The sequence below is a fragment of the Natronoflexus pectinivorans genome (genome assembly GCF_004345615.1).
In the GTDB taxonomy this organism is placed as follows: domain Bacteria; phylum Bacteroidota; class Bacteroidia; order Bacteroidales; family Marinilabiliaceae; genus Natronoflexus; species Natronoflexus pectinivorans.
The window spans coordinates 1-115,343 of record NZ_SLWK01000003.1; the positions used below are offsets into that span (position 1 = coordinate 1).

A 115,343-nucleotide genomic window follows, 5' to 3' on the forward strand; every position below is an offset into this window, starting at 1 on the left:
TACTGGGACACCCAAAATAGCAACTAAAAAACATCTATTATGTTGACTGCATGTGTTTTAGTGTTTTTGTTCGAAAAAAAGTGCGGAACTCAGGAGGAATAACTAATTGATATTTATATAAAACCATGCAACGTATGTTGCATGGTTTTCTTTTAACCCTTAAAGTCAGATTTTTTAGTAATCTTGTTTTTAAATGAGATACTCTTGTTCATTCCTTTTCTAAATAATCCTGCATATAAGAGAATAAACAAAGATATGTTGAAAATCCAGATCACAGCTAAATTAACCCAATAAGTATCAAAGTTTTTGTTACCAATATTTTTGGTTGGTGCTAAAAAGTGTGCCTTAACCAATTGAAATTGAGGATCCATGTAAATTGGATCGAATTTTTGGATCAGCTGATTATCGTATCGTATGACTCGATTTGCAAAAATATCGTTACTTCTACGCACAAATCTTTCAAGATTATCGTTGTGATGTTTGTTTCGCAGATAGGTCAGATATTCGTTACCCTGGTTTTCAATTAATTTGCGGCGACGATCTTCATGAGCTTCATCGGCACGATTATAAAGATTGATATAATAGGTTCTTACTCTGCTAAGAAATTCCTGAATTTCCATAATGAATTCATCATCCAGAGTGGCAGTAAATATTATTGAAGTGTCAAAATAGAGATCCTGGATTTCTCTCTTATTTAATTTGGTAAACTCATTATAGAACAATTTTAATATTTCCTGCTGTTCTTTCTCAGCCACTCTGGGTAGACGATTTGACAGGTTGTTCAATTCCGAGTACCAAAAATCCTTTTTATAGGTTGCCTGACTTTTTAATCTCTCATATACGTAAAACTGTTGCTGATATTCGTTGTTTTTGAATTGATGAACAGCAAGTCCTTCAAACGCCCACCGTGCTGTTATCAGCTCACCATACCATGGAATAGATCGGGTGGAGGATAGCTTTGGATTCAACTGGTCATAACTTACAAAAACGCCACTTAATATAAGTTGCGGAATAATTAAAAAGGGAATCAGAATATAAATGTTTACCGTTTTCTTAAAACTGTCGGAAATATTTAGACCTAGTAAATTAGCAAATACGGCAGATGAAAAAAGCGTCATCCAGTAAGCCATTCCCATATTTTCTATTTGCATAATTGAATTTCCAACCAGAACAAATAAGCCGGTTTGAATGGCTGATAATATGGCCAAAATAAAAACTTTTGAAAAGAGGTAGCTAAGTCGACTCAGATCAAGAAAAGCCTCTCTTTTCAGAATTTTCCTGTCATTAATAATTTCTTCAGCACTTACCGACAGGCCTATGAAAATGGCAATGATCACTGCGATAATTATATATACAGTAAGGTTTGGGTTGTGAAAGAATATATAACTACCCGCGCCATCTGCACCTACGTCAAAATATAGAATCATACTTGCAAGAATAATTGCAAGCATCGGCGATTCAAGCAGATTAATTACCAAATATTGTTTGTTGGCAAGTTTCGAGTATACATCTCTTTTTAAAAATATGAGGAACTGTTTTAGACGGTTTGGAATATGAAAACTTATGTCAGGTAATTCCTCAGGCTTATGCGGTTTCTGCTTTTTTGTTGTTGCCAGTGAATTATTGTATGTCCGGTACCACTCTTCTGCTGTTACTTTTCTTGTATCAGTAGGGTTTCCATATTCATCAAGAACATGGTTGTTGATGATTGTAAGAATTTGCTCAGGACTCACATTACCACATAACGGACATTCGCTCTCGTCCCGGTTGATGTGATTTATACATCCCTTGAAAAAATTAATGGCCTCTACTGCATCTCCGTTGTAAATCAGGTATCCACCTGAATCCAGAACGAGCAACTGGTCAAACATCTTGAAGATGTCTGAAGAGGGTTGGTGTATAACAACAAATATGAGTTTTCCCTTTAGAGCCAATTCCTTTAACAAGTCCATGATGTTTTCGGAGTCTCTTGAAGATAATCCGGAAGTTGGTTCATCCATAAACATCACAGCAGGCTCTCTGATGAGTTCAAGAGCAATATTCAGCCGCTTCCTCTGGCCTCCACTGATTTTTTTATCGAGTGGCGATCCAACTTTCATATCCCTGATTTCGTAAAGACCCAAAGTTTTCAGAAGCGAGAGAACTTTTCTTCTGATGTTTTGAGTTGTCAGATGATCAAAACAGAGCTGTGCATTAAAAAAAAGGTTTTGATATACGGTGAGATCCTCCATTAACAGGTCATCCTGAGAAACGTAGCCAATCAACCCTTTTGTCTTATCTTGATTTTCATGTATGTCCTGTCCATTAATGGTCACTGAACCACTTTGCGGTGTGAAAATCCCCGTTAGAAGATTAATGAGTGTAGTTTTTCCTGCTCCTGAGTCTCCCATTATTCCCACTAAACTACCAGATTCTGAGGTGAAGCTTAATGGATGAAGTCCTGTTTCGCTGCCGGCATATTTAAATAAAATATTGTCAACATCAAATTGCATTGGTTCTTTGTGTCCGGGTTTATAAAACCTGGAGGCAATATCCGTGTATGTTATAGGCGTAATCCGGATATGACGTAATGAACTCCCGGGACGCATAAAGTGGATCTTCTTTGGTTGAATCAGCTGACCGTTTATGGTGAGGTCGCTACCTTTCTGTGATTTGATAATCAGAAGATTTCCAGAGTGGATGTTCAGGATTCTAAGTTCGTTTCTCAGGTGTTCCCTGTAAAGATAGCCTTGCTTACCTTTGTGGCTCTCTTTTCCACTTACAATAAGAACATTGTTTCCCGGAGTTTGGCTTTTAAAATCATCTGTAATAAAAGCAAATATCTCAAGGTATTCATGGGAATTAATATTAAACGTATCGGCAATGGTATTTGCAAACTCAAGTTCGGTCTCTGCAATGCCTTTAATACCTGAATTTAAAAATTCAAGAAGTTGAATAATAACAATGAGTTTCTGATAGTGTGTGAGTTCCTCGTTAATACGAGTGGCTATTCGAAGCACTTTAACCGAACTAGCAGCAAACCTTTTCTTAATCCTGCTTTTTTCCTTTAAGCGTGTTTCCTGTTCAAGGAGAAAATTCTCATAAATGGTAAGATACTCTTCTACTCTTTGATTATTCAACTGTTGCGTGAGATAATCCCTTACTACATTATGACGGTTCTCTTCATTTTGGTTGGGTGAAGATACCAGTGCAAATAACTGCATGAGTGCTTTAAGAATACCTTCGCTCATTTTAAAAATGGTAGATTAGAACCGTGGGGTAAATCGAGGATTGTCGGTTATTCCCTGCTATGTTTAAAACCTATCAGAAGCATGGCCATACCCGATTGAGCAATTTCATTGTTCAACCGGGCTTCAATGATGCATTCCATAGAGCCTTCCATTTGAAAATCCCACATGCCTGTATGTCCAAATTCTGAACTGTTGAATAAAAGGTTTCTGTTTGTATCATAAATTGAAAACTCCATCAATTTCTCTTCAAACGTGCACAAAATAATACGGTATGTGTTCCCGTCAAAAAGTGTGGTTCTGAACTCTGCAACTTCATCGCCTGTTAAAAATGCCTTCATGGAGCGATCTCCTACAATGAAAGGCGGGCGGATATCGGTCATACATTCTTTTACCAGATCTTCCTTCTGTGAATTAATACCTGTTGGTATTAATAACATGGATAGTATAAAAACGAAAAATATAAGATGTTTTTTATTCATCGGTTATGGATTTTTTTCCTTATGTATCCCAAAGTTATTCAAATCATCTTACATTATAAATAGCAAAATCATCTTTTTTTATAAAAGAATCAAAAAGAAGGGTGATTTTATTCATTTGTTTGATGTGTGGTTAATTGTAAAACAATAGAAATAAAACTGGTAATAAAATTCCTGCTATGGTTAACCATGCACCCCGCCGGGTTATTCCATTTTTCCCTTTCAGGATAAAAAGTCCTGTTATGGCAATTAAAATCAATGAGATGGCAAAAATATCTGAAAACCATTTCCACCAGATTCCGGGGTTGTAGTGGAGCAGGTTAACCTGGTAAAACAACGGTCTTTTTCGAATGCTTTCGTAGATTTGAGTCTCTGTTTGAAAGTTTAATGTAAGAGTGCTTTCTCCTTCCAAAAATATTCTGATTTGATGTGGTGCCGGACTAAAATGACTTTTATACTGTTGTCGGATGTTTTGTTCTTTCAGGAAGTTGCGGAAATCCTCATCCGAACCCGTCAGTAAAGTCGAGTCCTCCATCAGCGGACTCTCTTCGTGTGTTATGATGTAATTTGGATTCCAGTCGTTGCGATGGTTCATAGCAATTCCAGATATTCCATAAATAATAACCATACCGAAAAAGAAATATCCAAGATCGCGGTGAATAACCCGATTAACTTTTCTCCAATTTAGCTGCATTATTTGTGAATTGCTTTTGCTCTTTTTGCAAAATCATTTGGTTTTTGCCTTCAGGAATGATCCATCTGTATATGGTTTGTTTTAGAACATTCCCGAAGCCTCGAAGCTCAATCGTTTCAAGAAACGCTTTTAAACTCCTGACACAACATTTCAAGTTGTTGAGCTGAAGCGGCAGCTGAACAGCTGTGACCATCTGCATGGTTGTGTCCACAACCACTTCTCATTACACTAATAACTCCGGTGGCAGATACTTGAGATCCTTCAAGAGATGCCTCAAAATTGGTGATGGATTCGCCAGCCGATATCAATAGAAGATAATCATCATGATCTCCCTTTATAAACATGCGCTTCCCGCTGTGACGACAGGTGTGAATGCAAAGTCCGTTAACTGTAACAAGTTTGCCATTGTATTTTTCTGAATTCTCAAAAAGTTCATCAACGGAGATTTCTGCAACCGGCTCAGCTGGTTTATGATGGTCGCAGCACTTTTGGGGCGTTTCTATGTTTGAAGTTACAGGGGCACTTCCGGGCGTGTTACACGAAACCAGAAATGAAATGAAAATTGTGACGATGAATAAACCGGACTTTTGCATAATGTATTTGTTTTGGTTGTATCTTATGAGTTATATGGTGCTAAATTAAATAATTGGGATGTTGTATCCAATATTAATCTGATATTTTAACGAATTAACCTGTCGGAATTCAATAAACGTTAAAGAAGCAAGAATTGTTACAAAATTAGATCAAGTGAAAATTTGGCATTTAAGAATAAGTATTTAATGCCATTTTGGCATTAAATGTTTAGTGGCAATGATTTTGATGCCATCAATTCAGAATATTATTTAAAAAGAACGATATGAATTTGAATCAATTTACCATAAAAGCACAGGAATCTGTTCAGCAAGCTGTTCAAATTGCTGCCGGCTTAAATCACCAGGCAGTGGAAAACGGTCATTTGTTGAAAGGTATTCTGCAAACGGAAGAACAACTTACAAAGTATCTGTTTGGAAAGTTAGGAATTTCAAATGTTTTCCAGATATTGGATAAGATTGTTGAATCTTATCCAAAAGTGAGCGGTGGTGAACCATATCTGGGAAGAGCTGCTTCGGAAGCATTGCAGAGAGCCATCAGTAAAGCAAAGCAAATGGGGGATAAGTTTGCATCCATCGAACACATTCTTATTGGAATTGTTGGAGGAGCCGACTCAGTTGCAAAGATGTTGAAAGATGCAGGTGCAACCGAAATTGGCCTTGAAATGGCTGTACAGGAGCTTAGAAAAGGCAGTAAAGTGGACAGTCAGACAGCAGAAGACACCTATGATGCACTGGGGCGATTTGCCATCAATCTTAACGACAAGGCTCGTTCCGGAAAGTTGGATCCTGTTATAGGCAGGGATGATGAAATTCGCAGGATTCTTCAAATTTTATCCCGAAGAACCAAAAATAATCCGGTTCTGATAGGAGAACCGGGTGTAGGAAAAACAGCCATTGCAGAGGGGTTGGCACATCGCATCATTAATGGCGATGTTCCTGAAAACCTAAAAAGCAAACAAATATTCTCCCTGGATATGGGAGCTTTGGTGGCCGGTGCAAAGTACAAGGGTGAGTTTGAAGAGCGTTTAAAGGCGGTGGTGAAGGAGGTCATTGCAAGTGATGGTGAAGTTGTCCTTTTTATTGATGAGATACACACCCTGGTAGGTGCGGGCAAGAGTGAGGGCGCCATGGATGCTGCAAACATTCTTAAACCTGCATTGGCAAGAGGTGAGTTACGAGCCATTGGGGCAACTACATTAAATGAATATCAGAAATATTTTGAAAAGGATAAGGCTCTGGAACGCAGATTTCAAATTGTGATGGTGGATGAACCGGATGTTTTATCGTCTATTTCCATTCTGAGAGGATTAAAGGAGCGTTATGAGTCTCATCATAAGGTGCGCATCAGGGATGAAGCCATTATTTCGGCTGTGGAATTGTCAAAACGATACATTTCAGACCGGTTTTTGCCAGATAAAGCCATCGATCTAATTGACGAAGCGGCCTCCAAATTGCGATTGGAAATGAATTCAGTTCCGGAAGAAATTGACGAAATTGAAAGGAAAATAAAGCAACTGGAGATTGAACGGGAAGCCATTAAGAGGGAAGGCGATAAGGCCAAATTGGAATCATTATCCTTTGAAATTTCTGAACTAAAGCAAAAGCATTCTTCCCTCATGGCCAGATGGCAGGAGGAGCGGTCGATAATTGAAAAGATTCAGAAATTCAAATCTGACATTGAGACTTATAAATTTGAAGCAGAGAAGGCCGAGAGAGAAGGCCTTTATGAAAAAGTTGCGGAATTAAGATATGGCAGAATTAAAGATGCTGAGCAGAGCATTGAAAAACTAAAGGCCACTCTTTCGGAGAAACAGATGGAGAGTGCCATGATTAAGGAGGAGGTTGACTCGGAAGATGTTGCGCAAGTGGTGAGTCGGTGGACGGGCATTCCTGTCAATAAAATGCTAAAAACCGAACGTCAGAAGTTGTTGGCCATTGAGGAGGAGTTACATAAACGAGTGGTTGGACAAGATGAAGCCATCTCAGCCGTGGCTAATGCCGTGAGGCGAAGCAGGGCAGGTTTACAGGATGCCTGGCGACCCATTGGTTCGTTTATTTTTATGGGTTCCACCGGAGTTGGTAAAACAGAATTGGCTAAAGCCTTGGCCGGATTCTTGTTTGATGATGAGAACCTTATGACTCGAATTGATATGTCTGAATACCAGGAGAGACACTCCGTTTCCCGCTTGGTTGGAGCACCTCCCGGATATGTTGGATATGACGAAGGCGGACAACTCACTGAAGCTGTCCGTAGAAAACCATATTCCGTGGTGTTGCTGGATGAAATTGAAAAGGCGCATCCCGATGTGTTTAATATTTTGCTTCAGGTTTTGGATGATGGCCGTCTGACTGATAACAAAGGGAGGGTTGTGGATTTTAAAAACTCCATTGTTATTATGACTTCCAATCTTGGATCTCATCTGTTGCAAGAGAGCATCGACAATGGACATAGTACCATTGATGATAACGTTCGTGCAAAAATGACCGAGTTGTTGAGACAAACCATTCGTCCGGAGTTCTTAAATCGAATCGACGAAATTATTTTCTTTACTCCTTTAGATAAGGAGCAGGTGAAAGAGATTGTTAAAATGCAGTTTGACGTTTTGGTTGGTATTTTGAAAAATCAGGGTATCAACATTGAAATTACGGAATCGGCCATTGATTGGCTTGTTAAGGCGGGATTTGATCCACACTATGGAGCTCGTCCTGTTCGCAGAGCCATTCAGCACCACGTGCTGAATCATTTATCAAAACTGATTCTTGCAGAATCCGTTCAATCCGATGCATCTATTCTTGTAGATGCCGATGAGAATGGATTGGTATTTAAAAATCAGTAGCACAAAAAAACGGGATGTTGCATTTTAATGCAACATCCCGTTTTAAAAAATATCTAAAATAAAGATTATTCGTTACTGAAGTCGAATACTTTATCGAGTTTCATCAAACTTAGTAAGCTCATTACATCTTTATTAACATTTTGAAGAATAAAAGAGCCATTGTTTTCGCGGGTTGACTTTAAAATGCTTATTAATACCCCAATACCAGTACTATCAATGAACCTGATGTTTTCAAGATCTAATACAATTTTATAATTGTTTTTTGAAAGATGCTCAATTAGTTCATCTTTTACTACTGGTGCTATGGGTGCATTGAGGCGATCTGTGCCTTCTAGCTTACCAACCTGAATATTGTTTTTTGTTTCTGTCTTTAACATGACTATTTCTTTACTAGTACATTTTTTAGCTCCGTGCTTGCAATGTCACACGATCTTCTAAAATTATCTATAATGCTTTTCATGGTTTCCTCAGTTCCATTGGATTTTATCCAATCTTGTTTCTTCTCTGGGTAACCTTTAATATTCAAATATAAATTTTTTATCTCATTTTCCTCTTTTTCTGATAAATCATTTTTCTCTTCAAGTTCTTTAATTCTAAATGATTTTGCTATCAATTCAAGGTTTTTGAGATCTTCGTTACCCAAATTTTCCATTCCCATCGACAGAACCGAAGACTTTGCCTTGTGCGCCAGTGCTGCTAAATCTTTCCAATTCTTCTCTTTAAAATAGGTATCAAAACCATCTTCATACTCCGGTACCTGATCTAGAAAAATATTAATTAATTCAGTTAATATTTCGTTATCCCCATCTGCTATGCTTTCAAGGTATGAAAGATCTATTAATTGGAATTTGGAGGACATAAATCAATAATTTTTGGTGTATCGGGTAATTTATTCTAATTATGCAAATCTAACATATTAGATCAATAATTGGAAATATATTTTTATTTAATGTATTTGATTTTATAATTTTAAGGTGTGAAACTGGTTGTTGTTAAAAGATTTAGTGAAGATTTTTATATAGTCTGATGCTGTAATTTGCTGAATAAAAGGATTTTATATTTAACGATTTAGAAAACTCCGTACAGAAATGCAAAAAACACCTTTATATCAAAAACATATTGATTCCGGGGCAAAAATTGTGCCTTTTGGTGGTTTCTTAATGCCTTTGGAATACACAGGAATTAGAAATGAGCATATGGCCGTTCGAAATACGGCCGGACTCTTCGATGTTTCTCATATGGGAGAAATCTGGGTAAAAGGAAAGGGAGCTAAAGACTTTTTGCAAAGAGTTACCTGTAATGACGTTGAGAAATTACATCCCGGCCAGGCGCAATATACATGCCTGTTGAATAGCGACGCAGGAATAATAGATGATCTGCTTATTTACTGTTATGATCCGGAAAAATATATGCTGGTTGTAAATGCATCCAACATAAATAAAGATTGGGATTGGTTGAAACAGCAGGAGAGGGAGAATTTAGTAATGGAAAATGCCAGTGATAAAATTTCACTGCTTGCTGTTCAGGGACCACAGGCCAAGAAAATTTTGCAAAGATTAACCGATGTTGATTTGTCATCAATTCCCTACTATTCATTTATAACACACTCTTTGGCAGGCGTTAAAGAGGTGATAATCTCCAATACCGGATATACCGGAGCAGGCGGTTTTGAAATATATGCCTATAATGAGAATGTGGTGCAAATATGGGATGCCATAATGGAGGCAGGTAAACCGGAGAATATTTTGCCGGCAGGACTTGGAGCACGAGATACATTGCGTTTGGAAATGGGGTTTTGTTTGCATGGCAATGATATTGATGAATCAACCACTCCTCTTGAAGCCGGATTAGGCTGGATTACAAAACTTGAAAAAATCAGTGATTTTATCGGTCGTGAGTCCTTAATTAAACAGAAAAATGAAGGAGTCTCCAGACACCTCAGAGCATTCTTAATGGAGGAGAAGGGTATTCCACGCAAAGGCTACCAGATTACCGATTTGCATGACAATGTTATTGGGGAAGTCACTTCAGGAAGCATTTCACCTGTTCTTGATAACGGTATTGGTCTGGGGTACATCCAATCCGGAACCGTTAAAATTGGCGATGAAATCAGAATTTTGATACGGAACAGAACGATCAAGGCAAGAATTGTTAAACCGCCTTTTATTTAAATTGTATTTCTTTTGATATTTTATAAGTAATATATCTGTTTTTCTTTTAATTTTGCATTCGGAAAAGTAATTCTGTTGCAATTTTTACCTGTTGAAAAATAGTGGAAAAAAGATTTTAACTATAATTGATTCAACAGTATGAATAGTTGTAACTTTGTTGATAATATTTTTTCTTTCAATGGTTAATGAACTATTTGAATTACTTCTCAATTGATTGATATTTAGAATATAATAACCGATTCTATACTTAAACAATTTAAATACTCATGAAGAAGCATAATTTTTCAGCCGGACCGTCTATCCTTCCGGAATATACCATTAAAAACACAGCAGAAGCAATTCTAAATTTTGCTGGTACCGGTTTGTCTGTCATGGAGGTTTCTCACCGCGATAAAGAGTTCATGGCTGTTATGGAACAGGCAAATAAATTGTTCAAAGAACTGTTGGATATTCCTTCGGGGTATGAGGTTTTGTTTTTGGGAGGAGGTGCCAGTATGCAGTTTTGCATGGTTCCTTATAACCTGATGAACAAAAAAGCGGCTTACCTGAACACTGGTACCTGGGCTTCAAAAGCCATTAAAGAGGCTCACTTTTTTGGTGAGGTTGTTGAAGTTGCTTCTTCCAAGGATGAGAATTTTAGTTATATCCCAAAGGGTTACGAAATTCCTTCTGATGCCGATTACTTTCACATCACTACCAATAACACCATCTTTGGGACTGAAATTAAAACGGATTTAGATGTGAATGTTCCTTTGGTTGCCGATATGTCTTCGGATATTTTTTCACGACCAATTGATGTTTCTAAATATTCATTGATTTATGGTGGAGCTCAAAAGAATTTGGCACCATCCGGAGTTGCTTTTGTCATTGTGAAGGAGGATGCGTTGGGTAAAGTCGATAGAAAAATTCCTACCATGCTGAATTACAAGACCCACATCGATAACGAATCCATGTTTAATACACCTCCAGTGGTTCCAATATTTTCAGCTTTACAAACCCTTGTTTGGCTTAAAGAGCAAGGTGGAGTTAAAGAGATGGAAAAAAGGAATAACTTGAAAGCAGATATGTTGTATTCAGAAATTGAACGCAACAAGATGTTTAAATCTACGGTAAAAAACATCGAAGATCGATCTGTTATGAATATCTGCTTTGTTATGAATGATGAGTATAAGGATTTGGAGCTTGAATTCCGGGAATTCGCCATTTCCAAAGGAATGGTTGGAATAAAAGGCCATCGTTCTGTTGGAGGATTCAGAGCTTCTTGCTATAATGCTTTACCGGTTGAGAGTGTTAAAGCACTTATTGACGTTATGAAGGAGTTTGAGAAAAAGCATTAATACACGCAAAGGAATAATTCTTTTAGAATTATTCCAGTAAGAGATAAAAGGGGAGCTGGTGGGGATCATTCATTGCTCTCCTTTTAATATTTTAAAATATTTGAGACATAATAAAAACTTAAGATATGAAGAAAGTATTGGTTGCAACAGAGAAACCCTTCTCTCAGATTGCCATAGACGAGATAAAAATTGTATTGGACAGTGCAGGGTTTCAACTCGAATTACTTGAAAAGTATACAGACAAATCACAACTGCTTTCAGCAGTTGCAGATGTGGATGCAATGATTGTTCGCTCAGATAAAGTAACTTCTGAAGTTTTGGATGCTGCGAAGAATTTAAAAATTGTTGTTCGTGCCGGTGCTGGATATGACAACCTGGATTTGGACGCATGCACACAACGTGAGGTGGTTGCCATGAATACCCCGGGTCAGAATTCAAACGCTGTGGCCGAGTTGGTATTTGGAATGATGATTTACGGAATGCGTAAGCAGTTTAGCGGTGGAGTAGGTTCAGAACTGAGAGGGAAATCCATCGGGATTCATGCTTATGGTAATGTTGGATACTATGTAGGGAAGATTGCTCACGGGTTTGATATGAAAGTTTATGGATACGATCCATATGTGAGTGCAGATCGCATGCAGGCTCATGGAGTTGAACCTTTGGCTTCTGTTGAGGAGTTATACAGAACCTGTGAATTTATTTCACTTCACATTCCGGCCAATGATTTTACTAAAAACTCCATTAATAAAGCATTGCTTTCTATGATGCCTCAAGGAGCTGTATTGGTAAATACAGCGCGTAAAGAGGTAATTGACGAGGATGGAATGATTGAATTGATGGATGAGAGACCTGATTTTATGTATTTATCAGACATCTCTCCCGATAAGGCTGAAGAATTCAAAAAGCGATTTCCCGGAAGATATTTTTTCACACCCAAAAAAATGGGAGCACAAACTGAGGAAGCCAATGTGAATGCCGGAGTGGCTGCTGCACGGCAAATTGTGAGTTACCTGACTTCAGGTGACGAAACTTTCAGGGTAAACCGTTAAAAAGCCTTATTCATTTGACTATAAATCTAAATCTATGTCTGTTTTAAAACCATTTAAAGGAATTCGTCCCCCAAAAGAAATTGCCGCAGAACTTTCTTGTCTGCCTTATGATGTTATGAACTCGGAGGAAGCAGCAAAAATGGCTGAAGGGAAAGATCACTCACTTTTACATATCACAAGGTCTGAAATTGATTGCAATCCTGATGCTGATGTTCATTCAGAAGAGGTATATGCCAAATCTGTAGAGAACTTTCGTAATTTTAAATCCAAGGGATGGTTGGTGCAGGATCCGGAAGCATATTTCTACATTTATGCACAAACCATGGACGGACGCACTCAATACGGGATGGTTGGATGTGCAGCTTGCGAGGACTATTTTAATGATGTCATCAAAAAGCATGAATTAACCCGTACTGATAAAGAAGAAGACCGGATGCAGCACATCCGTATTAACAATGCCAATATGGAGCCGGTGTTTTTCAGCTATAAAGCGGTTCCAGAAATAGATGCAATTGTAGAAACTATAGTTTCTTCAAATAAAGCCGATTATGATTTTACCAGTGAAGATGATTTTCGCCATCAATTTTGGGTTATAAGAGATAGAGGTACGAATGAGAAAATTGAGAAGCTTTTTGCTGAAAAAGTTCCGGTAACCTATGTTGCCGACGGACATCACCGCACCGCTGCTGCTGCACGGGTTGGTCAGGAAAGGAAAAGTAATAATCCAAACCATACCGGAAAAGAGGAATATAACTATTTTATGACGGTGTGTTTTCCTGATGACCAATTGGCTATAATCGATTATAATCGTGTTGTGAAAGATCTGAATGGACTCTCTGAAACTGATTTTTTGATTGCTTTGGGTCGTACTTTTGAAGTGACAGAAATAGGAGAGGAGATATATAAACCCACTTGCTTGCATGAGTTCAGCATGTATTTAAGCGGAAAATGGTATAAACTTGTTGCCCGAAAAGGAACTTACAATGATCAGGATCCGATTGAGGTATTGGATGTTACCGTTTTATCGCGCCATGTACTAGACAGAATTTTGGGTATTGAAGATTTGAGAACTTCAAAAAGAATTGATTTTGTTGGAGGGATCAGAGGTTTGGGAGAATTAAAAAAACGAGTAGATTCAGGTGAGATGCAAGTTGCATTTGCTCTGTATCCTGTTTCTATGAAGCAATTGATAGATATTGCCGACACCGGCAATATCATGCCTCCAAAAACAACTTGGTTCGAACCTAAACTAAGATCAGGCCTCGTTATTCATGAACTTGAATAGAGTTCTTTGAATATCAGATATAATTACATAGTGCACATGGTGTTATTCTAAACTTTTAACCCATTGTGCTCTTTGTTTTTTTATCAAAAATGAAATCTGTGATTCTTTAACAAGAACCATGAATTGAGCATAATTTAACTATGAATATTAAAACCAACTTACAGCAGATAGAAGAATCAATTCCCGGGGGTGTTAGTCTGATTGCAGTATCCAAAACACATCCTCCTGAATTAATTCTTGAGGCTTATCAGCACGGCCAACGTCAATTTGGAGAGAATAAAGTTCAGGAGCTTACAGCTAAAGTTGATGTTTTGCCTGGTGATATTGAATGGCATATGATTGGACATCTGCAATCCAATAAAGTAAAATACATAGCACCATTTGTATCTTTAATTCATGGGGTTGATTCCTATAAGCTTTTAAAAGTAATCGACAAAGAGGCAAAAAAAAACCATCGCATCATAAAGTGTCTGTTGCAAATTCATATTGCTAAAGAGTCAACAAAATTTGGTCTTAGCGATGATGAGCTGCATGAACTGCTAAAAAGTAATGAATGGAAAAAACTGTCCAATGTTCAAATTATTGGATTAATGGGGATGGCAACCTTTACTGACAATCAATGTGTTATACGTACTGAATTTAAGTCACTTAAGCAACTTTTTGAAGAAGTAAAGGATCTCTATTTTCAAAACGATTCCGGATTCCGGGAGATAAGTATGGGGATGTCTGATGATTACCAGATCGCCATTGAGGAAGGAAGCACCATGGTAAGAGTAGGAAGCGCAATTTTTGGGGAAAGGTGATCAAAATTGGAAACTATTTTTATATTTGTAGAATCAATAAAGGTTTCCGGGTCTTGTAAAACCTTAAACATTATCAGGCTGATGTAATATCAGGACGATGATTCGTCCTGAAAACAGAAGACCATATTTCTTATGTTGCAAATACTAAATAGCAAATTAGATGGCAAAACTTGAAACGACTTATTTGGGACTAAAATTGAAAAATCCCATCGTGGTAGGAAGTTCCGGACTAACCAACAGCGTTGAAAAAATAAAAAAACTCAGAGATGCCGGCGCTGGTGCTGTGGTGTTGAAATCTCTGTTCGAGGAGCAGATAAATCATGATGTAAACAGAGCAATTCATTCAGGACAAGGTTTGGATTATCCTGAAGCACTGGATTACATGAAAAATTACTCCAGAGATAATTCTGTTGCTGAGTATTTAAAACTGATAAAAGAGGCTAAAGCTGCTGTGGATATTCCGGTGATTGCCAGCATCAACTGTTATTCCGATACAGAATGGATCGATTTTGCAGTACAGATTGAAAATGCGGGTGCCGATGCCATTGAATTGAATCTGTTTGTGCTAAATACAGACAAAAATTCCACAGCCGACTCGTACGAAGAGCTATATTACAACATTGCCAAAGCTGTTAGTGAAGAATTAAAGATTCCTGTGGTAATGAAATTGGGACTTTACTTTTCCAATCTGGTTTCTGTGGTTAATAAGCTATCTGTTTCGGGAGCAAAAGGTGTGGTTCTTTTCAATAGGTTTTACGAGCCGGATATCGATATAAATACGCTCTCAATAACAGCAGCAGAAGTTTTCAGTTCGCCGGCTGATATTCGTCGGTCTTTACGTTGGGTTGCCATTGTAAGTGATAAGGTTAAGAATATTGAAGTGGCAGCATCAACCGGAATTCATGATGGCGATGCAGTTATAAAACAATTATTGGCTGGTGCCAGGGTCACCCAGGTTTGTTCCTCGGTATATAAAAATGGCCCGGAAGTTATTACCAGGATGGTTAAGAAACTTGAGGAATGGATGGATGAGAAGAAATTCAAAACCATTGATGAGTTGAGAGGATTAATGAGTTATAAGAAGATACAGAATCCTGTTTTGTATGAAAGAGCTCAATTTATGAGATACTTCTCGAAGTTTGAGTAACAGTATGTAAGAATTACAAAAAAAGTGTCGTCCATGACGACACTTTTTTTGTAAATATCTATCTGTTTCATCTTAATTTACTTTAACAGATTGTGGTATTTTACATACCGGAAAAATCCTCACGATTGGCATGAGCAATCATTTTAAATGACCCCAAAATCATTGTTTTCTGCCTTTGGTTCAATATTTTTTTGATTTATATCAGATAACTCTTTGACCGTATTAATTTTTTTGAGAATTTTGTGTAACTTGTGTCACTGTTATTATAAATCAAGAATTCAAATAACCCAATATTTATTGAATATTAAGATGTTTAGAATTTTATTCTCATTTGTAGTTTTCGTTTTGCTGTTAAGTAGCTTTTTTTCATGCACTTGCCAGCAACAACGTGACAGGTCTGCTGAGGAAGAGGAGATCATCCGCTCAGTTATTGTTGATGAACAATTATTGGAAGATTTTGCCAAATCTAAGATGATTTTTTATTCTCTCCCGTCTCCTTTAGAAACAGCCATGTTAATAAAACGTGCCGGGGCTGGGTTCGATGTAGACTTATTAAATCCTCTTTCAAATATTAACAGGTACAATACCAACCTGAAAATGGCGCTTAATCTGGGTATATACAGTGCAAATATGAGTTACTCAAGCCTTTTTGACCAGACTCAGAGTACCTTGAATTATATGAACAACTCCAGAAAACTTGCTGATAATCTTGGAATTCTGGAAGCCATCGATGAGGAGACCATTCGCCGTTTAGAGGAAAACATGAATAATCGCGAAGTGGTCATGGACATCATTTCTGAGACTTTTATGAACTCAAATGCATATCTCACCGAACAAGACCGTCCTGCTATTGCTGCCATGGTTTTAGTGGGGGGATGGATTGAGGGTTTATATATTGCAACACAGCTTACTAACGGGTCGCTGGATACAAATCCGGAACTAATCGACAGAATTGTTTATCAGAAACTTTCCTTAAATACAGTTCTCAACCTGCTGGATTCCTATAAAGAAAATCCAGATATCAGCTACCTGATTGACCGAATGAATGAACTCAGAGTAATTTATGATGATGTAAAAATCATAACCACTTCCAACGTAGAAGCCGAAACTCATCCTGATAAACGTATGACCATTTTACGCAGCGAAGCCGAAACTTTTATTTCTAAAGAAACTTTCAGGAAGCTGTTTGAAAAAGTGGCGGAAATACGTAATGAGTTTATTTCGTAGTCGGAAAGTGAAATTCTTGTTATAGTTATTTCTATTTATATTCATTTCCTAAAGAATGGTGATTTCGAGATTGATTAGATGTTTGGTTTTGATTGTGGCCTTTTGGTCTGGGGTAGAAGTTACTGCTCAATGTATAAGTTTTGCTCGTAATATTGCACGTCCTCAATTAGAGCCTTTTACGCATGATGGTAATTTCAACGCCACATATATGGAAGAAGGCGAAAGTGCAGAATTATATAAAACTTTTTTTGAAGGAGAAGAATACCGCTTAGTCGTTGCTGCTGTGGAAAGCTTGCCTGAACTGCATATTCAAGTACTGGATGAACATCGGCATGTGGTTTTTGATAACAAAAACTATGAAAATGCGCAAGTTTGGGATTTTACTGCTGAAACCACCGGAACAATGATTGTTTTTGTCAGAGTTCCAGACAGGGGAGAGGAAACCATTACAGGAGGGTGTGTAGCTTTACTGTTTGGCGTAAAAAGCAGCGGTGGTTCGCGCCGAAGATAAAACATTAAGTATTTCTAACGAATTCTATCGATGAAACGAGCCATGAGAAAACCTTCTCACACAGGAGAATCGAAGATCGGCGTAGCCAATGACTATGATGGCGAGTTCCATCCCGAGTACTCGGGATGGAAATACAAATTTAGACACATGAATAGACACAACTGGTTTTCTATTATATCTTGTCTTTCGGTCTAACAATCTCATCCCGCAATACGGGACTTTGCATTGCTCAGCATCCAATACCCTAAAAATCTATTTAATTCGATTTAAAATTTAAATAGTCTCTAAGCCTTGCCAATTTTGATATAAGGTGCAAGATATTGTCCAGTATAAGAGTTTTTCATTTCTGCAATCTTTTCAGGATTACCTTCATAAACCAGATTTCCTCCATTTTTTCCACCTTCAGGTCCCAAGTCAATAATGTGATCGGCTGATTTTATTACTTCCATATTATGTTCAACTACAACAATGGAATGCTCCTTTTCTATTAAGGCATTAAATGCCTTAATAAGTTTGTTGATGTCGTGAAAATGGAGTCCGGTTGTAGGTTCGTCAAAAATAAAGAGAGTGGGTTCTGTCTTTTCCATCCCAAGAAATGAAGCCAGCTTAATCCTCTGACTTTCTCCTCCGCTCAGAGTACTGGACGATTGCCCCAGTTTTACATAATTAAGTCCTACGTCTGCCAATGATTGCAGCTTGTTTACTATTCGTCGGTCGGTAGCGCTGTGTTGTTTTGAGAAGAATTCGATGGCCTCTTCAATGGTCATCTCCAAAATGTCGTGAACATTCTTTCCGTGATAGTGAATATCTAATACTTCTTGTCTGAATCTTTTCCCATTACAACTTTCGCATTTAAGAACCAGGTCGGCCATAAATTGCATCTCGACTTTTATGGAACCTTCTCCCTGACACTCTTCGCAACGGCCGCCATCCACATTAAATGAGAAATGAGATGGTTTCATATTTTCTAGTTTGGCCTGTTTTTGATCGGCCATTATTTTCCTGATGTCATCCCATGCTTTCAGATATGTCGCCGGGTTCGATCTGGATGATTTTCCGATGGGGTTTTGATCAATGAACTCAACGTCATGAATAGATTGCAAATCACCTCTTAACAAGTCAAATGAACCTGTTTTGTCTGCCGTTCCCCCTTTTATCTTTTTTAATGAAGGGTAGAGTATTTTCTTTACGAGAGTTGATTTGCCGGAACCACTAACTCCGGTAACCACGGTAAAGATATTCAGAGGAAACTTAACCGTGATATTATTTAAATTATTTTCCCTTGCTCCAACAACTTCAATAAATTTGCTCCACTGCCGACGTACTGTAGGTATCTCAATTTTTCTTGTGCCGGTAAGATATTGAGTGGTCAAACTCTCTTTGGTGGACTCAAGTTGTTCGAAAGGCCCCTGAAAAACCACTTCTCCGCCATGCTGTCCAGCTCCCGGTCCAATGTCTATGATTTCGTCACACGCTCTGATGATGTCCTCATCGTGTTCAACAACAATAACAGTATTTCCAAGCTTCTGGAGATTCTTCAGAACATTAATCAACAGATGGGTATCTCTTGAATGCAGGCCAATGCTTGGTTCATCAAGTATGTACAGTGAGCCCACAAGACTGCTTCCAAGAGATGTGGCTAGATTAATTCGTTGGCTTTCTCCACCACTTAAAGTGGAGGAGAGTCGATTCAATGTCAGGTATCCAAGACCCACCTGGTTTAAAAACTGAAGTCTTGAGGTTATCTCCAGCAGTATTCGTCGAGACACTGCCCGGTCGTGATCATTAAGTTTTATCTGGTTGAAGAAATCAGACAGCTCAGACACCGGCATCATGACCAGGTCGGAAATGCTACGATCATCAACTTTAACCCAGCTTGCTTCCTTTCTCAGACGAGTTCCTCTACATTCCGGACAAACTGTTTTGCCCCGGTATCTGGCCAGCATAACCCGGTTCTGGATTTTGTATAGTTTTTCTTCCAGGTGATGGAAGAATTCATCCAACCCGTTGAAGAACCTGTTGCCAGTCCAAAGCAGACGCCTTTCTTCCTGTGAAAGTTCAAAATATGGTTTATGAACAGGAAAATCAAACTTATGCGCGTTTCGTAACAAAAGTTGCTTCCATTCTCCCATTTTTTCTCCTCTCCAACAGGCTATTGCGTCCTCATAAATGGAAAGATTCTTATTTGGAATTACCAGATCTTCATCTATCCCAATGATGCTTCCAAAACCTTCACACTTTTTACATGCGCCCAACGGATTGTTGAATGCAAACATGTGTTCAGATGGCTCTTCAAAGGTAATTCCATCTGCCTCAAACTTATTGGAGAAGACAGAGGTTTCCTGAGAGTTTTCTGCATAAATGCGAATGATGCACTCACCATTTCCTTCATAGAATGCAGTTTGAACAGAATCTGCAATTCTTGATGTATTGTCTTCATTGGAACTGTCAGCCATTACCCTGTCAACCAGTAGATTTATGGCATTGCAATCAGGTATTATTTCAGTTTGACTGTTCAGCATTTCCTGAATGGAAACAAAGTTTCCATTGTATTCTATCCGGCTGAAGCCTTGTTTTAATAATAGATCTAATTGGGTTTCACAGGAACGATCTCCGTTTAGGAATACAGGAGCTAAAATGGCAACTTTTGTTCCGGCAGCATGATTATTGATGTAATTAACCACATCAGATACATGATGGCGTTTTACCTCTATCCCGCTTACAGGAGAGAATGTACGCCCCACTCGGGCGTATAAAAGTTTTAGATAGTCATATATTTCAGTGGAAGTACCTACCGTGGATCGTGGATTTCTGGTATTTACTTTTTGCTCAATGGCTATGGCAGGTGGAATGCCTTTTATGATATCAGCTTCAGGCTTATCTATTCTCCCAAGAAACTGTCGGGCATAAGCACTTAAACTCTCAACATAACGACGCTGTCCTTCGGCATATAAAGTATCAAAAGCTAAAGAACTTTTTCCTGAACCGCTCACCCCGGTAATTACAATGAATCTATTACGAGGAATATCCAGTGAAATGTTCTTTAGGTTGTGAACTCTGGCTCCTTTAATTATTATATGGTTCTGTGCTTTTACTTTTGTAATATCCATTTCAAATATGTGAGAATGCAAATTTACCAAAAATGTGTACGATAATTCATATAAACTACTTGATTTATTTTCTACCATCAATTTGTATATACTATATAGCTTATAATAGGTTTTTACCGTACACTAATCGGCATATTGAGCAATAAAACCTTTCAAAATGGGAGAATGTTGCTACAAATTTATACTGAAATAAATCATTTGTTAGGGTTTATTTTTTCTCTTACTCAAAATTATTTACTATAGAAACATCAATATCGCCCTAATAGTTGAAACCATTAAGGGGATTATCAGGTATAAAAAGTAGCTGTGTACGTTTGTTAGAAACATTTTTATAAAACCTTTGTTTACTGATGTATAGTTTGTAAAACTGGATTAAATAGAATTCAAATATTAAAAAATGTAAATATTGTTTGGATTTGTTGACATTTTTTTATTTATTCGTATTCTCAAATTCTTTAAAACCGTTTGCCTATAGAGGAACCTTTACAAGTTAAGTTAAATATTTGGTTATGACAGATTTACTAAAACTGTCGGACGAAGAGCTTGTAGAAGGATTCGTTTCCGGTAAACAGAAATGTTTTGATACTCTCATTGAGCGTCACAAACAAAAGGTATTTTCCTATATATTCTTAATGGTTCGCAATCAGGAATTGGCGGAGGACATTTTTCAGGATGCCTTTCTCAAAGTACATCGTACATTGATGAAAGGAAAATATTCTGAATCAGGACGTTTTGCCTCTTGGGTTATGCGTATTTCGCACAATCTGATTATCGATCATTTTCGTAGGCAAAAGCACTTTCCTATGGTCTATAACGAAGATCACTCAAGAGATATTTTTAATCATACGAAGTTCTCCGAAAGTACAATCGAAGACCGCTTGGTGCAGGAAGAGGTGTTGAAAGATGTGGCTGAACTGGTGGAGTTATTGCCAGATAATCAAAAAGAGGTTGTGAAAATGCGTCACTACATGGGGCTGAGCTTCAAAGAGATATCAGAGGAAACCAATGTAAGCATTAATACTGCATTGGGACGCATGAGATATGCACTGATCAACCTCAGAAAAATGATGGAAGAGAGAAAAATCTCTCTCTCTTATACTTAAGGAGGTACACGGATTATATTTTCGACAGATTCGGCGCTTTGGGAATAGTCAGCTTCTTATTTTTTGCTGATTTACACAAACCTCGATGTAATTTTAATGTAATTGATTATAAATGATTTGTGAAATATAATATAGCCTACAGGTATATTATGTATTATGAATAATTGGTAATAATTTGATGATTTTGCGTATATAATGCATCGCAACAAGGAAATTATTCGTCAATGAGATTGATTTGTCGACTCAAAGCATATTTTTCTTGTTTATAAAATACTATAATTCATGCAATGTCGTTTTAGTTAATATGACACTCGTAGATTCACATTGCATGAAAAAGTCCACTGAAATTAACCACCTTGAGTATCTGAATAAAAAAGGACAGATATTACGTAAACTAATTATGCAGATTTCTGATGAAGATTTGTTAAGAAAACTGCCTGCTCCCGGGAAGCATATTATTAAACAACTAAAGATTAAAACTTCTACAATATCAGCATTACTTTCATCTCGGAATTAAATCAAATCTACTTGTAAAAGTTAGACCTGAATGCGTGAAACTCTTTTTTCCCAAGAATTTTTCTAACAATTAAGCCCTCGATAAAACCAAGTCCATATCCAAATGTTTGCGTGTAAGCTGCAGCAATAGCCCAAACGGATGTTCTAATTTCTCCCGTTTCTTTCATGGCATGTGACATTACAGTAATTGGAACCACCAGGAATAATAGAAGATACCAGGGAGAACCAAATATGGCCAATAGAATGATGAACAGATGCCCTCCAACAAATAAGGAAGGGATGGTATGTACCGGTTTAAGTGTTCCTTTATGTCTGATTTCAAGATTGATTCTGGCAATTCCTGAATTATAAACTTGCTTGAAGAAAGATCTGAAATTGTTTCTTCTTTTGTGGAATACAAAAGCTTCCTTAATTAAACGTGTGGAATATCCTTTCTTTAATAAGCGCATACTAAAATCAAGATCTTCACCAAAACGCATATCCGAAAACCCACCCATTGCTTTAAAAACGGATTGTCTTACTCCCAGATTATAGCTTCGCGGATAGAATATGTCAAGTTTTTCCTTCGCACCTCTGATACCTCCTGTCGTTAAAACACTGCTCATAGCGTAACCAATGGCTTTTTGAATGGTGTTGAAATTGGGGTGGGGTTTGTCAGGCCCCCCAAAACAGTCAAAATCCTCGCTGTCTACAGATTCGTTCACAATTTCAAGATAATTTTCAGGCAATAGACAATCTGAATCCACAAAAATCAACCATCTTCCTTTTGCTGCTGTAGCACCGGTATTTCGGGCTGGTCCGGGGCCTTGATTCTCCTGTTGAAGGTAAGTTATTTGAAGTTCATTTGTATATTTATCAATAACCAGGTTACAAGGCTGTTGAGATCCGTCTTCAACAATAACCACTTCGAATTCCCGAAATGTTTGTTTTGAAAGGGTAAACAAAAGCTCTTCAAGCTCTTCTGATCGATTGTAAACCGGAATGATAAATGAAAATGATGGCATATACCGTATTATAATTTATGACAGACAAATATACAAATTATTAAGGTTTTTCTATTTTGCATGTGTCATATCATACGCTATATAGTAAATATGGTTGTGCAAATCATTGAAATATATGTAAATATAATTTTGTGATGTGTTGAATTAAGTCAATTATTCCGATCTTTTATATTCTTGGATTGCTATAAGAAACCTAATAACTCGTAAATTGACTAAAAATTAAATGGTCATTTTTTCAAGTTTGGAAAAATATTCTCAAATTTGCGTTGATATTCATATGCGACTTACCTGCGTTGATAATTAATAAGCATCAAATAATTTAAAACACCTAACATGGTAAAAAGTCCACTACAGATTGCCAGGGAGAGCTATTTTCCCAAATTACCTGCCTCATTAAAGGGTGCAGTAAAAATAGTTGAAGGAAATAAAACTGAATCGGTTGCTGATCAGGCCGATATCAAAAAGATGTTTCCCAATACGTATGGAATGCCTGTCATTACATTTGAACCCGGAAGTGAGTCCAAGGAATATCCTGCCGTAAAGGTTGGAGTTATTCTATCTGGAGGCCAAGCTCCGGGAGGTCATAACGTAATCAGTGGTCTTTTTGATGGACTGCTTAACTGCAACAAAGAGAATAAACTATATGGATTTTTGGGAGGTCCAAGTGGGTTGACCGATAACCAGTTTATTGAATTAACAGCTGACGTTGTTGATCATTACAGAAATACCGGTGGTTTTGATATCATTGGATCCGGCCGTACAAAATTGGAAGAGGAAGCGCAGTTTGATAAAGTGATTGAAAACTGCAAGGCTCTTGGCATTAATGCTTTGGTTGTGATTGGAGGAGATGATTCCAATACCAATGCCTGTGTATTGGCTGAGTATTTTCTTCAAAAGAAGGCAGGTATTCAGGTGATTGGAGTACCTAAAACCATTGACGGAGATTTGAAAAATGAAGTTGTTGAAACTTCATTTGGATTTGACACCGCTTGTAAAACTTACAGCGAATTGATTGGTAACATACAGCGTGATGCCAATTCTGCAAAGAAGTATTATCATTTTATTCGCTTAATGGGACGTTCAGCTTCACACATTTGTCTTGAGTGTGCCCTTCAAACTCAACCTAATATTACCATTATTTCAGAGGAAGTTGAAGCAAAAGGAATGACCCTTGACGACATTGTTGACAATATTGCTGATATTGTTGTGAAGCGTGCAGAGAATGGTGACAATTTTGGAACCATCCTAATTCCTGAAGGAGTTGTGGAATTTGTGCCAGCCATGAAAAAATTAATTTCTGAGTTAAATGACATTCTTGCCAAACACGAAACAGAAGTTAATGTTCTTGATTCCAATAAAGATCGCAGAGATTTTGTGGCAACTAAATTAACTGAAGAGTCAGCAACTGTATTTACACATTTACCAAATAGCTTTGCCAATCAGTTGATGCTCGACAGAGATCCTCATGGAAATGTTCAGGTTTCGGCCATTGAAACCGAGAAATTATTGATTGACATGGTAAAAGCCAAACTGAAGAAATTGAAAAAGAGCGGAGATTTCTCCGGCAAGTTTGGTGGATTGGGACATTTCTTTGGTTATGAAGGTCGGTGCGCCACCCCGTCAAATTTTGATGCGGATTATTGCTACAGCCTTGGAATGACTGCTTCACTTCTTATTTCTGAAGGAAAAAGCGGTTATATGGCATCGGTTAAAAATCTTACCGCACCTGCTGATGAGTGGATTCCGGGTGGAGCTCCAATTACCATGATGATGAATATGGAAAAACGCCATGGAGCTATGAAACCTGTTATTCAGAAAGCATTGGTAGTTTTGGACGGTGCTCCCTTTAAGAAACTTGAAGAGAACCGTGAAGATTGGGCCATGGGAACAAAATACGTTTACCCCGGTCCAATTCAGTATTTTGGACCTAAAGAGGTTTGCGATACAACGACACATACGCTTCGTCTTGAGCAAGCTAGATAAGAAATTTTCTGTTGAGAATCTTACTTAAAAGAGAGCCGGGTTTATACCCGGCTCTCTTTTAACTTACTAAATAGAAATTCAATAATCTTATCTGAAACAATTTTATGGAATAATAATGGTATTTTGACCTCTTATACGATTCGTTCACAGGGTTTAATAACTTTTTTTATTTATATTTGTCTCTTTAAATATTAAAACCAACCGGTTATATATTATGGCAAACATTATTGCGTTAACGGAAGCGGCCTCAATTGGACTCCACAGCATGGTAATGATTGCCCGTTCGGATGAGATGATGAACGTGGGCAACATTGCAAAACAAATTGACAGTTCTCGACATCACGTTGCAAAGATTCTGCAACGTTTGGCTAAAGAGAACTTTATTTCGTCCAACCGAGGACCAACGGGAGGTTTTATTCTTAAGAAGAAACCGGAGGAGATTTCTTTGCTCAATATTTATGAAGCCATTGAAGGGCGTTTTGAAGTTCAGAGTTGTCCGGGCGATAAAGAGATTTGTCCTTTTGGCGAATGCCTCATGGGCGATCTTTCCCACAGGCTATCAACGGAAATTAAAGATTATCTTGCTTCAAAAACGTTGAAAGACTACCTATAGCGAATTTTTTAATGAGATGATATGAACAGCTGCCAGGGCAGCTGTTTCTGTTCTTAGCCGTTTTTCCCCCAACGAAGCCGGTGCAAATCCTTTTTTTTCTGCTTCAGCAATCTCTTCAACTGAAAAATCGCCTTCAGGGCCAATTAGAATGAGTGTCTGCCTCTTCTTTTGGGATATGTCAAAAAGATGAGACTCCCTTCCATCCCTGCAATGGGCAATAAATTTATCCCCATCCTGTTTTTGCCTTACGAAATCGGAAAATGGCACCAATGGTTCCAACACCGGCCGCCATGTGCTCAGCGACTGTTTCATGGCTGCTGTAATAACTTTTTCAAGACGTTCCGGTTTTACCACTTTACGCTCCGAATTTTGACACAATAAGGGTGTGATTTTTTGGATTCCTATTTCGGTCGCTTTTTCCAGAAACCATTCAAAACGGTCGTTGTTTTTGGTGGGAGCAATGGCGATGTGACATCCACCGGGTGGGAGAGGAGTCTGTTCTGTTTCAGAGATTTCAACCCTGCAAAGCTTTGATGCTTCAGCAATAACACCCGTTATCAGGTTGCCTTTGCCATCCATGATGCGGATGGCATCGCCTTCTGTATGGCGCAAAACTTTAATACAATGTTTGGATTCTTCAGGGTTTAAATAACCGCCATTGGTTAATATTTCCGGTTCGTAAAACAGATGCATTTTTTTCTTTCAAAAATAGCATAATTTTTTACGTATTTAATTTTTACCAATGCAGTTGTTTTATTAAAAAAATTACGTTCATTTGATGATTATTATATTTCTGGTTTTGGGAGTTGTATAGTATTGTAAATTAGAGCCATAAACCATATGGAAAGATTAAATTCCATAAAAATTCTACCCCAACCCGATGACACCACATGCGGACCTACCAGTTTGCATGCCGTTTATCGTTTTTTTGGGTTAAAGGTGGAGCTCAATGAGGTCATAGAGACCGTAACCTCTTTTGAGGAGGGTGGAACTTTGGCTGTCATGTTGGGAATTGATGCACTTAAACGTGGCTTTGATGCAACCATTTACACTTACAACCTGAAGGTATTTGATCCATCCTGGGCAGAAACTGATAGTGAGCAACTCTGTGAGTTGCTCGGTGAGCAACTTAAGTATAAAACCGGGAAAAAATTCTCGCAGGCCACTAAAGCGTATCAAAACTTTTTAAATCTTGGTGGTAAAATCAGTTTCGAAGATCTTAACAAAAAAATTCTAAAGCGATATTTTGAAAAAGATGTCCCCATTCTTACCGGATTGAGTGCCACATATCTATACAATACAAAAAGGGAATACACCAATCGCAAAAACAGGTCTGTTTTCGACGACCTGAAAGGTGAGCCAATGGGACATTTTGTTGTTTTATGCGGAATAAGCGGTAATACCGTATATGTGGCCGATCCGTATAAAGAAAATCCTATTTCGGGAAAAAACTATTACGAGGTGGATACCAACCGTTTGTTAAACTCAGTTTTGTTGGGCATTGTGACCTACGATGCCAATATGTTAGTGATTTTACCCAAAGATTAATTATTAATGAGAAAAATCATCGTAATCAACAACCCACAAAAGTGGGTTATTGATATCCCCGGGGTGGAAGTTATTGCGCCCCGCACCTACCTCGAAGATGAAAACTACGCGAAGCTAAAAGGCGCCAGAGTTTTCAATCTTTGTTACGATTATGCCTATCAAACCCGGGGTTATTATGTGAGTTTATTGGCCGAAGCACGAGGACAAAAGGTGATTCCATCGGTAAAAAAAATCCTCGACCTAAAATCTCAGGCCATTGTAAAACTATTATCTGATGTTCAGGATGCTCTGATTCAAAAAACACTTCGCCACATTCGCTCAAAGGAGTTTGTTCTGAGTGTTTATTTTGGACGAAACGTTTCCTCCCAATATGATAAGCTGGCCAAAGAGCTATACAAGCTGTTTCAGGTTCCTTTTTTGAGAGCCAGGTTTACGTTCGACGGTAAAAAATGGGAAATTCAATCGGTTAAAACCATTCCTTATAAGGAGATTCCTGAGCATCATCTGGAATATCTGGATAGGTTCGCGCGAGATTACTTTGGACAGAAAAGGTATGACCAGGCGCGGGTCGAAAAACATAAGTACGATTTGGCTATTTTGGTAAATCCCGATGAAAAATCGCCACCATCGAACAGAAAGGCCATTGGCCTTTTTGTGGAGGCTGCCGAAAAGGCGGGCTGTTATGTGGAATTGATAACGAAGGATGACTTTCACCGCATAGGAGAGTTTGATGCTCTGTTCATCAGAGAAACCACATCAGTAAACCATCATACCTATAAAATGGCTCGAAGGGCACAGAGCGAAGGATTGGCAGTGATTGATTCGCCCGAGTCAATTCTGAAATGTGCCAATAAGGTTTACCTTGCCGAAATTTTGCAATTGGCACGAATACCAACACCCAAAACCATCATCATTCATACCGAAAATGTGAAAGGAATTGAACATCAACTTGGCTTTCCCTGTGTTTTGAAGTTGCCGGATTCATCGTTTTCGCAGGGAGTGGTAAAGGTTGAAACACCTGAGCAGATGAGGGAAAAGGTGAAGGAGATGATGAAGGTTTCTGATTTGTTGATTGCACAGGAGTTTTTGCCAACGGACTACGATTGGCGGGTGGGTGTGCTGAATAACAAGGTGATTTTTGTTTGCCGCTATTATATGGCTCGCAATCATTGGCAGATTTACAACTGGCAATCGGACAAAAAACGTGAAGTCAGCGGTGGTTTTGATATTCTTGAGCCGGATGATGCACCTTCATCGGTTAAAGCGACAGCACTTAAAGCCACGCGGTTAATTGGAAACGGATTGTATGGAGTTGATATTAAGGAGGTGAAAGGAAAGGCCTTTGTGATTGAAATCAATGATAATCCAAACATCGATGCCGGAGTTGAAGACTTATTGCTTAAGGAGAAACTGTACCAGATGGTGATGGAGCACCTGATAAATTCCATTGAAGAATAATTTTACCCCTCTCAATTTATGGCTGATACAAATAAATACTATCTTTTTGATGCTTTTGGCGTGGAGCTGGAGTATATGATTGTTGATAAATCTACTCTGAATGTAAAACCTCTGTGCGATGTGTTAATGAAGGAGGTGACCGGTGCTTTTTTGTCTGATTTTGAGAACGGGGCAATTGCATGGTCAAACGAATTGGTGAATCACGTGGTGGAGCTAAAAACCAACGGGCCTGCATCAGAATTGCTCGGGTTGTCCGACCTGTTTCATCAAAACATAAAAAAAATAAATTCCATACTTGAAAAGCACGATGCCATTTTAATGCCCGGGGGCTCACATCCGTGGATGAATCCCTTTGAGGAGACCATGTTGTGGAAGCACGATTATAACGCGATTTACGCGTTATATAATCGCATTTTCAATTGCCGGGGGCATGGATGGAGCAATCTTCAAAGTACTCACATCAATTTACCATTTAACGGCGATGACGAATTCGCGAGGCTTCATGCGGCAATTCGGATTGTATTACCACTAATCCCTGCTCTGTGTGCAAGTTCTCCGATAATGGACGCTAAATTCACCGGTTTTTCTGATGGCCGTCTGGAAGCTTATCGCCATAACCAGGTCAAAATTCCAGTTATTGCAGGAAAGGTGATTCCCGAACAGGCTTTTTCTGAGGCAGACTATTACAACATGATTTTCGAACCCATTAAAACCGCCATCAAACCCTTTGATAAAGAAGGCATTTTGGAACATCATTTTCTAAATTCAAGGGGAGCTATTGCCCGTTTCGACCGAGGTGCCATCGAAATCAGGTTGATTGATATCCAGGAGTCTCCGAAAGCTGACCTGGCCATTGTGGAGTTGATTGTGGCTGTGTTAAGGCTTTTGGTAAATGAAGTTTTTGAACCTTTAGAGGTTCAAAAATCGTGGAAAGAAGATGTGCTGGCTGAAATGCTTATCTCTGCCATAAAAAGGGGAGAAAACTCGCTTATTGATAACCAGGAATTCTTACAGCAATTTGGCATCAACGAAAAAAACAGCGTGCCGGCAGGCGAAGTATGGAAGCATCTGTTCAACATCTCCAAAAGTTGTTTATCAACCGAAGCCATTGACATTTTAACGGATATTTTACGCCATGGAACACTAAGCAGTCGCATATTACGAGCTGTAAATGAAGATTACTCTCCCGATAATCTGCAAAGAGTTTATGCCAAACTGACTGATTGTTTAATTAAGAATCAATTATTTGCTTGATTATGAAAGTGTTTCTTTCCTGCGAACATGGAGGTAATGTGGTTCCGCCATCCTACCAATCCTTATTTTCTGATGCAGAGGAGGTTCTCAATAGTCATCGGGGGTGGGATATTGGTGCTTTAGAATTGTTTAATGTGCTTCGCCAATGCGAATCACATTTTAGCGATTATTCGGTGGTGACAAGATTGCTGGTAGACTTAAATCGCTCATTGCATCGAAAAACTCTTTTTTCAGAATTTACCCGGAATCTCGACAACGCAGAGAAGGGACAAATTTTGACCGAGTTATATCATCCGTTCAGGAACAGGTTTTTTAAATCAGTAAGTGAGGTGACAGCAAAAGGTGCAGATGTTTTTCATGTTTCTGTTCATTCATTCACTCCAGTTCTGAACGGAGATGTGCGGAATGCTGATATCGGGTTACTTTACAACCCCTCACATGCAAAGGAAAAAGAGATAGCCGGGCAATGGAAATTGATGTTGAAGAGGTACCTGCCTCATTTCAATATTCGTTTTAACTATCCGTACCTGGGAAAGACCGATGGTCATGTGGCGCCATTAAGAATTGCCTTTGGCGAACATTATAACGGTATTGAGTTTGAATTGAACAACAAACATGCCGGGCATCCTGATGTGATGAACGGAATACGTGATTCACTAATGGAGTTGATGAAGGTGATTTAAAGGATATTATTATTCGAATAAGCATATCAAATACATCTAACCCAAAACACCTTTGGTGTTTTGGGTATCAAAGTGGGAACTTTAACAAACATCCATATTCAAAATCTCTGCTATCTTTGCAAGAAAAATCGAGAAAATGAGTTACGACTGGGGACATACCAGAAGATACAATGATTTTGGTACTTACATCAGAGATAAATTCGAAGGAAGGGTTCAGAAAATATCCATACACGCCGGATTTACATGTCCCAATAGAGATGGCAGCAAAGGAATAGGGGGTTGTACCTTTTGTAACAATGAAACCTTTAAACCATCTTATTGTCAGTCGTCTGTGGCGGTTGTTGAGCAGATTGAGAAAGGAATCGGTTTTTTTTCACAGCGCTATCCCGCCACCAGGTTTCTTGCTTATTTTCAGGCTTATACCAACACATATGGAGAGCTAAATGATTTAATCAACACCTACGAACAAGCGTTAAGTCATCCAAAAGTTACCGGGCTCATCATTGGAACCCGTCCGGATTGTCTGCCTGATGAACTGATTGAATATTTTTCAGGTATAAGTAAAAGAACTTATGTGGTTGTAGAATTGGGAGTTGAATCAACCAGCGATTCAACATTGGAAGCCATTAACAGGGGACACGATTACCAATCTACCATTGATGCCACGCACAAATTGGTTAAAGCAGGAATCCCGGTTGGCGCGCATCTGATTTTAGGATTACCCGGTGAATCAAGGGAGATGATGCTTAAGCATGCTGAATTGGTTTCAAAACTTCCGGTTACTTACTTAAAATTGCATCAATTGCAATACGTTAAGGGTTCGCACCTTGGACTATCATACTTGTCAAATCCAAAGGATTTTAAGGTGTTTGACCTGAACGAATACATTGAGTTGGTGGTGGATTTTTTGGAGTTGGTTCGTCCGGATATTGTCGTAGAAAGATTTGCCAGCCAGGCCCCCCATGACCTGCTTTTGGCTCCGCGCTGGGGACTCAAAAACTTTGAAATAGTCCACAAAGTTGAGCAGCTTATGGAGCAGCGGGATACATGGCAGGGGCGTCTTTACCGTTGAGCTTCACTGGAACCAAATACCCTTTCAAGCAGAGCAGTTACCCTCGCTGCGGGGTTGGTTCGTATTTTGGCCTCCTCCTCAGCCAGTTTTAGAAACAACCCGTCCAATGCCTGATGTGTCAGGTATTCATCCAAATTGATTTCAACAGTATTAAAACCGGCAATTTGGCCTGCCAACGAACCTGCCAGTCTGTTCCATTGGCCGGTAAGGCTTTCCCACGATTCATTGGTTGACACGCCGGCCACAATGCTTTGATTCAGCGAACTCTCTATTTTTGGTTGGTATAAATTAAAAAGCTCGTTGTAAGTGTGATTTCTCAGATATTGGGTGGCTGCATTATCTCCGTCTCTTAAAATGGTAAATGCATCCTGGATGGTCATGCGAGTAATGGCGTTCACAAAAATGGGTGTGGCCTCTTTGGCTGCATGCTCGGCAGAACGATTTATTCTGATGATGACGTCCTCTAAAAGTTTATCACCACCGGGAATTCGATTCAGGTTGTCAGTTATCACCGAGGCTTCGGGCGGAAGGAGTATCCTAACCAATTCGTCGCCATAGTATCCATTGACTTGAGAAAGGCGGCCGGCAGCAGAGTCCGTTCCTATTTTTAGGGCTTCTCTGAGTCCGTTGGCCACTTCGGTTTGTGTAAGCGGGCGGTCTCCTTCAATGGTCTGTACAATTTGAGTAAGCTCTGCACAACTTGTTGTTATAGTGAATATTGCGATAAGGTATTTGAAGTGGTTTTTCATCTGTTTATAATTAAGTAAAGCACAAATTATCATTTTTATTATATATCTGAGAATTTCACTAATCGAGGGGCATAGTCATTGATTATCAGCGGACCCAGAACCCTGAAAGGGCTCAACTTGTTTAATTATAATAAATTATCTGTAATGCGAAATTTTAATAAATGATATTAGCGGCTGGCGATTATTGATTTTATATATGATTCTGGGGTCAAAACACCAATCTTACTTTTACTAAAATCCTTTAAATTTCGAGTCAGTATTACATCAATATCTCCATTTTTCATTGCTGCAAAATTCTGTAAACCATCCTCAAAATCTTTAAAGCCTGAATTTAGTGCGTTAACGACAACCTCTTTATCCATTAACAAGACATCAGTAATCACGAGTAATTGTTTTAGATTTTCTATTACTTTATCATGTTTAGCCGTTTGTCTCAGAAGATAATAGACGTTGCTATATATTACCGGCGTCACATATCCTTTTATTTGATTGCTCTCACATAAACCCAGCACTTGTGAAGCATATTCGGCAAACGGCTGTCTGTCAAAGAAGAAATCTAAGATTACGTCGGTATCAATTAATACCTTATCCATCTATAAATATTTTTCAGATAATTTTTGAGATAACTGCTTTTTGTAATCCATATCTTTAGGCGCTTTAAAAGCCCCTCTTAAGGAAGATACAATAGGGGTAGAATCAATCACTTTAGTGTTATTTTCTTTAACAATCACTTTTAGATAATTTTCGATTAAATCAGAAAGACTTCTCCCTTTACCTTTTGCATATCTTTTTGCTTCATCAATCAATGATTGTTCAATTGTCAATGTTAATTTAGTATTCATGACACGATGTTTTTAATTATCGATCTACAATTGTAAATTTAGAACAAATAATCAGTACGTGCAAATAATTTATTAATTACACGTGTTGTTTTTACTTGCGATAAAAATTATGCACATGTGTTGCGATACGATACACATTGCTTGTTACATCATAAATAGATTAAACCAAATGCAATTTCGCAATATTTCCTTAATGTATACCTATTTCCTTCAATAATAGTTCGTTAATCTTTTTTATTTCCTTGAGTTTTAAGCCTGTGTTAGTTCTTGATCATGTCAGTCAATCAATTGAAAATATGAAGCTTGCTTGCATCTAATATCTAACAATCTAATCCCGATTTTCGGGACTTCGTTTCACTTTGAGTCTTACGATCTATTCCTTCTACTCTTTTGCTTTTTCGAACTTGATTTTACGCCTTCATTTGAGTGAAACGGCTTTGATTTGTCCTTACCTTCCTTATAAAACAATAACTTCTCAATTTTCGTCAGGTTATTTTTTCTCAGCAGTGCAGTGATTTTTTTTCGAAATTCGGGTTTATACCAGAAGAAGAACATCCGCTGCGTCTCTTTCTCATCCCGGGTTTTTGCAGTGAACACGGGTTTCATGGTATAGGGATTGATGCCGGAATAGTAGATGACAGTTGCCAATGTCATGGGGGTTGGGGTAAAGTCTTGTACCTGTTCCAGGTTAAAATTTAAAGCTTTGGTTTCAGATGCCAATTCTGCCATGGAGCTTTCCGTTGAGCCTGGATGACTTGATATGAAATATGGAATCAACTGTTGATTTAAGCCTTTGGACTTGTTGATGGCATTAAACTGCCTGTTAAACTCCTTAAACAGGGTGAACGAAGGCTTTCTCATTAACTTCAATACATGGTCGGAGGTGTGTTCCGGGGCAACTTTTAAACGACCTGATACATGGTTTGTAATCAGCTCCTGCATGTAATTCTGATGCGATTTTTTCTCATTTTCATCCGCCTTGGGATTCAGAAACATATCATATCGGACACCGCTGCCAATAAAAGTTTTTTTAATTCCCTCTATTTTATCAGCTTTTTGGTAAATGGAGACGAGTGGATTATGATTGGTGTTTAGATTGGTACAAATATTTGGAAATATGCAAGATGGACGTATGCATTTACTGCAAATATTTATATCCTTTCCCGCCATTTTATACATATTGGCACTTGGGCCTCCCAAATCAGAAATATAGCCTTTGAAATCTTCCATTTCAGAAACTTGTTTTACCTCTTTGAGAATGGAATTCTCTGAGCGGGAAGAGATGAATTTTCCCTGGTGCGCTGAAATGGTACAAAAACTACATCCGCCAAAGCATCCTCGGTGCATGGTAATGGAGTGCTTAATCATTTCATAGGCCGGAATGGTGCCTTTACCATTGTATTTGGGATGTGGAATTCGTGTAAATGGAAGGTTGAAAACACCATCCATTAACGCTTCATCCATAGGAGGATATGGAGGATTTACAACAACTCTTTCATCTCCGCATTTTTGATGTAATCGAGCTGCATTAAATCTGTTGGATTCCTGCTCAATGTGTCTGAAATTCTCCGCATATTTTGATTTATTGGTCAGACACTCTTCATGCGAATGAAGCTCTGTGTTACTCCACTTTTTAACGGTTGGAAGATTTTCATCTACAGGTTGTAAAAACGCTGTTTGAGGAACAGTTTTTAAACTTGAAAACGGGACACCTTTGAGCAAAAGTCGTACGATTTCCTCCAGAGGCTGTTCACCCATGCCATAAATCAGCAAATCGGCTCCAGTCCAATTAAGAATTCCCGGACGAAGTTCATCCTGCCAGTAATCAAAGTGGGTAAGCCGACGAAGTGAGGCTTCAATACCACCAAGAATAACGGGCACATCCGGGTATAAATCTTTAAGTATGGATGTATATACCTGCGATGGATAGTCGGGTCTGAAACCGGCCTTGCCACCGGGTGTGTATGCATCGTCAGACCGTCTTCTTCTTCCCGCAGTGTAGTGATTGACCATGGAATCCATGTTCCCGGCTGATACTGCAAAAAAAAGTTTGGGGGTACCAAATTTCCTGAAATCGCGAAGATCGTCCTTCCAGTTAGGCTGGGGTACAATGACCACATTGAGTCCCAGTGATTGAAGAAATCGAGCAATAACAGCATTTGCAAAAGACGGGTGATCAACATAAGCATCTCCTGAAATCAAAATCACATCAGGTTGATCCCATCCCAACAACTTCATCTCTTTTACAGATACCGGTATAAATCCCTTAGTCAAAATAACGTTGTACTTTATTTTTGATGCAAAGATAATTTATTTGTACCAAAAGGGTCATCATATTTCATTAATTAAGTAGTGATTACCAGATAATTTTTTATATTTGACACAATAATTCCTAAAGTAAAAAAATAAAAGTTGTGAACTTTATTTTTTAATTTTAAAACCAATGTTAATTTTGTATGTGAATTTAATATAAATCATGGTTAATCCAAATATAGACTTAGTTGTTAAACTGGAAGAGAAGATTGATCAATTGGTTGATCGGTACAGGGCTCAAAAAGAGGAGAATAGGCTCCTTAGAGACCGTATTTCGGAATTGACAAACCAATTGGATGAAGCTGGTTCTTCCTACACGGAACTTGAGAGTAGTTTTAATAAGTTGAAGATAGCTAAGACTTTAGAAGCTTCAAGTGAAGATGTGCGAGAAACTAAGGTGAAGATTAATCAAATAGTGCGGGAAATTGATAAGTGTATAGCTCTCTTAAATCGTTAATAGCTGAAGAATGGACGACAAACTTTCTATACGTGTGAATGTTGCCGACAGGTATTACCCTTTGCGAGTGGACAGGGAAGATGAGGAGCGGATAAGGATGGCTGCCAAGCTCATTAACGATAAGGTTTTACAGTATAAGCAGCGTTATAATGATAAAGATGTTCAGGATTTTTTAGCCATGGCTGCATTGCAATATGTCATAAAGGTTCTTGAGCTTGAAAACAATCATGATGTAACACCTGTTATGGAGGCTGTTTCTTTGTTGGATAAAAAAATTGATCAACTTCTAACAGAGGAATAATACTTATTATCAATATTGAGATTACCCGCATTTTTTCCTTAAATAACAATCTGTAAGAGGTTGTTGTTGTGTTGTTTAAGACAAGGGAGAGGATGCGTTTTTTATTTATATATATATCATCAATTTTAAACAGGTAAAACAATGGATATACTAATAGGAGTGGTGGCCTTTTTTGCTGGGGGATTAATCACCTGGTTCATCATAGTAAAGGCTCTAAATAGCCGGGCACGCAAGATTGTTCGTGATGCCGAAGCCGAAGCGGAGATTATCAAAAAGGATAAAATTCTTCAAGCTAAGGATAAGTTTCTGGAACTTAAAGCTGAGCATGAAAAGGAGATCAACAATCGCAATGCAAAAATGCTGAACCTTGAAAACAAATTAAAGCAAAAGGAGACTGCATTTTCACAGAGAATGGAGGAGTATCAGCGGAAGAATAAAGAAGTGGAAACCATTCGTGAAAACCTTTCCACACAATTGGAACTGGTTGAGAAGAAGAGTGAAGATTTGGATAAGATGTTGAAACAACAAATCAGTCAGTTGGAATCGGTTTCAGGTATTTCTGCGGATGAAGCAAAGGATATGCTGATGGAGTCGCTTAAAGCTGAGGCTAAAACGGAGGCGATGTCGTACATCAATGACATCATGGATGAGGCTAAGATTAATGCCAATAAAGAGGCCAAGCGAATCGTTCTTAACACCGTTCAACGCGTAGCGACTGAAACTGCCGTAGAAAACGCTGTTACCATATTCCATATCGATTCTGATGAAATAAAAGGACGCATCATTGGACGTGAAGGAAGAAACATAAGAGCCTTGGAGGCAGCAACCGGGGTTGAAATCATCGTGGACGACACGCCAGAAGCGATTGTATTATCAGCATTTGACCCCATGCGCCGGGAAATTGCCCGACTTGCCTTGCATCAGCTGGTAACCGATGGTCGTATTCACCCGGCCCGAATTGAGGAGGTGGTGAATAAGGTTAAAAAGCAAGTTGAGGAAGAAGTTATTGAAACCGGAAAAAGAACGGCCATCGATTTAGGAGTGCATGGATTGCATCCTGAACTGATTAAACTGGTTGGAAAAATGAGGTATCGTTCCTCGTATGGTCAAAATCTGTTGCAACACAGCCGCGAAACGGCTAATTTGTGTGCCATCATGGCTTCTGAACTTGGACTTAACACCAAGCGTGCAAAAAGAGCCGGCTTGTTGCATGATATTGGAAAAGTGTCCGATGAGGATCCGGAATTACCACACGCCATTTTAGGGATGAAACTGGCTGAAAAATATAAAGAAAAGCCGGATATTTGCAATGCCATTGGTGCTCACCACGACGAAGTGGAAATGACCACCATGATTGCTCCGATTATCCAGGTTTGTGATGCCATTTCAGGTGCACGTCCTGGTGCTCGTCGCGAAATTGTAGAGGCTTACATCAAGCGATTGAAGGATCTTGAAAACCTAGCTTTAAATTACCCGGGTGTACTTAAAACTTATGCCATTCAGGCAGGTAGGGAGTTGCGGGTAATTGTTGGAAGTGAAAAGGTTTCTGATAAAGAAGCCGAGGAACTTTCATTTGATATCGCTAAAAAGATACAAACTGAAATGACTTACCCAGGACAGGTTAAAATTACCGTTATCAGGGAAACCAGAGCCATCAACTACGCGAAGTAAGACTAAAGCTATATCTTGAAATATTATCCCTTGCCAACCGTTCAGGTTGCAAGGGATATTTTATTCCATCAGGAATAAATATGGTAAAACATTAAGAAAAGAAGTAAATTTGCGTGATCGTCTAAATCCTCAAAGAAATTTGACATCTACTAATATTTCTAAAACAACGAAATGAGGATTGGCAAGTTCTCCCTAACATCGGGATTCATTAAAATGCAAACATCATACCCATGAGAATCATAGAAAATAGCAGAGTGCTGGTTACCGGAGGTGCAGGATTTATTGGTTCAAACATCATAGATGCATTATTACAGCAGAACAATGAGGTGGTTTGTCTCGATAACTTTTCTACAGGTAAAAGAGAGAACATTTCCCATCATTTATCAAATCCAAAATTTACCCTGATTGAAGGAGATATTAGGGATTTTGATCAATGTAGAAAAGCGGCAGAAGCAGTTGAAATCATACTCCATCAGGCAGCTCTGGGCTCGGTTCCCCGATCTATTAATGATCCATTAACTTCAAACGAAGTAAATGTTTCGGGATTCTTAAATATTCTTATGGCTGCCAAAGAAGCCGGCGTAAGACGCGTTGTTTATGCGGCAAGCAGCTCAACTTATGGTGACAGCGAGGAGTTACCCAAAGTGGAGGAGAGAATAGGAAAACCCTTGTCTCCTTACGCGGTTACCAAATACGTTAATGAATTGTACGCTGATGTATTTTCCAAAGTTTACGGAATGGAGCTTGTTGGCCTCAGATATTTCAATGTTTTTGGTCCCCGTCAGGATCCAAATGGTGCTTATGCTGCTGTGATACCATTGTTTGTAAAAGCATTGATGAATAAACAGTCGCCTAAAATAAACGGAGATGGGAGTTATTCACGCGATTTCACTTATGTGGCAAATGTGGTACAGGCCAATCAACTGGCTGCATTAACCAATGTACCAGAGGCAATTAATACTGTTTACAATGTGGCTTGCGGAAGCCGTATATCTTTAAATGAATTGGTTATTATAACCCGCGATCTGCTAAGTAATTATGATATAGAAATTAATGAAGTTGTGCCGGAATATGGTTCTGTCAGAGCAGGAGATGTACCTCATTCACTGGCATCCATTGAGAAGGCAGAAAAACTGTTAGGATACAAACCAACCCATCAGTTTGCTGATGGGTTGAAAGAGGCCATCAGTTGGTATTGGAATAATTTAAAGTAAAATATAAACCCACTTTTTATAGATTAAATGGCAAAAACAGCTTTGATTACCGGAGTTACCGGACAGGACGGAGCTTATTTATCCGAGTATCTTTTGAAAAAGGGATACAATGTGCATGGTATTAAAAGACGTTCATCGTTATTCAATACCGAAAGAATAGATCACATCTACCAGGATCCTCACACTGAAAACAGAAACTTCACTTTGCACTACGGGGATTTGACCGATTCTACCAATTTGATTCGGATAATTCAGGAAACGCAACCCGATGAAATTTACAATCTGGCAGCTATGTCGCATGTGGGCGTCAGTTTTGATACCCCGGAGTATACCGCCAATGCCGATGGCATTGGTACATTAAGATTTTTGGAGGCCATTCGTTTGTTGGGAATGACCGAAAAAACAAGATTTTATCAGGCTTCAACAAGTGAACTCTATGGATTGGTGCAGGAGGTTCCTCAGTCTGAAACCACACCTTTTTATCCCCGATCTCCTTATGCTGTGGCTAAACTTTATGGTTACTGGATTACAGTTAACTATCGCGAGGCTTATAACATGTATGCCTGCAACGGAATTTTGTTCAATCACGAATCACCCATCAGGGGGGAGACTTTTGTAACCCGAAAAATTACCAGGGCAGTTGCTCGAATAGTGCTTGGTTTGCAGGATAAGATTTTTCTTGGCAACCTATCGGCACAAAGGGACTGGGGGCATGCAAAGGACTATGTTAAGGCTATGTACCTGGTTTTACAGCAAGACGAGCCTGACGATTATGTGGTTGCAACCGGTGTTACTACAGAGGTGCGCGAGTTTGTGAGAATGGCTTTTGCTCACCTGGGATGTGAAATAGAATTCAGGGGCGAAGGAGTGGATGAAAAGGGGTATATCGTTGCATCTGAAAGTGATGAATTCAGCCATTTGTTAAACAAGTGTGTGCTGGAAGTTGACCCAAGGTATTTCAGGCCAACAGAGGTTGATCTGTTGATTGGTGACCCTGCCAAAGCAAAGAAAAAATTGGGCTGGGAGCCCAAATATGATCTGAAAGCGCTTGTGGAGGACATGGTGTCTTCCGATCTGAAATTAATGCGTAAGGATAGATACCTGCGTGAAGGAGGTTACGAAACGCTAAACTATTTTGAATAATGCTGAAATCGGATAAGATATACATAGCAGGACACAGAGGATTGGTAGGTTCAGCCATCACCCGGCATTTACAAAATGCCGGGTATCATAACCTCATTCTTCCGGAACGTGAGGATTTGGATTTGATTAACCAACGCGAGGTTGATGACTTTTTCGCAAAAGAAAAACCGGATTACGTTTTTCTTGCTGCTGCAAAGGTTGGCGGAATCATGGCCAATAACACTTACAGGGCCGATTTTATATATGAGAATCTGCAAATTCAAAATAACATCATCCATGCTGCATGGAAAAGCGAGGTGAAGAAGCTTCTTTTTCTAGGTAGTTCCTGCATTTATCCCCGGGATTGTCCGCAACCAATGAAAGAGGAGTATCTGTTAACGGCACCACTTGAATATACCAACGAGCCGTATGCCATTGCAAAAATTGCCGGAATGAAGATGTGCGAATCGTATAATCTGCAGTATGGTACAGATTTTATCTCGGTTATGCCTACCAATCTCTATGGACCCAATGATAATTATAACCTGCATGGGTCGCATGTTTTGCCTGCTCTGATTAGGAAAATGCACTTGGCTCAATGTCTGGTTGAAAACAATTTTGATGGCATCAGGGAAGATTTAAAAACCAGACCAATGAATGGAATTAATCCGGATTTTAGCAATGAAATGTTGCTGAAAAGCCTTGAGGAGTTCGGGATATTCTTGGAAAGCAACAAAGTTGAAGTCAAGTTATGGGGCTCCGGAAAGCCAAGACGGGAGTTTCTCCATTCAGATGATTTGGCCGAAGCTGTCATTTTCGTTATGAATAACATCAGTTTTACTGATGTAGTGAAGGAACGAGGCGAGAAAGAGGTTCGCAATACTCATCTTAACATTGGATTTGGTGAAGATCTTTCAATTTCTGAATTGGCTGATATCGTAAAGGAAGTTACAGGTTTTTCTGGTGCAATCAGTTGGGATGCAACAAAGCCGGATGGGACTTTTCGTAAACTGATGGATGTTTCGAGACTGAATCAGCTGGGGTGGAAAGCAAGAATTAATTTAACTGATGGCATCAGAGAGGTTTATAAAGCTTATTGCAATCCTTCATAATCATTTTATGAAGGATTTATCATCATCAACGAGCATTAAGTAATATATCTCGATGTAAGGTTACATGCGTCTTGATGGGTTTCGTTTATTTCGTTTGTTTCGTTTAAATTTGAAGATGAATAAAAAGATAAAATGAGATGAACACATTTGAAGATATTATAAAACCATCAAAAGAAGAGCAAAAAGCTGCGTTGCTTTCATATGATGCTCTTGTCGCCACTCTTAATGAGATTAAAGACAAAAATCCTGAAATCGAGATTGAAGAAACGCAAGAAAGAATTAGAATTCCATTAAGTGCTCTTAAACTTTTGGCAAAAATACTTAAAGAAACCAGCCAAGGAAAACCCGTTTCTATTGTTCCCATTGCAAAAGAAGTGACAACACAAGCAGCAGCGGAAATAATTGGCTGTTCAAGACCACATGTAATCAAGCTTTTAGAAACCGGAAGAATTAAATTTACCAAAGTTGGAAAACACCGAAGAATAAAATATGAAGATGTTATTGCTTACAAGAAAAATATGAAGCAAGAGCAGGAACGTTTGATTAATGAAATTATGGACGCTGACGAAAAATCAGGTTTATATGATTCATAGCGTTCGATTTAAATGTGTTTTAGACACAAATGTGATATATCCGCTTTGGACGAGAGACCTTCTCCTTTGGTTCGCATATTATGAGTTATCTTTGTGGTTGAATTCATTCTCATAACAATATAAAAATAAATCATTAATTCATCACCATGTCTCAATTCGATACCATCATTAACCGAGAGGAAACAAGATCAATTAAACTGGAATACCGTGAACGTCTGTTTGGAAACAGCGAAGTGATACCACTATGGGTAGCTGATATGGACTTTGCCGCTCCACCAGCCGTTCAGGAGGCCATTGTAAATCGCACCAAACACCCGATTTATGGCTATACCAATCGACCAAAACCTTTTTTTGAAGCCATTCAAAACTGGCTATCCCGAAGATTTAATTGGGAGGTTGACCAGTCGTGGATTGAGTTTTCGCCGGGAGTTGTTCCAAACCTAGGTCTTGCCGTTCAGGCATTTACCAATCCCGGAGATGGTGTTATCATTCAACCGCCTGTTTATCCGCCATTTTTTGGCGTTGTTAAGGACTTCAACAGAGAAGTTGTGGAAAATCCTTTAATTGAGCAACAAGAGGGATACTATGTGATGGATTTCGATCATTTGGAGGAGGTTGCTTCAAAACCGGAAAACAAATTGCTTCTGCTGTGTCACCCACATAACCCTGTCGGACGGGTTTGGACGATTGAGGAGCTTACTCGCATGGGGGAGATTTGTAAAGAGCATAACGTCATCATCATTTCTGATGAAATCCATTGCGACCTGGTACTTTATGGAAACACGCATGTTCCGCTGGCAACCATTTCGTCGGAATTAGCCGAAATCACCCTGACTTGTATGGCTCCCAGCAAAACTTTTAATTTGGCTGGGTATAGCACTTCATACATGATTGCATCCAACCCGGAATTGCTAAAAGCTGCACGCGCACAGGTTATGGGATACCATCTGCACATGGGAAATACCTTTGGAGCTTTGGCTCTGGAGGCGGCATATAATCACTCCGAACCGTGGCTGGAAGAGCTAATCAGTTACATTGAAGGAAATGTGGATTTTGTTACAGATTTTCTTAAATCGGAAATGCCGGAAGTAAAGGCACGAAAACCTGAGGCTACCTATCTTTTATGGATGGATTTTCGTAGTTGGAAATTGAAATCCACCGAGCTGAAAAATTTCATGGTGAACGAAGTCGGTTTGGGATTAAATGATGGTGTTACTTTTGGCAAAGAGGGCAGAGGTTTCATGCGTATGAATTTAGCCAGTCCCCGTTCTGTTATTGAAAAGGCCATGAAACAGATGAAATCTGCAAGGGACCGGATGCAAAAGGTTTAGTCTGCGACTAAACCTTTTGAGCCTGAATTGCAGGATATTTTTTTCGAATAACAGGAAACAGAAAAACGGCAGTCAATATGATGGCTGTTCCAACGTAGAACCCTGTTGACATACGCTCCGATTCGCCAAAGATTACAAATGCCATTAAAATACCATAAACCGGTTCCAGGTTTATGGTTAACACTACCGTATAGGCCGATAATGACTTCATGACATAAACACTTGCCAAGTAAGCGTATGCTGTGCATACGCCACCCAGAACTAGCAGGTAAATCCAATCTTCATTAGTAGGAATGGGGAAATTTCCTGTCAGCGTTCCTGAGAGCCATAGTATCAATGTAATAACAATCAATCCGCCAGCCATTTCATAGAAACTGATGGTTAGAGGTGTGTGTTTTGCTATAAGTTTCTTGTTTATAACAGTGAATAAGGCTGCCAGGAAAGCGGATGTTAGTGCCACAATAATTCCATTCAGATAACGGGTTTCGAAACGAAAAATGGCATACAGGCCAATGATTATGATAATTCCTGTAAACACCTCTAGTTTTGATACTTTGCGTTTAAAAAATGCTGGTTCCAGAAAGCTGGTAAACAAAGTAGTGGAAGCCAGGCATCCCAATGCCACCGAAACGGTTGAGATTTTAATGGCATGGAAAAATGTGATCCAATGAAGTGCTACGATGCCACCAACTCCTAAAAGCATCAGAATTGATTTAAAAGTAATATATGCGACTTTTCGTTGCCAGTATAGTACAGTTCCCAACACTAGAAATGCTATGAGCATTCTGTACCAAACCAACTCTGTGGCCGGTAAAGAAATCAATCTGCCTAATATGGCAGTAAAGCCATATATCAGAACAATCAGATGCAAATGAAGAAGATTTTTGTTCTCTGGTTTCATTGTTGATATTTGAATACAAAGAAAATTAAATTGTTGTATATTTCAGGATTCCATTGAACCAGATTATCGGCATAGTGATAAAAATCATATATGTGATTCAGGTTTATTGACATCTATAAATGTTTGAAATAGTTTTCTTAATTATTAGATTAATCACTAAATTTATGATATAATTCATTATATCAAATACCTGTCATGATGGAAACGAATAATAGATATATCTTATTTGTAATGGCAATGATGATTGCCATTAGCGGAATTTACTGGTCTTGTGCAACAGTTCCTATCACCGGAAGGCGACAATTAAGTCTGGTACCCGAATCGGAACTAATGGCCATGAGTTACACTCAATACAATCAGTTTCTTGAGGAACACAAGCTATCAGAGAATCAGGAACAGGTTGAAATGGTGAAAAGAGTAGGAGGACGAATAGCCGCTGCTGTTGAGCAATATTTTGCCCAACGGGGATGGTCTGATCAGTTGACCAATTTTCAGTGGGAATTCAATTTGGTAGAAGACGATACACCAAATGCCTGGTGTATGCCAGGTGGTAAAGTGGTGTTTTACACGGGAATTTTACCCATTACCCGCGATGAAGAAGGTTTGGCTGTTGTGATGGGGCATGAGATTGCCCATGCAGTCGCAAAACATGGAAGCGAGAGAATGAGTCAACAAATTGGTATTCAATTTGGAGCAGTTGCTTTAAGTGCGCTGTTATCCGAAAAGCCGGAAGAAACTCAAAATCTTTATATGGCAGCCTATGGTGTCACCTCTCAAGTAGGTTTAATGCTGCCTTACTCCAGAAAACATGAACATGAAGCAGACCGTCTTGGGCTGATATTTATGGCTATGGCCGGTTATGATCCTTCGGTGGCGGTTGATTTTTGGCAACGCATGGCTCAGTTGAGTCAAGGAGGAAGTCCGCCGGCATTTTTAAGTACCCATCCTTCAGATCAGGCAAGGGTGAATTATATCCGGGAAGTATTGCCGGAAGCTTTAGAATATTATAATCCCTGATATTGAAGAGGTAACCTAACAGTAAAGCCACTGCCTATTCCCGGCACAGATGATGCAGATATGCTCCCCCCGAGTAATTCTGCATAAGCTTTGGCTATGGGCAATCCAAGACCGGTACCGTTATTGCTGACACCGGGAATCGTCTGTACCTGAATAAATCTTTCAAATACATCATCCAACCTCTCTTCAGGGAAGCCGCAACCGGTATCTTCTACTTTAAACTCTATGTAGTTTTGATTTACATAGTATCCAAAACTCACTTTCCCACTAGTGGTAAATTTGATGGCATTACTCAAAATATTGGAGAGTATTTGGTGGACTTTTACATCATCGGAATAGAGAATTACGGATTTCTCCGGCTTTTTAAATTCAAATTCCAAATTTTTCTGACGAGCTTGAAAATGGAAGTTTGAGCACAATTTCTCTGCTAATTTTTTTGTGTCAATTTCTTTACGGGTGACTGATACTGTTCCTGATTCTATCTTCGAAATGTTAATGATGTCATTAATTACATCAAGCAAATAGTAACTGTTGCTTTTTACATGATCAACATATTCATTTCTCTCTGCATCAGACAAATCCTGATCGGTTAAAAGCTCAGCAAATCCCACAATTACATTCATGGGCGTTCTGATTTCGTGTGACATATTGGCCAGAAACGCAGATTTTAGTTTGTCACTTTTAATTGCCTGCTCTTTGGCCATTAAAAGTTCAGTTTCAAGTTTCTTGCGATTGGAGATATCTGTGATGACTAAAATCGCTGCCGGAATGCTTTTATACATTATTCTTGTTGCAGAAACCAGCCCTGTTCGTATTTCTCCTTTTTTGTCCAAAAAATGGTACTCTTGATCTGAAATTTTACCATCTTTTGCTAAAAGATTCTTCATAGTATCCCTGTCGTCCATGGATGTCAGCATTCCTGTTTTCTCCAATGGAATACCGAGAACTTCTTCAGCACCATAGCCTGATGCAATCTCAAAGGCTCTGTTAACTTTAAGCAATTTACCTGTTTCAAATTCGGCAATAAGAACGATTGAAGGTGTTTCCCTAAAAATGATGTGAAATAGGTCTTCAGACTCTTTTTTTGTGTTGATTTGCAATCGAAGTTGACGATATAATGTCCAAGCCCATGCTATACTCGCTAAAAAGAGCAAAACAAAAACTGTAATAATCCAGAAATATGGAGGAAAATCAGATGAAACAGTTTCTGGTAGTTCGGTTATTGTATCATGTACAGATAAATTACCAAACGAAAACTGATAATCAGTCAATTTTAATATGAAGGGAATGGCACTCAATCAGGAATTTATTATATATATTAAATATTTATTGTTAATTCACTTGAGATCTCCGACTTTGTAAAGATAATACCTGTATCTAATAATGAAATAATTATGAGTTGATTTTTGATGATGATAGATAAAAATATGATGAATCATATTTTATCTATCATTAATTACCTGTTTTAGAAGATAGGAATTTTGGATCTGTCTGATTGGTAATTAATTCAACTTAATCCTCAGTGTAATATGTTTTACATAAAAAACCACCCTGCATAAAATGCAGGGTGGTTTTTTAATTCTGCGATGATGTTGATCAATTCAAAGCCAATAAACTATTGATTTATTAAGTTGACCGTTTCCCTTAAGGTTGAAAGTCGTGTTAATAATCCTTCAAGTAAATCAAGTTTCAGCATATTGGCCCCGTCGGATTTAGCATTTGCCGGGTCGTGATGGGTTTCAAGAAAAAAGCCGTCAACACCAACGGCCACTCCGGCACGTGCTATGGTTTCAATGAGTTGTGGTTTGCCTCCTGTAACTCCCGATGATTGATTTGGTTGCTGAAGCGAATGGGTAATATCCAGCACAACGGGTACTCCAAATTGTTGCATGACAGGAATTCCCCGGTAGTCCACAATCATATCCTGATAACCAAACATGGTACCTCGGTCGGTAATCATTGCTTTTATGTTGCCTGCATCTTTAACTTTGTTAACAGCAAACTGCATGGCTTCGGGAGCCAAAAACTGTCCCTTTTTAATATTAACCACTTTACCGGTTTCTGCTGCGGCTACCAATAAATCGGTTTGGCGACATAAGAACGCCGGTATTTGAAGAATATCTACATATTCGGCTGCCATGGCGGCTTCGTTAGCTGCATGAATATCGGTTATAGTGGGGACTCCAAATGTTTGACTAACCTTTTGAAGGATTTTTAGCGCTTTTTCATCGCCAATACCGGAAAAGGAATCAATTCTTGAACGGTTGGCTTTGCGGTAAGAGCCTTTAAATACAAAAGGAATTTTCAGTTTATCTGTCACCTGCAAAATTTTCTCGGCAATACGTAGTGCCATCTCTTCACCTTCAATGGCACATGGTCCGGCCAATAGGAAGAATTGGCCACTGCTGGTGTGTCGGATTTGTGGTATTTGATTTATCATTTTATTTTTTTGTTAATATTTGCGTTTCCAAAGCTGTTCCATTCGTTCGCGGAGTTTTAACTCCTGGGGATTATTTTGTGGCAACCAAATTCTCTTTTCTTTGATTTGTTTTGGCATGAACTCCTGTTCCACAAAATTATTTTCATAATCATGGGCGTATTTATACTCTTTGCCGTAGTCCATTTTTTTCATGAGCTTGGTTGGGGCATTTCGCAAATGCAGCGGTACCGGAAGGTTTCCTGTGTTGCGGACAAGTTCCTGCGCCTGATTGATGGCCACGTATGCCGAATTGCTTTTGGGGCTCGTGGCCAGGTAAATGGTCACTTCACTCAGGATGATTCTTGACTCGGGCCAACCGACCATTTTAATGGCTTCAAAGCAGTTGGTGGCAAGCAGCAGTGCATTGGGATTGGCCAGACCAATATCTTCGGCGGCTGAAATAATCAACCGACGGGCAATGAATTTGGGGTCTTCGCCACCTTCCACCATGCGTGCCAGCCAATAAACAGCACCATCGGGGTCGCTGCCTCTGATGGATTTGATAAAAGCAGAGATGATGTCGTAGTGCATTTCCCCGTTTTTATCATACTGCGCAGGGTTTTGCTGTAATAATGAGGTTACATTTTGGTTGTTGATGATGATGGATTCATCATCTTTAAATGAGTTGCAAACCAGTTCTATGATGTTGAGGAATTTGCGGGCGTCACCGCCTGCAAATCTAAAAAGGGCTTCATCTTCCTGAAGTAGAAGTTCCCGTTTTTTCAGTACCACATCATTCTTAATGATGTGGTTAAATAAATCCATCAAATCCTTATTCTCCAAAGGTTCCAGAATATAAACCTGACAACGCGACAAAAGTGGCGATATCACTTCAAAAGAAGGGTTTTCGGTGGTTGCGCCAATCAGTGTAACCGTTCCATCTTCAACAGCTCCCAAAAGGCTGTCCTGTTGGGATTTACTGAATCGATGTATTTCATCAATGAATAAAATGGGCGATGCACTGTTGAAAAATCTCGAATTTTTGGCCTTTTCAATGGCTTCCCGAACATCTTTTACTCCCGACGAAACAGCAGAAAGCACATAAAAAGGTCGCTCCAGTTGATTGGCAATGATTCGAGCCAAAGTGGTTTTTCCAACTCCGGGAGGTCCCCACAATATGATGGAGCTGATGCGGCCTGTTTCAAACATTTTGCGCAACACGGCACCTTCACCCACCAAATGCTGCTGACCAATATAGTCGTCCAGCGATTTTGGTCTCATACGTTCTGCCAGAGGGGGATATTCATTCATGTTTGCTCTTTTGTGATACAAATATAGTTAAAGTTACAGTGCTTTTGAAGGTGTTTGGATGCTTTGATGATTTTTTGGTATATTCGGTTTTTAATTTAAATATGACACAAATGAGTAATCCAATTATAACGGCAATTGCCTCCTATGGCATGTCGGGACAGGTATTTCACGGACCTTTGCTAAAAATCAACAGCGGATTCAGGGTTAAATCTATCATGCAAAGGAGTTCCAATTCTGCTTTGTCAGTTTTTCCAAATGCTAAAATTGTTCGCAGCTTTAATGATATCATCAACGATAAAGAGATTGAACTGGTCGTGGTTAACACGCCGGACCATCTTCATTTCGAACAGGCCAAAATGGCTCTTAATGCCGGCAAACATGTGGTAGTGGAAAAGCCATTTGTGCAGACGACCGAACAGGGAGAGGAGCTTATTGAATTGGCGCAGAAACAGGGAGTTTTGTTGTCGGTTTTTCAGAACCGACGGTGGGACAATAGTTTTCTGACTGTAAAAAGGGTGCTGGATGAGGGATTGATTGGCCGTTTGGTAGAATATGAGGCGCGATATAACCGTTATCGCACCTATATTCAGGATTCATGGAAAGAGGATGGGAATCTGGGGACGGGAATTTTGCAGAATCTTGGTTCACACCTGATTGACCAGGCTTTGGTCTTGTTTGGCAAACCGGAGTCCGTAAGTGGGAATTTACATGCCATGCGGGATGGTTCAAAGGTTCACGATTTCTTTGATTTGCGGCTAAATTATTCAGGGGTTTCTGTCACTCTTAAAGCCAGTTACCTGGTGCGTGAGGAGATGCCGGCTTATATGTTGCATGGAGTTAATGGTTCGTTTATTAAATATGGCCTCGACCCGCAGGAGGAGGCATTGAAGAACGGACACCTTCCCAATGAACCCGCTTGGGGAACCGACCCGCAAAACCTGTGGGGCTTACTTAACAGTGATGTCAGCGGGTTGCATTTTCGGGGGAACATTGAAACCGTTGCAGGCAATTATTCTGCTTATTATGACAATCTTCACCAAAGTATCAGGTTTGGAAGTGAATCGGCAGTAAAGCCACAGGAATCATTGGAGGGAATCAGAATTATAGAGGAGGTGTTGAGGATGAATATTTAACCACGTTGTGGTTGGTGTATATATTTATTTATTGTGAAACACCGCACCTCATTACATGTGGTGCTAATCATGTTTTGGTATTATGATTCACCGCATGAAATGCGGTGCTAATCGTTTTTAATCCCTTCGGGATTGATATTGCCGGATTATTATTTTCGATAGGATTAAGTCCGAAGGATTTAAAAATGAATAGTATCGGTGAAACCGATGGTTACAACATACGAAATGTTTCCCACAACCCTAAAAGGGTTGAATTCTCAAAACCCTCACCGACTTTATTTGTTATACCATAAAAGAGCATATGAAGAGCAAAGCAATAATAATCGTTTTTGCCTTAATCATAAATATTAATCTTATGGCAGAGCAAAATAGGGAAACCGCCATTTTAGGCGGGGGATGTTTTTGGTGTCTCGAAGCAGTTTTTCAGAAGGTAAAAGGGGTGGAAGAGGTAGTCTCCGGCTACAGTGGCGGATATATTAAAAACCCTGCGTATCGTGAGGTGACTTCAGGGAGGACAGGTCATGCTGAAGTGGTTCAGATTCACTTTAACCCGGATGCAATTTCCTATGAGGTTTTATTGTCCATTTTTTTTACCATTCACGACCCTACCACACTTAACCGGCAGGGAGCTGACGTTGGGACACAATATCGCTCAGTCATCTTTTATTTATCGGACGAGCAAAAACGAACCGCTGAAAAAGTGATGGCTCACCTGGAAGAGCAAAAGGTTTATGAAAACCCCATTGTTACGCAACTCGTGGAAGAAGCCCAGTTTTACAAGGCGGAGGAGTATCATCAGAACTATTTCCGAAGCAATCCAGACCAGCCATATTGCAGAGTAGTTATTGAACCTAAGGTGATAAAATTCAGAAATAACTTTGCCGAATGGATGAAATGACCAAAGGTTCAAGTGTTGAGATGATTTTTTTACCCCTGTTTTTAATACCGGTACTGCCATTTTCCATGCCTTGCTCAATCACATGGATGATTTCTGATGCAAGTTCGGGGTAAACCCTGCAAATATTCGCCACCAACTGCATGGAATTGGCTTTTACAGCAATGTCTGATTTTTCTTCTGTAATCCATTGCAGACAGGCATCAACAACACGTCCGTCTTCAATGGTTTCGGCAGGGATGGTACACAGAATATTGGTCAAATGTCGCCTTACTCCCTGATTTGGCGTTGAAATCAGAATTTCGCAAAACTGGTCTGTGTAAGGAATCAGCATTGGGGAGTATTGTCTCGAAAAGTTATCCAGAATCCACGCAGCTCGCCACGCAACTTTTTTCTCTTTGTTTTTAATTAATTCAATAATAGTTGGAATGACTTCCGGTTGTTCTGACAACTCTTTTGCAATGCGTTTGCTTTCTTCTCCAGACTTCAACTCCTTAATTCTTTTGTTCCAGTTCATGTTAATCTCTATCAATCATAGGCACAAACCTAACCGGCATTAAACGGCGGGTAGAAATTTCTTCTCCTTTTTTTGTGACAATTTTAAGGTGTTGGAGACTGTGAACCGGCCCAACGGGTAAAATCATCACTCCGCCATCTTTAAGCTGCTCCACCAGTCGAGGGGGAATCTGTTCCGGAGCAGCTGTCACCACTATGGCATCAAAAGGAGCATGTTCCGGCCATCCCAGGAATCCGTTACCTGTTTTAACATTTACATTGGTGTAGTTGGCGTTGTTTAAGTCTCTTTTAGCTCTCTCAGCCAGTTCCGGAAGAAGTTCAATGGTATAAACCTCACAATCCAGTTCGGCCAGAACCGCAGCCTGGTAACCGCTTCCTGTTCCTATTTCGAGTACTCTCATACCCGGTTTGGGATTGATTTGTTCTGTCATAAATGCAACAATGTAAGGTTGCGAAATGGTCTGTTCCAATCCTATTGGCAGCGGTCTGTCCTCGTAAGCAAATCTTTGCAGGTGTTCGGGTACGAAAAGATGCCGCGGTACTTGTCGCATGGCTTCCAGTACTGATTTGGAACGGATGTCTCTTGATTTTAACTGTTCATTGACCATGCGTTCGCGTAATGCTTCCCAGTCCTGAGCCATAGTATTATTATTGTTTATAAAAAGTAATGCAATGATAACGATAAAAACCAAGGGAACTGTTACGGCCAGTGGCCGTAACAGCGGATGCTTCATTGTATTTGATTGAAAATTAATGAACCACTTTGTCATGTTTCCCGTTTTTTTGTGTTTCAAAATAGTTTCTCACTCTGGCTATCATTTGTTTTTCAGTCATTTTATCTGCCGACTCCACGTTGATATCTGTGTGCGAGAAATGAGCATTCTCTTTTAGCTCTTTTTCCAACTCAATTTTTGCCTTCGAAGGTCCGAAAAGATAGAGCGCATTCACCTCTGACCCAACATGCTTCATTATCTCCTGATAATAATGGTGTTTCTGCTGTTTTTTTCGGTTGGTTACCTTGTTGTCATCTGCATTGGTGAGTAGACTTCCCATTCTGGAATTTTTCTTCTCACCCGGAAACCTAGTTCTGGATTCCACTTCTGATTCAAGAACTTGAACGGATTCATTGTTTCCGTCCATTAAACTTACCAACACGGCTTTGTTGGTATCTAACCAGATTCCTACTTCTTTTCTCATAGTGAATCACAAATTTAAATGAATAAAATTAAGAACTTATGACATATTAAATTACAAAAGTGCCTTCACACTGTCAAGTTTCAAATGGGTTTTAACAACTTGTTTTAGATTGATATGATAAAGATATTCAGATTTATACAATGATTTTAGTACAAATTGCGTTGGCTTTATTTTATAGAAATTAACAATTAAGTTCATTTGGTACTTATCGTACCAAATGGTCGTAAATTCGCTTCATTCTTTCATAGTCGGTTTCATTCCTTTGATTTTTCGTTTGGAGAATTTTAATTCACTATCAAACCACTACAGTAATAGTTTTGTGGCTTAAACAAAAGAGTGAACAGATGAAGATAAATGTGATTGTTTTATTCTTATTGATGCCGTTTTATGCCTTTTCAGGCGAAATGTTATCGCTATATGAAGCGCGACAACTGGCGGTTTCCCATAACCGGAAAATCAAACAGGCTGAATTAGAGCGCCAGGCATCCGGATTGCAAACCCGTTCGGCATTCAATAACTTTTTGCCCAGTTTCGATTTTGAAGGCGGTTATCAATTGCGAGGTAAAAAATACTCATTGCTGGAAAATGATATGTTTTTACCGGTCGTACCCTATGAAGGCATTGATGCTTCAACGGGTACTTTTAATTCCGCTTTGGCTCCGGGAGCATTTGCAACACATCCCGAAACCGGACAAACTTTAGTCAATGCTGATGGAACGCCTGTCTTCCAAAACTACGCGTGGCTTCCGCAAAGCGAATCGGAGGTTGGTTCTAAACACAACTGGCAGTTTGGTGCGACCATGCGCCAGCCTCTTTACATGGGTGGAAAAATAAGAAGAGGACATGAAATTGCTCAACGTGCAGAAAACATTTCAAAAGCCCGAGAAGAGCTCACCATTATGGAAGTCATTGCCCGTACCGACGAACTTTATTGGCAAGTGGTTCGGTTGCGTGAAATGCTTTCACTCACCAATTCATACATAGAATTGCTCGAGAACCTTGAGCAGGATATGGAAAATCTTTTCCGTGAAGGAATTGTCACCCGAAATCAGCTGTTGCAGGTACAGGTTAGAAAAAACGAAGTGAAACTGAGTGCCATTCAAGTGGAAAATGGACTTGAAATGAGTAGATTGGCGTTGAATCAGTTCATAGGACTCCCATTTTATGACAGGACGGAATTAAGCGAAACATTTTCGTCGGAGATGCTGAAAATGGAGGAGGGATATTATACCGATTTAGCGCTGGAGCAACGGCAGGAACTCCGCATGATGAACGAAGCTGTTACCATTGCTGAAAAGCTGGTGCAGGTTGAGCGCGCTGAAATGATGCCGGCCATCGGCATCATGGCGGGTTATCATGTGAGCAATCCCAATCCTTACAACGGTTTTGCACGCGAATTTGGCGGCGACTATTCCGTTGGCGTGGGTATTTCCATTCCCATTTTCCATTTTGGCGAAAGACGCAACCAGGTTGCACAGGCCAAAATTGCCCGTCAACAACAACAACTGGAACTGGAAGAGACCAAAGAGATGGTTCAGTTACAGGTAAGCCGTGAACTGCTCTCGTTTCATGAATCCAAAAGCCGTCTTGATTTGGCAAACCTCTCGCTTGAGCAGGCAGAAGAGAATTTGCGGGTAACCAACAATCTTTTTAATGAGGGACGTGCTACAACACGTGACGTGTTGGAAGCACAGGCACACTGGCAGGATGCGCATTCCGCATCCATTTCAGCCAAAGCAGCACACAGGTTGGCATATACCCATCTTCAAAAAGCCATAGGTGATTTAAAAATAAGTGATAACCAATAGAATCTTGATAAAATGAGCAATTTGAAACATAAAATTCCATCGGTAGCATTTTGGATAATGCCACTGGCAATATCCATGTTTTTTGCAGCCTGTACAGGTGTTGAAGAAGAGTCAAAACAGGATAAAAGTCTGCTAACAGTGAGTACGGTTGTGGCAAAAGGGGAAGATTACTCTCACACGCTAAATCTCACAGGAACCGTTTTTGCCAACAGGGAAGCCAATTTGGGAGCAGGATTTCCCGGAAAGGTTGAGAAGATTATCTATCCTGAAGGAACCCATGTACGCGAAGGACAGGTTCTGGTAGAGATGGCGGGTGAAATGCTTGCCCAGTCAGAAGCTGAATTCGTAACACTCAAAAGAGATTATGAGAGGGTTTCCCGACTGGTTAAAGATGGTTCGGTAAGCAGGCAGGAGTATGACCATGTAAAAGCCCGGTTTGATGCCTCAAAGGCAAAACATGAATTGGCTCAGAAGAATACGCACATAACGGCACCATTTAGCGGGGTGATTGTTGATTACATGGTAAACGAAGGCGAAAACTATTTTCTCAATTTCAACTTTGAGCCCGGGTATTCCAATACCAGTGGAATTTTAAGACTGATGCAACTAAACCCCGTAAAGGTAGCCGTTGAGGTGAATGAGCGAGACCTGGCAAGGGTTGAGCGTGGACTTGAAGCAAATATCACTCTGGACGCGTGGCCGGGAGAAACTTTCCAGGGAAAAGTATCGCTTATTAAGCCTTATTTATCAACCACTTCACGCACGTCCACGGTAGAGATAACCATCCCCAACGATGATGTGCGCATCAAACCCGGCATGTTTGCACGTGTGGGAATTCAATTTCCTGAAGAGTATTTAGTTTTTATTCCCATCGAAGCCATTTTTCGCAACCCTGAAACCACAATGGAGCAAGTGGCAGTTGTTAAAGATGGAGTTGTGGAAATTCGCGAAATAGAACGGCTTCGTTCAATCAACGACCGTGCGGCTGTTACCGGTCTGAATGATGGCGATGTGGTTATTACCGGGGGTAAAAGCCGCGTGACAAATGGAGAGCAGGTTCGAATTGTAAATAATGGAGGAGGAGAGCAACGATGAAATTACCACATGTAAGTGTAAAGCGCCCCATCACTACCATGATGGTTTTTATCGCCATTTTTCTGTTTGGTGCGGTGGCGTTGAAAATATTACCCCGCGATGTGTTGCCCGATATCGAATTCCCAACACTCACGGTGATAACGGTATATCCCGGTGCTTCGGCAGAGGTGGTTGAAGAACAGGTTACCAGGCGAATGGAAACAGTTCTGGCAGCTACCGAAAATCTCAGAACCATCCAATCCTCGTCAAAAGAGAATGTCTCTTTTATTACCATGCGTTTTAATTGGAATGTGGACATCAACGAAGCATCCAACAGTGCCCGGGACATGATAGAGCTGGTTAAAAGACGCTTACCGCGTGATGTTTACCAACCGGTTATTTTAAAAGTTAACAGTGCCATGATTCCGGTGTTGTCATACGCCATTCAGGCATCCGACAACTACTACGAGTTGTCGGATATCATTGAGGAAGAGATAGCAGCACCTCTGCGAAAAGTAGAGGGTGTTGGTACCGTGGTGGCCATTGGAGCTCCTCGTCGCGAAATCCGCGTGGAGGTTGACCCACTAAAGATGCAGGCATACGGATTGAGCGTTAATCAGATTGCTACCGTTCTAAAATCCGAAAATATCACCATTCCCGGTGGAAATATCAACGTGGGAACACGTGATTTTTCGGTGAGTGTTTTTGGAGAGATAGAAGATGTGTCTGAAATTGAGGATGTGGTTCTGAAATCATTCAACCAAAAACCTGTTCGCGTGCGGGATGTGGCTGTTGTAAATGATGATTTTGAAGAACGAAACTCCTACGCACGAAGCCAAAGTCAACGTTCGGTCATGTTTTTTGTACAAAAACAGACCGGAACCAACACTTTACAAGTAGCTGATGCTGTAAAAGCGGAAATGGACCATATCCGCACTCTGTTACCCGATGATGTGGAGATTATTGAATTGATTGACAGTTCAGATATTGTGACCCGCTCCATTCGTAACCTATTTAGTACCCTCTGGTGGGCCGGTTTGTTTGTAATGATTGTGGTGTTTATTTTCCTGCGTGAATGGAAATCTTCACTTATCATCATGTTGACCATGCCCATTTCGCTTATTGTAGCGTTTATATTTATGTTCATGGCCGATTACAGCATCAATATTTTCTCGTTGATGTCGGTGGTCATTGCCATTGGTATGGTGGTAGATAATGCCATTGTGGTGTTGGAAAATGTAACACGTCATGTGGAGGAGGGAAGCAAACCACGCCAGGCTTCAGTATTTGGAGCCTCTGAAATTGGGATGGCCATATCAGCTTCAACATTAACCACCATCAGTGTATTTGTTCCCATGTTGTTTATGGGGGGGATTGTTGGTGTTTTGTTTAAGCAGCTGGCCGTATTGACCACAGTAACACTTCTGGCTTCATTGATTACTGCATTGTCGTTGACTCCAATGCTCTCTTCAAGACTTCTTAAGCCTGTTAAAAAGGGGGAGGAGAAGCATGGACGACTATATCAACTAAGCGAGCAGGTTTTTGTATCCATCGAAAATTTCTATAAATCCACGCTCAATTGGGCCGTTCATCATAAAAAAGTGGTTGTAGCCGTAGCCGTTCTGTTTTTTGGCTTAACCATTTATATGGGAACCCGTGTAGGAACCGACTATATTCCGCAATTTGATTCTGGTGATGTCATCATTGAGTTTGAGATGGAAATAGGAACAAGTCCGTTGGAAACCGAGCGGGTTGCCCGACGAATTGAGAGCATAGTAAGGGAAGAAATTCCTGAACTACAGGCTGAGTTTTCCATTGTTGGTCAAACAGAAGATGGAGCTCTTACCACCGTTGGCTTTCAGGAGGGACGGAACATTGGAACCATGTTGGTCAGAATGGGACGCCCCGAAGAGCGGGACCGTTCTGCTCAGGAAGCCGCAGATGTTGTGCGTCGGCGAATTGAAGCCGAAATTCCGGAAATTGAGCAGTTTACAGTAACCGGTGGAAGTTTGCTATCAAATGCGCTGTTCGGAAATGTGAGCCCAATTGAAGTAAATATTACAGGACATGATTTTGACAGGCTCAACAACATGGCCTTACGTATCCAGCGTGAATTAAGGCAAATGAGCGGGTTTATCAATATTGAGAACACCATCGACCCGGGTAAAGCTGAATATCAGATACGTGTGGATAAACAACGTGCATCACAGCTGGGACTTAATTCAGCCATGATTGCATTGCAGGTTCGTCAAAACATATATGGTGCCGATGCTGGCGAATTTGATGATGGTGGTGACGAGTACGACATCGTTGTGCGCTATTCTCCGCAACACCGCAATTCTCCGGATGACTTGAACAACATCATGATTTCTACGCTCACTGGAAAACAGGTGCCGGTTCGAGAGGTTGCAGCCATTGTGGAGTCCCGCGGACCACTTGAGATTAACCGTGAAGAACAGCAACGAATTGTCAAAGTAATGGCCGATTTAAATGGCATATCTCTTGGTGAGGGAGCAGCCAGGGTGCAGGCTATGCTTGATGAGATTCCTCACGAATCCGGCGTTAGTGTTGAACTTGGCGGACAAATTACTGACCAGGGGGAGTCTTTTGATAGCCTGATGTTGATGTTTATTGCAGGTATTTTACTGGTTTATATGGTGATGGCATCTCAGTTTGAGTCGTTAAAAGACCCATTCATCATCATATTTGCCATTCCTTTTTCCATCATTGGGGTTATCTGGGCCTTTGTCATCACAGGACTTACCTTAAGCGTGGTGACCTTTATCGGTGTAATTATGCTTTTAGGAGTGGTGGTAAACAACGGAATTGTTCTGGTAGATTACACCAATTTATTGAGAAAGCGAGGTTATTCTTTAGTAGAGGCGGTTCTGGAAGGTGGCCGTTCAAGGTTGCGTCCTGTGTTGATGACCAGTTTTACAACCATCCTTGGAATGACGCCAATGGCGTTGTCAACAGGAATGGGTTCTGAAATGTGGAGTCCGCTAGGGATTACCATCATTGGAGGGATGTTGTTTTCAACTGTCATTACCCTTGTTCTGGTTCCGGTGATATACACGCTGTTTAATCGAAAAAGTCAATAATTAAACTTTGTGCTCTTTGTGTCTTTGTGGGATTTTATACTCCCACAAAGGCACAGCGTTCACAAAGAAAGAAAAACAAATTAATCGTCATAATTATGCAAATGATATATTGTACATGCAACGTAAGCGTGCTGGAGTCGTTGCTTAAAATCATTGAAGAGAATAAAATCAGAGCCTACCAGGTCATCGACCAGGTTACAGCAAAGAACAAGCTGGGTGCACCACGATTTAACGACCCGGTGTGGCCGGGGTATAATTCCGCTGTACTTCTTCAGGTAAAAGATGCTGAAAAAGTGGATCGTCTGGCCAAAGAGATAAAAGCATTCAACCAAAATGCCTTTAATGAGAGTGAGCTTGTGACTTTTTGCTCCTGGAATCTGAATCATTACTTTTTCGATTGATTGTTAATAAATCGAAGATGTTATCTTTGCCATCATAACTTTATAGCGTATGGCAAGATATTTTATGGAATTGGCCTATAATGGTACAAAATACCATGGCTGGCAACGTCAGCCTAATGGTATTTCTGTGCAAGAACAACTTGAAAAGGCAATTTCCGTCATTTTGCGTGAACCGGTATCAATTACCGGAGCAGGCAGAACCGATACTGGTGTACATGCCCGCTATATGGTTGCGCACTTCGATTTGCAACAAAAACTTGAAGAGCCACAAAAACTAGCCATTCATCTGTCACGTTACTTACCCAATGATATTGCGATATATTCTGTTGTAAAGGTAAATGACGATGCTCACAGTCGTTTTAGCGCCATTGCCCGCCGATACGAGTATCATATCACAACGCAAAAGAATCCGTTTTTAAACGGCCTGGCAACAAGAATTAAATTTAAACCAGATGTTGATTTGATGAATGAGGCAGCCATGAGTTTGTTGGCGTATGATGACTTTACCAGCTTCTCCAAGTTGCATGGCAATACCAAAACAAATTTGTGTCGGATAGATTTTGCCAGATGGGAAACACATAGCGACCGCTATGTATTTAATATTCAAGCCGACCGATTTTTAAGAAACATGGTTCGAGCCATTGTTGGCACATTATTGGATGTGGGACGAGGTAAAATCACACCAGATGATTTTAGAAAAATCATCGAACTAAAAGACCGAGGAAAGGCTGGCACTTCCGCACCAGCCGAAGGACTTTATTTGGTGGATGTGATTTATCCTGAGGAGGTGTTTGTAAAAGACAATTTCAAATAATAGTAAGGCATATAGGTGATTGTCGCAAATGAATAATAATAGAAATCTCGTTTAGCAAAAAAATGGAGTTTTATTCTGATCTTGTGTAAGTTAAGAATTCAGAATAGCTAATATAGATTGAATGTATTGAAATAATAGATAAGTTGTCATCTTTAAAATCATAAACCCACTTTTCTAATTTCTTATTACGAAAAATGAAAAGAGTATCAAAATCCGTATAATACAGAAATGGAACTTCACGTTCCAGCTCAGAAAACTGATATATTTTTTGATTTCCAATATTGTTCTCTGCGAAATGTAATGAATCAAGCCAACTTCCAATCCCATTGAAGTCATCTCTTGTAGAAAAATTCATCGTCCATGTCCCGAGTAATTGCGGGTCAAACTCTCTACCGATAATTATATCTTCTAAGTCAGAATCATCCTGTTTATCACATGAAGATAGTAGTATGATTCCAATTCCTATCAATAGCATCAACCTAAACAACATAAACATAGTTTTTAATTGTTAAATTATTTATTAGATTATTCAATAATTATTAGATGGATAGAAATTTATATGGTTGCTTATAATATAGATTAAATTTTTAAATATTTACAATATCAATAGAACAAATGATGTGTTATATGCATCTATATATCAATCCATATTCCAAAGCCTCCAGGCCTCTTCGGCCTGCAGATGCAGCATTTCGAGCCCGTTTTTTACAACAGCACCTTTTTCAGCGGCTTTTTTCATAAACAGGGTGGTCTCCGGATTATATATCAAATCATAAACCAGGTGGTTTTTGGTAATGCTATCATAAGGGATGTCCGGTGCATCCTCTGTATTGGGGTGCATTCCGATGGGAGAGGAGTTGATGATGATTTTATACTCAGAGATTATTTCCGGGGTTAAAGAGTCGTAACTGACATGAGCAGGAGCTTTTGGGGTTCTGCTAACGAACCGGTATAGTATGCCTGCCTTTAATAAAGCGTGCGAAACCGCCTTTGAAGCACCGCCCGTTCCCAGAATCAGAGCTTTGGTGTGTTCAGGTTTAATTAATGGATTCAGGGAATCCAGAAAGCCGGTTACATCACTGTTAAAGCCTTTCAGAAATGGTTTGTTGGTATTCCAGGATATTTTAATCACATTTACAGCACCAATACGGCCTGCTTCATCATCCAGTTCATCGAGGTATGGAATGACCTGTTCTTTATATGGAATGGTGACATTTAACCCGGCCAGATAAGGGTGTTGTTCCAATAATCCTTTAAACTCAGAGATAGAGGCTATGGGAAAATTCAGATACCTGGCACCTATCTTTTCCTTTTTAAATTTCTCGGTAAAATATCCCTGCGAAAATGAGTGGGAGAGAGGATAGCCTATTAAACCAAATGTGCGCATAGTCGTTAATTATTCTGTTTTTTTTCGGGCGATTAATTCAGTGGCATAAATAGTTGCAATTCCTCCCAGAAAGAGAAGCACGGCAAACCAAAATGTTGCATCTGTCTGAGGCCATAACCAATCATAACCAATCACTTTTGTTTTGTCTCCGAATGTTTCAGTCAGTTCGTGTTTCCATGGCCATAAAATTCCCAATGAACCGGCTATAAAGCCGGTTAACAGAGCTATGGTTGAATGCGGAAACCGCTTCATCAGCCACGATAACAGCCGGGAAAACGCCATCAGTCCAAACGCACCTCCTGCAATAACAGGAATCAGGATGTCCAGTCGAAACTGGTTAACAGCCTGAATCATCACCAATTGATAGTTCCCCATCAGAATTAAAACAAAAGAGCCACTCAGGCCGGGAAGTATCATGCTACACACGGCAACAATGCCACATATAAAAAGATACCACAACGCACCGTTTTCGGACGCGGGAGTCATTACTGTGATTGAAACTGCAATTGCTGCACCGACAATTAAGGAGATGATGGAACCGTAGTGCCACTTTCCAACGCTTTTTCCAACAAACCAAACAGATGCCAGTACAAGTCCGAAGAAATAGGCCCAGACATAAGTGGGGTGTTGAGCAAAGAGGAATTCAAGTATTCTGGCAAGTGAGAGAATGGCAACACCAATTCCTGCGAAAAGAGTCACCAGAAAACTTAAATCGGTATGCTTTGAGAAATCTTTAAAATTGCCCTTCAAAATCAACTGAAAGGCTGTTACATCGAATGATTTTATGGCATTTATGAGTCGTTCAAAAATTCCGGTTATCAGAGCAATGGTGCCTCCTGATACGCCTGGTATCACATTCGCAGCACCCATGGCCATGCCTTTCAGGCCATGGCCAATGAATTCTTTTATCATTACAATTTAAATTTTAATCTTCCTCACCGGTAACAGGCGGAATCAGTTTTAACAAAGTAGAGCTGTGAAGCCCCAGTCGTTTGGTTTCTAATGAAATTATATCCTCAGGCGGAATGTTGCACAGGTTAACATTATTCCCGAAAAGATTGATGAGTTCTATCTGATGCTTTTTATCAGAGCTGTCCCATAGCAACTGTTGTGGACTTATATTTTTACCTTCATTTTCATGAATGTATCGGGCCAATCCGTCTTTGCCGTAAACCGGCATTTGTTCACTCTCTTTTATTATCACCATTGAAGCCCCGGCAGCTAACTCCTCGGACGCAAGTTCTGTCCATTTATCAAAGCTGAAATGCTCATCGTGAAGTGTGCCTGTGGTTTGGCTGATGACTTTATAGTTTTTTGAAAATTCCCTGATGGCCGAGAGTTTTTCTTCACGGGTGATGCTAATGGTGCCTTCAGAAATTTCCACATACTCCATTCCATATCTGTCAAGATATTTGCGGTACTCATCCACTAATTTTCTGTGGAAAAAGAGCTCAAAAAGCGTTCCTCCGAAAACCGGTGTAACCTCAGCACTTTTATATATATTAAGTTTTGATTCCAGCGATGGAATCAAAATACTGGTGCCAAAGGCCATTTTAACAAAATCGGTGTATGGAAATATTCCCTCACAAAAACTCTCCGTTTCACGAACGCTCAAACCTTTATCGGTCATCATGGAGACGCCGGTTACGCGAGGTTTATCAGTTCGTTCAGGTAAAAATGGAAGATTAAAGTTCATGACCCTGTGATTTTAGTTTGTATAAATATAACTATAATTTCGGGAGCACGTTCCGATGGTGGTGTTTTTAAAACGGACCGTCATCATGAATAAGGTACTTATAAAGAATGCTTCTGAGTGCCGGACTTCGGTCAATTGGTCCGTCCAGTTCAGGCATAAGATCAATTAATAAGTCATAGCTTCCGGGATCGTTTTGCATGGCCTTTTCAAAATGCATGGCAGCTTTTTTAACGTTTCTACTGTCTTTAATATAGTAAGTGGCCAATATAAAATGCACAGCCGGTGAATCGGGATACTTCTTTAACCAAGCCTGTAACTGACGAACACGTTGTTTTGCAGGTGTTTCTACCAAAATCAGTTGATAAATTTCATAGAAATTTCTCAAGCTTTCAGGATCATCTTCAACAGCCTCTTCAAAAGCTTTGTAAGCCTCGTCGTACATTTTGTTTAGTAAAAGTGCACGACCGTAGAGATACCAGAATTCCCCAAAGTCAGGATGATGTTTAATGGCAAGTTTTCCAGCTTTTACCGACTCCTTCTTAAATTGATGGTTAATCAAACAGGCCAGATAGTTAAGCCAAACCGGCATGTAGGCGGGATCAGTTTTGGTGGCGAGACGATAAAATCGCAAGGCCATTTCAATATCTCCAATCCTTTCATAACAATCGGCAATGTAGTGATAAGGCAGAATTTCTTCGTAACCATAAGAGATATAATCGATATAAATATCGATGGCTTCCTGACACCTATCTAAATTCACCATGTTGTTGGCTTTGTTAAACAAAGCCTCACCATGGCGAGGATTGAGCGCAAGAGTATAGTCATAGCAATTATTGGCTGCTTCATAATCACTGTTCTTAATATGAAGAATGCCAAGATTATACCAAGCGTTTTCCGAGAATGGATTGATGTCAATGACTTTCAGATAAGTCTCCAGACCTTTATCAAGATTATACTCCTTGTCATAGGCGTAAGCCAGCTCAAACAGCAGGCTTTCGCTGTCGGGATAATTATTTATTTCCTGTTCCAGAAAAGATATGGTATGAACAAAAGCCTCTTCCTGGTTGAGATTAATGGCAATATCAAGCAATATTTCATCCCGATCTTCAAAAGCTGACTCCAGTGCGTTATTGAAGCAAATAATCGCATCATTGATGCGGTTATTACGAAGGTAAACCAATCCCAGATTTAGATATACCTCAGGATTGGATTTCTCAAGATTTTGTAACTCCTCTAAAAGGTGAATTGCTTCCTGATCTTCACCTTTTTCTATTAAAACAATGGCTTGTTTAATTTTTAATGATGTGGCATAGGGGTGTTGATGTATGCCGATTTGTAAAACTCGCTCGGCTTTTTCAAACTGAAATTTGTCGGAAAAAAAATCGAAAATATTCTCTATGGTGTGAACGTCAAAAAAATGGTTTTTATGACCATTTTCCATCTGTTCAAATCTTTCAATTTCTTCTTTGATGTTATTATAGTTGGTATGCCAGGATTCATGCATAAATATCCGGTTTTAGATCACAAATTTACTCATAAACAATGATCTTTCAGCATTTATTGAAAAGAATCTTTCAGGGTGTTTTAAACAACCGGCTGATGTTGAGGTCGCAGCAGATCATTTACGGTTTTTACCGGGTTAAAAGTCTCAATTGGGACTTCCACAAAAAGCGTGATCCAATTTGCCATGGCACCATTCCATAAGCCCGGTAGCTCAAGCGCTTTCAGTGGTCGGCCACTGAGCGATTTCTCTGAGATAAAACCTGTTTGGGGATCGGTGTATTTGGTCAGGTCAAATTTCTTTCCTTTGTAATTCCTGACATAGCAGACCAGGTCAACAGGGTTAAAATGCGTGGCATTATTAAGCTGGGTAACCTGGTGCGCATCGTTCATATTTATTTGCGAAGTTTCAAGAATCTGCAGAGATTCCTGTCCGGCCTCATCTTTTACTATAAACGGTCCACCCCCGGGTTCACCTTCATTTTTAACCATTCCGCAGACTCTAATAGGCCGATTCAGAAAACTTTTCAGGTAACTCACTTTCTCATCATTGGAAAAAGCCGGGAAATTCTCCGGCAGTTTAACCGATAGCTGCTCATTTATAAATTTAACAATGCTTTCAATGGTAATTTGAGCCGGTGCTTTCTCAAGCTTTACGAGAAAAGAGAAAATGGTTTCTTTAACATCCAGAAGCATTCCACCCAGTGCTTTTTTGTATGTTATGGTCGTATCCATAAGGTGCTCGGGTACTACATTGTCAATATTTTTAACAAATATCAGATCAGCATTTTGTTCATTCAGGTTTTCGATGAGCGCTCCGTGTCCGCCCGGTCGAAAAACCAATTGGCCACTTTCATCCCTGAATGGCTCATTATCAGGCGTAACAGCCAATGTGTCGGTGTGTGGTTTCTGAAAACTAAATGATACATCCAGACCTATATCAAAACGGTTTTCGATTAAAGGCCCTTTATTATAAAGCATCTCCTTAAATAATTCATGGTGTTCGGGGCTAACAGTGAAATGAATATTGACCAATCCATTTTTATTTAAAGCGTACCTTGCACCTTCCGCCAGATGCTCTTCCATGGCGCTTCTGACGTCATTTTCATATTTATGAAAATGAATTAACCCTTTTGGCAACTGTCCGTATTTGAGTACTTCTTCACCTAAAACTGCTTTAATGATCTCTTCAGCTCTTGATTTTCTAACATGAACATTGTTCAGATTGTATGTTTTTAGTTTTTCCTGAATCAATGCGAAAAAAGCGAATCTTGGCAGCAACTCTATAAATTTTACTACAGGATGGTTAATCTCAAGGGTTTTAAGTGGAACAGGGTTTTCAAGATACTGATAAAGGTCTTTAAACATTCTGGTTGCTGCACCAGATGCAGGTACAAATTTCGAGACGCTGATGCTTGACTCTAATTGCTCTGTGAATCTTTTGGTGTATTCTTCAGTTTTTGAATCATTAAGAATCGTGATGCCGTTGTCCGGAATGGCCGGACGGATAATGTTCAAATCTGGAAAACCCACTTTAAATCTACTTATCTGTTCATTAAGTTGCTCTTCGCTGATCCCTTTCTCTATAAGTGTGTTTTTATCAGTCGATTGTATCATCTTTGTTAATTTTTTAGTATAATTTGAAAATAAATATACGCAAAAGTATGATACCGCTACGTTATTTTTTGTTAAGAGAGCTATGTTTCTGATAAAGGATAATAACTGAAGTAATTTTTTAGATTATAAACTTCAAAGCGATTCCTGAAATGATTTGTATTTATTAAAAAATGGGAGTAGCGAATTGTATTCGTTAAACAGAATAAAGATATTAATGAACTTTAAATTAGACATATACAAATGACGCGTTGATGGTTGTATGGATTTATGTCTATAACGTTCTAATAGTCTGTGGTATAAATTTCTGTGTGATTTAAAAAAATAATTACTTTAGCTATATAAAATTATTGTTACGAAAGTTATTAAACCCTAAAGTTGAAGTAAATTATTATGAGAAAACTATCGTTAATCACATTGTTGTTGGGAATATCAATAACAATAGGTGCCGAAGGTTACCAGGTAAACCTACAGAGTAATCGTCAAACAGGTATGGGACATACGGGAGCCGGCCAGTCATTGGGTGCAACCAGCATACACTTTAACCCGGGAGCTATGGGAATGATGAATTCCCAATTTGATTTTTCGGCGGGAGGTAGTGCTGTTCTTTCAAGCAATTCTTTTGAAGCTGGCGGTGTTAAGGAAGAGTCTGATAATCCAACAGGAACCCCATTTTACGTATATGCAGCCGGGAAAATTAACGACAACCTGGTGGCCGGAATTGGTGTTACATCACCTTTTGGGAATTCGTTAAAATGGGGTGATGACTGGAGCGGAAGATATTTGATCCAGGACATCTCGCTTCAGGCCATTTTTGTTCAGCCTACATTATCGTATAGAATTACGGATAAGCTCAGTGTTGGAGGTGGATTAGCTGTGGTTTTTGGAGGCGTGGAAATGAATAGAGCTTTTAACCTATCATCAATTAATGAAATGTTTCCGAGTGTTGATGGAAAGATAAATCTTCAAGGAAATACTACTGCTTTGGGTTATACAGCCGGATTATTTTATCAGATAAGTGAATGTCTAAGTTTAGGAATTAGTTATCGCTCAAAAGTAGAAGTTGAGCTAGAGAAAGGCGACGTTGAATATACCGTACCTGAGCCATTTGAATCCTTTTTTCCTTCAGACAATAAATTTTCATCAATGCTACCAATGCCGTCTAATCTTACTTTTGGATTAAGCTGGCGAGCTAATAGTAAATGGTTTTTTGCTGTCGATCTGCAACATGTTGGTTGGTCTGCTTATGAATCTCTCGATTTTGAGTTTGAACAAACGGACAACACCTCCATGCCAAAGAATTTTGAAAACACCATGATATACAGATTTGGTGCTGAGTACACATTAAACCCATCAGTATTATTAAGAGCCGGCGTATATTATGATGAAACACCCATCAAAGACCAATACCTTACGCCTGAAACTCCTGGAACAAATAAAACCGGCCTATCATTCGGGTTTTCATGGTTTATAAATGAAGGATTAAGTGTTGATGCATCGATACTCCATATTATGGGAGAGGAGCGAGACTCAACCATGCCTATGTTGCCCGGAACCTACAACACCAGTGCCTGGATTCCGGGAATTGGTTTGAGTTACAAGTTTTAGAAGGGTGGGAGTAAATCTCCAAGACCTTTTTTTATATATATTAAATGAGGGTTTGACTTAAAGTCAAACCCTCATTTATTTTTCTATATCATTGTGAGCAACTTCTTTCAGATTCCTATTTGTCAATCCCATACACCACCTCATAAATCTCATCTTTAAGCTTAATAAATTGCTCTTGGGTAAATTCCGGAGTATTTGTCATGACTTTAAGCGATAATGGCGAATGCTCTTTGTGATATGGCGGTTGAAAATATTTAAAAGGGTGAAGTTTAAATCCCATCCGCTCATAAAAACCAACCCTGCGAATGGCCATCTCATCCACAGGTGGTTCCACTTCGAGTACTACAGGAAGTGTACTTTCATTTAAAAACTCTTTGAAAATGATGTTTCCCAACCCCTGATTTCGGAATTTTGAAGAGACTGCAAAATGTTCAACAAATCGATGCTGTTTTAGCTTCCACCATGCCATAAAGCCCTTAACGTCATTATCTTCATTAAAGAACAAGTTAATTGCGAAGGAGGCGTTATATAATTGAGAGTAATAGTCTTCTCTCGATTTTCTTTCAGTTTCAGGAAAGCTCTCTACCATGATGTTCCAGAATTGCTCGAAAAGCTCCGGGGAGTTGTTTAAGATATTTGTGTAATTCATTATTATATTTTTTATTCAATATGGCCCCACAGTCCTTTGGGTTGCTAAAAATATTCAAATTCATCAAACATTGCTGCTTGGCCAACTCTATTATTTTCTGAATCATATACATTCCAAATAACAGCATTTTGGATTTTAAATCTTCGGCCGGTTTTAGATATTCTTATACCCGAATAGTTTTTTGAATACCCTTTCTCAGTTACATCAGCCAAAACCTTTTCTCTTTTAGCTCTCTCGTCACTTTCAGCAGAGTATTTAGAGGACATATTTGTTATTTCGTCCCATGACATTTCAAAAAGCCTAAGTGCCGTTTTATTTGCATAGTTAAATATGGGTTCCTGTGTCGCATTGTGAGCTAAAAGTACATAATCGGAATTGAATACTTGTTTTGCCTGTTCTTCCAAATTTAATGAAAAGTCCACTAACTCAATGTTCGTTAAGTTTTTTAAACTGCTAGTAATTAAGAAAATGTAATCTTTTAAGTAACCGTTTTCGTTACTTGGCAAATCGTTTTTTTGCATCACTTATTTTTTGTATTGGTTTAGTTTATAAGTATTTGGGACTTTAAATATTATCGAACATTTCCAAATATAGTATTGTTTTTAATTTCTTGACCGACTTGTTAATATAGATTTCTCATTACGCTCGAAATGACCGACTATTAAGTTTTGAGAGTTGACTTTGTTTGCCGAATATGTGGCTAAATCGCAGAATAGTCCATTATTGAAGAAAGATAAACGATATTGCGACGCCTGTTTACCAGATATATTAAAATGCAGTATGCTAAATATGCTTGAGGGCTTCTTTAACCGTCATATTTTTTTTGATGTTACGCTCTTTTGCCAATTGATTACAAACAGAGACAATGCCATTGTTAAGTACGTCCTGCCCGTTAAAAATCTCCGCACTCATGCAGCTTACCGTACAAGCAATTATTCCTGCATCACTTAAAGATTCAAGGCTTTTTGTACCTGCACTGTTTTTGCCGATACCTGCATCGTTAAAAAAAACAGCTTTCAGGCGATGTTTCTGTGCATATTCACCGGCACTCAAACCGCCATGAGATCCACATACAACAACATCACCTGCATTGCTTTCATTCAAAAAAGTTATGCTATCGGTGACAGTGATCAACACACCATTAATTTCTGTTTGAGTTTGTTGCTTTAAAGATTTGCTGTTGGTTTCATTATTGTTAGATGCGTGGATTTTACTTTCTCGAGTCGCTGGGGTGGGGTAACCCATATTGATTATTTTGGCAACGGCATCTTTTACAGCATCACCAATTTCTATTCCTGCTTCTTTGGCTTGGGCGTTGGTGTGACTTATTGTTCCGCTCTCCCAGGTGTCTTGGGCAATACCAATTTCAGCGCTGTTGTGATCAACAGCACAGGCTAGAATATCCTCAGTCTCGTAATGTAAAAGACCTCTGATTCCTGCCTGATTTTTACCAATACCTGCATTGTTTAAAAATACCGCCTTTACATTGCAGTTTCTTACGTGTTGAGCAAGCTCTCTGTTACCACCACAATGTGAACCGCACACCAGAATCGGACAAGTGTTGTTAGGTTTTAAATCACCTAAACTATCCAATAACACAACACCTTCAGGTATCTTCATGTGTTTGTAAATTTGTTATCCAATTACACCCGATATTTCGGGAGAACTCGTCACGAAACATCGTGACTAGTTTCATTTTGTACCCTTAAAGCTTAGCAATTACTTAATTCTGACTCTTTTTCAGCAACTTCTGTTTGAGCAATTGCCATTCCTTTTTCGTAGGCCTTTATGTTTCCCTCAACAAACTTTTTAGGAACATTTTCCTTTACAATTTGGATCATCTCATCGTGCGAATAACCTCTCAACTCAGCATAGAATCCAAGCATGACAATATTCATCATTTTACTGATGTCAAAATCGGGATTTTTATTTTCATCGGGATCAACAATAAATGTCTTCTTTCCCGATTTCCTGATCAGCTCTGTTTTAGATTCAGGCATGTCTTTTTCCAGTCGTGTGTTTACGCTGGAAGTAGATAACTCAAAAGTACTTGATAAAATGATGCCATCTTCCTTCAAGCAATGCAAATACCGCAGTGTTTCAGTTTGTTCAAAAGATATCACGTAATCAGCATCACCTGCTTTAATAAAGGGTGATAGCACAGGATTGTTAGAATACCGGAAATGGCTTTCTACACCTCCGCCTCGCTGTCCTAGCCCAATTACGTCAGATATTTTCAACTCATACCCAAGTTTCATATAAAACTTGCTTAAAAGGTTACTGAAAAGGAGAATACCTTGTCCTCCCACACCAGCTATTATAATGTTTTTACCTGTGTCCTGCATATTTATAATTTTATGGCGTCAAATTTACATGCCGTAGAGCATAACCCACAGCCCACACAAAGATCTTCGTTGATAACTATTTCAACTTTTCCGTCCTTGCCTTTTTTACTCTCAATGGCCAAACACCCAATATGGATACATTTCCGACATTGCGTACAAAGTTCCTGATCAATATGATAAGGATCGCTTTTTGGTAGCTTAAATTTGGTAATACATGGTTTTTTAACAATAACTACTGAATTAGTCTTTGCATTTACCGCGTTGAGGATGGCATTTTCAAGGGTTTCAATTTCGTAGGCATCTACGGTTACAATATCTTTTACACCAATGGCCTCGCATACTTTGGCAATTTCCAGTTTGTTCTCCGGCTTATAATTAAACCCAAACTCACTGGAAGCGATATGCTGACCGCCAGTCATTGCAAGACAGCTATTGTCAACAATAATCACCGTTGATTGACTGTCATTGAATATCAGATTCATCAACCCATTGATTCCTGTTGCCCAAAAACCACCATCACCAATCATGGCAACAAAATTTTCTTTGTGATCTGTTGCTACGTTGTAACCATGAGATAGTGCAATGCTTGATCCCATACACTTTTGTAGTGAATAGGCCTCCGTATGGGGAAAACAACCTATTAGTCCACAAGTTACATCAGCAGCAGCCTTGATTTTATGTTTTTTTAATATTTGTGTAATGAAGAGGTGAGAACATCCGGCACAACTAACAGGCAATCTAAAAGGAATGCCATCCATAATTGCTCTTTTGGGAGCATCGGGAACAAGTTTCTCCTCAATAACATCAGGAGTGAAACGCGTCATTTCGGGAAATTTAGGAAATAACTCTTTCCCAATGACCGATACGCCCAAATCCTTGATGTTCTTCTCCAAAATATCATGACCATCTTCTATTACATAGAGCTTGTCAACGTGTTTAGCCAATTTTCGGATTAACTTTTCCGGTAGCGGCATAACAAGACCCAGTTTTAAAATCGAAGCATCGGGTAAAACTTCTTTTGTGTAAAAATAAGGTGTACCCGCTGTAATTACGCCAATCTTTTTACCCCTCAACTCCAGATTGTTAATGTCGAAGTCATTGCAGTCATCAGCCAAACGTTTCATGTGAGCCGGAAAATCATTAAAACATTTGACCAATTTTGGATGCTCGGAGCCTTTTGCATTCATCATCATGGTGGTCATGATAACTTTACTGAAACTTACGGGATATTTAACCCGGCATTTTGCTTCGTAAGTATAATCTTCATCAATGATAACGCGACTGGTTGTTTTGCATATAACTGATGTAATTTTAAGTATGACAGGAGTTGTGTATTCTTCACTAATCGCGAATGCTTTAACCATAAGATCCTTAGCATCCTGACTGTCGCTTGGCTCCAATACAGGGATATTGAACATGTTCCCGTAATGACGAACATCGTTATAGTCGTCACCAGCGATACGACCAACATCATCGCCAACGACTATTACCAGGCCACCGTTGATCTGACTACCGGCAGCACCACCCAGCGCATCAGCTGCCACGTGTAGGCCAACAGTTTTCATTATTGCCAAGCTGCGATAACCCGCAAATGAAGCACCTATGGCTACTTCTAAACCCACTTTCTCATTGGTTGACCATTCGCAATATATATCGGGATATCTTTGATGTGTATAATCCATTACCTCGGTGGACGGTGTTCCGGGGAATCCGGCAGCAACTTTTACACCTGCTTCAAAGGCACCTCTGGCAACTGCTTCATTACCATTCATCATAACCATTGTGGTAGACTTACTTTCTGTTATCATACTGAAAAGAGCTTCCTATTATCGTTTAGTTTTTCTCTTGGTATTCTATGTAATAATTCTGAATCTATATTAGATATCTGATTCATGGGAATAGAAATCACATCTAATAAACATCCATTATTTTGATATTTAAGTGCTTGGCTTAATAAAAACCAGCCATGCAACAAGCTATGGTTTACAAAATTTTGCGGAAAATAGATAAATTATATTTAGCATCCAAATATGAACTACAGGATAATTACCTTTTACCAGGGCAAAATCATAAATTTAATTGTAGTTCAAAGATGATGTAAATCATGACATTTGTTATGATTTGCTGTTAATACATTTTTTTTTAGCAACGCTCTAAATTGTATCTTGTCTAAATAAATATAGCATAAGAAAATCCCACTTGCCAAGGCAAGTGGGATTTTCTTCGTCGCATGGAAAACCATTTATGATGGTTTTTTGAATTTACACCTATGATAATTTTATACATTACTTTCTATTTCCATCATGTGCCTTAATCATCAAAGAAACTCGTCTCATTGCGTCTGTTATCGTCTTATTAAATATCTGCTCTAATTCTTAACCGGCGGAGAAGGAATGGTTGGTAGTTCCTCGCGCTCTTTAAGTTTTTTAAGTATTACCTCGATGGCTTTATTCAGTTGCTCATCCTCTCCGGAAAATTCTTTGTAAGGATCATTTTCCAGAAAGATATCAGGTTCAACACCAACACCCTCTATCATCCAATTTCCTTCCATGGAGAGGGAAGTGAATTGAGGAATGCGCAAATCTGTCCCATCAATAAATGGCAAAGAGCCGGTGATTCCCACAATGCCTCCCCAGGTTGTGGTTCCAATAACCGTTCCCAGTCCAAGTGCCTTAAAGCCATGAGCAAACAGGTCACCATCCGATGCTGAATATTTATCAACCAGCGCCACCATGGGACCGGCAAGTGTTTGTGCAGGAATGGTAGAAACCACATTAGAGTTTCTTCTCATGTTTACACGATACGGAACGCGGCTCAGTCTTTCCAAAATCATGGGTGAAACATTGCCGCCACCATTTCCACGGTCGTCAATAATCAATGCCTTCTTGTGTAGTTGCGGGTAAAAATGTTTGACAAACTCATTTAATCCACCCGGTCCCATGTCCGGAATATGCAGATATCCCACCTGGCCATTGGTCGCCTCATGAACTTTTCTGATGTTGTTTTGTACCCATTCATAGTAATACAATCCGCTTTCGTCGGCAATTGGAGTAACAAGAACATGACGAACATTACTGGTTGAAGGCCTGTTGCTAATGGTTAACTCAACGGTTTTTCCCGCCGTGCCCTTCAATAGTTCATATATGTCGTTTACACTTTCGGTTGGAACACGGTTTACGGCTACGATGTATTCACCAACTGAGACATTCACACCGGGAGCATTCAGTGGTGATTGTAAATCACTGCTCCAGTTTGCACCTTCCAAAATGTGGTCAATTCTGAAATAGCCTGATTCATGTTGCGAAAACCTTGCGCCAAGAAGTCCCATCGGAATGCGATTAGCCTGTGGTTGGTCTCCGGGATTCACATAAGCATGTCCTGCGTTGAGTTCTCCAATCATTTCACCAATGACATAGTTGAGGTCGGTTCTATGATTAACATAACGAACATGCGGAGAATACTGTTTGTAAATGGCATCCCAATCTACGCCGTGCATATTGTCCACATAAAAGAAGTCGCGCATTTGTCGCCATGCTTCATCAAAAATCTGTTGCCACTCTTCACGGTAGTTTACCACCGCCACCATACCCGACAAGTCAATGGTGTTTTCCATCTGTACCGTGGATGTTGGCAAATCAATAACTCTCCAGGTTTTATTGCGGCCAACCAGCATTTTGTTGTTATTGGCAGAAATGGTATATCGATAATCTCCCAGAGATTGCTCTTTTTTCTCATTGAGGTCATACATCATCAAGCCATTTCCTTCACGTCCTCCCTGGAACATTCTGTTGTAATAAACCCGGTTGTTTACGCAACTGATGTTGAAATACCTGGCAGGCTCAATGGGAAGCTCAACAATTCGACTTCCAATTCCAGCAAAATCTATTCGTACATCTGTCTCTTTTTTCTCCTCATCATTTTTCTTCTTTTCTTCGGTCTTAACTACTGCATTTTGCGGAGCAAAAGGTGATGGGGTATCGCTGCTGAGTAAAACCATATAGATTTTCGCCATGTTGATGTATGCATGATTCCATTCGGTACTGCTGTATATGGGACTGAAACTTCGGTCGGATGCAAACAGCAGATATTTGCCATCGGCAGAGAAAACGGGACTATATGAGTGGTGCCATTTATCGGTAACCGGATCAATGTTGCCGGTTGACAGGTTAATGATTTTCACAATGCCCATTCTGTTGTCATTCCAATGCGTATAGGTAAGCCATTTACTGTCCGGACTCCAGGAAAAGTCATTGATTGGCCCCAGATTATTTTCAGCCAATTCTCTTGTTCTTCCGTTGGAAACATCCGTAACATAGAGCTTAAAACTTTGGTCATTCCAGGCAATCATGCGGCTGTCTGGACTCCAGGCGATGTTGAATTTGTAAACATCACCGCCGGTGGTAAGTTGTCGGGGAACATTTCCTCCGTAAACATCATTCACCCATATTTCGTATTCTCCACTTTTATCTGATAACCAGGCTATTTTACTACCATCGGGAGACCAAATGCCATTGCGTTCGTGAACACCTGAGGTACGGGTTAAATTATAAGTGATGCCTTTATCAGCTGGTACAGAAAAAATTTCTCCTCGTGCCGAAAATAAGACCCTTTCACCATTTGGTGAAAGGTCGGCTGAGAATATTCTCTCCGAAGCATCGACTCTTTCAACCCGCGAATGGTTTTTGTCGTTGTTTATCTTTACAGATACTTTTGCATAATTTCGTGTGGTGACATCCATTTTATAAATGTACCCGCCATTTTCAAAAACAATGTGGTTTTGAAAGTGGGAGGGGAATTTGATGTCAAACTCATCAAAATGAGTTACTTTTTCTGTCTCCTTTGTTCGTGTATTATACACGAACAGGTTCATGGTACGGTCTCTGTCCGATAGGAAAAATATCTCTTCTCCAATCCACATTGGAATGATATCCTGTGCCGGATTGTCGGTAATGGCGTGTGTTTCCCTGGTTTCAAAATCATGAATCCAAATTTCATCGGCCATACCTCCCTGGTAGTATTTCCAGGTTCTGAACTCCCTGAATACCCTGTTGTATGCCATTTTTTTTCCATCGGGAGAGAAAGACAGAAATCCACCTTCGGGGACTTCCACGCGCGTAGAAAGACCTCCTTCGGGACTTACTTTAAACAGTTGTCCCTTAAAAGCATTAAAAGAGTGCCTTCTGGAACGGTATACAATCTGCCCATCGGGTGTCCAATTTAGAACAATATTGTTTGGCCCCATGCGGTCGGCCAAATCATCACGCCCAAGCGTGGCCGTGTAGGTTAATCTTTGGGGAATGCCGCCTTCAGAGGGAATCAGGTAAACTTCGGTATTGCCATCATACTGTCCGGTGAAGGCAATTTGGTTTCCATCGGGTGAGAAACGCGGAAAAATCTCTAATCCTTCGTGTGAAGTGAGTTTTCGTGCTATTCCGCCTTCGTGCGGAACGGTGTATATGTCACCGGCATAGGTAAATACTATTTGATTTTGATTGATGGCCGGAAATCTCAGGAGCCTGGCCTCTTCTGCAAGAATAATTGCAGCAAGCATCAAAAAAGTTGGTAATAAAAGGAATCTCTTCATTGGTATATTATTGTTTTATGCGATTAATTTTTGGGTGATGATGTTTCTTAAGCCTTACCACTCTGTTATTACAACAAAATTAAACCCCACGGGTTTAATTTTATATGACAAATGACAGTGTTTTCGATGATTGTATCTTCCATGTGTTTTAAATCCATGGATATCTATCTTAATGTCTGATTAGTTACTATTTTAGGAATTTAATAGATGCGAAGACTATTAGATTATAGACAGATAGAATAGATGGATAAGATAATTAGAAACATTTGTTCCGATGGTTTGGGGCTATATTTTTCTTTATTAGACTATATATTTTATCCCGAAATGCGGGTTCAGAAGGAAATAAATTAAAGCATCGGAATTTTACTGCGTTCAAACTTTGCCGTGCTTAGCATCTAATATCTAATAATCTAAAGTCTAACAATCTATTATAAAACCTTATGAATATTAATTCAGAAAACAGTTACAGAAGTTTACTCTTCAGGAATATGCAACTCTTTGAGCACCGCATCAAACTCTTCAGGTTTTTGAGTTCCAAGCAACAGTTGCCTGCCTCCGCGAAATTCCAGTTGAACTCCCCAATATCCTTTAATATTATATGCTTTTGAGTGCTGCCCCAGTTTTAAACCCAATGCACTCATCTCTTTTATGGGGTGATACTCGCGAATAAAAGCACTGTGCACCTGTCCCAACGGGTATTTTTTCCGTTTCAAATGAAACGGAAAAAACTGGTATGAGATAAACCTTGAAGAGATTTCCACATCCAATTTAATAATGAGTAAAAAGATGGTAATGATGATGTGAAACGCAGAAAATATGATGCAAAGCGAGTCAGATACGGGAGCTTGTCCGATGGGAGTGTTCAGAATAACCTGGTAAACAAGCGCGAAGTGAGCAGGAATACCTGTTAATATTAAAACGACCCAAAGCCAAATCTGGTCAAATCTCTGAACTTCTTTAAATCTGATGGTTGACATAGAACAATTGTTTTACCTGGTAAACTTTTACGCGACAATTTTAATTCGCGTATTAAAACTATACGTTTTACAGTTTCTCTCAACTTATGCTATTTTATCTCTTTAGATTTGGCTGCATTCACAAATAAAATATCCCCAATATCGTGAAAACTATTGAAAAAATGAACGCCTTCGTGCTTAATTTTTTCATCTCTGAATCCCATGATGGTTAACGCAGCATTGCGCGAACGGGTGCTGATGATTTCACTGATGGTTTGATTTCCGGTAGAGGCAATGATTTCAATATTGGTTAAAGTAATTGGTAAACGGCCACTGGCAATGCGCTCTTCGAGCTCCTGCTTGGTCTCTTCTGTGTGTCCCGGAGCACAAATGCTGAAGATTTTGATGTGCCCTTTTTGCCAATCGGGGTGTGCCATAATGATATAACCCAGTAAAATCATCAGGTTGGTGTTGGTCATGTCGGTAGGTCTAATCCAGACATGAATTCCATTCTGAAAACGAACCGAAGCTGTTGAACTGGCAAAAATACAGACATCAAAATTGCCGGCCTTTGTCAGTTTTATGTTTTCAAGAATCCGGTGAATCTCTTCCGGTTTGTTTTTATCGTATTCAAAAAGCACCATGTTATTTTCCATTCCCGAAATGGATGGAGCTTGAATAACCTGTGCTATGGCTGATGTATAGGATGGTGAAATCATGGTGTCTATATACATTGCATTGTTCTCCTCAATTTGTAAATTGATGAGCTGCTTCATGATTTCCCGCGACTCGGCATAAGTCTGCTTACTGTAATATCCTTCAAGATAATGGAAGTATGTACCGAAACCATGCTTATAGCTTATCCATTTCATTAAATCCAGCACTTTTTCACGTTCCAGCGAATGCGGAGAGATACAGACCACGGCCGGACGCCATTCGTCGGCATCGGTTTCCGACTGGTTCTTCTGCATGTAAACCTGAATTTTCCTGTTCAGCTGGAAAAGCGACCCTTTGAAAATATTTACCAATCCCTTCTGGTCTTTGTTGTAATGCTCAATTACAAGGTATAGAATAACAATGATAACATAGGCCATGATGGTATAGAAAGGGTTAATCATAAACATCACCCAAACTGAAAGTAAAAACCCGGCCAAAGAAAAATACCAACGTGAGCGAAAACGCGGACGATAGGATGGAGGTGCACCAAAATGATTGAGAAAAGATATGAGACATAGAGAACCATAGGTGATTAAAAAGAACATGGAGATGATTTCGGCAACTACATCCACATCACCTAAAGCAACAAAAAGAAAGGCGATGACAAAAGAGACAATGCCTGCGTTGAAAGGCTCCCTTGTTTTTCCTTTTCCTTTGGCCATTAGAAGGTTGAATCGTCTGAACGGGAAAATTTTATCATACGCCAAAGCCTGCAAAGTACGCGGTGCAACCATAACCGACCCCAATGCCGATGAAATGGTTGATGCTGCCAATCCAAGGGGAATGATAATGGCGCCACCAATGGCAATGTGCGACATGATGAGCTGATGCTCCATTAAATCGGCTTGCGATGCAGAAACAGACATTTTCCAGACGATGAAAAGGTAAACAAGCATCCCTGCTACAGTTCCGCCCAGTGTGCCTAAAGGAATAGATTTACCCGGGTTTTTGAGGTCACCGCTCAGTCCTACACCGGCTGTCATTCCTGTGAATGCCGGAAAACAGATGGCAAATATCACGAAAAAGTTATCACGGTTAAAAAAACCAAAATTATTACCCGGTTGCCGCAAGGCCTCTTCTGCTTCAATGGGTTTGCCTGCAAAAAACAGGATGAGAGCCAAAAACAGGATGCCAACCACTACGTAAAGAGCTTTCACGCCCAGATTAGCTCCTCTTTTGAGAATGATTAAAGCCAATAATCCCAATGCTGGAATACTGATGGCCTGTCGTGGCAGTTCATATTCAAAGGTAGCGTACCACCAATTAAAAAAGGGTTCAAATGCCTCGGTAAATGCAATGATGTAAAAAGCCACGCTGATGGCTTGGGAGAGAAACAATGCAATACCGATGGTTGAACCAATCTTCAGACCAAATGAACGGGAAATGATGAAGTATTCGCCACCACCTTCTACGCGGGTGTTGGTTGATATTTCAGAAATAGCCAATGCTGTTGGCAATGTTATCATGTGGCCTAAAACCACAATTAGAATGGCACCCCAAAATCCAAGACTTCCGACTGCAAATCCAAATCGAAGAAACAGGATGGCACCTAATATGGTAGAAATGGCTGTAAAAAAAACCGGCGCAGTTCCAAAACCTACACCATGAGTCGTTGCTTTTGCGTTGGCCATGTATTTATTTTGAATGATGGTTTACGCTAAAATAGGAATTTTTTGAAAATATATATAGTATGATAGCTTTATCTTTACTACTTTTCATTTCTCTTAGCCTTATCCCAGATTTCATCCATTTCGGCAAGCGACATCTCCTTCAAATTCCGCCCTTTTTGTATGGTCTCTTTTTCGAGATAGTTAAAGCGGGAAATAAACTTGCGATTGGTGCGTTCCAGCGCATTTTCGGGGTTTATGCCGTATAAACGTGCGGTGTTTATGAGTGAGAAAAAAAGGTCGCCAAATTCATCTTCAATTCCATCCTGACTGCCTTTTTCAACCTCTGTTTTCAGTTCATTGAACTCCTCCTGAAGTTTATCCCACACCTGAGAACGTTCCTCCCAGTCGAATCCCACACCACGCGCTTTGTCCTGAATCCGGTTGGCTTTAATCATTGCCGGAAGTGAATCCGGAACTCCCGAGAGAACCGATTTGTTGCCGTTTTTTTCTTTCAACTTGAGTTGCTCCCAGTTTTCTTCCACCTCTTTGGCATTCTCAACTTTGGTATTACTAAAAATATGCGGATGTCGATAAATAAGCTTTTCAATCAGGTTTTGCATAACGGTTTCGATGTTAAACGCACCCTTCTCTTCACCAATTTTGGCATAAAAAACTATGTGTAAAAGCAAATCGCCCAACTCCTTACCAATGGCTTCATCGCTGCCTTCCAAAATGGCATCGGCCAGCTCGTAGGTTTCTTCTATGGTCAGTGTACGCAAAGTTTCGTTGGTCTGCACACTGTCCCACGGACATTTTTCTCTGAGAATATCCATAATATCCAGCAAACGCTGAAAGGTCTCTTTTTTAGACTGCATTATCGTTTTTAATTAAATTTTCAACGTAGTCGGCAGCATACCGCACATACTTGTAACATAGTTGTTGTTTCAACTTCCCTGATTTAAACAACGCCGAACCTTCCGGCGTGGTTAAATCACAATTATCCAGCAACTCAAGACAGTTAACATGGCCAAACTCCTTCTCAAAATGAGAAATAAACTCATGCACCAATTGATAGTTCCGGTTTTTAATTTCCATAGAAGATGTCAAAATTTCAACATCTAATTCTGCGGAATCATTATACGGAGAATTAAGAACTCCAATGGCCATTACGGCACCCGTAATGGCACCGCAAACTTTCTGTTTGCGGCCCATTCCGCCTCCAAAACCACTTGAAGCGGCCAATATCAAAGGTAAGTCAAAATTCTTATCCCTAACGGAACCGAAAAGGACAGATTCAGCGCAGTTGAACCCCTCTTCAAATTTTCTCTGTGCGAAGTTGGCATTATTCATAATATCCAAAGTTAAAAATTAATTGAAAATATAGCCTGTCTTGTATCATGAGTTATTCAAATTTATTAAATTAGATAATTAGATAAAAATCGTTAAGGAAATGTTAGTAAGAGGTTCAAAACTAATTGCAAAAAACGCGGCTTAGTAACATCGTTTAAAAAATACGTAGTATTTTTGAGAATCAGGTAAAATGTCCATTTTTTCAGAAACACGACGAAGTGTTGATTATAATGAGCCTGCTTGGGAGCTGAAAATAAATATTAATAATGATTATATGAAACATGCTAAATAGTTTGAATTCAATTCGTATAAGAGAAGAGTTTGAAAATTATTTGAATAAAATCTTTTTGAAAAATCTTACCCTGATTCTAATTTTTGGTGCTCCCTTATTACTATTCTATTTATACTCCGATTTGATTGTGAGGCAAAATTACCCCGGAGTAATAACCCGTATAATCCCTTTAACTATTGTAATTACTCTGTTAATTGTTCATTTAACAAACAAACACAAGAATTTTTGGCTCAAAAAATATTTGTACATATCAATATATTTTGCACTTCAGTTTATGATGTATGCAAAATGCCTTATTCATTTGCATGACGAGGGTCTTGCCCCTAGTGTAACAGGAGCGATTTTAGTAATTTTTCTGGTTTCATTAGATGTAAAGGAGAATGACAAACTGGCGGCTGTAATTTTCGGATTCCCAATTTTGATTTTTACTTTGTTTTTAATTTTCATAAATCAACCATCAAAAGAAGAATTTATCGTTTTGGCCGATGTATACCCTATTATAGTCCTTGGATACATTATAAACAGGATTCAATTTAGGCTTAGATTCAAACTTTTTAAGTCGAATAAGCTATTGGCTGCAGAGCAGGAGAAAACCAAAACTTTGTACGCAGAAAGTCTGTTAATCAATGGTGAACTCAAAAAAAGGGCGAATGAGTCCATGTTAATAAAGGAGGAGATTGAGGAAAAGAATAAGGAACTTAACAAAATGAATGAGTCAAAAGACAAATTTCTTGGTATAATTGCCCATGACTTAAAAAACCCGATTAGCAACATATGGGGATTATCGCAGCTCCTAATAACTGATAAAAGTTTGGACGAAGAGACCAAACAAAAGTGTATTGAAACAATTAATATTAGCATTAAAAATACACATAGCTTGTTGGATAATTTATTAGATTGGGCCAGAGCACAGAGCAATTCTATCGTATTCATCCCCAAGTTCCATAATGCATATGAAATTGTTGAGAGCATTCTTGACGTTGTGCAATATATGGCAGATAAAAAGTCTATATCGATTGAAAACAATATTTCGCAAAGTTTGAAGATTTTCGCAGACCAAAATATGCTGGAAACAATTATTAGAAATTTAATTTCAAATGCCATTAAGTATACCAAAATCAATGGAAGGATTGTTATTAGTGCCAATCAGGTTCAGAATGAGAATAAAGAATTTGTTGAGATAAGAGTTATTGATAATGGCATAGGGATGAGTCAAAATCAGTTATCTGAATTGTTCACAATCTCCAAAAACATTTCAACTAAGGGTACTGAAAATGAGGAAGGGACGGGTTTGGGATTGTTGTTATGCAAAGAGTTTATGGACGAGCATAATGGAGAAATACATGTGAAAAGTAGCCTGAGTGCAGGAAGTTGTTTCACCTGTCTGTTTCCTAGTTTATAAGAAAATACAATGGGTCTATCAATGAACATCTTTGTTCATTGATTAAATACTCAATGGGAGTATTGTTTCAATATTTTAATCAATGAGGTATTAAAGTCCCTTGATTAGGAACTAAGAAAGAGATAAACAGTTATCAATATTATTTTCAAAATCCAACATATCTACTTCCCATCTGCAAAAATTGTTGTTAATTTGTATTTGAAATAATAAGGATTTCCAAACCAATATATGATAGAAAAGCTTATTTATCTTGAATCCATTGATTTGATGGAGTTTTTGGGTGTGAAAAATGCCAATCTGGACATCATCAAAGCCCATTTTCCAAAACTAAAAATTGTAGCGAGAGGTAATTGGCTCAAAGCCATGGGTGATGCTGCTGAAATTGCCGATTTTGAAGAGAAGGTCAATCTTCTGATTGAACATTACCACCAGTATAACGTGCTCAAGGAATCTTCCGTTATTGAAATGTTGGTAGGGACTTCTTCCAGTGGAGGTGGGACTGAGGACAGCGACACCATTTTATATGGGGTGAACGGGAAACCCATTAAAGCCCGTACTGAAAATCAGCGTCGGATGCTCAAAGCATACGACACCAACGACTTATTATTTGCCGTTGGACCTGCCGGAAGCGGAAAAACATACACAGCCATTGCTCTTGCCGTGAGAGCTCTGAAAATACGTGTGGTTAAACGAATCATTTTAAGCCGTCCTGCTGTAGAAGCGGGTGAAAAATTAGGGTTTCTACCGGGAGATTTAAAGGAGAAAATTGACCCTTATCTGCAGCCATTATACGATGCGCTGATGGATATGATTCCCCCCGTAAAACTAAAAGAGTTCATGGAGAACGGAACCATTCAGATTGCACCTTTGGCTTATATGAGAGGTCGGACGCTTAACAATGCCTTTGTCATCCTTGATGAAGCACAAAATACAACCACCAACCAGTTAAAGATGTTTCTGACCCGGATGGGAGACCATGCAAAATTTGTGGTAACCGGAGATGTGACGCAGATTGATTTACCAAATCCACAAACCTCAGGACTGGTTCAGGCCATGCGAATTTTAAAAGGCATTAAAGGCATTGAACGTATAAAGTTTACTGTTAAGGACATTGTTCGTCACCGTTTGGTACAGGACATTGTTGAAGCGTATGAGAAGGAGTGAGAGAGGTTTAAAGTTCTAGGTTCTAGGTTTTAGGTTTGAAGTTTTAGGTTCAAGGTTTTGGGTTGATGAAATTTTATGGTTTTCAAACTTTGAACTTCAAACTTACAACTTTGAACAGTTTTAGGTTAAAGGGGGAGGGGCAATTGGAATAATTTTCTACCTTTTTATGTTTTAAGTTTGTATTGTAACTAATAAATTTTGTGGTTCTTATGTCTTGTTGAGGTATAAAAAGCCATATTTCTTTCAAATATCAATAACTAAAATAATATACAATCAATGGAAAGCGCGATTGTAAAAACCAATTTCAATTTTCCCGGTCAGAAGCAGCAATACATAGGCAAGGTCCGGGATGTTTACAACATCAATGACGATTATCTTGTGATGATTGTTTCTGACAGGATTTCTGCTTTTGATGTGGTTCTGCCCAAAGGAATTCCTTTTAAAGGCCAGGTTTTAAATCAAATTGCATCCAAGTTTCTGGATGCAACTGTGGATATTGTTCCAAACTGGAAAGTAGCCACTCCTGACCCGATGGTAACCATCGGGCATCTATGTGAGCCTTTTAAGGTTGAAATGGTTATTCGAGGTTATCTCACCGGCCATGCTTGGCGTGAGTATAAAGCCGGAAAACGCACATTGTGCGGTGTATCTTTGCCTGAAGGTATGATTGAGAATCAGAAGTTCAGTGAACCCATTATTACTCCAACCACCAAGGCAGCCCATGGACACGATGAAGACATCTCACGTGAGGAGATTTTAAGTCAGGGTATTGTTTCGGAAGAGGATTACATTCAACTTGAAAAATATACCCGTGAACTTTTTGCACGTGGGACGCAAATGGCTGACAAAATGGGTCTGATTCTGGTGGATACCAAATATGAATTTGGCAAAAAGGATGGTAAAATATATCTCATCGACGAGATTCACACACCTGATTCTTCTCGCTATTTCTACAATGAGGGATACGCAGAGCGTCTTCAGAATGGGGAACAACAACGACAATTATCCAAAGAGTTTGTTCGTCAATGGCTAATCGAAAATGGTTTTCAAGGGAAAGAGGGACAACAAGTACCAACAATGAATGAATCATTCATCAACAGCGTTTCTGAGCGTTACATTGAGCTCTTCGAAAAAATTACCGGTGATGAGTTTGTAAAAGCCAAAGCAGAAGATGTTCATGCCCGAATTGAGAAAAATGTAAATGCCTGTTTGCAGGCACTGCATAAATAAGAGATGTTTGATTACATATTAAATGTAAAAATGGCCACTAATTCAATTGTGGCCATTTGTTTAATTATCTATATGATTAGAAATTTCACCCAGTGAGCACCATTCATCATCATTCAGAGAAAGAAGAAAAGCTGCCGCTTGTCGACACACAAGGGAGAGTGATTGGCATGGCTTTACGTTCCGAGGTACATAACGGCACAGATAAGCCATTACATCCTGTTGTGCATTTACAGGTGGTTAAAAACGGTGGCGTATGGTTACAAAAACGTCCGCTTCACAAATTGGTTCAGCCGGGAAAATGGGATACTGCCGTTGGAGGTCACATCTCTTATGGCGAATCGGTTGAACTATCGCTGCAACGAGAGTCTGAAGAGGAGATAGGCATTAATCCCATAGGAGCAATTTCCATTGGAAAATATATATGGGAGAGTGATTTGGAACGAGAACTGGTTTATGTCTTTGTTTTAAAACATGATGGCGAAATCCAACCCAATCCGGAAGAATTAGATGGCGGGAAGGTTTGGCAGATTAATGAAATTGAAGAAAATTTGGGGAAAGGTGTTTTTACTCCAAATTTTGAACATGAGTTTCGTCAATTCAAATATGAGATAACTAAAGCCATAAGATGAAACATTAAGCTCCTGCAGCAACTGGCTCAATATCAATAAAGTGACACTTGTCACAAAACTTTGGGGTTTCATTATTGAACCATAATTGTCTCCAAGCTTGTATTTTTTTGCCATTAAGAATATTCATAACGCCACTTTCAAAAACGTTCCCAAAATTACACTCTTTGGGAAATGGTTTTGCACAACAAGGAGTTACAAAGCCATTCCAACAAATATAGAAATGCGTCCAGGGGAAAGGGCATTTTTGAAAACTATTATCCGTTGAGAAATTACGATTGGTAACTGTTACAAAATCTGAAGAATCAGCCACCCTGTCTAATTCTTTTAATGCGATTTTAAACTCTTCCGATTTATAAAATTGATAATAGTTTCGGTCTATTTTTGTAACAGAAGCCAAATTAAAAAGGGTAAAGTCCAGAAATTCTATATTTATGTCTTCTGAAAACCTGACAAGCGGTGCCATGCAGGTATAATTTTCTTTGGTTACTACCATATTTAACATCAAGGTAGTTTCACTGTTTTTACACAAGTCTGATAAAGATTTTAGATTTTCTTGCAATGCATTAAAACTGGCTCCAATTCTAATCTTTTCATATTTTTCTCCTAGACCATCAATAGAAATCTGGATGGTATCTATTTTATCGACTATTGGTTTTACTATATCAATAAAATCAGGAAGCATCGCATTTGTAGAAACAGATATAATGATACCCTTGTTTTTAGATTTTATATAGTCAACAATTTCTTCAATATCTTTATACAAGAAAGTTTCGCCCATCCCGGTCAGCCCAATAGAATCAATATAAGGCCACAGTTCATCAATGACGGTTTTGGCTTGAGAAATCTGCATTTTTCCTTTATCCATTTTTTTTCCGTAATCGTATTCACGAGGACATGTGGTGCAATGCAGATTACAATGATTTGTCAACTCCAGCATTATGGTTGAGGGGTAAGCAACTTTCTTGGATTTCGTTGCTTTGTAATAAAAGTGCTTTAATTTGTTTCCGAGATATTTAAAGAGATACTTGTTCCTGGGTAGGTATTTTATTCTTTTTATAGCTTTTCGAATTTTTCGCTTATTCATGCTTTCAATTGAATTTAAGTTAGGCTTGTATTATAAATATTGCAGGTTTTTTGTGCAATTCAGGCAGTTTTCCTTTCCATTGGCCGATGGTTTTAGTCACCACATATTCATCGGGCATGGTCAGGTTGTAAGCAATGCAAAGCCGTGTTTGAGGGTTGCAGTTACTAACAATGTCCTGTGAAAGGTGGTTGTTTCTAAAGGGGGTTTCTATAAAAATCTGTGATTGATGCTCGTTACGTGAACGGTTTTCCAATTGGCGTATGGTTTTAACTCGCTCTTCTTTTTTGATGGGGATATAACCAACAAATGCGAAGTTTTGTCCATTCATTCCTGAGGCCATTAAAGCCAATAAAATGGATGAAGGACCTACCATTGGAACCACATCGATTCCTGCCTGATGTGCCAACTTTACCACCTCTGCTCCCGGGTCGGCAACTCCCGGACAACCGGCTTCTGATATGATTCCCACATTGTGGCCTGCTTTTAGGGGTTTCAGATATTCGGCGAATTGCGCCGGAGTGGTGCGTTTATTCAACATATAGAACTGAGAACCATCTATATCCATTTCCCTGTCAAGTGCGCGCAAATAACGGCGTGCCGTGCGTAAATCCTCTACAATAAAATGGCGAAGTGCTACCGCAATGTTTGCTACATCAGCAGGAATTACGTGCGTTGACTCTTTTGTTCCAAGGGTATTGGGAATGAGATATAATTTTCCGGACATTGTTTATTTATTTAGTTTGCAAAGATAGAAATTTGTTCTCCACAAGGAGACAAAAAATACGAAGGTTTATATATTAGATTGATTTCTACACTCAAATGTTTCGGAATAGTTTTAGATATAAGGGCTACGCCCTTTTAAATAATTAATAAATGATATTATACTACAAAGATTACGAGCTAACGCCCTATAACATTCATATCATCAAAAATAAAATAGGGACGTAGTCCTGATATCTTCGTAGTATATAGACAAACCGAATCCTTTTAGGGGCGTAGCCCTGACATCTATTCAACTGTTTTAATGTCTTTCTGCTATTTTTTCCCGAAATGGACGGAGGCTAAATTGTTAATGATTGATTTTAAGCAATTTGTCTCTTCAAATATAATCAGATAACTAGTGTCAAGTCAAATCTGTATTATCTCCCTCGCTCACCCCTAACCCCCGAGGGGGAACGCCAAACGCACCAGGTTAACCAGAAATTTTATGATTGACTTTGATACCAGAGTTGGTTTTAATCGGCTATCCCAATACAAGACTAAAAGATATAATTATCTCCATATTATTTGAACTCAATCGAAAAATTTGCATTTTTGCACTCCGAAATTCAGATAATTTTATCCTTTTAAGGAGTATATCATATGCAAAAAAGAAGATTCAACCTTCATAAAATCATCAATAAAAGAGATTTAACCGACTCTACATTTGTTCTTCAGATGGAACGTAACGGTTTGGAATTTCTTCCGGGACAACACATTCAGGTTGGCCCGCCAAACGGTATCCACACAAGGGAGTATTCAATATATAATGCGCCATCGGACGACTATTTGGAAATATTGGTAAGAGAAGTGGAAAACGGACTGGTAACACCTGCATTAAAGAAACTTGTTCCGGGCGATTCGGTGGTAATTAACGATGCAGTGGGCTATTTTACCATAGAAGAGGCTGTAAAGCTAAATAAACCGTTACTTTTTGTGGCAAGCGGGACAGGCATCTCACCATTCCACAGTTTCGTGAAATCCTATCCGGGAATAGATTACCGGTTAATTCACGGCATACGGTTTGTTGAAGAAGCCTACGAAAAAGAGGCCTATAAGCCAAGTCGATATGCAGCGTGCACATCACAGGATACCAATGGTGATTTTCATGGTCGGGTAACCGGTTGGCTGGAACAAAATCCTGTAAATTCCGATACTTTGTGTTATCTTTGCGGAAATTGTGACATGATTTACGATGTGTATGATATCCTTGAAAAACAAGGCGTAAAGTCATCAAATATTTTTACGGAAGTTTATTTTTGATTTTATATAAACGCAAAGGCGCTAAGTCACAAAGAAAAATATAAAACTCTGCGTTTTTGCGTCTCTGCGTTAAAATAATTTATATGAAGTACCATTTAGTAATATTGGGATGCCAGATGAATCAGGCCGATGCGGAGAGGGTGCAGGCGGTGATGGCAAAGATGGGTTATGAGGCAACGGAGAAAGAGGAAGATGCCAATGTAATTGGCATCATTGCCTGTTCGGTAAGGCAAAAGGCCATTGACAAGGTTTATTCCAAAATTGCCAAATGGAACAAATGGAAGAACAAAAGGAATTTAATCACTTTTGTGTCGGGGTGCATTTTACCCGATGACCATGAGAAATTCCTGAAGCTTTTCGATTTGGTTTTCGATATGAAAGAGTTGGCAACTTTTCCTGCCATGCTCAGTCAATACGGCGTTACTACGCCTGTTTCCAATTTTGGCCGACTTAACGATGATGAGTTCATTAAGGTAGCCACACCTGCATCAACCGCCGAAAAACTGGGTTTTTCCGGCTTAAAGCCTGTCTCGAAAGTTGCAGCAGCCCCTCAAACATGGGAAGTTGAGCCAGTATATAACAGCAGTTTTGAGGCTTACATTCCCATTCAGAATGGGTGTAATAAGTTCTGTACCTTTTGTGCCGTGCCATATACCCGCGGACGTGAAGTCAGCCGTCCATCAACCGATATTATAGAAGAAGCACGTGGTTTAGTTGAAAAGGGATATAAAAGCATCACCCTTTTGGGACAAAATGTGAACTCTTACGGGTTGGATAAGAAAGGGGAGGAGCTCTCTTTCGCTCAATTGTTGGATGAATTGGGCAAAATGGCCGATGATTCCGGCAATGAAGTGTGGATTTACTTCACGTCACCACATCCGCGCGATATGTCGCGCGATGTGATTGAGGCCATTGCGCGTCATCGCTCGCTGGGTAAACAGATTCACCTGCCGGTGCAATCGGGCGATGATAAAGTGCTTATTCGCATGAATCGCAAACACAGTATGGAGCGTTATCGTGAAGTAGTGAGCTGGATTCGTGACTTGATTCCTTCCGCGACTTTGTTTACCGATATCATTGTAGGATTTACGGGTGAAACAGAAGAGCAGTTTGAAAACACCCGTGCTGCGGTTCGGGAATTCAAATATAACATGGCGTATATCGCCATGTATTCGCCACGTCCGGGTGCAGCAGCCTATGCTTGGCAGGATGATGTGCCGCATGCTGAGAAAAAGCGGCGTTATGCCGTTTTAACTTCCGATTTGGAAAAAGTTGCTGTTGAACATACCCAAAGGTTAAAAGGTGAAACAGTGCGGGTTTTAGTTCGTGGAAAAGACCGTAAAGATGGCTTTTTGAGCGGGCATACTGAAGGAAAAATCACAGTACGTTTTGCATCGGACGACCACTCTTTGATTGGCTCTTTTGTGGATATAAGAATTGAATCGGTAAGGCCTTTTAGTACTGAAGGGGAGATGGTAAAACAAACAGTTGATGCTTGATAAATTATAAAGGTTTTATTAGAGACTGTTTCGATTTATATCGAATTGATTAAAAGATCTTTAGATAATAGATTTTTAGATTGACAGACAAGACAAAATAGAAAACCAGTTATGTCTAATCATCTTTTTAATCTATTCTATCTGTCTAAATTCTAAAGATCTATAATCTTTAGAATTCTTAGGAAAAAAAATTAAACAGTTAATTAAATTAAGATAAACCATTATATTATGCCAACAATATCAATGTTCTTCGGAATTATAATTAGGATGTATTATGCTCCAAAGGAGCATAATCCTCCGCATATTCATTGCTATTATCAGGATTTTAGGTCAACATTTAATATTCAAACTGGAGAAATTATTAATGGCCATATGCCAGCGAAACAAATCAAGCTTATTCAGGCATGGATTGAAATTCATAAAGAAGAGTTAATGGCAGATTGGTTGTTATGTCAAAACGGAGAAAAACCATTTCAGATTGAACCTTTAAAATAATAGTGTTATGTATATAGCAGTAAAAGATGTTAAGGCGTTAGATAATTATATCCTGTTATTGACTTTTGAAAATAATGAAGTCAAAAGATTTGATATGAAACCTTATTTACATATCTCAGTTTATCAGCAACTTAAAGACGAGAAAGTGTTTAAGTCTGTAAAGCCTAGTTTTGATACAATCGAATGGAATAAGGACATTGACATCGACCCCGAAATTCTATACTCGGAAAGCTACTAAAACAGCGCTTAAATCACGTGTTGTTGTGTAGTTAATTCCCGACTGAATAATCAAAGTTAAAGAAGAACTATCATTTTGCTATTTCTAAAACATCAATTATACCAAGGAGAAGCATAAAAGTGTTTAGTTTAAATGGAAAGATTAACCTAATAAACTAAAGCTTTGCGATTTCAAATCGCAAAGCTTAATCAATAATATGAAGATTGCATTTAAAACATTAGGTTGCAGGCTAAATCAGTATGAAACTGATGCTTTGGCGGCTCAGTTTAAAGGAAATGGCTATGAGGTATCGGAGCAGGAAGATGGAGCCGATGTGGTGGTGGTGAATACCTGCACGGTCACCAATCAGAGCAACCAGAAATCAAGATACGTCATCAGTCATGCCGGTCGCATCAATCCCGATGCAAAAATGGTGATTACAGGTTGCATGGCCGAGAGCCATGCCAATCAACTGCAAAAAAAGTTTCCGCAAGCCACCGTCATCAATAACAAAGGTAAAAGCGGGATTTTTCACAGTGTGGACTCGTTGGTGAAAACCGGTAATGCTGAACTTTCCAGTGAGGATTACGACCTTTTCAGCTACCAGTCGTTCACCGAAATGTTTCATACCCGCAGTTTGATAAAAATTCAGGATGGCTGCGATAATTTCTGTACATTTTGCATCATTCCCTTCGTTCGCGGGAGAGCCATCAGCCGTCCTGTTGAGCAGGTATTGCAGAATGTGAGGGAAGTTGTGGACAAAGGAGCTAGGGAGATTGTGCTTACCGGGGTTAACATCAGCCGTTATGAATATGATGGAGTGAAATTTTCAGGGCTGGTGGATAAAATTCTTAATCTAGACGGTGATTTCAGGGTACGCATCAGCTCCATCGAACCCGACCGGTTCGACGACCATTTCTTTACGTTAATAGGGCATCCAAAACTTGCACCGCACCTGCATCTTTGTCTTCAAAGTGGTTCGGAGCGCATTTTACTTCAAATGCGCCGTATGTACACGGTGAAAGATTTTTTAAACATTGTTGAAAGGGTGCGGAAAGTCGACCCTAAGTTTAATTTCACAACTGATATCATCGTGGGTTTCCCGGGAGAAACCGAGGAGGAGTTTGAAGAAACCATAAATGTGGCACGGATGGTTGGGTTCGGACACATGCATATTTTTAAATATTCGGTTCGTCAGGGAACGCGTGCAGAACGGATGCCAAATCATATTCCCGATAAGATTAAAACTGAGCGCAGTAAACGAATGCACGAGTTGGCAGAAGAGCTCACAACCGCGTATCGCACGCCATTTGATGGCACTGAGCAACGCATTCTGGTTGAGAAATGGAACGATGGTGTGGCTTCCGGGTATAACGACTATTTTGTGCCTATGGAGTTTGCTTCCGATAACAAAAAACGTAACCGGTTTGAAGTGGTGCAGGCGAGGGTGAAGGATTTTGAATAGGGAAATAAGTGCGCCATAATAGTATAAACGCGAAGACGCTGTGGCGCAGAGATTAAATATATATTGTTTCAGTAATAATATAATTGAACCCATGACCATCACCATACTCGGGTCCGGGACTTCTCTCGGTGTTCCAATGATTGCCTGCAAATGTATAGTCTGCCGCTCCACCAATCCCAAGGACAAGCGATTACGTTCTTCGGTTCTGATTCAAACAGCAGGGAAAAATATTGTCATTGATGCAGGGCCCGATTTTCGTCAACAGATGCTTGCATCGGGGATTTCTCATCTGGATGCCATTTTGATCACTCACGCTCATAAAGACCATACCGCCGGACTGGACGATGTACGTGCCTTTAACTGGATTAATAACACACATGCCAATGTTTATGCCGAAGCTTCGGTCATTGAAAGCATAAAGCAAGAGTTTGCATATGCCTTTTCTGAGTCTAAATATCCCGGCTTACCTGAAATCGTACTAAACAACATTGACAATAAGCCGTTTATTGTTGATTCACTACCTGTTGTTCCCATTCGGGTTATGCATCACCGTTTGCCGGTCTTGGGGTTCAGAATAGGCGACTTTTCTTACATTACCGATGCCAATCATATTCCCGAAGGGGAATATGAAAAACTTTACGGCACTAAACTTTTGGTCATCGACGGACTGAGATACGAACCCCATATTTCTCACTTTACTCTGCAACAAGCTTTGGAGGTTATTGACCGAATCAACCCGGAAAGGGCTTATATTACGCATATTAGTCACCAGCTTGGATTACACAGCGAGGTTAATAAGACTTTACCTCCCGGAGTGGAATTGGCTTTTGATGGCTTGAGGCTGGAGCTGATATAGCAATAGATTTTTAGTCCCGAATACATCGGGACAGAATTTAGATGATAGAGTAGTGTATATTATTGAAATTTAGATTTTTGATGAGCGCCAGCAATTAGGTGACATTCTTCCTTATTAAATTTATCTGCGATATTGCTTACGCCCTTACAGGGCTAATTACGAATTATATATGTTTTCATAGGGCTATGCCCTATGTTGATGATGTCGCCCCGTTGGGGCTATACAAAAAAATACTCTATAATTCTATCTTCACACTTTCGAAGTTTTTCGGTTTGGGCTATGATGTTTTTGGCTAAAATTGCCATACTAACCCTGAAATGATGAAACAACCAAACCACAGACCTGAAAGGGCGAAAGCAATTTGCAAAATAACTCAATAGGCCAACATTATCTGTCAAAGTAGAACAAATTGATTCAAATAAATCGAAACAGTCTCATAGCCTCCCCGCGCTTTTTTAAGCTTCACTCATTTTGTTTATCTTCGTAGGTCGAATCCAATGAATAAAAAGAACCCAATGAAGGTCTGCATAGCTGAAAAGCCCAGTGTTGCTAAAGAGCTGGCTCGTATTTTAGGTGCTACATCGCGTAAGGATGGCTATTTTGAAGGAAATGGCTACCAGGTTACGTGGACCTTCGGTCATTTGTGTACGCTTAAAGAACCGCACGATTATTTGCCAGAATGGAAGCGTTGGTCGCTTGGAACGCTTCCCATCATCCCATCCCGTTTTGGCATAAAATTGCTCGACGACCAGGGAGTCATTAAACAATTTAAAGCCATTGAACAGCTGGTGAAAAATGCCGAAATGGTTATTAACTGTGGTGATGCCGGACAGGAGGGAGAGGTGATTCAGCGTTGGGTACTACAGAAGGCTGAATGTAAATGTCCCATTAAGCGATTGTGGATATCTTCTTTAACAGAGGAGGCTATTCGCGAGGGTTTCGAAAAACTTCATGCAGGGGAAAAATTCGACGCTTTGTATGCGGCCGGAAGTGCCCGAGCCATTGGCGACTGGCTTTTGGGAATCAATGCCACTCGTTTGTACACTTTAAAATACGGTCAACAAGGTCAGGTTTTATCAATTGGACGGGTGCAAACCCCAACTTTGGCTCTCATCGTGGAGCGCCAAAAGGAGATTGACAATTTCACACCGCAACCTTATTGGGAACTGAAAACTGTGTATAAGGAGGTGACCTTTAACAATTCCGAAGGACGATTTACCAATAAAGAGGAAGCCGAAAATGCCATTGAAACCATACGTGGCAAGGAGTTTGAAATCACCGGTTTTGAACGTAAAAAAGGAAAAGAAGCACCACCACGATTGTTTGATTTAACGTCGCTGCAAGTGGAGTGCAACCGTAAATTTGGCCTTTCGGCAGATGAAACACTAAAAACCATCCAGTTGCTGTACGAAAAGAAATTGACCACCTATCCCAGGGTGGACACCACTTTTTTGAGCAACGATATGTATCCGAAAATTGGCGGTATTTTAAAAGGGTTAAAGCCCTACGAGGCTTTAACCGCTCCATTACTGGAGAAGAAAATACCAAAATCAAAAAAAGTATTCGACGATAACAAAGTCACCGACCACCACGCCATCATTCCCACCGGACAAAATCCCTCTTCATCACTAAGCAGAGATGAAAAACTGGTATTTGATATGGTGGCACGTCGTTTTATTGCTGCATTTTATCCCGATGCGGTGATTAACACCACCACGGTTGAAGGAAAAGTTGAGACAGTAAACTTTAAAGCAACAGGAAAACAGATTGTTGAACCGGGATGGCGAGTGGTGCTAAAACAGGCCGGCTCAGGAAAAGGCGATGATGCTGTTTTACCTGAATTTACCAAAGGAGAGAGAGGGCTTCATGAGCCTGATTTGCAGGAAAAGGAGACTCAGCCCCCAAAACCCTTCACCGAAGCCACATTGCTGAGAGCTATGGAGACTGCCGGAAAACAGGTGGATGACGAAGAGTTACGTGATGTGATGAAGGAGAACGGAATTGGTCGTCCCTCTACTCGTGCAGCCATCATCGAAACGCTATTCAAACGAAAATACATCACCAAAAACCGAAAAAGCCTTGCGCCAACCATTACCGGCATGCAGTTGATAGATACCATTCGGAATGAATCGGTGAAATCGGCAGAACTTACCGGACAATGGGAGAAAAAGCTGAGGGATATTGAACATGGGGAATACGATGCAGGGGAGTTTATGAATGAACTGAAGCAAATGGTATCAGACATTGTTCATACGGTTCGTCGTGAGCCTACCATACAGAGAATTGATGTAGTTGAGGAGGAGGATGGCAGTAAACGCAAGAAGGAAACTTCAGATGCAGAAAAATCTGACGGGGGTAAATGTCCTCGTTGCAATGAAGGCTTGATGCTTAAGGGGAAACAGGCGTGGGGATGCTCCCGATACAAAGAGGGTTGCCAAACGGTGGTGCCGTTTGTTTTTATGGGAAAGCAAATCACTCCAAACCAAATGGAAACGCTCTTCAAAAAGGGCAAAACTTCTCTTATCAAAGGATTCGAGGAAAATGGTGAAAAGGTTGATGGCATGTTAACCCTTGATGAAAACTATCAATTGCAACTGGAAAAGGAGGAAGCGCCTGAGTGGAAATGCCCAAAATGTGGCGAAGGGTTAATTATTAAAGGCCGTTCGGCCTATGGTTGCAACAGATATACCCAAGGTTGCAAAGTGCTTATCCCTTTTGAATATATGGGCAAAAAACTGACCGAAAAACAGGTGCAGGACTTGGTATTGAAAGGTAAAACCAACCAACTAAAAGGTTTTACTGATGCTGATGGTAATCCAAAGGAGGGGAAACTGACGTGGAATGGAGATTTTCAGGTGGTTTTGGAAGCGTAATTCATTTTTAATGAATTAATAAGCTTATAATAAAAGGCTCCGAGGAAAACAGAACGTTGATTTTTATCTAATAAAATAGCCAGTATTCTTTTGTAGGTCTTTATTGAAAATAAAATTCTTAAGGCACTTTGGTTTCGCAATAACTGATTTCCAACTGCTTGCTGTTCTGTAATATTTCTATTATATATTACTCTGTAAGCATCTTTGATCCATTTATTATAATACCTATCAAATCGGGAAATGCGATCTATATGGTTTATAAAATCATCTGTATGAATCTTGATGGAACCACTTGAATAATCTATCTTTATTGGTGTCATGCAGTATGAAAATTTGTCCTTTAAAAACTCCATATTTAAAATAGCGCTTTCATTGACATAATCATATATCCGGTGATTCTCAATGTCAAAGACAAAATTTCCAAGGGAATAAAATATTAATGTGTTATTAACTGTTTCAGCCCCTTGAAACGTATGTGAGTGATGTCCTATGATGATGTCAAGTTCATTTATACTTGATAATTTCTTTAAATAGGATCGCTTTTCGGGAGAAGGGTATATAGTATATTCCTCTCCACCATGAAAATTGAGGACTACATAATCAGCCTTTTGTTTAGCCTCAATAACTTTATCTTTTATCAGAGAAAAAGTTCTTGACGAGAATACTCCTTCAGAGCTTTTACTTGCATTTTTAATGGAATGATCGCAAATACCTATTAAAGCAACTATTACATAGTTGTTTTTTAAATAAACAATATTTGATGCCTCATGTATGTTTTTTCCAGCTCCAAAGTAAAAGGAATTGTATTCCTCAATTTTATTTACAGTATCTGAAAATCCATTAATTCCACAATCGAAAATATGGTTGTTTGCGAGATTAAATACTCTAATATTTCGATTACTAAGATAATTAATGGTATTTCCCGGACTTTTCACCACTATATTTTGGCAGGCATCAGTTGTTGCACCTTCCAGATTGCAAATGACATAATCTTTTTTCGATAAAAGCTTTTTAATTTCGTCAGTAAATATCTCTTTATTGTCAGATATTTTTTGATGAAATATACCTGTAACGCTCAAATCCCCTGTAAATGATATATTCAATGAGTTATTGTCCATCTTTGTATTAATGGTCTGCCTGCTTAGACAGTTTTATAAAATAAAAAATAAGAAAGGAATTGAATACCATTCCTACCATTGAATAAAGTACCAATACATAAATGATATTGTAAAAATAATGGTATCCGAGAACTAAAGCAGTTAATCTCAAAAGTAAAAGTAACAGATCATATATCACCAATGATCTCTGTTTACCTAAGATAACAATTAGTGATGATATGGGGGAGTTTAAAAACATCAGAAACAACCACGGAATAAGAAGGCGAGAATAAATACCTGTTTCAGTCCATTCACTTCCCAATATATATTCGAAAAAATAAGTAGAAATAAATAATATCGGAAACCCTGTTAATGCAAGAAGAAAAAGTTTAATGTAGGTTTGCTTTACAAGTTCATGAAACCGGGTAGGTTCATTATTATAAGTCTCCGAAGCTTTATTAAAAAATATTTGACTAACAGCCTCACCGATTAGTCCAATGGGGGTTTTTATCAATCTTATAGCAAGACCAAACTGGCCTCCAATAGCAAGTCCAAAATATTTTGGAATTAAAATGTTCGGAAGTTCATTAGACAGGGTGTTCGTGAAGGTCAATAATGTATTGTATTTTGGAATTTTCTGATACCTTTTTGCCATAAAAAAAATACGGTTGATTGATATGTGATGTACATTTCTTTTAATTGATTTTGAAGCTGAAATTATGGTATGTAAAAAACTCATCAGTTGGCCTGCAATTAATCCTGGTATGAGTCCTAAATATTGAAACGCAGAAAACCCGTTAATTAATTGCACGCTGCTCATTGATAGAGATTTGTTTATCCGTACAAAAGAGATGCTTTTAAATTTTTTTTGTCGATTTAGCCAATAGGTCAGAGTGTTAAACATTCCATGTAAAAAAATTCCTAATGGCAATAAAAAAATGAAACGACCAAGACCGCCATTGTCGAAAAGGCCATTAAAAAATTCATGATACATTAGAATAATAAACAATGTAACCAAAGATATTATTGTTATGATTATGAAACATAGAATCAATAAACTAACAGCATCTTTTTCTCGCTTAGGCAATAATATTGAAAGTTCGTATCTTAAAGCAACTACAGTGCTTAATGTAAGTGTTATTGAAGAAAATAGTGTTAATGTTCCGAACATTTCATCCGTATATACCCGACTTAGAATTGGAGTAATCAAAAATACAACCCCTTGCGCTATAACTGAACCGGAAAGCAATGTCAAAAAAAACTTAACATTCTGATTTATAAATGCTTTTTTTGTCCTATCTATTATTGTCATCACTTAATGTTTTGGCTTAACCTGTTTTCAATAAATGAGACATACCAATTTGTAATTACAGCATTAAAGCTTGATGTGTTTTTATATTTAAAACCAATCGCTTTAGCCATTGGTTTTGTAATTTCGTAATAATACATCCAATCACTTTTAAGCAAAAATCTTATTATTAGGAATTTAGGCAGGTAGCTTTTAAGCAAATTTTTAACTTCCTGGATTTTCATTTGAAAATAATTCGGCTGCAACTCATTATCCAGACACAAACCGAATTCTCTAAAGTAGAAACTCACCAGAATGTCGTCATATAGCATTTTGGCAGTTTTAAACTTTGCTGGAACCATTTTAAAAAATCCCATTAATTCATCGTCCCAGAATGGAATCCTAATTTGATGACCAAAATAGTCATAAACTGTGGCTGAATTTATTATGAGTTTACTAATCTTTTCTTTAATATCAAGATCTTCTATGATTGAATGGGATATAAAATCGTCATCATAATCACTCTTAAAACGCTCTTCAATAATTTCAATTACCCTTTTTTTATAGTGCCTATGAATATTATAGAAGTTAAGTTTTTTCTTAAAAAACAATCCTGTTAGTGCATCTTTACTTATGTTTTCATTAAATACTTTCACGAATTGACTTCCTCCGAGAAGGTCTCCTGAATGTCCCGGAATGAAAACAGCGTCATTTTTTATAAGATTCTTGTCTTTTAAATACTTTACGGCAAAATATTCCTGCATATATGGCATGGAAGATATTTTTCCGGCAAATAACGCGTAATCTTTAAATTGGGAGGTGTCAAAATAGCCGTTTATCAATTCCTGATTGTATTCTACAAATATCCATTTATATCCAAGCCTGTTAGCTGTCGTCCTGGAGTTTTGTAGCTCGAAATTATTCTTTCGGCCATAAGTGAAACAAACCACATCGGTATAACCAAATTTCTTTAGCATCGCTGCAATTAAGCGCGAGTCATAACCTCCGCTGAGAGGCAGAACAACCTGCCTGCCTTTTAGGGAAGTAATTAACCTCCTAAACGCTTGTTCAAAGACCGCCCGTCCATCTTCTTTTAGTTTTTCATACGGTATCCCATCGTTTACTTTTTTGGTGGCATATGAAAAAAATGAACCGGACTCTTTAAGGTTGCTGTTTTCAATGATAAGATATTCTGCCGCACGAACTTCACTTATTCCATTAATTAATGTGTTGTTTCCGACGGTGTAACCTGTTGATTTAAAAATTGCACACTGAACTTTATCAATTTTGACGTCATCCAACAATTTTATCAACTCTTGTGGATTATCACTAAAAATATAGCCTTCGGGGTGATTAATATAGTATAGCGGAAAAAAACTCGATTTATCACATGCAATGCATGTGATGTTTTTAATTCTGACAACAACAGAAAAAACGCCATTGGCTCTCTCTACCTTTTTTTTGAATGAATTAATCTCGCTAATATCTGAAAAATAATCAATCAGCGTTTCTTCTTCGTAGTAATTTCCTTCGGAATCAAACAAATAACCTTTTGCTGATATGGAATCTGTTGAGAACCATTTAAAACCTTTATTATATTGAAGAATTGTTTTGACCATGTCACTCTTATCAATTAAGATTTTTTTGCAGCAGTAGATGAAGGAACTGATTCCATCTTGTAGTATTCTATTCAAAATGATTAAATCCACCCTTTAAAACAGCTATCTCCCGATTGCCTGAAAACCATTTAAGGCTGCCCGATTCTCCGGTTACCTTTCCTATATCAAACAACTTTTTGCCAAATTTATTTTCAAAAGAGGCTGATATATTTTGGAACTTTTCGGCGTTAATCGTTAACAACAGGCAATAATCTTCACCGCCGGAAGTTGCCAGTTCAATGGGATTAAACTGATGCTTTTCAGCAATGTTTATTAACTGATGGGAGAGGGGAAGCCGTTTCAAATCAATTTCAGCGCCTTTTTTTGAGGCTTTTAAAATGTGGTTTATGTCAGACGCGATGCCGTCTGACACATCCATCATGGCATTTACTCCCGATTGCTGTGCCAGCCAAATGCCTTCTTCCACATCAGCCTCCGGACGATTGTGTCTGTTTATCAGCCAATCGGCTTCCAGGTTACTGTTTAAACCCTTCAAAATTAATTGCAAACCGGCGGCTGAATCACCAAGCGTGTCGGTAACAGCAATTACATCACCAGATTGAGCCATTGAGCGCAGTCGGGCTTTTCCCTTCTCAATTTTTCCAATCACACTGATGTTTAAAATCAACTTATCAGGCGATTTTGTTGTGTCGCCTCCCATTAATGGCAAACGGAATTTTTCACTCAAAGCATGGTAGCCATCCATCAGTTCATCCAGGCATTCCACTTCAATGTTTTCGGGAATGGCAACGGACAAAAACGAACCAATCGGACGAGCCCCCATGGCTGCCACGTCACTCAGATTAACGGCCAAAGATTTGTAGCCCAGGTCATATGGCGATATTTTGTTGCGAATAAAATGAATGTCCTCCACCAGCATATCTGTGGTGATGACCAAATCGTGATTTTCATCGCAGGGTAATACGGCGCAGTCATCACCAATTCCCATGGAATTGGGTGTTAGTAAATCTTTAAAGCGGTGTGCGAATCGTTCAATAAAACCAAATTCGCCTATTTCTGAAAGATGCATGCTCTATTAATAGATTTATATTTTCCTTGTTTTGTGAATAGTTCGTTAATCTTTTTTATTTGCCTAATTATCAAGCGTTTATGAATTTGTTGTAATATTATGCAATCAGCTGATAATAAGAAACTTACTTGTGTCTAATATCTAATAATCTAAAAGTCTAACGATCTATTGTTTTGTAACTCGTCAAGATATTCTCTCCACCTTCTTTTGGCTATGAGGCTTTGGCTGTAACAATAATCGGTAAGATATTCAACGGCCAGTGCCGGATTGCTGACAAACAAAGCCCTGGCTGTTTGCTCCACAGCCGGAGCAAAGCGGAGATACTTCTCTTCCAGCTCGTGACGTATTCTCTTGGTTTCATCCAAAATTACCGAATCGTTTCGATTCGGGTATACTCTGTTGATTTCCCCAATAATATCATACTTTTCCCGGAAAGATGATGGAAATTCATCTATTCCAATGTAAAATGGCTGAAAATTACCGATGGAATCACCGCCAACCCACAACCATACAACCCCTCCAATGGGTCGGGGCAACCAGTTTCGCAACTGGGCAATAAAGGTATGAACGGTTTTATCTGTATTTACCGAGTCCTTCTCTTCTCTATGATGGAGATTTTTGGTCAACTCTTTTACTGAGCGCAAACTAACTTTTTGCGACGGCTGAAAAAACAGGGGCAAGGAAAGCGAATCACTTCCCTGTTGAATGGTAGCATTAAATAGACCGGCCGTTTCACGAACAATTCCAGAGTTTTCGTCATTGGATTGGGGGTCGGTATATGCATTTTTAAAATTAAAATCGCGATTCCTTCCATCAAAATAACCCATTTCCCGAGCAAACGAGATAACGTCTTGTGAGTAGAGGACATCATTGTTACGGCTGCTAATGGGAAAGTTGCCAATGGCCGGTTCTGTACCATGAACCGCCATTCTGCCATCCGGAATCAATCGAGCCACCCACACCGCACCCCGGTTCATAGTGCCTTTACCGGTCATCTCCATCATCCACACTTCAGAGGGGTCTGCGATGAAAAAGCGGAATCCATCATCGCTATAACCATATTTATCAGTAAGTTCGTCTATTAAATTGATGGCATCACGTGCGTTTTTTGAGCGCTGTAATGCGATGTTCTTCAGGTTTTCTCCGTCCAGAATGCCTTTATGATTTCGTAACTCTTTTTTCGCTGAAAAGTTATGTCCAATTATGGTCAATTGATGTTCATTGGTACTGGCTAATACCTGAAAACTGCCATTCCCCTCCGGGATTTCACCCAATTTTTCACCGGTTTGGGTTGAGAAAATCTCTTTTACCGAATTGGGTGCGTGTTGTTTTCGTTGCTGAAAAATGTACTTATCTGTATCAAAGCCATTATCAATATTGAACTGCGCCACTATTGTCGACCCATCGGACGAAGCATTATTGGTGACCACAATGGTCACCAATTCTCCTCCCATTAATGGCAACGATGTAAATATTAACAGAAAGAAAAGTATGGATTTTATCATTTCAATGGATTACTCAATTTTTATAGTATTAAAAACAAGAATCTTGTGTATCTGATGTCCAACCATCTGGGCATCATGCTCGTTTCAAATAATTATCCTTTTCAATAAAACTATCTCAAAGCGTTAGTAAAAACAAGAATTGTCTGCTCTAAATTAAACCGGTCATCAACACCTTATTACTTCTCACCAATCTACAAATGTAATGTTCCTTTTTATGAAACAAAAACTAACCGAGTCGGGGTTGATAAACAAAATTAGATTCTTTTATAGTTGCCTCCCCATTCCAACGGTAGGCGGCCAATTGTCCGCCTCCGGCCAAACAATTGTCAACACAGCAGGCATTAGGGGAAACCATCAAAGACATATCTTTAATGCAGTAATGACCAAAAAAAACAGGTGGCGCAGATTCATCATATACATCAAAAGGAACCAAAAGTTGTTCGGGAACAGTGTACTCCGGCAATTTGAAGCGGTTTCCAAAGCTTAGCTCCCTGAATGTTTTTTGGGTTGAAGACTCCCACCATTTTACCCTGAAATTGGTTCGCCTGACGTTTTTACTATCTTTTATAATGAGGTCTTTAGGCAGATTCAATTCAATCCCGCGCGTTGTTTGTCGCACCGCTTTGGCAAATGGTGTTTCGTTACGCACAATCTCTTTAATTAACTTTTTGGTAAGTTTGCCTTTGGTTACATTTTTATCTATTATTTGCACATGCTTATCACTCCAGTAGGCATGTACAACACGGAAAGAGCCGGTTTCAATAAAAAAAGGAAGGGTTCGTAGCCATTTAATTGTGTCACCCAGTTCGCTCTCACTGTTTTTGTACTGTTCTTTTATTTTCTCCATCTGTAGTTTATTGGATGATGGAGGCTGAAACAGCGGTTTTCCTTTTTTATTGTATGTGAAATATCCGATGGCATTCAGTTCATGATTCCCCAAAACGGCAAAGCCCGTTTTGTTTTCAACCATGTTGCGCACCAGTGATATAACCCCTTTGGTATCGGGACCACGACTGATAAAATCCCCGGCAAAGATTACTTTGCGTTCCGGGTGCTGCCATAATCCATCAATCTGCGAATAACCCATTATATGCAACAATAATTCCAGCTCGGTACAATAACCGTGTACGTCGCCAATTATATCGTAATTGTCATCCGGGTTATTTTGTTTGGCTGTAAATTGTCGTCGTCTGATTAATTTGTTAAATAATTTATGCAGATATCTTTTCATATTTATTCTTTAGCACTGAAATTTGCTAAAAAATATGCAATTTAGCATCAACTAGAGTGTGAAAATAATTCAAAAAATAATCAAATGGCTGCAAAACAAGTGAATTGGGGAATGATTGGCTGTGGAGATGTTACGGAGAAAAAAAGCGGACCGGCGTTTAATAAAATTGAGAAATCTACTTTAGTGGCTGTCATGCGTCGCAATGAATCATTGGCAGCCGATTATGCCAAAAGACACGGCGTTTCACGATGGTATTCAAATGCTTCGGAATTAATCAATGACCCAAGTGTTAACGCTGTTTATGTTGCCACTCCTCCTTCTACGCATGCAAAATATGCCATAGAAGCCATGAAAGCAGGAAAACCTGTTTATGTTGAAAAACCGATGGCTGCCACCTATGCTGAATGTCAGGAAATGTTGCAGGTTTCAGAAAAAACAGGCGTTCCTTTATATGTTGCTTACTATCGGCGCACTTTACCGGGATTTTTAAAAGTTAAAGAATTGATTGAAGAAGGGCAAATTGGCAAACCTCTGTTGGCCTCTATTCGTTTAATGCGACCCGCTTTACCCGAGGAAATGGATGAAAAAACTCCGGCATGGAGAATTGACCCCAAAATTGCCGGAGGGGGAATTTTTTATGACTTGGCATCTCATCAACTCGATTTCTTAGACTATTTATTTGGCCCAATTACTCATGTTGAGGGGAATGCCGAAAATAGAGCAGGATTGTATACTGCTGAAGACACCATTGTGGCATCCTTTAAATTTGAGAATGGGGTGGTTGGCTCAGGTGTTTGGTGTTTTGTTACGGGAGAATCGTCTCGAGAGGACAAAATGGAGATCATTGGCACCAAAGGAAAAATTATTTTTTCGGGTTTTGGACATAATCCGATAGTTTTGGTGAAAGAATCAGGCAAATTGGAGTTTCCATATCTAAATCCTGATAATATTCAATACAACTTGATCAAAGAAGTGGTTGAATCCATTCAGCATAAAAGAACATGTGTAAGTACCGGCATAACAGCCTCTCGAACCAATTGGGTAATGGAGCGAATTGTATATGGATAATATTAGAAATATTGGCAAAAAAGTGCTATTTTTGCGCAAAATTTAAAGTTTAGAAACACGATGTTTGAAAATCTATCGGAAAGACTGGAACGCTCTTTTAAGATACTTAAAGGGCAGGGTACCATTACAGAAATAAATGTTGCTGAAACACTCAAAGATATTCGTCGGGCATTATTGGATGCCGACGTAAATTTTAAAACGGCTAAAACTTTCACCGAAACGGTGAAAGATGAAGCGTTGGGTCAAAATGTGCTGACGGCTGTCAAGCCTCAGCAGATGATGGTTAAAATTGTACATGATGAGCTGACCAAACTGATGGGAGGGTCATCCACCGACATCAATCTTGATGGAAAACCGGCTGTTATCTTGATTGCCGGTCTGCAAGGGTCGGGAAAAACAACTTTCACCGGAAAACTGGCCAATTTATTAAAAAGTAAGCGCTCAAAAAATCCTTTATTGGTGGCAGGTGACGTGTATCGTCCCGCTGCGATAAACCAGCTACAGGTTTTGGGCGAGCAAATTGGAGTTCCTGTATATACCGAAGAAGGCAGCAAAGACCCTGTTAAGATAGCTAAAGACGCCATCAAACAGGCGAAGCAAAACGGTAACGATCTCGTAATCGTTGATACCGCTGGTCGATTAGCTGTTGACGAGGAGATGATGAAAGAGATTACTGCCATTAAAAATGCAGTAAAGCCTCATGAGATTCTTTTTGTGGTTGACTCCATGACTGGCCAGGATGCTGTTAACACAGCCAAAGAGTTTAACGACAGGCTCGACTTCGACGGGGTAGTTTTAACCAAACTTGATGGTGATACCCGCGGTGGTGCTGCTCTCTCCATTCGCAGTGTGGTAAACAAGCCCATTAAGTTTGTTGGTACAGGCGAAAAGATGGATGCGCTGGATGTGTTTCACCCCAATCGTATGGCCGACAGGATTTTGGGTATGGGTGACATTGTCTCGCTGGTGGAGCGTGCCCAGGAGCAATTTGATGCCGAGGAGGCTCAAAAACTACAGAAGAAGATTGCAAAAAACCAATTCAGTTTCAACGATTTTCTGAGTCAGATTCAGCAAATCAAGAAAATGGGTAGCCTGAAGGATTTGGCTGGCATGATTCCCGGAATGGGAAAAGCCATAAAAGATATGGATTTTGATGATGATGCATTTAAGGAAGTTGAAGCCATTATCTACTCCATGACCCCTGATGAGCGTGAAAATCCTGCCATTTTAAATGGCAGTCGTCGCAAAAGGATCGCCGCCGGTAGTGGCAGTTCAATACAGGAGGTAAACAGGCTTATCAAACAGTTTGAAGATACCCGTAAGGTGATGAAGATGATGGGCAAAGGAAAAAATCTTTCCAAAATGATGGCCAACCTGCCCATGGGAGGACGCTAAACCAAAATAAACCTGATTATACCATGCAATTAATCGACGGAAAATTAACTTCACAGGCTGTAAAGCAGGAAATTGCTGAAAAGGTTAAAGCCATGATGGCAGCCGGGGAAAAAAAACCCCATCTTGCAGCAGTTCTTGTTGGTAACGACGGAGGAAGTGAAACCTATGTGGCGGCCAAAATTAAGGCTTGCGAAGAGGTTGGATTCAATTCTACTCTGGTTCGCTTCGATGAGAACGTAACCGAGCAAGAACTTCTAAATGCTGTTGAGAAACTGAATAACGACCCGGATATTGATGGATTCATTGTTCAATTGCCTTTGCCTAAGCACATCTCTGAAGAAAAAGTAACCGAAGCCATTCATCCGGGAAAGGATGTGGATGGGTTTCATCCGCAAAACCTTGGAAGAATGATTACCGGCGGTGATGCCTTTGTTTCTGCCACGCCACAAGGAATTATGGAGCTTCTAAAGCGCTATGAAATTGATACCAAAGGAAAACATGCCGTGGTAATTGGTCGCAGCAACATTGTTGGCAGACCCATGAGCATTTTGCTTTCTCTTAAAGGTTCTCCGGGCGATGCAACTGTAACGGTGTGCCACAGCCGAACAGCAAATCTTAAGGAAATTTGCCTCCAGGCCGATATCATCATAGCTGCGTTAGGAATTCCGGAATTTTTAAAGGCTGATATGGTGAAAGAGGGTGCTGTTGTTATTGATGTGGGAACCACCCGTGTGCCAAGTACAGAAACCAAAAGCGGATGGCGTTTAAAGGGAGATGTGGATTTTGCGGCTGTCTCTCCAAAATGCAGCTATATTACTCCAGTTCCCGGTGGAGTTGGGCCAATGACCATTGTATCACTTCTATTGAACACGCTGAAAGCTGCTGAATATAAATAGATTTCAGATATTAACAGATATTTTAAAAGCTCACGTATCGTGAGCTTTTTTTGTTTTGTTAAAATTCTGTTATATTTGTAAACAATATCACCTGTTCTGTTCTGGTTATGATTGCAGCACAGATAATATATATATGAATTACTCGCCATCTTTAACGCCCGCCTTGTCATTTTTAATTATAACTTATCACTATGAAAGAGAGATTAAAAAACATTTTTTGGATGGCTATTTTTATAATAGTCGGGAATACTTTTGTTGCAGCAGAAATTACAAATACGCTGCCATCAGCTGTAATAACTTATCCACACAGCAATGCTTATTACCAGGAAGGATCTAACATTGTCATTCGCGTTTATTCAACTGATTTTGGGGGAACTTTTCAGGATGGAACTGTAGAAAATGTAGAGTTCTTTGTTGATGATGATAAAATTTATGAAACTAACGTTCATCAGGATCATACCTACACATATCTCTGGCATGATGTGCAAGCAGGTGAGTATAGGATAAGAGCAAGAGCCACTGATAATGATGGAGATTCATTTACATCTGCAGGAGTTATTATAAAAGTAGGAGAAGCACCGGTGATTAAAAAAGGGATGAGTGCCGGAAAGGGAAAATATCTTGGAAATGTAATGGGTTCATCTACAGTAAGATCTGATTATTTACATTTATGGAATGGAGTAACTGCAGAAAATGCTCATAAATGGGAGAGTATTGAAAGTGAGAGGGATGTAATGACCTGGACAACTGGTGATAACATTTACAATTTTGCAGCTGATAACAATTTGGTATTTCGTTACCATGCCATTGCATGGGGGAGCCAGTATCCAACCTGGCTTGAAGAGCTTGAACCGGAGGAGTTTCAGGCTGAGATAGAAGAGTATATGGCAGAAATGGCTGCAAGGTATCCTTATATGGATCAAATTGATGTCCTTAATGAAAATCTATATTTAAATACTTGGAATGGGCAGGAACACGCTGCAGGAACACCATATTTTCGTGCCGGATTAGGCGGGCCTGGCGAAACAGGTTATGATTGGGTGATATGGTTGTTTGAAAAAGCCCGTGAATACTTTCCCAATTCAAAACTAATTATGAACGATTTTGAACTGGAAAACAATCCTGCCGGTATTCAAGAAATGCTGGACGTTGTTAAAGTTTTGCGCGACAGAGGTTTGATCGACGGGTTTGGAACACAGGCTCATACGTTCAATGTGGATGGACTGTGGAGCAACCCGGGACTTTTAAGGCAACGTATTGACATGATGGCTTCAAGCGGAGTGCCGGTATATGTTACGGAATTAGATTTAATTGGAGCCCCTGAAGCTTCAGAAGCCAATCAACTGCGCTCGTACCAGAACATTTTTCCCGTTTACTGGGAACATCCGGCTGTTGCTGGTATAACTTTATGGGGTTACGTAGAAGGATCAACCTGGTGGACAGGATCGGGCATCATCAATGCCGACGGAACCAAAAGGGACGCACTCATCTGGTTGGAGCAATACATGAAGGATCAGCCTGATGTAGGTTTTCCTTTCGATGGAGAGGACATGGTTGATGAAGAAAACATGGTATATAACGGCGAATTCAACTTGGGAACGTCGGGATGGAATGTTCAAAATAATGCAGGAGCTTCAAGCACAATGGAAATAGTCAGTGATGCCGACTTGTCAGGATATTATGCATTGCGTATTTGTCCTGAAAATCCTGGAACTGCAAGTTGGCATGTTCAATTGCGTCAACAAACACCCATATTCGATGGTCGTACCTATGCTATTAGCTTTATGGCTAATGCCGACGAAAACAAAACCATTGATGTTGCAGTTCAGCAAGATGGCCAAAGTTTTAACACTCATTTTCAACAGTCGGCGAATATAACAACTGAACCACAAGAGTTTTCTTTTAGCTTTACTTCTTCTGTAAACGACCCCATAGCAGCTCTCAAATTTTATTTAGGTGGTAATTCGGTTTGTGTTTATATCGATAATGTCGTGATGATGGATGTAACTGATTCTTCTACCAACTTGCCAAATATGGATGATCAAGGAAGTAATATCAGCGTATATCCAAATCCTTTTAGAGATAAACTTTTTGTTGATGTAGCAGATACTTCAAGTACCAGTTATTACGAAATTCTAAACATTAACGGCCAAATTATGTTTCAGGGGGTAATAAATAATCAGAAAACTATTTCAACTGAATTATTAACGGCCGGCATATATTTTTTACGCATTGCGGGTGATAATGGATTGGAAATCATTAAAATAATTAAAAACTAGCTGGTATTAATTTCTAACTACTTAATGAAGCCGTTGTTGCTGAATGCAACAACGGCTTTGTTGTATATACAATAAAATGAAAATTAAAATTATATTTGCAATCAATTTAAACATAAAATTTACTTATTCGCTTATAAACAGTCTCTTAATCATTGAAATACAATAAAAAACGAGCATGATTCGTTAACCCAAATACGGATAAAATTTCATCATGCGACCTTTATCCAATCAAATTTAAACAATTATTAGATGAAAAAAGGTATTTTGTTAACCTGTATGGTTTTTATTTTGTTGATTGGCACAAATGCTGAGGACGTTCAAGGAACTCCGGAACATAATCAACAAGGTCGATACTCTCTTGATGTAGATTTTGATCCCAGTGCAATTTTTGATGCTTCGTCTGGCAGTTTGTTTACCATGCCACAAATACGATTTAGAGTATTTCAGGCAGATGGAAGTGCCTATAGAATAAATGCTGGTTTTAATATTGAAACTGAGAAAATATATGAAGATGCAGAGGGAAATGAGTTTGAAAAAGGTTCAGCAGTCTTTTTTAGTTTTGCACCAGGTTTTGAAAAACCTTTATCAAATGGGAAAGTTAGGGTTTACTACGGAGCAGAACTTCCCATTACAATATACTCCGAAAGATATGAAGCTGAAAACAATTTCAATTCACTCAATTTGAAGGCAGGCTATACTGGTATTGGAGTAAATGCAGTATTAGGACTTGACTACAATATTGGAGGTGGTTTTTATTTTGGAGTTGAATTTAATCCTGGTCTGAATTACATTAGTAATTCAGACATTAAAAGGGATAATGATATAATATTAAAGGGGGGAAGCAGTGTCCAATTCGGAACCAATTCATCTTCCGGAATCAGGGCCGGAATCCGCTTTTAATCCAATAATTTGCCGGCGGGGAGAAGGTATATCACACTTTCTCCCGCCGGTAATTCCAATAAGCTGTTTACAGCCTCATCATTAAAAGCACCTACTACCACAACACCAGCTTCAAGTGCTACTGCCTGCAGCAATAGGTTTTGAGCAGCATGTCCAACTTCATTGTAAACATACCGGATGCCTCTGTCACCATATCGTTGTGTTGTGTTTTCAAATACGGCGCTGATAATAAATACTGCCGAAGCTTCTTCAAACATTGATTGTCCCAAAGCTGTCCCAGCTAAATTACTTGCAAACTCACCCTCTTTCTTTAGTTTTATTCGATGCTCATTGGGATGATACAGATAAATTCCTGCATTTATGTCGCTGACCCTATTCACCATAACATAAACTCTGAGAGGAAAAGTGGCACCTGCACTTGGTGCAGTTCTGAACCCACGCCGACTTTCGGTTACACCCTGAGCCGCCCATAACATTTGACCAATCTCCTCCAGATTTAAGGGCGTTTGGGAATAATTGCGAACTGAACGCCTCAACGACAAGGTGCGCTCCAGGCTTACTTCGCCATTTGTAACCGGATTTGGCAATTCAATAATTGTATTTAATCTTCCTTTAATCGTTTCACTTTCAGAGGTTTTTACCGCTCCACAACTGCATAATGCAGTTTTAAAAAAAAGAGGGTTTATGAAAAGCATCGTGATGAAAAAGAAAGATCCAGATATTCGTTTTGCTGTCTTCATATACTCTAAAATATGTTTTTAAATTACTCCCGAGCACTCGTCAAATAATTCACACTAAAACGAGACAACTTGTTCCGCAAGGCGGAAGGCTATCCTCCTGTGCGTTTGAGCATTCAAATGGGCTACTTTCATAGCTGATTGTATTTATATCTCCAATATAACACATTTCTAACATAAATTCAACTTATTCGGCTGACAGTAAAGGCATTTACTTTTATAGTCATTGATGAATCTGACAACGCAGTTTAACTCCACAAAGATGTGTAAAACGAAATATAATGATTACAATATTCCTTTTTTGGTAAACATTCTCATCATTACTACATTTGCTCGAAAGGTGAAATCAAAACTATGCATATTCTAATTATAGAAGACGAACCCAAGGTGGCAGGGTTTATTAAAAAAGGATTGGAGCAGTACCAGTTTTTGTCTGATGTGGCACAAAACGGACAAATGGCTGAGGATTTACTTCGCAACCATACGTTCGACCTAGTTCTTCTTGATGTATTACTTCCTGATACCAATGGAGTGGAATTATGCAAAACGATCAGGAAAATGAATCCCAAAATTCCAATACTGATGCTGACTGCACTGGGAACTTTGGATGACAAAGTAAGAGGATTGGATGCCGGAGCTGATGATTACCTGGTGAAGCCTTTCCATTTTAAAGAATTAATGGCAAGAATAAGAGCACTTACCAGGCGTAATGTCAATAATTCTGAGTCGAATATTCTTTTTGTTGATGACCTTCAGTTGGATTTGAACACTAAAAAGGTAAGCCGCGCTGGTGGTGAAATTAAACTCACGGCACGTGAGTTTAATTTACTTGAAGTATTAATCAGAAATAAAGAACGCGTACTATCCCGTGCTCAAATAGCAGAACATCTATGGGAAGAGGAATTCCTTAATGGCTCTAACATTGTTGATGTTTACATCAATTATCTGCGAAGAAAAATTGACAAAAAATTTGATAAAAAGCTAATTCATACCATTATAGGCATGGGCTATGTGATTCGGGAATAAAAAACCTGATTTAGATGAAACGAGCCATGAGAATCGTCAGATCGACGAAGTCAAAGCTTTTCTCACACAGGCGAAGTACTGAGCCCAGTCGAAGTAAGAATGACTGGATTGGCGAGTTCCATGTGACCTTAAAATACAAATTATAGACACATGAAAATTCGAACTAAAATAACCGTGGTATTTACAGCCATAGTGACAGTGATGTTGCTGTTGCTGGTGTTTCTTATTAATACGTTCTCAACCCGATACACCAGAAAGGATTTTTACAACCAACTACTGGATAGAGCATACGTTCATGCTTGGATATGGTTGGAAAAAGATGAACTGCCACCGGGTGAATACGATATCATAAGAAGATGGGAACTTCAGGAGTTGCCTGAGGAAATTGTAAGGATTTATGACCTGAACCATGATCCGGCGTTTGTAAAAGAGGAAGGCGACTTTTACCTCTCTGATGATAAACTCGAAAGCATTCTTACCGAACGTGAACATTATTTTTCCATTGGAAATCGGCAATTTGCTGGAATATTTTATCGTGATAATCAGGGCGATTTTTTAATCATCGCCTCTGCCATAGATCGCCATGGCAGCAGTCAGTTATACAATATGCGTATGATGTCTGTATTACTGCTTATAGCAAGTGTTTTACTCTCAATAGTTATCGGACACCATTTTGCAGGACGCATTTTGGCGCCACTGCCCAAAATGGTTAACCGCGTAAATCATATTTCCGCATCTAACCTGCATTTGCGACTCGAAAAGGGAAATGGCAGAGATGAACTGTCTGAACTGGCGCAAACTTTCAATAAAATGCTTCAAAGACTATCAGACTCCTTTGAGATTCATTCTGCTTTTATTGCCAACGCATCTCATGAGCTCAGAACGCCGATAACCACCATCATAGGCGAATCGGAGGTTGCCCTGCTTAACAATGAAATGCCTGAAAAATACAGAGATACGATACAAATTATTTTGAATGAGTCGCACAGACTAAAAAATATCTCTGATGGCTTACTTGACCTTGCTCAGGTGGTTTTCGATAAGGATAAAATTACATTTGAGTGTGTGCGTTTGGATGAAGTTCTGATTTTTGCCCGACAAGCCTATTTAGACTCTTATCCCGATCGAAAAATAGAACAGATTTTCGAAAAGATGCCTGAATTTCCTGAGGCATTAGAGATTAATGGGAGTTTCCTGCTACTAAAAATGGCCATTGTCAACCTGCTGGATAATGCGTTCAAATTTTCCAACAATCAGCCGGTGGAACTTATTTTGTCATTCAACAATGATCAACCTGTTATACTGGTTAGGGACAGGGGGATTGGCATAGCAAAATCTGACATAGAAAAGGTCACACACCCCTTTTACCGTGCAGAAAATGCCCGTTCGTATAACGGGCATGGCATAGGATTGGCATTGGTCGAAAAAATAATGATTCTTCATCGTGCTAAACTGCAAATAGAATCTATTCCCAACGAAGGAACCTCTGTAAAATGTATTTTCTAATTTCATTTTAATCTCTCTTTAATAAGTTTGCAAACATCAAAAAGAGAGTTAAAATGATTCAAAGCTTTTATAAAAGAAATACTGTTTTTTTGCTGGTTTGTTTATATAGTTCTGCTTCAACTCTGTTTGCCGGCGACACCATAAAACTTTCGGTACAAGATGCCGAAAAAGTTTTTTTGGAAAATAACCTTCAATTGATTGCTACCCGGATGAATATGGATATTGCTGCCGCAGAAACGGCACAAGCCCGTTTGTGGAACAATCCGCAAATTTCAATCGAAGAAATTAACCTGCACAGAATTCCATCATCTCGCTTATTTGATGATTTGCCCGGTCGACCGCAACAGTTTTCAATCGAAATTGAGCAGGAGATAAGAACAGCCAAAAAAAGAAGTCGATTGGTTGAAATGCACCGTCTTCAGGAAGCCGTTGAGGAAGATCTGTTTTATGATGTGCTTCGCCACCTGAAAAAGGAACTTCGCATGGCGTTTTACAGCCTGGTTTACAGTAAAAACCTGATTGAACTGTTAGAAAATGAAATAGATGCCATAAGACGATTGGTTAAAGCCATGGAGCAGGAGTTTTTACGGGAAAATATTTCTGCATTAGAATTAACCAGAACCAAGGCTTTGTTATTTTCACTGCAAACAGAACTTACTGCAGAAAAATCAGAGTGGTTTCAGCACCAAAACAGATTGCGATTGTTATTGAATCTCCCTCTTCACCAAAACATTGAGCCTTTAATAACTAACAATTACGCTATATTGCCCGATATGCCTGTTGATGAATTGACAGCTCAAGCACTAATTTCCAGGCGTGATTATCTCGCTCAAAACCGGGTTTTGCAAATCAGAGAGGTTGAATATCGCTATGAGCGTTCACAGAGAGTGCCTGATATTACCTTCAGTGGGATATACGACAGGTGGGGCGGTATATCTGAAGATTTCATAGGATTTGGAATCAGCTTCGATTTGCCGGTCTTTAACAGGAACCAACATGCAGCAAGAGCAGCTGCCATTGGTATTGATCAGCAACAAAATAAACTAAATCAATACAAAAAAGAGCTTCAGCAGGAAGTTGCCGAGGCATTAAAACATTACAATGAAATACTGCTGCTGTATCAAGCAATGGATGCCGATTTCATTTCCACGTTTGAACAAATGCACCGTGTTATGCTGGAAGGCTTTAAAAACCGGGAGGTAGGTCTGGTGGAATTCATGGATTTTTTTGATTCATATAAATCAGCTCGTGTAAATCACAACGAAATAAAACTAAAACTTCATAAAGCGAGGGAGAAGTTAAATTTTGCTGTTGGAACAGATCTGTTTTAAGTCAATATAAAAACAAGATATATGTTAAAAATGAGATACTTCTTGGCACTGTGTGTTATCACTTTTTTGGGTTGTAAAACCGTTGTTGAGCAACAACAGGAGACGGTTTTCTGCATTGATGATGGGTTTATTGATAAAATTGAACTAACGTCATCT

100 protein-coding genes (1 of these 100 running past the window's edge) are annotated in these 115,343 nt (G+C 39.4%); 55 read left to right on the plus strand and 45 right to left on the minus strand.

The features are described from left to right. Positions 1 to 152 precede the first annotated feature (152 nt). From EV194_RS05295 to EV194_RS05310, 4 genes are all read right to left on the minus strand, one after another. Positions 153 to 3,230 (minus strand): ATP-binding cassette domain-containing protein, encoded by a 3,078-nt coding sequence (locus tag EV194_RS05295; protein ID WP_132432846.1) that lies wholly within the window; start codon positions 3,228 to 3,230, stop codon positions 153 to 155. Positions 3,231 to 3,277: 47 nt separating this feature from the next. After that, a complete protein-coding gene (locus EV194_RS05300) occupies positions 3,278 to 3,709 on the minus strand; it encodes a hypothetical protein (protein ID WP_132432848.1) in 432 nt (143 codons plus the stop codon). 130 nt (positions 3,710 to 3,839) lie between these two features. After that, entirely contained in the window at positions 3,840 to 4,400 is a 561-nt protein-coding gene (locus EV194_RS05305; RefSeq protein ID WP_132432850.1) for a PepSY-associated TM helix domain-containing protein, read from the minus strand. Positions 4,401 to 4,516: 116 nt separating this feature from the next. After that, positions 4,517 to 4,993, minus strand: a complete 477-nt coding sequence (locus EV194_RS05310) for a hypothetical protein (protein ID WP_132432852.1) — start codon at positions 4,991 to 4,993, stop codon at positions 4,517 to 4,519. 263 nt (positions 4,994 to 5,256) lie between these two features. On the opposite strand from EV194_RS05310, the gene clpB reads away from it, so the two are divergent. Beyond that, positions 5,257 to 7,830: an ATP-dependent chaperone ClpB gene (gene clpB, locus EV194_RS05315; protein WP_132432854.1), complete on the plus strand. Its 2,574-nt coding sequence runs from the start codon at positions 5,257 to 5,259 to the stop codon at positions 7,828 to 7,830. Positions 7,831 to 7,895: 65 nt separating this feature from the next. Here clpB and EV194_RS05320 read toward each other — a convergent pair whose 3' ends face one another. Further along, entirely contained in the window at positions 7,896 to 8,207 is a 312-nt protein-coding gene (locus EV194_RS05320; RefSeq protein WP_132432855.1) for an STAS domain-containing protein, read from the minus strand. 2 nt (positions 8,208 to 8,209) lie between these two features. Then, positions 8,210 to 8,689, minus strand: coding sequence for an Hpt domain-containing protein (locus EV194_RS05325; protein WP_132432857.1), 480 nt, complete (start codon positions 8,687 to 8,689; stop codon positions 8,210 to 8,212). Between the two features lie 229 nt (positions 8,690 to 8,918). On the opposite strand from EV194_RS05325, the gene gcvT reads away from it, so the two are divergent. The 8 genes from gcvT to EV194_RS05365 all read left to right on the plus strand — a co-directional run bounded on the left by gcvT (position 8,919) and on the right by EV194_RS05365 (position 17,360). Continuing rightward, positions 8,919 to 10,001 carry a glycine cleavage system aminomethyltransferase GcvT gene (gene gcvT, locus EV194_RS05330; protein ID WP_132432859.1) on the plus strand — a complete coding sequence of 361 codons (1,083 nt, stop codon included), beginning with the start codon at positions 8,919 to 8,921 and terminating at the stop codon, positions 9,999 to 10,001. A gap of 266 nt (positions 10,002 to 10,267) precedes the next feature. Further along, positions 10,268 to 11,338, plus strand: a complete 1,071-nt coding sequence (gene serC, locus EV194_RS05335; RefSeq protein ID WP_132432861.1) for a 3-phosphoserine/phosphohydroxythreonine transaminase — start codon at positions 10,268 to 10,270, stop codon at positions 11,336 to 11,338. Positions 11,339 to 11,463: 125 nt separating this feature from the next. Next, on the plus strand, positions 11,464 to 12,387 hold the full coding sequence (locus EV194_RS05340; protein ID WP_132432863.1) for a 3-phosphoglycerate dehydrogenase: 924 nt from the start codon (positions 11,464 to 11,466) through the stop codon (positions 12,385 to 12,387). Between the two features lie 34 nt (positions 12,388 to 12,421). Then, positions 12,422 to 13,672: a DUF1015 domain-containing protein gene (locus EV194_RS05345; RefSeq protein WP_132432865.1), complete on the plus strand. Its 1,251-nt coding sequence runs from the start codon at positions 12,422 to 12,424 to the stop codon at positions 13,670 to 13,672. Between the two features lie 140 nt (positions 13,673 to 13,812). Further along, entirely contained in the window at positions 13,813 to 14,475 is a 663-nt protein-coding gene (locus tag EV194_RS05350; protein WP_132432867.1) for a YggS family pyridoxal phosphate-dependent enzyme, read from the plus strand. Positions 14,476 to 14,635: 160 nt separating this feature from the next. Continuing rightward, positions 14,636 to 15,622 carry a dihydroorotate dehydrogenase-like protein gene (locus EV194_RS05355; RefSeq protein WP_132432869.1) on the plus strand — a complete coding sequence of 329 codons (987 nt, stop codon included), beginning with the start codon at positions 14,636 to 14,638 and terminating at the stop codon, positions 15,620 to 15,622. 309 nt (positions 15,623 to 15,931) lie between these two features. Beyond that, positions 15,932 to 16,849 (plus strand): hypothetical protein, encoded by a 918-nt coding sequence (locus tag EV194_RS05360; protein WP_132432871.1) that lies wholly within the window; start codon positions 15,932 to 15,934, stop codon positions 16,847 to 16,849. A 55-nt stretch (positions 16,850 to 16,904) separates the two neighbouring features. After that, complete coding sequence (locus tag EV194_RS05365) at positions 16,905 to 17,360, plus strand: hypothetical protein (protein WP_132432873.1); 456 nt, start codon at positions 16,905 to 16,907, stop codon at positions 17,358 to 17,360. Positions 17,361 to 17,644: 284 nt separating this feature from the next. Here the strand turns inward: EV194_RS05365 and uvrA are convergent, their stop codons facing one another. Continuing rightward, positions 17,645 to 20,470, minus strand: a complete 2,826-nt coding sequence (uvrA, locus tag EV194_RS05370; RefSeq protein WP_132432875.1) for an excinuclease ABC subunit UvrA — start codon at positions 20,468 to 20,470, stop codon at positions 17,645 to 17,647. 509 nt (positions 20,471 to 20,979) lie between these two features. On the opposite strand from uvrA, the gene EV194_RS05375 reads away from it, so the two are divergent. Together EV194_RS05375 and EV194_RS05380 are read left to right on the plus strand one after the other, a co-directional pair. Next, positions 20,980 to 21,573 (plus strand): RNA polymerase sigma factor, encoded by a 594-nt coding sequence (locus tag EV194_RS05375; RefSeq protein ID WP_132432877.1) that lies wholly within the window; start codon positions 20,980 to 20,982, stop codon positions 21,571 to 21,573. 328 nt (positions 21,574 to 21,901) lie between these two features. Beyond that, a complete protein-coding gene (locus EV194_RS05380) occupies positions 21,902 to 22,090 on the plus strand; it encodes a hypothetical protein (RefSeq protein WP_132432879.1) in 189 nt (62 codons plus the stop codon). Positions 22,091 to 22,097: 7 nt separating this feature from the next. Here EV194_RS05380 and EV194_RS05385 read toward each other — a convergent pair whose 3' ends face one another. Then, positions 22,098 to 23,093 carry a glycosyltransferase gene (locus EV194_RS05385; protein WP_132432881.1) on the minus strand — a complete coding sequence of 332 codons (996 nt, stop codon included), beginning with the start codon at positions 23,091 to 23,093 and terminating at the stop codon, positions 22,098 to 22,100. Positions 23,094 to 23,426: 333 nt separating this feature from the next. Here EV194_RS05385 and EV194_RS05390 point away from each other — a divergent pair, with 333 nt between their 5' ends. Both EV194_RS05390 and EV194_RS05395 read left to right on the plus strand, forming a co-directional pair. Further along, the gene (locus EV194_RS05390; RefSeq protein WP_132432883.1) at positions 23,427 to 25,076 is read left to right on the plus strand and encodes a diphosphate--fructose-6-phosphate 1-phosphotransferase; all 1,650 of its coding nucleotides are present in this window, start codon (positions 23,427 to 23,429) and stop codon (positions 25,074 to 25,076) included. Between the two features lie 214 nt (positions 25,077 to 25,290). Next, positions 25,291 to 25,689 (plus strand): RrF2 family transcriptional regulator, encoded by a 399-nt coding sequence (locus EV194_RS05395; protein WP_132432885.1) that lies wholly within the window; start codon positions 25,291 to 25,293, stop codon positions 25,687 to 25,689. Here EV194_RS05395 and EV194_RS05400 read toward each other — a convergent pair. Then, positions 25,684 to 26,382 (minus strand): 16S rRNA (uracil(1498)-N(3))-methyltransferase, encoded by a 699-nt coding sequence (locus tag EV194_RS05400; protein WP_132432887.1) that lies wholly within the window; start codon positions 26,380 to 26,382, stop codon positions 25,684 to 25,686. The two genes, EV194_RS05395 and EV194_RS05400, sit on opposite strands and share 6 nt — an antisense overlap. A 147-nt stretch (positions 26,383 to 26,529) precedes the next feature. Here EV194_RS05400 and EV194_RS05405 point away from each other — a divergent pair, with 147 nt between their 5' ends. The 5 genes from EV194_RS05405 to EV194_RS05425 all read left to right on the plus strand — a co-directional run bounded on the left by EV194_RS05405 (position 26,530) and on the right by EV194_RS05425 (position 31,704). Then, positions 26,530 to 27,237 carry a C39 family peptidase gene (locus EV194_RS05405; RefSeq protein WP_132432889.1) on the plus strand — a complete coding sequence of 236 codons (708 nt, stop codon included), beginning with the start codon at positions 26,530 to 26,532 and terminating at the stop codon, positions 27,235 to 27,237. A gap of 6 nt (positions 27,238 to 27,243) precedes the next feature. Beyond that, the gene (locus EV194_RS05410) at positions 27,244 to 28,695 is read left to right on the plus strand and encodes a RimK family protein (protein WP_132432891.1); all 1,452 of its coding nucleotides are present in this window, start codon (positions 27,244 to 27,246) and stop codon (positions 28,693 to 28,695) included. Between the two features lie 18 nt (positions 28,696 to 28,713). Then, on the plus strand, positions 28,714 to 29,949 hold the full coding sequence (locus tag EV194_RS05415) for a carboxylate-amine ligase (protein ID WP_132432893.1): 1,236 nt from the start codon (positions 28,714 to 28,716) through the stop codon (positions 29,947 to 29,949). Between the two features lie 2 nt (positions 29,950 to 29,951). Continuing rightward, on the plus strand, positions 29,952 to 30,632 hold the full coding sequence (locus tag EV194_RS05420; protein WP_132432895.1) for an N-formylglutamate amidohydrolase: 681 nt from the start codon (positions 29,952 to 29,954) through the stop codon (positions 30,630 to 30,632). Between the two features lie 136 nt (positions 30,633 to 30,768). Next, positions 30,769 to 31,704, plus strand: coding sequence for a TIGR01212 family radical SAM protein (locus tag EV194_RS05425; RefSeq protein WP_132432896.1), 936 nt, complete (start codon positions 30,769 to 30,771; stop codon positions 31,702 to 31,704). Here the strand turns inward: EV194_RS05425 and EV194_RS05430 are convergent. The 4 genes from EV194_RS05430 to EV194_RS05445 all read right to left on the minus strand — a co-directional run bounded on the left by EV194_RS05430 (position 31,695) and on the right by EV194_RS05445 (position 35,569). Continuing rightward, positions 31,695 to 32,453: a DUF4197 domain-containing protein gene (locus EV194_RS05430; protein ID WP_132432898.1), complete on the minus strand. Its 759-nt coding sequence runs from the start codon at positions 32,451 to 32,453 to the stop codon at positions 31,695 to 31,697. The genes EV194_RS05425 and EV194_RS05430 overlap by 10 nt on opposite strands. A gap of 167 nt (positions 32,454 to 32,620) precedes the next feature. Beyond that, positions 32,621 to 33,046: a type II toxin-antitoxin system VapC family toxin gene (locus tag EV194_RS05435; protein WP_132432900.1), complete on the minus strand. Its 426-nt coding sequence runs from the start codon at positions 33,044 to 33,046 to the stop codon at positions 32,621 to 32,623. Beyond that, positions 33,047 to 33,295 (minus strand): DUF6364 family protein, encoded by a 249-nt coding sequence (locus EV194_RS05440; RefSeq protein WP_132432902.1) that lies wholly within the window; start codon positions 33,293 to 33,295, stop codon positions 33,047 to 33,049. 366 nt (positions 33,296 to 33,661) lie between these two features. After that, positions 33,662 to 35,569: a YgiQ family radical SAM protein gene (locus EV194_RS05445; RefSeq protein ID WP_243699338.1), complete on the minus strand. Its 1,908-nt coding sequence runs from the start codon at positions 35,567 to 35,569 to the stop codon at positions 33,662 to 33,664. Positions 35,570 to 35,771: 202 nt separating this feature from the next. Between EV194_RS05445 and EV194_RS05450 the strand changes: the two genes are divergently transcribed. From EV194_RS05450 to EV194_RS05490, 8 genes are all read left to right on the plus strand, one after another. Further along, on the plus strand, positions 35,772 to 36,065 hold the full coding sequence (locus EV194_RS05450; protein ID WP_132432906.1) for a hypothetical protein: 294 nt from the start codon (positions 35,772 to 35,774) through the stop codon (positions 36,063 to 36,065). A 10-nt stretch (positions 36,066 to 36,075) separates the two neighbouring features. Then, the gene (locus tag EV194_RS05455; RefSeq protein WP_132432908.1) at positions 36,076 to 36,366 is read left to right on the plus strand and encodes a cell division protein ZapA; all 291 of its coding nucleotides are present in this window, start codon (positions 36,076 to 36,078) and stop codon (positions 36,364 to 36,366) included. A 141-nt stretch (positions 36,367 to 36,507) separates the two neighbouring features. After that, positions 36,508 to 38,037 carry a ribonuclease Y gene (gene rny, locus EV194_RS05460; protein WP_132432910.1) on the plus strand — a complete coding sequence of 510 codons (1,530 nt, stop codon included), beginning with the start codon at positions 36,508 to 36,510 and terminating at the stop codon, positions 38,035 to 38,037. Positions 38,038 to 38,267: 230 nt separating this feature from the next. Then, positions 38,268 to 39,251 (plus strand): SDR family oxidoreductase, encoded by a 984-nt coding sequence (locus EV194_RS05465; RefSeq protein ID WP_132432912.1) that lies wholly within the window; start codon positions 38,268 to 38,270, stop codon positions 39,249 to 39,251. Between the two features lie 27 nt (positions 39,252 to 39,278). Further along, complete coding sequence (gmd, locus tag EV194_RS05470; protein ID WP_132432914.1) at positions 39,279 to 40,394, plus strand: GDP-mannose 4,6-dehydratase; 1,116 nt, start codon at positions 39,279 to 39,281, stop codon at positions 40,392 to 40,394. After that, a complete protein-coding gene (locus EV194_RS05475; RefSeq protein WP_132432916.1) occupies positions 40,394 to 41,485 on the plus strand; it encodes a GDP-L-fucose synthase family protein in 1,092 nt (363 codons plus the stop codon). The genes gmd and EV194_RS05475 overlap by 1 nt, the downstream gene beginning before the upstream one ends. Before the next feature lie 137 nt (positions 41,486 to 41,622). Next, positions 41,623 to 42,078: an excisionase family DNA-binding protein gene (locus tag EV194_RS05480; protein ID WP_132432918.1), complete on the plus strand. Its 456-nt coding sequence runs from the start codon at positions 41,623 to 41,625 to the stop codon at positions 42,076 to 42,078. A 146-nt stretch (positions 42,079 to 42,224) separates the two neighbouring features. Beyond that, on the plus strand, positions 42,225 to 43,409 hold the full coding sequence (locus tag EV194_RS05490) for a MalY/PatB family protein (RefSeq protein WP_132432920.1): 1,185 nt from the start codon (positions 42,225 to 42,227) through the stop codon (positions 43,407 to 43,409). A 7-nt stretch (positions 43,410 to 43,416) separates the two neighbouring features. On the opposite strand, the gene EV194_RS05495 is transcribed toward EV194_RS05490, so the two are convergent. Continuing rightward, positions 43,417 to 44,310 (minus strand): DMT family transporter, encoded by an 894-nt coding sequence (locus tag EV194_RS05495; protein WP_132432923.1) that lies wholly within the window; start codon positions 44,308 to 44,310, stop codon positions 43,417 to 43,419. 198 nt (positions 44,311 to 44,508) lie between these two features. Here EV194_RS05495 and EV194_RS05500 point away from each other — a divergent pair, with 198 nt between their 5' ends. Continuing rightward, positions 44,509 to 45,327 (plus strand): M48 family metallopeptidase, encoded by an 819-nt coding sequence (locus tag EV194_RS05500; protein ID WP_243699339.1) that lies wholly within the window; start codon positions 44,509 to 44,511, stop codon positions 45,325 to 45,327. Here the strand turns inward: EV194_RS05500 and EV194_RS05505 are convergent. The 3 genes from EV194_RS05505 to EV194_RS05515 form a co-directional block, all read right to left on the minus strand. Then, entirely contained in the window at positions 45,315 to 46,598 is a 1,284-nt protein-coding gene (locus tag EV194_RS05505; protein ID WP_165921807.1) for a PAS domain-containing sensor histidine kinase, read from the minus strand. The genes EV194_RS05500 and EV194_RS05505 overlap by 13 nt on opposite strands. A gap of 344 nt (positions 46,599 to 46,942) precedes the next feature. Beyond that, positions 46,943 to 47,767, minus strand: coding sequence for a 3-deoxy-8-phosphooctulonate synthase (kdsA, locus tag EV194_RS05510; protein WP_132432928.1), 825 nt, complete (start codon positions 47,765 to 47,767; stop codon positions 46,943 to 46,945). Between the two features lie 12 nt (positions 47,768 to 47,779). After that, positions 47,780 to 49,057: a replication-associated recombination protein A gene (locus tag EV194_RS05515; RefSeq protein WP_132432930.1), complete on the minus strand. Its 1,278-nt coding sequence runs from the start codon at positions 49,055 to 49,057 to the stop codon at positions 47,780 to 47,782. Between the two features lie 110 nt (positions 49,058 to 49,167). Between EV194_RS05515 and EV194_RS05520 the strand changes: the two genes are divergently transcribed. Next, the gene (locus EV194_RS05520) at positions 49,168 to 50,190 is read left to right on the plus strand and encodes a Gfo/Idh/MocA family oxidoreductase (RefSeq protein ID WP_132432932.1); all 1,023 of its coding nucleotides are present in this window, start codon (positions 49,168 to 49,170) and stop codon (positions 50,188 to 50,190) included. 355 nt (positions 50,191 to 50,545) lie between these two features. Next, positions 50,546 to 51,088, plus strand: a complete 543-nt coding sequence (gene msrA, locus EV194_RS05525) for a peptide-methionine (S)-S-oxide reductase MsrA (RefSeq protein ID WP_243699340.1) — start codon at positions 50,546 to 50,548, stop codon at positions 51,086 to 51,088. On the opposite strand, the gene EV194_RS05530 is transcribed toward msrA, so the two are convergent. The 3 genes from EV194_RS05530 to EV194_RS05540 are packed head-to-tail and all read right to left on the minus strand — an operon-like array spanning position 51,057 to position 52,798. Further along, positions 51,057 to 51,602, minus strand: coding sequence for a hypothetical protein (locus tag EV194_RS05530; protein ID WP_132432936.1), 546 nt, complete (start codon positions 51,600 to 51,602; stop codon positions 51,057 to 51,059). The two genes, msrA and EV194_RS05530, sit on opposite strands and share 32 nt — an antisense overlap. 1 nt (position 51,603) lies before the next feature. After that, the gene (locus tag EV194_RS05535; RefSeq protein WP_132432938.1) at positions 51,604 to 52,371 is read right to left on the minus strand and encodes a protein-L-isoaspartate(D-aspartate) O-methyltransferase; all 768 of its coding nucleotides are present in this window, start codon (positions 52,369 to 52,371) and stop codon (positions 51,604 to 51,606) included. Beyond that, a complete protein-coding gene (locus EV194_RS05540) occupies positions 52,352 to 52,798 on the minus strand; it encodes a hypothetical protein (RefSeq protein WP_132432940.1) in 447 nt (148 codons plus the stop codon). Before EV194_RS05540 ends, EV194_RS05535 begins: the two co-directional genes overlap by 20 nt. Positions 52,799 to 53,142: 344 nt before the next feature. Here EV194_RS05540 and EV194_RS05545 point away from each other — a divergent pair, with 344 nt between their 5' ends. From EV194_RS05545 to truA, 5 genes are all read left to right on the plus strand, one after another. Then, a complete protein-coding gene (locus tag EV194_RS05545) occupies positions 53,143 to 54,606 on the plus strand; it encodes a TolC family protein (RefSeq protein ID WP_132432942.1) in 1,464 nt (487 codons plus the stop codon). A gap of 12 nt (positions 54,607 to 54,618) precedes the next feature. Next, positions 54,619 to 55,701 carry an efflux RND transporter periplasmic adaptor subunit gene (locus tag EV194_RS05550; protein WP_132432944.1) on the plus strand — a complete coding sequence of 361 codons (1,083 nt, stop codon included), beginning with the start codon at positions 54,619 to 54,621 and terminating at the stop codon, positions 55,699 to 55,701. Then, on the plus strand, positions 55,698 to 58,781 hold the full coding sequence (locus tag EV194_RS05555; protein ID WP_132432946.1) for an efflux RND transporter permease subunit: 3,084 nt from the start codon (positions 55,698 to 55,700) through the stop codon (positions 58,779 to 58,781). Before EV194_RS05550 ends, EV194_RS05555 begins: the two co-directional genes overlap by 4 nt. Positions 58,782 to 58,876: 95 nt before the next feature. Beyond that, positions 58,877 to 59,182, plus strand: a complete 306-nt coding sequence (locus EV194_RS05560; RefSeq protein ID WP_132432948.1) for a PG0541 family transporter-associated protein — start codon at positions 58,877 to 58,879, stop codon at positions 59,180 to 59,182. A gap of 49 nt (positions 59,183 to 59,231) precedes the next feature. Next, positions 59,232 to 59,996 carry a tRNA pseudouridine(38-40) synthase TruA gene (gene truA, locus EV194_RS05565; RefSeq protein WP_132432950.1) on the plus strand — a complete coding sequence of 255 codons (765 nt, stop codon included), beginning with the start codon at positions 59,232 to 59,234 and terminating at the stop codon, positions 59,994 to 59,996. A 70-nt stretch (positions 59,997 to 60,066) separates the two neighbouring features. Here the strand turns inward: truA and EV194_RS05570 are convergent, their stop codons facing one another. The 6 genes from EV194_RS05570 to EV194_RS05595 all read right to left on the minus strand — a co-directional run bounded on the left by EV194_RS05570 (position 60,067) and on the right by EV194_RS05595 (position 66,196). Continuing rightward, positions 60,067 to 60,486 (minus strand): hypothetical protein, encoded by a 420-nt coding sequence (locus EV194_RS05570; protein WP_132432952.1) that lies wholly within the window; start codon positions 60,484 to 60,486, stop codon positions 60,067 to 60,069. A 150-nt stretch (positions 60,487 to 60,636) separates the two neighbouring features. Next, on the minus strand, positions 60,637 to 61,383 hold the full coding sequence (locus tag EV194_RS05575; RefSeq protein ID WP_132432954.1) for a shikimate dehydrogenase family protein: 747 nt from the start codon (positions 61,381 to 61,383) through the stop codon (positions 60,637 to 60,639). 9 nt (positions 61,384 to 61,392) lie between these two features. After that, on the minus strand, positions 61,393 to 62,295 hold the full coding sequence (locus EV194_RS05580) for a DUF368 domain-containing protein (protein ID WP_132432956.1): 903 nt from the start codon (positions 62,293 to 62,295) through the stop codon (positions 61,393 to 61,395). Between the two features lie 13 nt (positions 62,296 to 62,308). Then, a complete protein-coding gene (locus EV194_RS05585) occupies positions 62,309 to 63,079 on the minus strand; it encodes a phosphosulfolactate synthase (RefSeq protein WP_132432958.1) in 771 nt (256 codons plus the stop codon). Positions 63,080 to 63,146: 67 nt separating this feature from the next. Further along, positions 63,147 to 64,583 carry a tetratricopeptide repeat protein gene (locus EV194_RS05590; protein WP_132432960.1) on the minus strand — a complete coding sequence of 479 codons (1,437 nt, stop codon included), beginning with the start codon at positions 64,581 to 64,583 and terminating at the stop codon, positions 63,147 to 63,149. 80 nt (positions 64,584 to 64,663) lie between these two features. Next, complete coding sequence (locus EV194_RS05595; protein WP_132432963.1) at positions 64,664 to 66,196, minus strand: DUF4301 family protein; 1,533 nt, start codon at positions 66,194 to 66,196, stop codon at positions 64,664 to 64,666. A 390-nt stretch (positions 66,197 to 66,586) separates the two neighbouring features. On the opposite strand from EV194_RS05595, the gene EV194_RS05600 reads away from it, so the two are divergent. Beyond that, positions 66,587 to 67,801, plus strand: coding sequence for an OmpP1/FadL family transporter (locus EV194_RS05600; RefSeq protein WP_132432965.1), 1,215 nt, complete (start codon positions 66,587 to 66,589; stop codon positions 67,799 to 67,801). Positions 67,802 to 67,916: 115 nt separating this feature from the next. On the opposite strand, the gene EV194_RS05605 is transcribed toward EV194_RS05600, so the two are convergent. From EV194_RS05605 to EV194_RS05650, 10 genes are all read right to left on the minus strand, one after another. Then, the gene (locus EV194_RS05605) at positions 67,917 to 68,450 is read right to left on the minus strand and encodes a GNAT family N-acetyltransferase (protein ID WP_132432967.1); all 534 of its coding nucleotides are present in this window, start codon (positions 68,448 to 68,450) and stop codon (positions 67,917 to 67,919) included. Between the two features lie 44 nt (positions 68,451 to 68,494). Then, positions 68,495 to 68,971 carry an MEKHLA domain-containing protein gene (locus EV194_RS05610; protein WP_132432969.1) on the minus strand — a complete coding sequence of 159 codons (477 nt, stop codon included), beginning with the start codon at positions 68,969 to 68,971 and terminating at the stop codon, positions 68,495 to 68,497. 262 nt (positions 68,972 to 69,233) lie between these two features. Then, positions 69,234 to 70,070 carry a hypothetical protein gene (locus tag EV194_RS05615; RefSeq protein ID WP_132432971.1) on the minus strand — a complete coding sequence of 279 codons (837 nt, stop codon included), beginning with the start codon at positions 70,068 to 70,070 and terminating at the stop codon, positions 69,234 to 69,236. Positions 70,071 to 70,162: 92 nt separating this feature from the next. Continuing rightward, entirely contained in the window at positions 70,163 to 70,795 is a 633-nt protein-coding gene (locus EV194_RS05620) for an indolepyruvate oxidoreductase subunit beta (protein WP_132432973.1), read from the minus strand. A 2-nt stretch (positions 70,796 to 70,797) separates the two neighbouring features. After that, positions 70,798 to 72,603, minus strand: coding sequence for an indolepyruvate ferredoxin oxidoreductase subunit alpha (locus EV194_RS05625; protein ID WP_132432975.1), 1,806 nt, complete (start codon positions 72,601 to 72,603; stop codon positions 70,798 to 70,800). 560 nt (positions 72,604 to 73,163) lie between these two features. Next, positions 73,164 to 76,379: a S41 family peptidase gene (locus EV194_RS05630; protein WP_132432977.1), complete on the minus strand. Its 3,216-nt coding sequence runs from the start codon at positions 76,377 to 76,379 to the stop codon at positions 73,164 to 73,166. Between the two features lie 473 nt (positions 76,380 to 76,852). Continuing rightward, entirely contained in the window at positions 76,853 to 77,356 is a 504-nt protein-coding gene (locus tag EV194_RS05635) for a hypothetical protein (RefSeq protein ID WP_132432979.1), read from the minus strand. A gap of 89 nt (positions 77,357 to 77,445) precedes the next feature. Next, entirely contained in the window at positions 77,446 to 79,683 is a 2,238-nt protein-coding gene (locus EV194_RS05640) for an amino acid permease (RefSeq protein WP_132432981.1), read from the minus strand. Between the two features lie 77 nt (positions 79,684 to 79,760). Then, positions 79,761 to 80,537, minus strand: a complete 777-nt coding sequence (mazG, locus tag EV194_RS05645) for a nucleoside triphosphate pyrophosphohydrolase (protein ID WP_132432983.1) — start codon at positions 80,535 to 80,537, stop codon at positions 79,761 to 79,763. Then, positions 80,527 to 81,012: a C-GCAxxG-C-C family protein gene (locus EV194_RS05650; protein ID WP_132432985.1), complete on the minus strand. Its 486-nt coding sequence runs from the start codon at positions 81,010 to 81,012 to the stop codon at positions 80,527 to 80,529. Before EV194_RS05650 ends, mazG begins: the two co-directional genes overlap by 11 nt. 566 nt (positions 81,013 to 81,578) lie before the next feature. Between EV194_RS05650 and EV194_RS05655 the strand changes: the two genes are divergently transcribed. The 4 genes from EV194_RS05655 to EV194_RS05670 all read left to right on the plus strand — a co-directional run bounded on the left by EV194_RS05655 (position 81,579) and on the right by EV194_RS05670 (position 85,729). After that, on the plus strand, positions 81,579 to 82,706 hold the full coding sequence (locus EV194_RS05655; RefSeq protein WP_165921809.1) for a sensor histidine kinase: 1,128 nt from the start codon (positions 81,579 to 81,581) through the stop codon (positions 82,704 to 82,706). A gap of 228 nt (positions 82,707 to 82,934) precedes the next feature. Beyond that, positions 82,935 to 83,870 (plus strand): PhoH family protein, encoded by a 936-nt coding sequence (locus tag EV194_RS05660; RefSeq protein ID WP_132432989.1) that lies wholly within the window; start codon positions 82,935 to 82,937, stop codon positions 83,868 to 83,870. Between the two features lie 276 nt (positions 83,871 to 84,146). Further along, a complete protein-coding gene (locus tag EV194_RS05665) occupies positions 84,147 to 85,100 on the plus strand; it encodes a phosphoribosylaminoimidazolesuccinocarboxamide synthase (protein ID WP_132432991.1) in 954 nt (317 codons plus the stop codon). Between the two features lie 92 nt (positions 85,101 to 85,192). Then, positions 85,193 to 85,729, plus strand: a complete 537-nt coding sequence (locus tag EV194_RS05670) for an NUDIX hydrolase (RefSeq protein ID WP_243699341.1) — start codon at positions 85,193 to 85,195, stop codon at positions 85,727 to 85,729. Between the two features lie 4 nt (positions 85,730 to 85,733). Here the strand turns inward: EV194_RS05670 and EV194_RS05675 are convergent, their stop codons facing one another. Then, positions 85,734 to 86,813: a radical SAM protein gene (locus EV194_RS05675; RefSeq protein WP_132432993.1), complete on the minus strand. Its 1,080-nt coding sequence runs from the start codon at positions 86,811 to 86,813 to the stop codon at positions 85,734 to 85,736. A 19-nt stretch (positions 86,814 to 86,832) separates the two neighbouring features. Then, complete coding sequence (locus EV194_RS05680; protein ID WP_132432995.1) at positions 86,833 to 87,537, minus strand: SAM-dependent methyltransferase; 705 nt, start codon at positions 87,535 to 87,537, stop codon at positions 86,833 to 86,835. A gap of 638 nt (positions 87,538 to 88,175) precedes the next feature. Between EV194_RS05680 and EV194_RS05685 the strand changes: the two genes are divergently transcribed. From EV194_RS05685 to EV194_RS05715, 7 genes are all read left to right on the plus strand, one after another. Next, positions 88,176 to 88,835 carry a ferredoxin--NADP reductase gene (locus EV194_RS05685; protein ID WP_132432997.1) on the plus strand — a complete coding sequence of 220 codons (660 nt, stop codon included), beginning with the start codon at positions 88,176 to 88,178 and terminating at the stop codon, positions 88,833 to 88,835. 83 nt (positions 88,836 to 88,918) lie between these two features. Then, positions 88,919 to 90,334: a MiaB/RimO family radical SAM methylthiotransferase gene (locus tag EV194_RS05690; protein ID WP_132432999.1), complete on the plus strand. Its 1,416-nt coding sequence runs from the start codon at positions 88,919 to 88,921 to the stop codon at positions 90,332 to 90,334. A gap of 228 nt (positions 90,335 to 90,562) precedes the next feature. Beyond that, complete coding sequence (locus EV194_RS05695; protein ID WP_132433001.1) at positions 90,563 to 90,829, plus strand: DUF4160 domain-containing protein; 267 nt, start codon at positions 90,563 to 90,565, stop codon at positions 90,827 to 90,829. 7 nt (positions 90,830 to 90,836) lie between these two features. Further along, a complete protein-coding gene (locus EV194_RS05700) occupies positions 90,837 to 91,067 on the plus strand; it encodes a DUF2442 domain-containing protein (RefSeq protein WP_132433003.1) in 231 nt (76 codons plus the stop codon). A 196-nt stretch (positions 91,068 to 91,263) separates the two neighbouring features. Then, positions 91,264 to 92,511: a tRNA (N(6)-L-threonylcarbamoyladenosine(37)-C(2))-methylthiotransferase MtaB gene (mtaB, locus tag EV194_RS05705; RefSeq protein WP_132433005.1), complete on the plus strand. Its 1,248-nt coding sequence runs from the start codon at positions 91,264 to 91,266 to the stop codon at positions 92,509 to 92,511. A gap of 91 nt (positions 92,512 to 92,602) precedes the next feature. After that, the gene (locus EV194_RS05710) at positions 92,603 to 93,367 is read left to right on the plus strand and encodes an MBL fold metallo-hydrolase (protein WP_132433007.1); all 765 of its coding nucleotides are present in this window, start codon (positions 92,603 to 92,605) and stop codon (positions 93,365 to 93,367) included. A gap of 515 nt (positions 93,368 to 93,882) precedes the next feature. After that, positions 93,883 to 96,240: a type IA DNA topoisomerase gene (locus tag EV194_RS05715; protein WP_132433009.1), complete on the plus strand. Its 2,358-nt coding sequence runs from the start codon at positions 93,883 to 93,885 to the stop codon at positions 96,238 to 96,240. On the opposite strand, the gene EV194_RS05720 is transcribed toward EV194_RS05715, so the two are convergent. The 6 genes from EV194_RS05720 to EV194_RS05745 all read right to left on the minus strand — a co-directional run bounded on the left by EV194_RS05720 (position 96,219) and on the right by EV194_RS05745 (position 104,049). Beyond that, on the minus strand, positions 96,219 to 97,358 hold the full coding sequence (locus tag EV194_RS05720) for a CapA family protein (protein ID WP_132433011.1): 1,140 nt from the start codon (positions 97,356 to 97,358) through the stop codon (positions 96,219 to 96,221). The genes EV194_RS05715 and EV194_RS05720 overlap by 22 nt on opposite strands. A gap of 7 nt (positions 97,359 to 97,365) precedes the next feature. Then, positions 97,366 to 98,649, minus strand: coding sequence for a lipopolysaccharide biosynthesis protein (locus tag EV194_RS05725; RefSeq protein ID WP_132433013.1), 1,284 nt, complete (start codon positions 98,647 to 98,649; stop codon positions 97,366 to 97,368). Continuing rightward, positions 98,649 to 100,244: an asparagine synthase C-terminal domain-containing protein gene (locus tag EV194_RS05730; RefSeq protein ID WP_132433015.1), complete on the minus strand. Its 1,596-nt coding sequence runs from the start codon at positions 100,242 to 100,244 to the stop codon at positions 98,649 to 98,651. The genes EV194_RS05725 and EV194_RS05730 overlap by 1 nt, the downstream gene beginning before the upstream one ends. A gap of 67 nt (positions 100,245 to 100,311) precedes the next feature. Next, entirely contained in the window at positions 100,312 to 101,313 is a 1,002-nt protein-coding gene (thiL, locus tag EV194_RS05735) for a thiamine-phosphate kinase (RefSeq protein ID WP_132433017.1), read from the minus strand. Positions 101,314 to 101,462: 149 nt separating this feature from the next. After that, a complete protein-coding gene (locus tag EV194_RS05740) occupies positions 101,463 to 102,818 on the minus strand; it encodes a C69 family dipeptidase (protein WP_132433019.1) in 1,356 nt (451 codons plus the stop codon). 226 nt (positions 102,819 to 103,044) lie between these two features. Next, complete coding sequence (locus tag EV194_RS05745; RefSeq protein ID WP_132433021.1) at positions 103,045 to 104,049, minus strand: metallophosphoesterase; 1,005 nt, start codon at positions 104,047 to 104,049, stop codon at positions 103,045 to 103,047. Positions 104,050 to 104,133: 84 nt separating this feature from the next. Between EV194_RS05745 and EV194_RS05750 the strand changes: the two genes are divergently transcribed. From EV194_RS05750 to EV194_RS05770, 5 genes are all read left to right on the plus strand, one after another. Further along, positions 104,134 to 105,117: a Gfo/Idh/MocA family protein gene (locus tag EV194_RS05750; protein ID WP_132433023.1), complete on the plus strand. Its 984-nt coding sequence runs from the start codon at positions 104,134 to 104,136 to the stop codon at positions 105,115 to 105,117. A gap of 60 nt (positions 105,118 to 105,177) precedes the next feature. Next, entirely contained in the window at positions 105,178 to 106,512 is a 1,335-nt protein-coding gene (gene ffh / locus EV194_RS05755) for a signal recognition particle protein (protein WP_132433025.1), read from the plus strand. A 23-nt stretch (positions 106,513 to 106,535) separates the two neighbouring features. After that, a complete protein-coding gene (locus EV194_RS05760; protein WP_132433027.1) occupies positions 106,536 to 107,408 on the plus strand; it encodes a bifunctional 5,10-methylenetetrahydrofolate dehydrogenase/5,10-methenyltetrahydrofolate cyclohydrolase in 873 nt (290 codons plus the stop codon). Positions 107,409 to 107,629: 221 nt separating this feature from the next. Beyond that, positions 107,630 to 109,687 carry an endo-1,4-beta-xylanase gene (locus EV194_RS05765; protein ID WP_165921810.1) on the plus strand — a complete coding sequence of 686 codons (2,058 nt, stop codon included), beginning with the start codon at positions 107,630 to 107,632 and terminating at the stop codon, positions 109,685 to 109,687. Between the two features lie 249 nt (positions 109,688 to 109,936). Further along, positions 109,937 to 110,587 (plus strand): hypothetical protein, encoded by a 651-nt coding sequence (locus tag EV194_RS05770; RefSeq protein WP_132433031.1) that lies wholly within the window; start codon positions 109,937 to 109,939, stop codon positions 110,585 to 110,587. Here the strand turns inward: EV194_RS05770 and EV194_RS05775 are convergent. Continuing rightward, positions 110,584 to 111,327, minus strand: coding sequence for a SagB/ThcOx family dehydrogenase (locus tag EV194_RS05775; RefSeq protein ID WP_132433033.1), 744 nt, complete (start codon positions 111,325 to 111,327; stop codon positions 110,584 to 110,586). The genes EV194_RS05770 and EV194_RS05775 overlap by 4 nt on opposite strands. Before the next feature lie 351 nt (positions 111,328 to 111,678). Between EV194_RS05775 and EV194_RS05780 the strand changes: the two genes are divergently transcribed. The 4 genes from EV194_RS05780 to EV194_RS05795 all read left to right on the plus strand — a co-directional run. After that, the gene (locus EV194_RS05780; RefSeq protein ID WP_132433035.1) at positions 111,679 to 112,350 is read left to right on the plus strand and encodes a response regulator transcription factor; all 672 of its coding nucleotides are present in this window, start codon (positions 111,679 to 111,681) and stop codon (positions 112,348 to 112,350) included. Positions 112,351 to 112,500: 150 nt separating this feature from the next. Next, positions 112,501 to 113,856: a sensor histidine kinase gene (locus tag EV194_RS05785; protein WP_132433037.1), complete on the plus strand. Its 1,356-nt coding sequence runs from the start codon at positions 112,501 to 112,503 to the stop codon at positions 113,854 to 113,856. Between the two features lie 53 nt (positions 113,857 to 113,909). Beyond that, on the plus strand, positions 113,910 to 115,187 hold the full coding sequence (locus EV194_RS05790; protein ID WP_132433039.1) for a TolC family protein: 1,278 nt from the start codon (positions 113,910 to 113,912) through the stop codon (positions 115,185 to 115,187). 21 nt (positions 115,188 to 115,208) lie between these two features. Further along, positions 115,209 to 115,343 carry the start of an efflux RND transporter periplasmic adaptor subunit gene (locus EV194_RS05795; protein ID WP_132433041.1) on the plus strand. 945 nt of this gene lie beyond the right edge of the window, so only the first 135 of its 1,080 coding nucleotides appear in the window; its start codon is at positions 115,209 to 115,211; its stop codon lies beyond the right edge, outside the window.

Coding starts and splice junctions, on each gene's coding strand:
- EV194_RS05480 (WP_132432918.1), top strand. CDS start 41,623: ATGAACACATTTGAAGATATTATAAAACCATCAAAAGAAGAGCAAAAA.
- EV194_RS05780 (WP_132433035.1), top strand. CDS start 111,679: ATGCATATTCTAATTATAGAAGACGAACCCAAGGTGGCAGGGTTTATT.
- clpB (WP_132432854.1), top strand. CDS start 5,257: ATGAATTTGAATCAATTTACCATAAAAGCACAGGAATCTGTTCAGCAA.
- EV194_RS05715 (WP_132433009.1), top strand. CDS start 93,883: ATGAAGGTCTGCATAGCTGAAAAGCCCAGTGTTGCTAAAGAGCTGGCT.
- EV194_RS05490 (WP_132432920.1), top strand. CDS start 42,225: ATGTCTCAATTCGATACCATCATTAACCGAGAGGAAACAAGATCAATT.
- EV194_RS05475 (WP_132432916.1), top strand. CDS start 40,394: ATGCTGAAATCGGATAAGATATACATAGCAGGACACAGAGGATTGGTA.
- EV194_RS05615 (WP_132432971.1), bottom strand. CDS start 70,070: ATGAAGATACCTGAAGGTGTTGTGTTATTGGATAGTTTAGGTGATTTA.
- EV194_RS05365 (WP_132432873.1), top strand. CDS start 16,905: ATGGTGATTTCGAGATTGATTAGATGTTTGGTTTTGATTGTGGCCTTT.
- EV194_RS05710 (WP_132433007.1), top strand. CDS start 92,603: ATGACCATCACCATACTCGGGTCCGGGACTTCTCTCGGTGTTCCAATG.
- EV194_RS05320 (WP_132432855.1), bottom strand. CDS start 8,207: ATGTTAAAGACAGAAACAAAAAACAATATTCAGGTTGGTAAGCTAGAA.
- EV194_RS05725 (WP_132433013.1), bottom strand. CDS start 98,649: ATGACAATAATAGATAGGACAAAAAAAGCATTTATAAATCAGAATGTT.
- EV194_RS05555 (WP_132432946.1), top strand. CDS start 55,698: ATGAAATTACCACATGTAAGTGTAAAGCGCCCCATCACTACCATGATG.
- EV194_RS05730 (WP_132433015.1), bottom strand. CDS start 100,244: ATGGTCAAAACAATTCTTCAATATAATAAAGGTTTTAAATGGTTCTCA.
- EV194_RS05650 (WP_132432985.1), bottom strand. CDS start 81,012: ATGAATAATGCCAACTTCGCACAGAGAAAATTTGAAGAGGGGTTCAAC.
- EV194_RS05690 (WP_132432999.1), top strand. CDS start 88,919: ATGAAGTACCATTTAGTAATATTGGGATGCCAGATGAATCAGGCCGAT.
- EV194_RS05695 (WP_132433001.1), top strand. CDS start 90,563: ATGCCAACAATATCAATGTTCTTCGGAATTATAATTAGGATGTATTAT.
- EV194_RS05405 (WP_132432889.1), top strand. CDS start 26,530: ATGGAAAGATTAAATTCCATAAAAATTCTACCCCAACCCGATGACACC.
- EV194_RS05655 (WP_165921809.1), top strand. CDS start 81,579: ATGATGTATGCAAAATGCCTTATTCATTTGCATGACGAGGGTCTTGCC.
- EV194_RS05515 (WP_132432930.1), bottom strand. CDS start 49,057: ATGAATGAATATCCCCCTCTGGCAGAACGTATGAGACCAAAATCGCTG.
- EV194_RS05540 (WP_132432940.1), bottom strand. CDS start 52,798: ATGAGAAAAGAAGTAGGAATCTGGTTAGATACCAACAAAGCCGTGTTG.
- EV194_RS05535 (WP_132432938.1), bottom strand. CDS start 52,371: ATGACAAAGTGGTTCATTAATTTTCAATCAAATACAATGAAGCATCCG.
- EV194_RS05685 (WP_132432997.1), top strand. CDS start 88,176: ATGCAAAAAAGAAGATTCAACCTTCATAAAATCATCAATAAAAGAGAT.
- EV194_RS05550 (WP_132432944.1), top strand. CDS start 54,619: ATGAGCAATTTGAAACATAAAATTCCATCGGTAGCATTTTGGATAATG.
- EV194_RS05440 (WP_132432902.1), bottom strand. CDS start 33,295: ATGAATACTAAATTAACATTGACAATTGAACAATCATTGATTGATGAA.
- EV194_RS05585 (WP_132432958.1), bottom strand. CDS start 63,079: ATGAACTTTAATCTTCCATTTTTACCTGAACGAACTGATAAACCTCGC.
- EV194_RS05740 (WP_132433019.1), bottom strand. CDS start 102,818: ATGATAAAATCCATACTTTTCTTTCTGTTAATATTTACATCGTTGCCA.
- EV194_RS05570 (WP_132432952.1), bottom strand. CDS start 60,486: ATGTTGTTTAGGTTGATGCTATTGATAGGAATTGGAATCATACTACTA.
- EV194_RS05420 (WP_132432895.1), top strand. CDS start 29,952: ATGAAAGTGTTTCTTTCCTGCGAACATGGAGGTAATGTGGTTCCGCCA.
- EV194_RS05610 (WP_132432969.1), bottom strand. CDS start 68,971: ATGCAAAAAAACGATTTGCCAAGTAACGAAAACGGTTACTTAAAAGAT.
- EV194_RS05395 (WP_132432885.1), top strand. CDS start 25,291: ATGGCAAACATTATTGCGTTAACGGAAGCGGCCTCAATTGGACTCCAC.
- EV194_RS05380 (WP_132432879.1), top strand. CDS start 21,902: ATGAAAAAGTCCACTGAAATTAACCACCTTGAGTATCTGAATAAAAAA.
- EV194_RS05465 (WP_132432912.1), top strand. CDS start 38,268: ATGAGAATCATAGAAAATAGCAGAGTGCTGGTTACCGGAGGTGCAGGA.
- EV194_RS05580 (WP_132432956.1), bottom strand. CDS start 62,295: ATGATAAAAGAATTCATTGGCCATGGCCTGAAAGGCATGGCCATGGGT.
- EV194_RS05765 (WP_165921810.1), top strand. CDS start 107,630: ATGGCTATTTTTATAATAGTCGGGAATACTTTTGTTGCAGCAGAAATT.
- EV194_RS05750 (WP_132433023.1), top strand. CDS start 104,134: ATGGCTGCAAAACAAGTGAATTGGGGAATGATTGGCTGTGGAGATGTT.
- kdsA (WP_132432928.1), bottom strand. CDS start 47,767: ATGATAAATCAAATACCACAAATCCGACACACCAGCAGTGGCCAATTC.
- EV194_RS05355 (WP_132432869.1), top strand. CDS start 14,636: ATGGCAAAACTTGAAACGACTTATTTGGGACTAAAATTGAAAAATCCC.
- EV194_RS05345 (WP_132432865.1), top strand. CDS start 12,422: ATGTCTGTTTTAAAACCATTTAAAGGAATTCGTCCCCCAAAAGAAATT.
- EV194_RS05375 (WP_132432877.1), top strand. CDS start 20,980: ATGACAGATTTACTAAAACTGTCGGACGAAGAGCTTGTAGAAGGATTC.
- EV194_RS05630 (WP_132432977.1), bottom strand. CDS start 76,379: ATGAAGAGATTCCTTTTATTACCAACTTTTTTGATGCTTGCTGCAATT.
- EV194_RS05325 (WP_132432857.1), bottom strand. CDS start 8,689: ATGTCCTCCAAATTCCAATTAATAGATCTTTCATACCTTGAAAGCATA.
- EV194_RS05595 (WP_132432963.1), bottom strand. CDS start 66,196: ATGATACAATCGACTGATAAAAACACACTTATAGAGAAAGGGATCAGC.
- EV194_RS05590 (WP_132432960.1), bottom strand. CDS start 64,583: ATGCATGAATCCTGGCATACCAACTATAATAACATCAAAGAAGAAATT.
- EV194_RS05545 (WP_132432942.1), top strand. CDS start 53,143: ATGAAGATAAATGTGATTGTTTTATTCTTATTGATGCCGTTTTATGCC.
- EV194_RS05660 (WP_132432989.1), top strand. CDS start 82,935: ATGATAGAAAAGCTTATTTATCTTGAATCCATTGATTTGATGGAGTTT.
- EV194_RS05620 (WP_132432973.1), bottom strand. CDS start 70,795: ATGCAGGACACAGGTAAAAACATTATAATAGCTGGTGTGGGAGGACAA.
- EV194_RS05605 (WP_132432967.1), bottom strand. CDS start 68,450: ATGAATTACACAAATATCTTAAACAACTCCCCGGAGCTTTTCGAGCAA.
- EV194_RS05295 (WP_132432846.1), bottom strand. CDS start 3,230: ATGAGCGAAGGTATTCTTAAAGCACTCATGCAGTTATTTGCACTGGTA.
- EV194_RS05790 (WP_132433039.1), top strand. CDS start 113,910: ATGATTCAAAGCTTTTATAAAAGAAATACTGTTTTTTTGCTGGTTTGT.
- EV194_RS05385 (WP_132432881.1), bottom strand. CDS start 23,093: ATGCCATCATTTTCATTTATCATTCCGGTTTACAATCGATCAGAAGAG.
- EV194_RS05680 (WP_132432995.1), bottom strand. CDS start 87,537: ATGTCCGGAAAATTATATCTCATTCCCAATACCCTTGGAACAAAAGAG.
- EV194_RS05635 (WP_132432979.1), bottom strand. CDS start 77,356: ATGTCAACCATCAGATTTAAAGAAGTTCAGAGATTTGACCAGATTTGG.
- EV194_RS05450 (WP_132432906.1), top strand. CDS start 35,772: ATGGTTAATCCAAATATAGACTTAGTTGTTAAACTGGAAGAGAAGATT.
- EV194_RS05340 (WP_132432863.1), top strand. CDS start 11,464: ATGAAGAAAGTATTGGTTGCAACAGAGAAACCCTTCTCTCAGATTGCC.
- EV194_RS05560 (WP_132432948.1), top strand. CDS start 58,877: ATGCAAATGATATATTGTACATGCAACGTAAGCGTGCTGGAGTCGTTG.
- EV194_RS05720 (WP_132433011.1), bottom strand. CDS start 97,358: ATGGACAATAACTCATTGAATATATCATTTACAGGGGATTTGAGCGTT.
- mtaB (WP_132433005.1), top strand. CDS start 91,264: ATGAAGATTGCATTTAAAACATTAGGTTGCAGGCTAAATCAGTATGAA.
- EV194_RS05410 (WP_132432891.1), top strand. CDS start 27,244: ATGAGAAAAATCATCGTAATCAACAACCCACAAAAGTGGGTTATTGAT.
- mazG (WP_132432983.1), bottom strand. CDS start 80,537: ATGCAGTCTAAAAAAGAGACCTTTCAGCGTTTGCTGGATATTATGGAT.
- EV194_RS05390 (WP_132432883.1), top strand. CDS start 23,427: ATGGTAAAAAGTCCACTACAGATTGCCAGGGAGAGCTATTTTCCCAAA.
- uvrA (WP_132432875.1), bottom strand. CDS start 20,470: ATGGATATTACAAAAGTAAAAGCACAGAACCATATAATAATTAAAGGA.
- EV194_RS05520 (WP_132432932.1), top strand. CDS start 49,168: ATGAGTAATCCAATTATAACGGCAATTGCCTCCTATGGCATGTCGGGA.
- msrA (WP_243699340.1), top strand. CDS start 50,546: ATGGCAGAGCAAAATAGGGAAACCGCCATTTTAGGCGGGGGATGTTTT.
- EV194_RS05455 (WP_132432908.1), top strand. CDS start 36,076: ATGGACGACAAACTTTCTATACGTGTGAATGTTGCCGACAGGTATTAC.
- EV194_RS05360 (WP_132432871.1), top strand. CDS start 15,932: ATGTTTAGAATTTTATTCTCATTTGTAGTTTTCGTTTTGCTGTTAAGT.
- truA (WP_132432950.1), top strand. CDS start 59,232: ATGGCAAGATATTTTATGGAATTGGCCTATAATGGTACAAAATACCAT.
- serC (WP_132432861.1), top strand. CDS start 10,268: ATGAAGAAGCATAATTTTTCAGCCGGACCGTCTATCCTTCCGGAATAT.
- rny (WP_132432910.1), top strand. CDS start 36,508: ATGGATATACTAATAGGAGTGGTGGCCTTTTTTGCTGGGGGATTAATC.
- EV194_RS05600 (WP_132432965.1), top strand. CDS start 66,587: ATGAGAAAACTATCGTTAATCACATTGTTGTTGGGAATATCAATAACA.
- EV194_RS05745 (WP_132433021.1), bottom strand. CDS start 104,049: ATGAAAAGATATCTGCATAAATTATTTAACAAATTAATCAGACGACGA.
- EV194_RS05700 (WP_132433003.1), top strand. CDS start 90,837: ATGTATATAGCAGTAAAAGATGTTAAGGCGTTAGATAATTATATCCTG.
- EV194_RS05665 (WP_132432991.1), top strand. CDS start 84,147: ATGGAAAGCGCGATTGTAAAAACCAATTTCAATTTTCCCGGTCAGAAG.
- EV194_RS05760 (WP_132433027.1), top strand. CDS start 106,536: ATGCAATTAATCGACGGAAAATTAACTTCACAGGCTGTAAAGCAGGAA.
- EV194_RS05350 (WP_132432867.1), top strand. CDS start 13,813: ATGAATATTAAAACCAACTTACAGCAGATAGAAGAATCAATTCCCGGG.
- EV194_RS05785 (WP_132433037.1), top strand. CDS start 112,501: ATGAAAATTCGAACTAAAATAACCGTGGTATTTACAGCCATAGTGACA.
- EV194_RS05770 (WP_132433031.1), top strand. CDS start 109,937: ATGAAAAAAGGTATTTTGTTAACCTGTATGGTTTTTATTTTGTTGATT.
- EV194_RS05495 (WP_132432923.1), bottom strand. CDS start 44,310: ATGAAACCAGAGAACAAAAATCTTCTTCATTTGCATCTGATTGTTCTG.
- EV194_RS05775 (WP_132433033.1), bottom strand. CDS start 111,327: ATGAAGACAGCAAAACGAATATCTGGATCTTTCTTTTTCATCACGATG.
- EV194_RS05300 (WP_132432848.1), bottom strand. CDS start 3,709: ATGAATAAAAAACATCTTATATTTTTCGTTTTTATACTATCCATGTTA.
- EV194_RS05305 (WP_132432850.1), bottom strand. CDS start 4,400: ATGCAGCTAAATTGGAGAAAAGTTAATCGGGTTATTCACCGCGATCTT.
- EV194_RS05625 (WP_132432975.1), bottom strand. CDS start 72,603: ATGATAACAGAAAGTAAGTCTACCACAATGGTTATGATGAATGGTAAT.
- EV194_RS05425 (WP_132432896.1), top strand. CDS start 30,769: ATGAGTTACGACTGGGGACATACCAGAAGATACAATGATTTTGGTACT.
- gmd (WP_132432914.1), top strand. CDS start 39,279: ATGGCAAAAACAGCTTTGATTACCGGAGTTACCGGACAGGACGGAGCT.
- EV194_RS05640 (WP_132432981.1), bottom strand. CDS start 79,683: ATGGCCAACGCAAAAGCAACGACTCATGGTGTAGGTTTTGGAACTGCG.
- EV194_RS05675 (WP_132432993.1), bottom strand. CDS start 86,813: ATGAATAAGCGAAAAATTCGAAAAGCTATAAAAAGAATAAAATACCTA.
- EV194_RS05500 (WP_243699339.1), top strand. CDS start 44,509: ATGGAAACGAATAATAGATATATCTTATTTGTAATGGCAATGATGATT.
- EV194_RS05430 (WP_132432898.1), bottom strand. CDS start 32,453: ATGAAAAACCACTTCAAATACCTTATCGCAATATTCACTATAACAACA.
- EV194_RS05435 (WP_132432900.1), bottom strand. CDS start 33,046: ATGGATAAGGTATTAATTGATACCGACGTAATCTTAGATTTCTTCTTT.
- gcvT (WP_132432859.1), top strand. CDS start 8,919: ATGCAAAAAACACCTTTATATCAAAAACATATTGATTCCGGGGCAAAA.
- EV194_RS05400 (WP_132432887.1), bottom strand. CDS start 26,382: ATGCATCTGTTTTACGAACCGGAAATATTAACCAATGGCGGTTATTTA.
- EV194_RS05415 (WP_132432893.1), top strand. CDS start 28,714: ATGGCTGATACAAATAAATACTATCTTTTTGATGCTTTTGGCGTGGAG.
- ffh (WP_132433025.1), top strand. CDS start 105,178: ATGTTTGAAAATCTATCGGAAAGACTGGAACGCTCTTTTAAGATACTT.
- EV194_RS05575 (WP_132432954.1), bottom strand. CDS start 61,383: ATGCGCACATTTGGTTTAATAGGCTATCCTCTCTCCCACTCATTTTCG.
- EV194_RS05310 (WP_132432852.1), bottom strand. CDS start 4,993: ATGCAAAAGTCCGGTTTATTCATCGTCACAATTTTCATTTCATTTCTG.
- EV194_RS05530 (WP_132432936.1), bottom strand. CDS start 51,602: ATGAACTGGAACAAAAGAATTAAGGAGTTGAAGTCTGGAGAAGAAAGC.
- thiL (WP_132433017.1), bottom strand. CDS start 101,313: ATGCATCTTTCAGAAATAGGCGAATTTGGTTTTATTGAACGATTCGCA.